This is a genomic window from Microbacterium sp. CGR2 (genome assembly GCF_003626735.1).
GTDB lineage: Bacteria > Actinomycetota > Actinomycetes > Actinomycetales > Microbacteriaceae > Microbacterium.
This window is the reverse complement of record NZ_RBHX01000002.1, coordinates 1-113,788: the sequence shown is the minus strand read 5'-3', so window position 1 is coordinate 113,788 and position 113,788 is coordinate 1. Positions and strand designations below refer to the sequence as shown.

Here is a 113,788-nt window from a genome sequence, read left to right as displayed (position 1 = left end):
GCTGGGCGACGGTCGGGGCCTGCGCCGAGGAGAGGAAGAGGAACTCGGTGCGGAAGAGCCCGACACCTTCCGCTCCGCGTGCCACCGCATCCGCGGCGTCGCCGGGCTTGCCCAGATTCGCCAGGAGGGCCACCGGGGTGCCGTCGGCGAGGGCGCCGGGGGTCATGGGGGCGGAGTCCGACGACTGGCGGGCCGCCGCACGCTGGGCGGCACGATCCTTGTCGTGGTCGGTCGGGTCGGTGGTGACGACGCTGGCGGCGGCATCCACGATCACGGTCTGGCCGGTGGTGAGCGCCGCCGCCTCGGGGACGCCGACGACAGCGACGATGCCCTTCTCCCGCGCGAGGATCGCCGTGTGCGACGTGGGACCGCCGTCGACGGTGATCAGTGCGAGCACCTGATCCAGGTCGAGCAGTGCGGTGTCGGCGGGCGCGAGATCGCGTGCGACGAGCACGAAGGGATGCCCGGGGGTGGGGATTCCCGGGGCGTCGACCCCGCGCAGATCGGCGAGCACGCGCTGAGCGATGTCGTCGAGATCGGCAGCACGCTCGCCCAGATAGCCGCCGACTGCCTCCAGTGTGGCGCGGAATCCGGCGAAGGCGTCATGCACGGCCCACTCCGCGGTGGCGCCGGCGTCGATCCGGCTGTCGACCTCGTCCTGGAGCGTCGGGTCTTCGGCGATCATCGCCTGCGCTTCGAGTACCTCTTGCGCGGCGCCGCCTGCTGTCTCACCGCGTGCCGTCAGCTCCCTGGCGACGCGTGAGACCGCGTCACGCACGCGCGCTCGCTCGGCGTCGGCCCCGGCTTCGCTCGGCGTGTTCTCGGGGGCGGGCATCGCCTCCGTCATCCGGACGACCGGCCCCTGGGCGACACCGAGACCGATGCCGACTCCGCGGAGCTCGCTCGTCATGCCGAGTCCTGGTCGTGGTCGGTGGTCAGCAACTCGGTGAGCGTGTCCAGGACATCCTCGGCGCCGTCTCCCTCAGCGGTGAGGGTGACGTAGTCGCCGTGCTCGACGGCGAGGGAGATGACCCCCAGGATGCTGGCCGCGTTGACGGGCTTGCCGGAATCCTTGGCGATGGTGACGGCGAGACCGGAATCCTTGGCCGCCTGGGCGAAGAGTTTGGCGGGCCGGGCGTGCAGCCCGTGCGATGAACCGATTCGAACAGTGCGTGTCGCGGTCATGGTGTTCCTTTCAGGGTGGTGCCGTCGTCGGCGAGGATCGAGCGAACGAGGGCGAGTGTTCGGGTGCCTTCCCGGTCGCCGAAGACGTCGTCCGGAAGCACCACGACCGGCACCGAGATGTCGCCGCGCACGCTGTCGAGCCGGTCGGCGAGGTGGGGGCCGAGGAGGATGACGTCGGAAACGTTCTCGCGCACGGCGCTCTCCGTGCCGGCTGCGGTCTCCCAGTCGAGCCCGGCCGCGGATGCCGCACGCCGGAGCCGGAGGGCGACGAACGTACTGGACGCACCTGCGCCGCACACCACAAGGATCTTCATCGATGCCGCCTTCCTGAGAACAGTCTGCAAACCGCGACGGGGCCCGCGCCAACAGCGACTTTTCCGCCCCCGCGGAACGACGCGCGTGGAGCACGGCATCCGGCTTGCTGTCATCATGGAGGTCACGCCACGACAGTGCAGTCAGCATGGGGAGAAGTCGGAGGGATCATGTCGCGTCAGCGCCAAGACCTCCTGCTCGCCGCCCTGCTGCGCCAGGAAGGCTGGGCGACCGCCGCGAGTCTGGCTGATCTCCTCGGAGTCACCCCGCGCAGCATCCGCTCGTACGTGGCGGCATTGAATGCGCGGACGCCGGACGCCGGAGTGATCGAATCGGGTCCCGCCGGTTACCGCGCAGGACCGGGAGCCCGCGGAGCCATCCGCGTACGACAGACGCGGGAGTCCGCACCCCGCGACCGCCTGCATGCTCTGGTGCGGACGCTGCTGGACGTGCCGGCCGGCATCGACGTCTTCGACACCGCCGACGAGCTTCACGTCAGCGAGGCGACACTCGAGGCGGACCTGGTGCGTGTGCGCGGACTCCTCGACGGCACCGACCTCACCTTGGAACGCGACCGGGAGAACGTGCGCCTGCGCGGAAACGAGTCCGCCCAGCGCCGTCTGCTCTCGAGACTCGCGCACGACGAGATGAATGACGCCTCGTTCCATCCGGAGACCTTCCGTCGCGCCCTGTCCGGCGCCGCCGTCTCGGCCCAGGCGGTCGGACCGTTCAAGTCCGCGTTGGTGCGGGAACTGGGCGAGCTCGGCTACTACGTCAACGAACTCGCGATCGCCGATGTTCTGCTGCACGTCGCGATCGCGGCAGAACGCGTCGCGGCCGGTTACTCCCTGGAGGCCCCGCCGACCGGCGCGCGAGCGGAGATACCCCGAGTGGGGGCGGTCATCGCGGGTCTCGCCGCCGAGCACTTCGACGTGGTGCTCGGCGAGGGCGACAGCGGCCACCTCGCCTCCCTGGTCCTCACCCGCATCGTCGCTCCCGGTGAGGATGCCACACGAGAGGTCGCACGCAGCGGTGTCGAGCCGACCGTCGAGGCCGCCGTGCGTGCGGAGATCACCAGAGCAGCAGAGGACTACCAGGTGGATCTCGTCGACGAGACATTCATCCTCCGCCTCGCCCTGCACGTGCAGAACCTGCTGCGCCGCGCTGAGGAGAGCGGACTCGCCCGCAACCCGCTCACTCGCTCGCTCAAGACGTCGTACCCCATGATCTTCGAGGTCGCCGTGTCGATCGCGAGCGGACTGCACGACCGTCTCGGCACGCCCATCCACGACGACGAGATCGCCTATATCGCCATGCACGTGGGCGGACGCCTCGAGCGGAGCAGGAAAGCCGGCTCCATCCTCACCGCCACGATCGTGTGCCCGGGGTATCACGAACTCAACGAACTGCTGCGGTCGAGTGTGGACAGGTCGCTCGGATCGGCGATCGAGGTCACGAGTGTCGTCACCAACGTTGACCCCGACTGGGCGTCCTTCGACACCGACCTCGTGCTGAGCACCATCGAACCCGGCTCCGCGGGGGACCGCTTCGTACGGATCCAGCCGTTCCTCACCGACGCCGATGTGGACCGGATCCAGCAGGCGGCCGCCCGGGTGCGCCGAGGTCGCCGACTCACCCGGCTCCGCGCCGAACTCGCTCGCTACTTCCACGCAGACGCCTACGTCCATCCGCTCCCGGACGAGGGGGAGGAGGCGATCATCCGGCGGCTCGGCGGACTTCTCGTCGGGGCCGGGCTCATCGGCGAGGACTACATCGAGAACACGATCCTGCGCGAACAGATGTCGTCGACGGCGTTCACCGACGCCCTCGCCGTCCCGCACGCCCTGCAGATGACCGCGACACGCACCGCCATCGCCATCGGAGTGGCGGACGGGTCGGCTGCGTGGGGCGACGGGCGCGTGCAGGTGGTCGCGCTCGCCGCCTTCAGCGAGAGCGATCGCGCCGCGTTCCAGACGGTCTTCGAGCAGCTCGTCGAAGTGTTCAGCGAGCGCGAGAGCGTGCAGCGGATCGTCCGGCGCGGCACCACGTTCGAGGCGTTCCTCGACGAGCTCGTCGCCGTGATCGACGGCTGACGGCGCGGGTCAGGGGCGAGGGGCGAGGACCTCGGCGAGCTGATCGAGGACCGCGTCAGCGGTGCTGCTCCCCTCCGCTTCCAGCACGACGGCATCCCCCGGGGCGATCGCGAGGTCCATGACGGCCAGCACACTGCGGAGGTCGACCGTCGTCCCGTCTGCGGTGCGGAGGGTGACTCTGCCGGGGTGCGCGTGTGCGAGACGGACGAGCTCCGCGACGGGCCGGGCGTGCACCCCGTTGTGCGCGCTGACCACGACGCGTCGGGTGGGCATGGTCAGGAACGCTCGTCCAGCAGCGTGCGCACGCCCGACTCGAGCTCCGCCACGGCTGCTCGGGCCCGCTCGGCGGATTCTGCTCGTGCGTCGATGTAGACCTTCAGCTTCGGCTCCGTTCCGCTCGGACGGACGATCACCCGCGATCCGTCGGTGAGCCGGTAGCGCAGGACATCGCCCGAGGGCTGGCCGGGGGGCGCCTGCAACAGGTCGTCCGAGGCCGCGATGGAGCGTCCGGCGATCTGTGCGGGCGGCAGGGTGCGCAGTGCCAGCATCACGCTGCCGATGACGGCGAGGTCGTCGACCCGCACGGACACCTGGCCACTGGCGAAATGACCGTAGGTGTCGCCCAACTCCTGCAGCAGGTCACCCAGCGTGGCCCCGCGGTCGCGAGCCTCTGCCGCGAGACCGAGGACGGCGACGGCGGCGGAGATCCCGTCCTTGTCGCGAACCGTCTCCGGGTTGACGAGGTAGCCGAGCGCTTCCTCGAAGCCGAAGACGATCCCGGGTGCCCGAGAGATCCACTTGAACCCGGTCAGCGTCTCGTGGAAATCCAGCCCGTGATGCGCGGCCACGGCGGCGAGCCCGGGCGAGGAGACCAGAGAGCATGCCAGGGATGCGCCGGGCGTGCCCGCGGCGGCGCGCGCGGCTCGGGCGCCGAGCAGCAGCCCGACCTCGTTGCCGGTCAGCCGGCGCCAGCCGCCCGGCGCCGAGGCGTCGGGGATGGCTACCGCCAAGCGGTCGGCATCCGGGTCGTTGGCCAGGATGAAGTCGGCTTCGGTCTTACGGCCGAGCGCGAACGCGAGGTCCATCGCGCCGGGCTCCTCCGGGTTGGGGAAGGAGACGGTGCGGAACGTGGGGTCGGGCGCCGCCTGCTCTGCCACGACGGACGGCTGCGGGTAGCCGGCCCTGGTGAGGATGCGGGACAGCGTCTCGCCACCCACGCCGTGCATCGCCGTGTACACCCAGCGCAGGTCCTGCGCGTGGGTGGGCGCCGGCGCCACCGCGGCGGTCGCCGCGATGTACGCCTCGACCACCTCTTCGCCTGCGGTCTCGTAGGCGGTCGAACGCGGAAGGATGCTCACGTCACCGGCATCTGCGACGCGCTGGATGTGCGCGGCGATCTCGGCGTCCGCCGGCGCCACGATCTGCGAGCCGAGGTCAGCCCCGCCGAGGTAGACCTTGTAGCCGTTGTCGTTGGGCGGGTTGTGGCTCGCGGTCACCATGACGCCGGCATCCGCGCCGAGGTGGCGCACGGCGAAGGCGAGAACAGGGGTGGGGAGAAGCCGGGGGAGCAGGATCGCGCGCAGTCCTGCGCCGGCGAAGAGCTCGGCGGAGTCCGCGGCGAACACACGTGAGTTGCGGCGACCGTCGTACCCGACGACGACCGTGGGAGTCGTGCCCGGCGACCTGCCCCGCAGATACGCGGCGAAGCCTGCGGCGGCCTGCGCGACGAGCACCCGGTTCATCCGGTTGCTGCCGGCACCCAGCTCGCCGCGCAGACCGGCGGTCCCGAAGGCGAGGCGTGCACGGAAGCGATCGTCGAGATCAGCGATCGCTGCCTCGTCACCCGCTGAAGCGCGCGTGATCACGCCGGCGAGCTCGTCGCGGGTCTGGGCGTCCGGGTCCTGTCGCAGCCAGGCGCGCGCCTGCGCGAGACGCTCGTCGTTCACAGCGCCTCGACCACTCGGGCCAGGAGCGCGGAGATCACCGGTTCCGCCTCGCGCCCCGCCTCGATGACCTCGCCGTGGCTGAGCGGCGTCTGCTGGATTCCGGCCGCCAGGTTCGTGATGAGCGAGAAGCCGAGGATCTCCATGCCCGCTTCGCGCGCCGCGATCGCCTCCAGAGCGGTCGACATGCCGACGATGTGGCCGCCGATGTGCTTCGCCATCTGGACTTCCGCGGGAGTCTCGTAGTGCGGACCGCGGAACTGGGTGTAGACGCCCTCGTCGAGATCCGGTTCGATCGAGCGGGCGACGTCGCGCAGCCGCTTCGAGTAGAGGTCGGTGAGGTCGATGAACGTCGCGCCCTCGAGGGGCGAATCCGCCGTGAGGTTGATGTGGTCGCTGATCAGCACGGGCTGGCCGGGCTTCCACGTTTCTCGGATGCCACCGGCACCGTTGGTGAGGACCATGATCTCGGCCCCGGTCGCGGCGGCGGTGCGGACGCTGTGCACGACACGGCGCACGCCGTGATCCTCGTAGTAGTGGGTGCGTGCGCCGATGACGAGCACGTTCTTGCCGCCGGGCGTGCGGATGCTGCGGAGCGTGCCGACGTGCCCCTCGAGTGCCGGCTTCGAGAATCCGGTCACCTCGGTCGCGGGCACGGTCGCGACCGTCTCGCCGATGATGTCGGCAGCCTTGCCCCAGCCGCTGCCGAGAGTGAGGGCGATGTCGTGCTTCTCGACCCCGGTGAGGCGCGCGATGTCGGCCGCGGCCTGGGTGGCGACCTCGAACGGGTTCGCGGTCGGGTCGTCGAGAGGGTTGCTGAGCGATTCGGGCATGGATCCACTCTAGGAAGGTGAAAGCTCCGGAGCCAGGATTGCGGAAGAATGGCTTGCATGTCTTCAACCTCTTCCACCCCTTTCGAGCGCACTCAGCGCGTCGCCGTCCTCGGCGGCGGCCCCGGCGGCTATGAGGCGGCCCTCGCGGCCGCTCAACTCGGCGCTGAAGTCACACTGGTCGAGCGGGTGGGAGTCGGCGGCTCGGCCGTCCTGACCGACGTCGTGCCGTCAAAGAGTCTGATCGCGACGGCCGATGCCGCCGTCGCCATCTCCGAGGCGAGCGACCTCGGCGTCAACTTCTATGCGAAGGGCGAGAACGGCAAGCCCCTCAAGCCCGAGATCGCAATCAACCTCGCCGCCGTCAACAAGCGTCTCGTCGCCCTCGCCGGCCAGCAGTCCGAAGACATGCGCGCCACGCTTCTCGAGGCCGGCGTGCGCATCCTCTCCGGCCACGGCCGTCTGGAGGGCCCCACGGCGATCGTGGTGTCCACCGGGCAGGGCGGCACCGACTTCGACCGCGTGGAGGCCGACACGATCGTCGTCGCCGTCGGCGCGTCACCTCGTGAGCTCGACTCGGCCAAGCCCGACGGCAAGCGCATCCTCACGTGGACGCAGCTGTACGACATGAAGGCGCTGCCCGAGCACCTCATCGTCGTGGGCTCCGGCGTGACGGGAGCCGAGTTCGCGTCCGCCTACATGAACCTCGGTGCCAAGGTCACGCTGATCTCCAGTCGCGAGCAGGTTCTGCCGGGCGAAGACGCGGATGCGGCGAGGGTCGTGGAGAAGGTCTTCAAGCGCGGCGGGATGACCGTGCTCTCGAAGTCGCGGGCCGACAAGGTCGAGGTCACCAAGAACGGCGTGACGGTGACGCTGTCAGACGGCAGCACGGTCGACGGCAGCCACTGCCTGATGGCGGTCGGCTCCGTGCCGAACACGGCGGGGATCGGTCTCGAGGAAGCCGGCGTCGAGCTGAACGACTCCGGACACGTGCGCGTGAACAAGGTCGCGCGCACCTCGGTCCCCAACGTGTACGCCGTCGGCGACTGCACGAACTTCTTCCCCCTCGCGTCCGTCGCCTCCATGCAGGGGCGCACAGCCGTGTTCCACGCGCTGGGCGACATCGTGATCCCGCTCGAGCTCATCAAGATCACCTCGAACATCTTCACCGCCCCCGAGATCGCCACGGTCGGCTACTCGGAGAAGGATGCGGAAGACGGCGTCGCCGATGGTCTCGTGTACAAGCTGCCGCTGGCGGCCAACCCGCGCGCGAAGATGATGGGCATCAAAGACGGCTTCGTGAAGATCATCGCCCGCAAGGGCTCGGGAACAGTGATCGGCGGCGTGATCGTCGCGCCGAAGGCGTCAGAGCTGATCTATCCCATCGCGGTGGCCGTGGAACGGCGGCTGACGGTCGACCAGGTTTCCCGGGTCTTCGCGGCGTACCCCTCGCTGTCGAGCAGCATCACCGATGCGAGCCGCGCGATGCACCTGGGATACGTCTCCTAGAGCGTTTCGTCTCGGCGCGCTCGCTCGACGACCGGAAGCTCCCGGTCGTCGAGCGAGCTACGAGTCGAACCGCCTCTGACGGAGCAGTCTCAGCTGATCGTGAGCAGCTGATGCCCGGCCGACACCGTGGTGCCGGCATCCGCGTTGATGTTCCCCACGATGCCGTCCTTGTGCGCCTGGAGAGGCTGCTCCATCTTCATGGCCTCGAGAACGACGACCAGGTCACCCTTGACGACCTGCTGACCGTCTTCGACGGCGATCTTGACGATCGTCGCCTGCATCGGGGACTTCACTCCGTCGCCTGCCGCACCGGCGTTGGCGGTGGTGGCGTGGCTGCGACGCGACGGCGGAACCGCGGCCGGACGCCCGGCAGTGCCCGGGGCGACCGCGACGCGATCAGGGAGGCTGACTTCCAGGCGCTTGCCGGAGACCTCCACAACGACCGTGTGCCGCGCGCCGGTGGCAGCGTGCGCGTCGAGCTCGCCGTCCCATGCCGGGATGTCGTTGACGAACTCGGTCTCGATCCACCGGGTGAAGATGCCGAAGCGGCCGTCTTCCGCGGTGAACGCGGGGTCGCGGACCACCTTCCGGTGGAACGGCAGCACGGTCGGGAGCCCGGCGACCTCGAACTCCTCGAGTGCTCGCCGTGAGCGCTCCAGCGCCTCAGCGCGATCCTTGCCGGTCACGATGATCTTCGCCAGCAGCGAGTCGAAGGCGCCGGAGACGGAGTCTCCCGCCGTGACGCCGGAGTCGAGGCGGATGCCGGGACCACCGAAGGTCTTGAAGACGTGGATGGGTCCCGGCTGCGGGAGGAAGCCCCGACCGGGGTCCTCCCCGTTGATGCGGAACTCGATCGAGTGGCCCTGCGGCGTCGGGTCGTCGTAATCGATGGTGCCACCGGCGGCGATGCGGAACTGTTCGCGGACGAGGTCGATCCCGGTGACCTCTTCGGAGACCGGATGCTCGACCTGCAGGCGCGTGTTCACCTCGAGGAAGGAGACGGTGCCGTCGGCTCCGATGAGGAACTCGCAGGTGCCGGCTCCGACGTAGCCGACCTCCTTCAGGATCGCCTTCGATGCGGTGTAGAGCAGGTCGTTCTGCTCCGTGGTGAGGAACGGCGCCGGTGCCTCCTCGACGAGCTTCTGATGGCGACGCTGCAAAGAGCAGTCGCGCGTCGAGATCACGACGACGTTGCCTTCGGCATCCGCCAGACACTGGGTCTCGACGTGACGCGGCTTGTCGAGGTACTTCTCGACGAAGCACTCGCCGCGACCGAACGCGGCGACGGCTTCGCGGGTGGCCGACTCGAAGAGTTCGGCGACCTCGTCCAGTTCCCGTGCGACCTTGAGACCGCGACCACCACCGCCGTACGCCGCTTTGATGGCAATGGGCAGGCCGAATTCCTTCGCGAACGCGACGACCTCCTCGGCCGTCTCGACCGGGCCGGGGGTGCCGGGGGCGAGCGGGGCTCCGACCTTCTCGGCGACGTGTCGGGCGGTGACTTTATCGCCGAGCGCCTCGATGGCATCCGGAGACGGACCGATCCAGATCATCCCGGCGTCGATGACGGCGCGAGCGAACTCCGCGTTCTCGGCGAGGAACCCGTATCCGGGGTGCACGGCGTCGGCGCCGGCGCGACGGGCGACCGAGAGGATCTTGTCGATCTGAAGATAGGTCTCGGCGCTGGTGGCGCCGCCGAGGGCGTAGGCCTCGTCCGCGAGTCGGGTGTGCAGGGCGTCGCGATCCTGGTCGGCGTAGACGGCGACCGATCCGATTCCGGAGTCCCGAGCGGCGCGGATGATGCGTACGGCGATCTCGCCGCGGTTGGCGACGAGCACCTTGGCGATAGCAGGCATGGTTGTCAGCCTAGCGAGAAGCCTCCGGATCCATTTGACGACCCTCCACAAGAAAGACGCGGAAACGTCAACGAAGATCTACGACCACAGATCCGTCCATCGGACGCCGAGGTCGCCCGCCAATCGACGGATCGTCGACAGCGACATCCCCACCACCGTCGACGGGTCGCCGTCGACCCGAGTGATGAACCCGCCACCGAGGCTGTCGACGGTGAAGGCGCCCGCCACGTGCAGGGGTTCTCCGGATGCGACGTACGCGGCGATCTCCGCATCATCGATGTCGTCGGCGAAGGTGACGGATGCCGCAGCGACCGCTGTCGCTTCCCGCGGAGCCGCCCCTGGCTCGATCCGGAACACCGAATGTCCGGAGTGCAGCACTCCGGTGGCGCCGCGCATCTCCTGCCAGCGTCTGGTCGCTTCTTCCGGGGTGTACGGCTTGCCGTAGATCTGGCCACCGAGCTCGAACATCGAGTCTCCGCCGATGACGAGACCCTCGAAGTCCGCCTGTGCCGCCAGACGTCGGGCGACGTCGGCGGCTTTGGCCCGAGCCAGCAGCAGCACGAGCTCGGCAGGGGGCAACTCGGCACCCCGCTCGGCCGCGGCCTGCGCCCCGACAGCGTCCTCGTCGACGTCGGGGGACAGGGTGAGAGGCTCGATGCCCGCCTGCCGGAGCAGCATCAGACGAGCAGGAGAGGTGGAGGCGAGGCAGACGCGCATGTGCACCACCGTATCCTCGAAGAATGACTTCCTCCGCAGACGTGCTCGAGCTCGACATCACCGGAATCGCGCACGGTGGCACGTTCATCGCCCGCCACGAGGGCCGGGTGGTGTTCGTCTCCGATGCGATTCCCGGCGAGCGCGTGCGCGCACGGCTGATCGATCCTTCGGAGGGTTCGGGCTCCAGCGCCCGCACCGCGCCGGGCCCCGCCGACACCCGCAGCTTCTGGCGAGCGGAGACCGTGGAGGTGCTTGACGCATCTCCCCATCGTCGCGCGCACATCTGGCCTGAGGCCGACGTCTCTCGCGATCCCTCCGATCGTCCCGGTGGCGCCGACCTCGGACACATCGATCTGACGCATCAGCGCACGCTCAAGAAGCAGGTGCTCACCGAAGCGCTCGACCGGTTCGCCGGCCCGGGACTGGAAGCGCCCGAGATCGAAGCCGTGGAATCCGGTGACGGCCTCGGCTGGCGCACCAGGGTCACTCTGCACGTCGACGACGACGGCCGTGTCGGACCGTACGCCGCAAGGAGCCACCGGGTCGTGCCGGTGAAGTCTCACCCGTTGGCTCGCCCGGCCGTGGCTGCCGCCGCTCTCGAACTGCGCGGCGGTGCGGCCGGACGGGTCGACCTCGTCGAGCCCGCGGATGGCGAGGTGCGGATCATCCGCCACGAAGACGGCGCACGCCCGGCACAGCGTGGAGGGCGCCGCGTCGAGCCGGAGGTGGTGGAGGAGCGGGTCGGGGATCGACGCTTCCAGGTGGATGTCGGCGGGTTCTGGCAGGTGCACCCGCGTGCGGCGTCCGTGCTCGATGCGGCCGTGTACGGCGTGCTCGACGGCCATGTCGACGCGGAGAAGACCCACTACGACCTCTACGGCGGCGTGGGGCTGTTCGCCGCCACTCTCGCAGACCTGGGCGCCACCGACATCGTCACCGTCGAGTCGAGCAAGAGAGCCACCCACCACGCCCAGGCGAATCTCGCACCGCTGAAGGTGACCGCGGTCACGGCGCGGGTCGACCGGTTCCTGAAGGAGATCTCGGGCCGCACCGGCACCGGAACCGTCGTGCTCGATCCTCCCCGCGCCGGCGCCGGACGCGCGGTCGTCGAAGCGGTGCACGCGCTGGCGCCGGAGGCGATCGCCTACGTCGCCTGCGACCCGGTGGCCCTCGCCCGCGACCTCGGGACTTTCCGCGCCCTGGGGTGGCAGGTGCCGACGCTTCGTGGGTTCGATCTGTTCCCGCACTCGCACCACTTCGAGGTCGTCGCACTGCTCACACGGTGAGACACGACGGCAGCGCGCTGCCGACTCACTAGGCTGGGCGGATGAGCACGGTCGCACTCATCGACGATCACGAGTCCGTTCGCCTCGGCCTCGAAGCCGCCTGCGCGCGTGATGGGCAGACCGTGGTGTTCTCCGGAAGCACCGTGGGCTCCTATCTCGAGTGGCGGACGGTGTCGGCTTCTCCGCCCGCAGACGTCGTCGTCCTCGATCTCACCCTCGGCGACGGCACCACGGTGACCGAGAACGTCCGCTCGCTCGTCGCGGACGGCGCGAGCGTGGTCATCCACAGCGTCGCCGATCGACCTGCCGCCGTGCGCGAGGCGCTCGCCGCGGGAGCCGCGGGAGTGGTGAGCAAGTCCTCCGCTCTCGACGATGTCCTCGATGCGATCCGCACAGTGGCGCAGGGCGAAGCGCTCAACAATGTCGAGTGGGCCAGCGCTGTCGACGGCGATCGCGCCTTCGCCGACGCGCAGCTCTCCACACGTGAGCGCGAAGTGCTCCGGCTCTATGCGACGGGCCTGCCGTTGAAGGCGGTCGCGGAGCGCCTGGGCGTGGCGTACTCCACGGCGAAAGAGAACATCACGCGGGTCCGGGTGAAATACGTCGAAGTCGGTCGCCCTGCGCCGACCAAGGTCGACCTGCTGCGGCGCGCGATGGAGGACGGCATCGTCGCCCCAGATGGGGCGGCGAGTGCCCGCTGAGACGCTCAGCATCCGGGAGGCCTGGAGTCAGATCCCCTCGCCCGGTGCCGCGGAGGTCGAATTCGAACGCTTCACCGGTCGGCGGATGGAGCGGATTCTGGCGATCGTCGTCGCCATCGGATCCGCCGCGCTCGGCGCGCAGGCTCTGATCGCTGCCCTGGGCGCCATCCGGTGGGACGACACGCCCCATGTGGTTCTCCTGCTGCTGGTGTTCCTCCCGTTGGCGGCGATGATCACCGCCTGCGTCATCGGACGCGGTGTCAAGGTCGCGTCCGGGGTGTTCGCCGTCGCGTACGTGCTCGCGCTGGCCGGCTGGCCGGTCGTCGCCAGTCCGGTCGACGAGCTCGCCGGTGATCAGCCGTGGATCTTCTTCCTGGTGAACGTGGGAGTCGTCGCGGCGATGCTCGCCTTCCCTGTGCGGATCCAGTTCGCGTGGGCTTTCGGGATGCCGTTCCTGTACGGCTACGTGCGGCTGATGCAGGGTGAGTTCTCGCGCGAGATCTGGGTCACGACGGCGTTCGATGTGTCCTTCACCCTCATCCTCGGCGTGGTGATCATCTCTCTCGGCTGGATGTTCCGCTCCGTTGCCACGGGCGTCGATGAAGCCAGGGGGCGCGCGGTGTCGTCGTACGCCGCCGCGGCCGCGGCCGCAGCGGCCGAAGAAGAACGCGTGGCGATGTCCGCCCTGATGCACGACAGCGTGCTCGCCGCCCTCATCGCCGCGGAGCGCGCGGAAGGCGACCGGGCCCGCGAACTCGCCGTCGCGATGGCGCGGGAAGCGCTGAATCGTCTCGCGAACACCGAGGCGGCCGTGGCGCAGGAAGGCAGCGACGAGCCGGTCGGAACCGCGCAGATCGTGGTGGAGCTGCGCCGATCGCTCTCCGAACTCGGGGCGGATGCGATCGTCGAAGAGCGCGGCGGCCTCGGCCTCATCCCCGGTCGTGCAGCGCGGGCGCTCGTGCTCGCCGCCCGGCAGGCGATCGGAAATGCGGTGGGGCACGCCGGTGGACGGGGGCTCCACATCGTCGCCGAGGGGCACGGGGATGAGGGGATTCGGGTGACCGTCTCGGACACTGGGCCCGGCTTCGACGTCGACGCCATCGGTGCGGACCGGCTGGGCATCCGCGCATCGATCTTCGCGCGCATGGCCGGTGTGGCGGGCACCGCCGATATCGACTCCGGTGAGGGTGGCACCACGGTGACGCTCGGATGGGAGCGCGCGTGAACCGCACCGTCCGCAGCGTCGCGACCTCTCTCGCTGTGGGTTTCGCCCTGTACTTCATCGCACGAGGTGTGTGGTGGATCGAACAGCCGACGGCACCGTTGCTGATGGTGCTGGCGATCGGCCTCTACCTCGTCGTGGTCAACACCGCGATCCTGGGGGACTCCTCCTCGGTGCAGATGCCGCTGTGGACCGCTGCGTTCGCGCCGGTCGCGAGTGCGCTGATCCCGTGGCTCGTCACGCTTTCCCTCGACCCGTCCGATCGCACCGAGCCGTTCGCCACCTGGTACATCGGGGCGCTGGGGCTGCTTGCCGTGGTCTGCGTCGTCCGGCGTCGATGGCTCGCGGGCTGGCTGACGCTGGCTGCTCTCGTCGCGGCGGCGTCCGTGTCCCTCGGACTGGGGGTCGCCTTGAATCTCGGGCTGGTCGGCTCGGTGATGTGGGTGGTCATCGCGCAACTGCTCGTGATGTTCTGGGATCGCGCCGTTCACGACACCGAACGGCTGGCCGAGATCCAGCAGGCGGTGTCCGCCTGGGATGCGTCGCAACTGGTCCGACAGCGAGAGCGACGGCTTCGCACGCAGTTCGCCCTCGCTGTGGCCGGGCCGGTGCTCGGCCGGGTCGTCGCTGCGCGTGGTGCCCTCGATGAGCAGGAGAGGCTGGATGCGCGGCTCGCGGAGGGCCGACTGCGCGATGAGCTCCGTGGTGCCGACCTGCTCAACGATGCGGTGCGGGACGGCATCGACGCCGCCCGTCGCCGAGGTGTGGTCGTCACAGTCTTCGACGAAGGAGGGCTCGACGGGGTCGACGAGGGGCGACGCGTGGCGATCAGGGACGAGCTGGCACGGGTGCTCACCAGTGCGCACACCGGTCGGCTCATCATCCGATCGGCACGAGACCCGCAGATCGCGGTGACGGTCGTGGGTCGCGCCGGGGTTCGATCGTCCGGTGATGACGATTCCGTCGACCTCTTTCACGAGATCCCGCGCGCGGGCTGACCGCGGCGACCCCCGCTGTCATTCCGTGCCAGCAGGAGAATGGCGAGGGGCGGCGGCCAAGCCGCCCACCCCTCGCCGTGCGGAACAGTTACCCGAAAACCGTCCGCTGGTGGCCGATCAGCGTCTGTCTACCCTGGGACAGAGAGACCAGCCGAACGCGAAGCGTCTTGATCAGTCTGGCCGGTTGTCCAGAGCTTGTCTGTAGGTATTTTGGGGGACAAGCTTCGGCGCCGATGGGAGAGAATTGGAGGATGGGTATGCGTCGCGGAACGAACCTTCCGCGGATGGGCGACTTCAACCAATCGGTGATCCTGGAAGCCATCCGACGCTCCGGCGAGGGTCTGAGCAGGACCGAGCTGGTCGAGGCGACGGGATTGTCCGCGCAGACGGTCACGAACATCACTCGTCGGCTGCTCGATGATGCTCTCATCCGCGAGGCGGGGCGCACCATCAACGGGCCCGGCAAGCCGCGTGTCACGCTGCGTCTGGTGGCTGAGAGCCGGTTCGCGATCGGCGTCCACCTCGATCCGATGATGATCACTTTCGTGCTGATCGACCTGTCCGGCGCTGTCGTGCAGCGGACGACGCTGCGGGTGCCGGAGAAAGACCCCCGCGAGACGATCGCCGCGATGGCCGGCACGGTCGACGCGCTGATCGGCGCGAGCGGGGTGGAACGGTCGCTGATTGCCGGCGTGGGGGTCGCCGCCCCCGGTCCGCTGGACCCCGTGAAGGACACGGTGACGAATCCACCGAAGCTTCCCGGATGGAACCACGTGCCGCTGCGCGCGGTGCTGGAGGATGCCGTCGGGATGCCGGTGACGCTGGAGAAGGACACGACGTCTGCCGCGGTGGGCGAGTTGTGGACGCGCAGAGGTCCTTCCGACGACTCCTTCGTGCTCATCTACCTCGGGACGGGGATCGGTGCCGCTCTCGCCAGGGGAGGGTACGCGGTCCGAGGCAGTACGCGGAACTTCGGCGAGATCGGCCACATCGTGGTCGATCCGGACGGGCCTCCGTGCAGTTGCGGGTCTCGAGGCTGCGTCGAGGTGGTGTGCACCCCTCAGGCCATCGTCGAAGACGCCGAACGCGCCGGCGTCTTCGCTGACGAGCCGCGGGCGAGCGGGGTCGAGGCCGTCGACCAGCGCTTCACGCAGCTGTGCGAGCGCGCGGATGCCGGCGAGGCGCCCGCGCTGCAGGTGCTGGAACGCGCAGCCGAGCACATGGCCAGGCTCACTGCCGCCCTGACGAATCTGCTCGACGTCGATCGCGTGGTCTTCGGGGGCCCGTTCTGGGCGAGGCTTGCCCCGGTGTACCTCCGAGAAGTGCCCGCTCGACTCGATCGACTGAGCGCCACCCGTGGGGTTCGCGCTCTCGCGGTCGACGGCGCCGTCGTCGGTGACGACGTCGGGGCGGTCGGGGCGGGATGCGTGGTGCTGGATTCCACGCTCAGCCCGCGCACGGTCGACCTGTTGCTCGAACACTGACGTGTCTGCCCCGACGTGCGTCGTCGGGGCAGGTGATCACCCGGAGAAGCGGCCCCAGGGGATGTCGCGGCGCAGCGGACGGCGCAGGTCACGCTGCGTGCGCATCCAGGCCGACACTCTCGGCTCTTCGGCGACGGCCTCGGCGGCTTCCGATGCGTAAGCGTCGCCGATCACCGCGATGAGGGCGGCCAATTCCTCCTCGGTGGCGTCCCCGCGGACGATCTCGAGAGTCGGTGGCAGTTCATCGGGTGCGGCCGAACGGGCGTCGTGCTCGGTCACAGGGGGATGTTCCCGTGCTTCTTCGGCGGAAGTTCGGCACGCTTGCCCCGGAGCGAGCGCAGCGCCTTCGCGATCGAGACGCGGGTGTTCGCGGGCTCGATGATCCCGTCGAGCTCGCCGCGCTCCGCCGCGAGGAAGGGCGAGGCGACATCGTAGGTGTACTCGTTGGCGAGGCGGGTGCGGACCGCAGCGACGTCTTCGCCGGCTTCCTCCGCCTTCTTGATCTCGCCTCGGTAGAGGATGTTGACGGCGCCCTGGCCACCCATGACGGCGATCTCGGCGGTGGGCCAGGCGAGGTTGATGTCGGCGCCGAGCTGCTTGGAGCCCATGACGATGTACGCGCCGCCATAGGCCTTGCGCAGGATCACGGTGACAAGCGGCACCGTGGCTTCGGCGTAGGCGTAGAGCAGTTTCGCGCCGCGGCGGATGACTCCCTCCCACTCCTGGTCCGTACCGGGGAGGTAGCCGGGGACGTCGACGAGCGTCACGATCGGGACGGAGAAGGCGTCGCAGAACCGTACGAAACGACTGGCCTTCTCGCCCGCCTGGATGTTGAGCGTGCCCGCCATCTGTGACGGCTGGTTCGCGATGATGCCGACCGTTCGGCCCTCGACGCGCCCGAATCCGATGACGATGTTCGGAGCGAACAACGGCTGCACCTCGAGGAAGTCTCCCTCGTCGACGACGTGTTCGATCACGGTGTGGATGTCGTACGGCTGGTTCGGCGAGTCCGGCACGATCGTGTTCAGCGTGCGATCGGCATCCGTCGTCTCGAACTCGAAGGCGCTCTCGTAGGACGGCAGCTCTGCCATGTTGTTGTCGGGGAGGAAACCCAGGAGCGTTCGCGCGTAGTCGAGGGCGTCGTCTTCGTCTTCGGCGAGATAGTGCGCGACACCCGAGCGCGTGTTGTGCGTGTAGGCCCCGCCGAGCTCCTCCATGCCGACATCCTCACCGGTGACGGTCTTGATGACGTCGGGACCGGTGACGAACATCTGGCTGGTCTTGTCGACCATGATGACGAAGTCGGTGAGCGCGGGGGAGTACACGGCACCGCCGGCGGCCGGGCCCATGATGATCGAGATCTGCGGGATCACCCCGGATGCCCGAGTGTTCAGGCGGAAGATCTCGCCGTACTTGCCGAGAGCGACGACGCCCTCCTGAATACGCGCTCCACCGGAGTCGAGGATGCCGATGCACGGCATGCCGCCCGCCAGGGCGAACTCCATGACCTTGATGATCTTCTCGCCGGCGACTTCGCCGAGCGAGCCTCCGAAAGTGGAGAAGTCCTGCGAGTAGACGGCGACCGTGCGGCCGTGGATCGTGCCGACACCGGTGACGACGGAATCGCCGTAGGGGCGGGACCGGTCCATGCCGAACGCGGTGGTGCGGTGGCGCACGTACTCGTCGAACTCGACGAAGCTGCCCGGGTCGACAAGGAGTTCGATGCGCTCGCGAGCGGTCATCTTGCCCTTCGCGTGCTGCTTCTCCTTCGCTTTCGCCTCGGCGTCGACGACGGCCTCGGTGTAGCGAGCGCGCAGGTCCGCGATCTTGCCGGCGGTGGTAAAGAGGTCGGGCTTGTCCGTCACGGATTCCACCCTAGCGTCGGGCGGACCCGTCACGTTGGATGCTCGCTACAACGGGTCGGCCGATCCTTTGGCGGTCTGCTTCCCCTGGTCGAGCTCCGGAGCGTCCGAAGCCGCCTCTCGCCGAACCGTCAGCTCACCGACTTTGCGGCCTGCCCAGCCGACTCCGCGCGCTGCCGCGCCGGCAGCCCCGGCCACGGCGTTGCCGGCGAACCGTGCGCCGCGCATCATGCGGAGCTCCAGCTTCTCCGAGCCCGTGACCGGTTCCAGTTCGGCGGGAAGTTCGATCGGTGCGGCGCCGAACGCTTTATGCGCGGTAGTGAGCACGCGGCGCCCGAGGATGTGGTTGCCGACGCCTCCGATCGCGGCACCGACGCCGAACGGCAGCGCCTTTCCGACGACCGATGCGCCACCCTTCACAGCGAACTGCTTCACGAACGTGTGCTTCAGGCGGTCGACCAGCGGCCCGACGGCTGCGCGCGGAAGGGACTTCGTGACCAGCTCGCCCCAGTACGACGACCGGTTCTCGCCGCGCCCGGCCACCTGCCCGGCGAGCTGACCGACGAGATCGACACCCTCCTTGCCGAGCATGAGCGTCATCACCAGAGCGCGGGCACGGTCGGGATTGGAGATGGCAATGCCGTGCACCTCGGCGACGGACTGTGCGAACAGGGCCGTCGACTCGACGAAACCCACCGTCTCCGCGCCCGAGAGCGCGAGCGTGATGCCGGTGCCGATGCCGGCTACCACGGCTGTCGCCCCGACGGCGGCTCCTCCTGTGGTGACGGCTGCGAGGTAGCGCCGTTCGAGAATCCGGATGATCTCCGTCGGCGTCGCGTGGGGGTTGCGCAGACGGATGCTGCGGATGTGGGCGAGCACGAGCGGGCGCTGAATCGAGAGCACGCGGTCGAGACCACGGACGACCAGCGGATGCTCGGCCGACCCGGCCGGAGGCACACCCTTGTCCCAGGGGGAGTCGTTCGGCAGGGAGTGGATCTTGTGCACCTTTGGCTCCATGCCCCGATCCTACGAAGCCTGACCGCGAAAAAGCCGAAAGCCCGGTTCCTGGGAGGGAACCGGGCTTTCGCGCAGTGGATCAGACGAAGAGATTCGCCCGCTCAAGGTCTTCGGCGAAGTCGACCTCGACGGCGTAGAGGTCGGAGACGTCCATGGGCTCGAGCAGAAGGCCGTCTTCGGCGATCGCGAGCTCGAGTCCGCGCTCGAAGTAGTCCTGGTCTTCGACGCGCTGCAGCTGGCGCATGAACGCCTTCTTGTGCGCGGCGGAGATGTAGTTGATGCCGACGGCCTCGCCGAGGCCGCCCTTGACGGTCTTGGACAGTTCGTTGATGAAGCCCTCCGCCGTGACGGTGTATTTCACCTCTTCGTCGCTCACCTTGGAGGTGTTCACGGTGACGAAGGACTGGTCACGCTCGATGTAGTCGAGTGCACGGCCCAGGATCATCGGGTCGAAGACGACGTCGCCGTTCATCCAGAGGACCCCGCCGCGGCCGGTCGCGCCGAGAGCACGCAACAGGCTCTTCGACGTATTGGTCTCGTCGTAGCGCTCGTTGTGGACGTAGTTGACCGTTGGGAAGGCTTCGATGATGGTCTCGGCGCGGTAGCCCACCACCGTGGTGATGCGTGCGGCCGAGCCGAAAGCGGCCCGGATGTTGTCGTGCTGCTGGCCCATGATCGTGCGGCCGTCGCTGAGCTCGGTGAGCGGTTTCGGCAGCGCCCGGCCCAGGCGCGAGCCCATGCCTGCTGCGAGGATGACGGTCTGAAGAGTCACGAGTGCTCCTAAAGGAAGTTGTGTTCACGATCGGTTAACCGATCAGACACCTCGTCGTGCCGGTTCAATGCTACCGATTTCGTCGGGGAAACCTTAGGCGAGGGCGACCCTGTTGTCATTTCGTGACCGAGTACACACCGAACACTCAGGGTCGGCCCATCATGCGGATCCTCCCGATGGGAACGAATATCTGACGGCGGATTGTTGCGACGGAGCCGTGGTGAACGGCCACCCATTGATACCGTAGGACCGTGACTTCCTCCCCTGACGACCGCACCGACCAGGTGGACGATTCCCCAACCCCCTCAGTGAAGGCGACGACCTCGCGTCCGGCCGCGTCCGCGAAGACCTCGATTCCTCGGACGGCAGCCAAGAAGACGACGGCGAAGCGCGCTCCGGCGGCGAAGAAGGCGGCGGCGACGCCCGCTTCGACACGTCAGAAGACTGCCGCAGAGAGCGCGGCACCGAGTGGCGAGGTCATCATCGAGCCGACGGTGAAGATGGTCATCGATCCTGCCGATCGCACGAACCCGCAGATTTCCGCGGCACGCACCACGGCAACGGCCCGCGCGGCGGCCGCGAAGAACACCGCGGCGCGGGCGACCGGGGCGAAGGCCTCCGCTGCAGGCGCCCGTAAAGCTCCCGCCGCGAAGACGGCCGCCGCCAGGACCGCAGCCGCGAAAGCCGCCGCCGCCAAAGCGTCGGCGCGCTCGACTTCCGCGAAGACGACCGCCGCGAAGACGACTGCCGCGAAGGCTGCGGCGGCGAAGGCTGCGGCGGCGAAGGCTGCGACGGAGAAGGCGGCAGCTGCAGAGGCGGCAGCTGCAGAGGCGGCAGCCGCCGAGAATGCGGCGGCAGAGAGCGCCGCTCTCGAGGAGATGACGGCATCCAACCCGGCGCGGGAGACGGAGCAGCCGATCGTCGAGGAACCCGCGGTTGAGGAACCCACTGTCGAGGAACCAGCGGTCGAGCTCCCGCCGGTCGAGGAACCTGTCGTCGAGGAGCCCGTCGTCGAGGAGCCCGTCGTCGAGGAGCCCGTCGTCGAGGAGCCGATCGTCGACGAGCCGCCGGTCGAGGAGCCCGCCGTCGACGAGCCCGTCGCGGAGGAACCCTCCGCCGAGGATCAGCCCGCGGACGACGATGCCGACTCCGTCGAGGTGGTGACCCCCGTCGCGGATTCCGGCGACGCGGCATCCGCGAACGATGGCGAGGTCGGTGAGGCGTCCGCGACGGAAGCGATCAGCATCCGTGGTCTGGTCAAGCAGTTCGGCGACAACCGTGCCGTCGACGGCATCGACCTGACGGTCCCGGCCGGTTCCTTCTACGGCATCGTCGGGCCCAACGGTGCAGGAAAGACGACCACGCTGTCGATCGTTGCGGGCCTTCTGCGCGCGGATGAGGGAAGCGTCGTCATCTGTGGCATCGATCAGGCGAAGCAGCCGCACGCGGCGAAGCGGGTCATGGGCGTGCTGCCTGATCGACTGCGTACATTCGACAGGCTGACGGGACGCCAGCTGCTCTACTACTACGGACTGCTCCGCGGCCTCGCGGCCGACGTGATCGAGAAGCGCGCGGCGGATCTCGCCCGGGCTTTCGATCTCGGTGACGCGCTCAGTCGCGTCGTCTCCGACTACTCGGCCGGTATGACGAAGAAGATCATGCTCGCGGGTGCCATGATCCACTCACCGCGGGTTCTCGTGCTGGACGAGCCGTTCGAATCCGTCGATCCGGTGTCGTCGGCGGTCATCCTCGACATCCTGCGGGCTTATGTCTCCCACGGTGGAACGGTGATCCTGTCCAGCCACGGGATGGACCTCGTGGAGCGGGTCTGCTCGCGCGTCGCGATCATCGTCGGCGGCGAAGTGCTCGCCGAGGGCACGATCGACGAAGTGCGCGCAGGACAGACGCTCGAGGCTCGTTTCGTCGAGCTCGCCGGTTCCAGCGGTGAGGTGGAGGGTCTCGAGTGGTTGCACACGTTCTCCGCCTGAGGTTCGCGCTCCTCGTCGGATCGCTGCGCGGCGAGCGTCGGATGCGGACCCTGCTCGCGTTCGCCGCGGTCGCTGCTGTCACCGTCGTCGTCTGCCTCGCCGTGCTCAGCCTCGCGTCCGCTCCGGTTCCCGTGGCGCGAGCCGTCACGGTGCTGGGAGGGGCTGCTCTCCTCCTGGGCTTCCTGGTGGGCCCGATCCTCGTGGGCGCGGCCGACCAGCTCGATCCCCGACGGTTCGCGGTCTTCGGGGTCGACGAGCGGCGGATGCCGTGGGTGCTCGCCGTGGCAGCCCTCGTCAGCGTTCCGAGTCTTGCGCTGCTGGCGGTCTACATGAGTGTCTGCGTCGTCGCGATCGAGCTCGGAGCGCCGGCGCCTCTCGCTGTGCTGGCGACGGCGGTGGGCGTGGTGACGACGATTCTGGTGGCGCGCGTAGGCATGGCCATCAATGCCCTGATCCTGCCCGAACGGCGTTCCCGGGAACTGACCGCCCTCTTCGCCCTCGCCCTCATCGTGATCGCTTTCCCCGTCGCGGTCTTCTTCGCGTCGCTGCGGTGGGATGGGCACGTCCCGGCATCGCTGGCAGCCATGACCACCACGGTCGGGTTCACGCCGCTGGCCGCGTCTCCCGGTTTCCTCTTCGCGATCGCCGCCGACGACATGTCCCTGGCCTGGGCCAGCGGGATCGTCGCCGTGGTCACGCTGGGTGCTCTCTGGATCCTCTGGGCCTGGCTCGTACGCCGCCTGCTCACCACGACGGAGCGGCCTGTCGCCGCCCGCGAGCGAACCGGCCTCGGCTGGTTCGGGCTCCTCCCGTCGAACGCGTTCGGCGCGATCGCGGCGCGGAGCCTGGTGTATTGGCTGCGGGATCGCCGCTACATCATGAACATGATCGTGGTGCCGGTCGCGGGCGTGCTCTCCGTCCTCCCGCTGGTCGTCGCGGGGGTGCCCTTCGAGATCGCGGTGCTGGTCCCCGTGCCGGTCATGGCTCTCTTCTTCGGCTGGCTCCCGCACAATGACGTGGCCTATGACTCGACGGCGTTGTGGACGCACGTCGCAAGCGGCGTGCGCGGAATCCCCGATCGGCTCGGGCGACTGGTTCCGGTTCTGCTGGTCTCGATCCCGGTGCTCGCGATCTCCGTGCCTCTGACTCTGCTGCTCATCGGGGACTGGCGTCTGCTGATGCCGCTCACCGGTCTCGCGGCCAGCCTGCTGTTCTCGGCGCTCGGCATCTCCAGCATCGTCTCCGTGATGGCGCCCTATGCGGTCTCGCGACCCGGCGACAGCCCGTTCCAGCAGCCGCAGCGCCCGTCATCGCGGGGCATGTACGGCCCGGCTGCCGCCTTCCTCGGCGCCATCATGCTCAGTGCGCCGACCATCTGGTTGTTCGGTGCGTCGATCATCGAGGGATCGTCGTTCGCACCACTCGCTTTCTGGGTGGGGCTGGGCACGGGGCTCGTGGTGCTCGTCGTCGGCGCGATCATCGGCGGGCGTGTCTTCGAACGCAGCGGAGAGCGTCTCATGGAGTTCGTCGAGACCGCATGACGACCGCCCCTCGGCGCACCGACGCGGCTAGACTCACGGGATGAGTACTCCGCTGGACAGCCCCGATCAGGGCGGCGTGGCAACGCTTGATCGCGAACTGGAGGAGCTTCTCCGCGAGGAGAATCTCGAGCCGGGCGACCATGAGCGATTCTCGCATTATGTGAAGAAGGACAAGATCCTCGAATCGGCGATCACCGGCAAGCCGGTGCGCGCGCTGTGCGGTAAGAAGTGGACGCCGGGCCGCGACCCGGAGAAGTTCCCCATCTGCCCCACGTGCAAAGAGATCTACGAGACGATGGTCGGCTGACCTCTGGGCTGAGTGGCCACAGGGTCTTTCCGCGAGCCACCGGGCTCATCAAGGTGTTCAGCGTGCCTCGGTGTACACCGTCGGGATCGCCGGGTCGGACTTGCTGAGCGCGAGGGCGCGCACGGGCAGTTCCTCACGTACGCGGAGGTGATGTTCGCGCGCCGCGGCGGTCGCAGCGGCACCTTCATGGGCGGTGTCGATCTCACCCTCATCCACGAACGTCACCTGCAGGGGACGTCCGTCGGGGTGCTCGCTCGGCGTGTCCAGCTCTTCGAACCCGTCCGAGACGACGACGGTCTCTGCGGTGGCGACGCCGTCGACCAACGTCCGGAAAGCCGCTTTGCGTCCGCCGAAAGACGCCTTGTCGGTCGACGCCTTGGCGACGCCGATCCAGGCCCCCTCGGCATCCTGCCTGGCGACCAGTTTGTAGACCATGCTCGCGGTGGGATAGCCCGATCCGGTGACCACGGAGGTCCCCACCCCGTAGCCGTCGACGGGCGATGCGGCGAGAGCGGCGATCGCATACTCGTCGAGGTCACTGGTGACGGTGATGCGCGTCGTCGTCGCGCCCAATTCGTCCAGCTGCGCGCGCACCTCGCCGGCGACGATCGGCAGGTCGCCGGAGTCGAGTCGGACTCCGCCCAGGCTGGTACCGGCCACACGGATCGCGGTCTCGACGCCGGTGCGGATGTCGTAGGTGTCGACGAGAAGCGTGGTGTCCGTGCCCATGCTGGCGACCTGAGCGCGGAAGGCGTCTTCCTCGGTGTCGTGGAGCAGCGTCCACGAGTGCGCGGCGGTGCCCATGGTCGGGATTCCCCACCTCCGACCCGCTTCGAGGTTGCTGGTCGCGCGGAACCCGGCGATGTACGCGGCGCGGGCCGCGGCGACGGCGGAGCGCTCGGCGGCACGGCGCGAGCCCATCTCGGCCAGTGGACGCTCACCGGCCGCGATGCTCATGCGGGAGGCGGCGGTGGCGACGGCGGAGTCGTGGTTGAGCACGCTCAGGGCGAGGGTCTCGAGCACGACGGCATCGGCGAACGTTCCCTCGACGGTGAGGATCGGCGAGCCGGGGAAGTAGAGCTCGCCCTCACGGTAGCCCCGGATCGACCCGGTGAATCGGTAGTCCTCGAGGAACTTCAGGGTGGCGGCATCCACCACTTCCTCGTCGCGAAGGAAGCGCAGTTCCTCCTCGCCGAAGTGGAAGTCGCGCAGCAGGCCGAGCAGGCGCCCGGTTCCGGCGACGACCCCGAAACGACGGCCGCCCGAGAGCCTCCGGGAGAAGAGTTCGAAGACGCTGGGCCGGAAGGCCGTCCCGTCTCGCAGGGAGGCGGCGAGCATCGTGAGCTCGTAACGATCGGTGAGCAGCGCCGTCGACGTGGTCATGCGCTCAGTTTAGTGAGGCGGCCGCGGTGGGTTCCTGAGCGCGGCCATGGGCTCTCGCAGGTAGGCTGGGGAGTCATGAATGACGCGCCGATCGGAATCTTCGACTCGGGTGTCGGCGGGCTCACTGTTGCCAGGGCCATCCGCGCCCAGCTGCCCCGCGAGTCGTTCGTCTACATCGGCGACACGGCGCACTCCCCGTACGGACCGAAGCCGATCGCCGACGTTCGACGCTATTCCCTCGAGGTGCTGGACGCGCTCGTCGATCAGGGCGTCAAGATGCTCGTGATCGCCTGCAACACGGCATCCGCTGCCATGCTCCGTGACGCACGCGAGCGTTACGACATTCCGGTCGTCGAGGTGATCGGTCCTGCCGTTCGTCGTGCGGTGTCCACCACGCGCAACGGTCGCGTGGGAGTGATCGGCACCGTCGGGACCATCGCGTCACGTGCCTACCAGGACATGCTCGAAGTGAATGAGCGTCTGCAGGTGTTCACGGCCGCCGCCCCCCGTTTCGTCGAGTTCGTGGAAGCCGGGATCACCGGCACTCCCGAGGTGCTCGCCGTCGCCGAGGAGTATCTCGCGCCGCTGCGCGCCGCCGATGTCGACACCCTCGTGCTGGGCTGCACCCACTATCCGTTCCTCCGCGGTGCCATCAGCTACGTGATGGGCGAGGGCGTCTCCCTCGTCTCCAGCGACGACGAGACCGCCGGCGACGTCTACCGTCAGCTGGTACGCGGCGGCCTGCTCGCATCGCCCGACGCCACGGCCACCTACGTCTATGAGGCCACCGGCGTCTCCGCCGACGAGTTCACCGCGCTGGCGAACCGCTTGATGGGCCGTGAGGTCCGCGACGTGCAGCTGGTTCAGACCGGCGCCGTCACCCTGCCTGTCTCTGTCTCCGAGTCGCGCTGAGTCGATTCGATCACTCCGAACCGAAAGAAGCACATGACCGACATCGTCCGCGCCGACGGCCGCGCCACCGACCAGCTCCGCGAGATCACCATCGAGCGCGGCTGGAGCTCGCACGCGGAAGGATCCGCGCTGATCAGCTTCGGCGGGACGAAGGTGCTGTGCACGGCATCCTTCACGAACGGCGTTCCGCGCTGGCTGACCGGCAAGGGCAAGGGGTGGGTGACCGCGGAGTACTCGATGCTGCCTCGCGCGACGAACAGCCGCAACGACCGCGAGAGCGTCAAGGGGCGCATCGGCGGGCGGACACACGAGATCTCCCGACTGATCGGTCGTGCACTGCGTGCTGTCGTCGATACGAAGGCGCTCGGCGAGAACACGATCGTGATCGACTGCGACGTGCTGCAGGCTGATGGAGGCACCCGTACCGCCGCGATCACCGGCGCGTACGTCGCTCTCGCTGACGCCATCGAGTGGGGCCGCGCGAAGAAGTTCATCGCCAAGAACTCCACGCCGTTGCTCGATTCCGTCGCTGCCGTGTCGGTGGGAATCATCGACGGCGAACCCATGCTCGATCTCGCATACGTCGAAGACGTTCGCGCCGAGACCGACATGAACATCGTCGTCACCGGTCGCGGCCTGTTCGTCGAGGTGCAGGGAACCGCCGAGGGAGCTCCCTTCGACAAGCGCGAGCTCGACGAGCTGCTCGAACTCGGCCTCGCCGGTTGCGCCGATCTCAAGGAGACGCAGCTCGCCGCTCTGGCCGCGTCGGCAGGGGAGTGACGTGCGGATCGTCCTTGCCACGCACAACCCGCACAAGGTCGCGGAGTTCCAGCAGATCGTCGCGCTGACCCGCCCAGACCTCGAGGTCGTGGGCTACGACGGTCCGGAGCCGGTCGAAGACGGCGTGACGTTCGCCGAGAACGCGCTCATCAAGGCGCGTGCCGCAGCCGCCCACACCGGGCTCGCGGCTCTCGCCGACGATTCCGGGATCTGCGTCGACGTGCTCGGCGGATCGCCCGGCGTCTTCTCGGCGTACTGGGCGGGTCAGAAGAAGGATGCTGCCGCCAACCTCGAGTTGCTGCTCGATCAGCTGCGCGACGTCGCAGACCCGCATCGGGCCGCGCACTTCACGTCGACGATCGCGCTGGTGACACCGGAGGGGCGCGAGGAGGTCGTCGTGGGTGAGTGGCCGGGGCGTCTCGCGCATTCGGCATCCGGAGGTGGGGGCTTCGGGTACGACCCGATCTTCGTGCCGGACGGCCAGCCGACCGGGGCAGACCGCACCGTGGGCGAGTTCACCGCAGAGGAGAAGCAGGCGCAGTCTCACAGAGCGCGCGCCTTCGCGGCGCTGGTGCCCTTGCTCGAGACTCTTTGACTGACCTCTTCTCAATCACTACGCTTGACGTAGAACAGGCGTAGTGGTTACTGTCGCTTCATGCGAGAACTGACGTACTACATCGGAGCAACCCTCGATGGGTTCATCGCCGGGCCCGCGGACGAGGTCGACTTCTATCGGCTCACGCCCGAGTTCGAGGCCTTCATGGGCTCGGAACTCCGAGATGCTCAACCGGCGCATGTGCGTGCGGCGCGCGGAGCCGCTGCGGCACCCCTCACGCGCTTCGACACCGTGCTCATGGGGCGCCGCACGTACGAACCGGCGCTGCAGTTCGGGATCACGGACCCCTACTCGCACCTCCGGACGATCGTCTTCACCACGTCGTTGGACGATCCGCGCGAGCCCAACGTCGAGATGGTGCGTACCGACCCGATCGCTCGTGTGCGAGAGCTGAAGGCCGAAGACGGCCTCGGCATCTACCTCGCCGGCGGGGCGCAACTCGCGGGTGTCCTGCTCGACGAGATCGACCGGTTGATCGTCAAGAAGTATCCCGTGATCGTCGGCGAAGGTATCCCGATGACGCGGCACGGCTTCGCGCCGACGCACGTCGCGCTGGAGGGCGTCCGATCCTTCGACAATGGCTGCGTGGTGCTCAGTTATTCGCGTTCGCACGCCTGACCCCGTGCTGACTCTGATTCTCGTTACCCTTCCCGACTAGGGCGAACCCGCCTGCATGGGCCTTGGTCCCGTCTAGCCTGGTGACATGCACGATCACGCGCCCGCCGCCGGCGGCATCCGTTCCGCAAACAGCAGGCGCCTGCTGGCGATCTCGCTGTCGCTCACGGCCTCCGTCATGGTCGTGCAGGTCATCGGCGCACTGCTCACCGGGTCGCTCGCCCTGTTGGCGGATGCGGCGCACATGTTCACCGATGCCTCCGCGCTGGTGATCGCTCTCGTCGCGGCATCCGTCGCCGCCCGCCCGGCCGATGACCGCCGCACCTTCGGGTATCAGCGTGCCGAGGTCTTCGGTGCGCTCATCAACGCCGTGATCCTGATCGCACTCGCCGGCTGGGTCGCCTACGAAGGTGTCACTCGCCTCATCTCCCCGCAGGGCGTCGAGGTCCAAGGTGGCCTCATGCTCATCGTGGCCGTGGCGGGTCTGCTCGCCAACGCCGTGTCCCTGTGGTTGTTGAGCCGTGCGCAGCGCACCAGCATCAACGTGCGCGGAGCCTACCTCGAGGTGATGGGCGACCTGCTCGGGTCAGTGGCCGTCATCGTCGCGGCGGTGGTCATCCTGCTGACCGGATGGATGCCGGCGGATGCCGTGGCGTCGCTGGTCATCGCCGCCATGATCATCCCGCGAGCGATCGTGCTGCTCCGGGAGGTGTTCTCGGTCCTCGCCGAGTCCGCGCCGAAAGGCACCGCCGTCAGCGAGATCCGCACGCATCTGCTCGCGTACGAGGGCGTGACCGGAGTCCACGACGTGCACGTGTGGCAGCTGACGCGTGGGGCACCCGTCTTCACGGCGCACGTGAGCGTCGACCCTCGGGCGCTGGCCGACGGGCGATCGGCCAGGCTGCTCTCCGACATGCAGGCCTGCCTTGCCGACCACTTCGACGTGGCTCACTCGACCTTTCAGATCGAACCGGCCGAGCGGTCGGACTGCGCACCGCGTCACGCCTGAGACTCGTCGGAGAAGTGGTCAGGGCTCCACGACGATCTCATCCGGACTCTTGTCCGGGCGCAGTCCCCGCCAGCGTGCGTGGCGGAGGATGCCGTTCGGCGTCCAGTTCGCGAACTCGACCTCGCCGACGAGCTCCGGTCGCACCCACAGGGCGTCGGATGCATCCGGCGCGGGCACCCCGGCCAGGGGTGCCGACGTCACCCGGAGCGGCTCGAGGCGCGTGAGCAGGTCGCGGAGAATGCGGTCGGTGAAACCCGAGCCGACCCGACCGATGTAGCGCAGCGCGCCCTGGTTCGGTGAGCCCTCCGGCACTGCGAGCAGGAGAGAGCCGAGCGTGCTCTGCCGATCGCCCTTGCCGGGGCGGATGCCGACGATCACCGCCTCCTGCATCCGGGTGTGTTTGAGCTTGAGCCAGTGCGGGGAGCGCTGGCCGGAGCGGTACCGAGAGTCCGGGTCTTTGACGACGACACCCTCGAGACCGAACTGCTCGCTGGTCGCGAGCGCCGCGTCCACGTCGTCGAAGACGGGCGGAACCTGCACCGGCGCGTCGACGTCGGCGACCAGATCCTCCAGCAGGGTCCGCCGCTCCCGCAGGGGCATGGCCGTCAGGTCGTGCCCGTCGAGGCGAAGAAGATCGAAGAGCATGTACACGATCGGCGTGCGCACGACCTCGCGCTCGATCTCGCGCGGACGGGTGAGGTGCATCCGGTTCTGCAGCAGAGAGAAACTCGGCCGACCCTTCGCATCGAAGGCGACGATCTCCCCGTCGACGACGGCATCCGCGACGGGGAAGAACGGCGCACCGTCGGCCGTGAGCTCCGGGTAGCGCGCGGTGATGTCGGTGCCGCGGCGCGCGTGCAGCAGCATCCGCTGGTCCGACCAGGTGCCGATCGCCCGAATGCCGTCCCACTTGACCTCCGCCCACGACGGGTCGCTCAGCGTCCGTGCCAGCGCAGGCGTGCCGTTCTCGGCGAGCATGGGGGCGAGCGTCGCGGCGGAGACCTCGGATGCTGCTGCCGGAGCGCTGCGCGCGTACCGGGAAGCGCGTCGCGCCGAAGCCGGCGGCGTGGGCTCCGTTGCGGTCGGCGGCCCGGATGCCTCCCGAGGGAGGGCCGGCCCGTCGGGCCGAAGGTCGGAAAGCGGATCGATGCCCGCTGCGGCGCGCGCGACCACCTCGTCGATGTCGAGCTGGGCGAGGTCGGGATCGTCGAGCTCGTCCCACGTGCGGGGCGCGGCGACCCACGGGCGTGCCCGGCCGCGGAGGGAGTACGGCGAGATGGTGGTCTTCTTGCCGTTGTTCTGGCTCCAGTCGAGGAACACCTTGCCGCCGCGCACAGCCTTGGTCATGACGCTGGTCGCGAGGTCGGGATGATCGTTCTCGATGAGCCTGGCGAGTTCTTTCACCACGGCGGATATCTCGTCGCTCGTCTGCTCGCCGGGAAGCGCGGCGTAGAGGTGGATGCCCTTGCTGCCGCTGGTGACGGGGCGCGGGTCCAACCCCATGTCGGTGAGGATTCCGCGGGCGATGCGGGCGGCTTCCGCGCACTGCGCGAGTCCGACTCCTGGGCCCGGGTCGAGATCGAGCACGAGGCGATCCGGTCGTCCGGGCAACCCGTCGGGGGCGAACCGCCACTGCGGCACGTGCAGCTCGATCGCGGCCACTTGCGCGAGCCAGACTAGGGTCGGCACGTCTTCGACGAGCGGATACTCCTTCGGCCCGTCCGAGTGCTGGATCGCCTGTCGCGGAATCCACTCCGGGGCGCCGGGTTCGAGCTGCTTGGCGAAGAAGGCGTCTGCCGGAGCATCCGCCGGTCCGACACCGTCCACCCATCGCTTGCGGGTGACCGGCCGACCGTCGACGAGCGGGAGCAGAAGCGGCGCGATCGTGGAGTAGTAGGCGATGATCTCGCCCTTGGTGGTTCCGGATTCGGGATAGACGACCTTGTCCAGGTTCGTCACGCGGAGCCGACGGCCGTCGACCTGCACGACCTGCGCTTCTCCGACCATGCAGCCAGCGTAGTCAAGGGGCTGGCCGTGGCGGGTGTGGCTGGTGTCTACTGAGGTCATGAGAACGATCTGGAAGGGCGCGGTGACGTTCGGACTCGTGAACGTCCCGGTGAAGGTGTACTCCGCCACCGAAGACCACGACGTGCCGCTGCATCAGGTGCATGAGAAAGACGGCGGTCGCATCCGCTACCAGCGCACGTGCGAGGTGTGCGGCGAGACCGTCGCGTACGCCGACATCGACCGGGCGTACGTCGAAGGGGGGCAGACCGTCGTTCTCACCAAAGACGACCTCGCCGCTCTGCCGTCCGAGAAGAGTCGCGAGATCGACGTCGTCGAGTTCGTGCCCTCCGATCAGGTGGATCTGCTCACGCTCGACAAGCCGTACTACCTGGAACCGGACTCGAAGTCGCCCAAGGCCTACGTGCTGCTGCGAAAGACGCTCGAGCAGAGCGATCGCACCGCGATCGTCCGGTTCACCCTGCGGCAGAAGACCCGACTCGCCGCGCTCCGCGTCCGCGGCAAGGTGTTGGTCCTGCAGACGCTGCTGTGGGCCGACGAGGTGCGAGAGGCGGCGTTCCCCGCGCTGGACGAAGACGTGCGCATCTCCAAGAAAGAGCTCGAGATGTCGGCATCCCTCGTCGACAGCTATTCGACCGACTTCGATCCGGAAGAGTTCGTCGACGAGTACCAGAAGGAACTCCGCACCCTCATCGACGCGAAGATCGAGGCGGGCGAGGGCTTCGAGATCGAAGACGCCTTCGGCGAGGCGGATGCTGCCGCCAAGGGCGGCGGCGAGGTCATCGACCTCATGGAGGCGCTGCGTGAGAGCGTCGCGCGGTCGAAGGAGAAGCGTTCCGGCGAGAAGTCCACGAAGGACAAGAAGCCGGCGAAGAAGACCGGCTGAGTGCTGCGCGGCCGGTGAGCCTCAGTGCTTGCCGTCTCCGTCGAAGTCGGGTGCACGCTCGAAGACCTCGCGGTCGAGGGCGAGCTCTTCGGCCTCGACGGCATCCGTCACGACGTCCTCACCGGACGCTGCGGCCTTCTTGGCCTTGTGACGCTCGGAGAGGTAGTGCCACAGCGTGATCAGCGCCGTACCGCCGACCGCGGCGAGCAGGATCAAGTCGATGTACTCCGTCACGAACCACTTGATCGGCGGGATGAACCCGATCGCGTAGCCGAGCATCGTGAGACCGAAGCCCCAGAGCATGGCGCCGATGAGGTTGTAGAGCGTGTACTTGCGCCACGGCATGTGTCCGACCCCGGCCGCGACCGGTGCGAAGGTGCGGACGATGGGGACGAAGCGGGCGAGGATCACGGTGATGCCGCCGAACCGCTCGAAGAAGGCGTTGGTGCGCTCGACGTTCTTCTTGCTGAAGAGGCCGGACTCCTTGCGCTCGAAGATTGCCGGTCCGCCCTTGTGGCCGATGAGGTAGCCGACCTCGCCGCCGACGAAGGCCGCGAAGGCGATGAGGAGCGCGACGATCCACACGTTGATGCCGAAGATGCCCTGCGCGGAACCGGCGAGCGGGTGCGACAGCAGCCCGGCGATGACCAGCAGCGTGTCGCCGGGAAGGAGGAAGCCCACGAGGAGGCCGGTTTCGGCGAAGACGATGAAGCAGACCACGAGAAGCGCCCAAGGACCCGCCCCGCGGATGATCGTCTCGGGGTCGAGCCAGGGAATGAGGGCGGTGGGGGCGTGCAGCAGCGTTTCGAGCACTGGGATTCCCGTCGGTGTTTTTGGTCGGCGGTCTATGGAGAGGATGCGACCGCGGCCCTTCGGACCGCACCATCGTCTCTCGTGCGGAAGGTGGGACTTGAACCCACACGCCCTGGGGCACAGGAACCTAAATCCTGCGTGTCTGCCAATTCCACCACTCCCGCGCGGAATCAGTCTACTGAGAGGACAAACCGAGAATCTGTAGATCAGCCCGCAGTTCTGCCCGGAGCTCGAGCAACGGCCGCGCACAAGAAAGACTGCCTCTCACGCCATCGGCGCGAGAGGCAGTCCTCTGAAGATCAGGCCAGAGCGGTCGCCCCGGGGAAGAGCGGCTCTTCCGGGCTGGGAACAGTGGGCTCCGCGGGGTTGGGAGCCAGCGGTTCGGCAGGGTGCGGGGGCGCCGGCTCGTCCGGGGTGGGAGCGAGTGGCTCGTTCGGGTGCATCGGCGAGGGCTCGTCCGGGAAGGCGGGCGAGGGTTGGGCGGGTGACGGCACGGCGGGGCCGGGAGGGGTCTGGCCGGGGTCGGTCGGCTCCGGGCCGGTGGGCTGCTCGCCGGGGGTGGAAGGCACAGGGGAGGTGTCAGTCATCTCGGTTCCTTTCGCTGACGTGAAGCTCACGATGCGTTCAGTCCACCACCCGGTGGCCGAGGCGTCTGCACCCTTGCGCTTTCGTGGGCGATGTGCCGAGCCTCAGGCCCGGGCGCCGGGACGTTCGAGCGGGAAGTGGGCGACGACCACGCCCGCCAGCAGAGCTCCCACACCGCCCACGGCCATGTCGGCGATGGTGTCCTGGTAAGTGACGAAGATCTCGGCGGTGATGAAGGTTCGTCCGGTCCACTCGATCATCTCCCAGACTGCGCTGGCAGCGAGGCCCAGCAGGGTGCAGATCACGATCGCGGTGCGTCTCGTGTAGCCCGCGGCATCCTGAGCAGGCACGACTCGCACTCGCGCGAGGAGCACGTACCCGGTGGCGGCGATCACCCCCGTGCACACGAAGTGCACGACGAGATCCCAGCCCGTCACCATGCGATAGAGGTCGAGGACGTTACTGCCGGCGGCGACCAACACGGTCGCGCACACCGTGATGTCGGTCCAGGCCCGCATCCCCAGCATCCGGGGGAGCATGAGTGCGGGCAGGGCGAGAGCGAGGATGCCGGCATCCGTGGGAGTCGACCAGATTGCCGCGGCGACGACGCAGAGCACACCGACGAGGCGCAGAGCATCCGCCGCGTAATCGGCGAGGCCGTGCGGCGGGCGCAGGAAGTTCTCTTTCATAGCTCCTCGTCAGGCGCGGGTGCGGATGCGGGTGCGGATACAGGGGCGGCGGGTGCGGGGATGCGGAGCACGGCCTGCACGGGCAGGTGATCCGACGGCCAGCCGCCGCCGAAACGAGCGGCGTTGATCCCGATGGCGCTCACCTCCAGCTCGGAGGTCACGAGGATGCCGTCGATGCGGCGACCGGGGCGGGGCTCACGGTATCGGCCGTAGGTGGCCCACTGTGGGGTAAGTCGGGTGTCGGCGATCGTCCACGCATCGGCGAGCCGGCCGTCGAACCGCAACGCGTCCCAGGGCGGCGCGCTCGGTCCGGCGTTGAGGTCACCGAGAACCACGGCGGGCAGCGATTCCGTCGTGACGAGTAGGTGCAGCGCCTGGGCGCCCCGCAGCCGTGCGCGTGGAGAGAAAGCGTCGAGGTGAGTGTTGACGATCACCCATTCGGCCGACGTCGCACGGTCTCGAAACGTCGCGCGCACGTAGATGCGGGGGAAAACGCTGCCCCACGACGTCGATCCCGGCTCATCCGGACGCTCGGAGAGCGGTACCTGGCGCCAGTCACGCAACTCGAGGTGCTCGGTGTCGTAGTAGACGGGGCACCCCTCGCCCCTCGGGCCCGGTTGCCGTCCGTGACCGACGTATCTGTAGGAGCTGCCGAGCGCTTCGAGGACGTCCGACGCCTGATCCGGCAGCGCCTCCTGCACCCCCAGCACGGTCGGACGCTCGGTGCGAAGCAAGGCCGCGAGACGTGGTCGACGCACGCTCCACCGGTCTGACGACCGCCACGCCAGTCGCTCCAGTCGTCGGCGGACGTTGAACGTCATCACATGCAGGTCGGGCGGCGACGCCGGTCCGATCAGAGCGACGTTCACCGTCGCACCGCTGCCGGAGTGGGCACGCCGAGACGGTGGAGAAGGCGACGCAGTGCGAGTCGCACCCACCGCACCGGAGGGAAGTCCTGCGGCCAATGCACGATCACGGTGCGGAAGCCGCGGAGAACCCGACGGGCGAACGCGCTCCCGTCCATGAACGGCCGCATCGAGATGCCCATCTGCGTGTGCGGGAGAAGTCGGATGCTGTGGCGCTCGCCGAGGTGAAAGGCGAGATCGAGGTCGTCGTGCAGTTCAGGGTCGTCACTGTGCACCCGCGATCGGACGTCGAGCCACGCAGAGCGCCGGAACGCCAGGTTCGAGCCGAAGACCGGCAGGTGGCCGAGGGTCGTCGCGCAGACCAGAGCGTAGGAGCCCAGATACACGGTGGCGAGCGGGGCGCGCAGGGCGGGAGGGCCGTCGATGAAACGGGCGCCTCCCGTATAGACGGAGACGTGTGGATGCTGCGCGAAAGCACGCTCCACCATCTCGACCCATCCGTCGCCGGGGACGCAGTCGGCGTCGAGCCGCAGGATGACATCACCCGTGGCGGCGTCGTACCCGCGGGCGCTCGCCGCCGGCACGCCGGGCTGCGCGCACGGCACGACGGTGGCACCGAAGCTCTGCGCAACCGCCGCCGACCCGTCGCTCGAGCCGTTGTCGACCATGATGATCTCGTCGGGGACGCGGGTCTGCCTGCTGAGGGCGGCGAGACATGCGCGAAGGTGCTCGGCATCGTCTTTGACCGGGATCACCACGGACAGCGAGAGCGGTGCCCCGGTGTGGTCGAATCCGCGTCTCTTCATGGCTTCTCATGTAAGCACACGGGTGCCGCAGGATCGCGTAGGGTGCGAGGCATAACCGAACAGCTTCCGCACACCGACCGGTCGAAAGAGAGATCATGGCAGTCTTCCGAGGTCGCCACCGCGACGCCGATTCCGCGCTTCCGCCGGGGCAGCACCTGACCGACTCCTTTCCGGTGCTTTCCGCCGGCCCCACACCAGCTGTCGACACGGCCGATTGGGAATTCTTCATCCATACGGAGCGCGGGCAGACGCATCGGTGGACGTGGGAGCAGTTCCTGGCCCTGCCCGCGGAGGACATCACGGTCGACATCCACTGTGTGACCACCTGGTCGAAGCTGGGAACCAGCTGGAAGGGCGTCTCTCTCGACACTCTTTTCGCCGATGTCGAGACCGACGTCGACTTCGTCATGGCGCATTCGTTCGGCGGGTACACGACGAACCTTCCGCTGGCCGAGGTACTGGGCGGACGCGCATGGGTCGCTTACGAATACGACGGCGACGCGCTTGATCCGGAGCACGGCGGACCGGCTCGTCTCCTCGTGCCGCACCTGTACTTCTGGAAGAGCGCGAAATGGGTGCGAGGGCTCGTGCTGCAGGAGGACGACAACCTCGGCTTCTGGGAAGAGAACGGCTACAACGCTCACGGCGACCCCTGGCGGGAAGAGCGATACGCGTGATCAGCACGAGCAACAGCTGGTTCACCGGGCGTCTCGTGCGAGCGCGTGCTCTCACATCCTCTGCACGGAGCCTGACCTTCGCCGTGCCCGGCTGGCCGGGGAACGCGGCCGGGCAGCATGTCGACGTCCGACTCAGCGCGCCCGACGGCTATCAGGCGGTGCGTTCGTATTCGGTCGCGAGCGTCGGTGCGGGTGACGAGATCGAGCTCGCGGTCGATCGTCTTCCGGATGGCGAGGTGTCTCCCTTCCTGGTCGATGAGATCGAGATCGGTGACGCCGTCGAGATCAGGGGCCCGGTCGGTGGATGGTTCGTCTGGCGACCGGAACAGACCCCGCCCGTGCAGCTCATCGCCGGCGGCTCGGGAGTGGTGCCGCTCGTGGCGATGATGCGTGCGCATGCGGAGTCGGGAAGCACGGTGCCGATGCAGCTGCTCTACTCGCTGCGAACACCGGAGGATGCGTTCTTCGCTGATGAGCTGTCGGAGTCGTCGGGAGCGATGCGGACCGTCTGGCATTACACCCGGACGGCGTCGCCGGCAGAGAAACGTCCGCCGGGCAGACTGATGCGGACGGATCTCGAGCGCGACACGATCGCACCTGAGCTTTCGCCGCTGATCTACATCTGCGGGTCCACCGGCTTCGTCGAGACCGTCACGCGGGCGCTCCTGGAGCTCGGGCATCGGGCCGACAGCATCCGCACCGAGCGATTCGGAGGCATCTGATCATGCGTCATCTCGATGGCAACGTTCTCGCCGGAGCGATCAGCGATGTGCTGGGGTTCGAGGCGACTGCAGCGCAGGCGCAGTGCCAGTCGTGCGGTGATGTCGCGGTCGTCGCGCAGGCGGTCGTCTACGCACCCCCGATCGGTTTCGTGGCGCGGTGCCGGCACTGCGACGATGTTCTGCTGGTGGTCGTCGAGCGCGCGGGGCAGACAGTGGTGAATCTGCGCGGGATGCGCTGGTTGCCCGTCGACGATCGGTAGGTCGCTCTTTCGGGTCCGGTCAGCGTGAGAAGGCTGTCGATGCGGCGCGGAGGAAGTGCATGACCTTCTCCGGCGGCACTTCGCAGGGGCGGAGAACGGTGCCGTCAGATGTGCGCCAGACGTTCGCTCCGAAGCGTTCGTCGTCAGCGAGGCGATCGGCATCCACCGAGATCACGCCGCCGGCGGCGCGTGTGGTGCGGGTGACGCCCCAGTCCTGACCGTCGATCCGCACCCGGGACCAGCCCTCGGGGATCGCGTCGACGAGGGCGTCGAGATCGTCGTGGCGGGCGTCGTCCATGTCTCCACGCTACGGCAGGCGTGCGGGGCGGGCATCGGGGCAGCGGCTGTGGATAACTTCCGGACCGCCGGATCGATTCTTGCGAGGATGCCCGGGTGAGTGATCCATCCGCTGCCGTCGCCGACCGTGTCCGGCTGCGCCTGCGCGCCGAAGGCATCGATCCGACCGTCGATCCCGACACCGCTCGGCGCATCGCGCAGTCCGAGGTGCGGCGACACGACGACTACGCCCTCGCCCGCGGCGAAGCTCTCATCGACGACGAGGTCGCGTGTGTCCGCGACGTGCTGGCCGCGGTGAGCGGGTTCGGCGCGCTGCAGCCGCTGCTGGACGACGCGGAGATCGAGGAGATCTGGGTCAACGGATCCGGTCACGTGCACACCGCTCGCGGCGGGGTGGCGGAGCGGACCGGTCTGCGGCTCACTGACGCGGTGGTGCGCGACCTCGTCGAGCGGATGCTGCAGTCCACCGGGCGCCGCGTCGACATCAGCCAGCCATTCGTCGACGCATCGCTCCCGGCCGTTATCTGTAGTGAAGGCTGCTATGACGGGGCCATTTGGCCGCTACAGTGTCAGTACTTGTCAGTTACGCGTTCAGGTCCGCGGTACACGTAGGCCGCTCCGGGCGAGGGAGCTCGTTACGCGAGATCCCCGTACGAAGTTCATTCCAAGACTGATCTCTGTCTAGAGTTCGCTGTTCCGCCAGAGTGCTGCTCGATGCCTGAGGTGGCGCACGCGCTACTACTAGTCATGTTCGCGGCGCCCCGCTACTGTGCTGGCGTGAGCATGTGTGAGATCTGTGGAGTCCAACCCGCATACGGCAAAGGGGAACACGTCTTTCCTGCCTGGTATCTGAAGGATGCGGACGCTGCTGGCCAGCCAAAGTTTGGATGGAGTGTCAATGGCCAAGCGCTTTTGAACCGTGACGGCGACCCCCTTCAGTTCCAAGAACGTCAGCGACTTCTTCTGCCTGCCTGTCGTGATTGCAACGCAGAGCTCGACACACGTATTGAGAAGACGGCGAAGGAACCCGTACGCACATTGGCGGCGAGCAACTGGGCCGGAGAGCTAGACGCCGCGCAGTGGGCCGCAGTCGGGGTCTGGCTGGCCAAGATATTGCTATTTGCCACTCACGAGAGGGCTGAGTACCAACATCCCGAGATCAACAGGCATCGAATCGTCGGGGACTGGAACACAGAAGACTTCACTTGGCTCGTCAATGGGGACCCACCCCCACCGGATCTCTCGCTATGGGTTTTTCGCGCGAGTCAGACGAAAGGCGCGCGCCGAGCCCTGGTTCTGTTTCCGCGATCGGTGAAGACAAGTGACGGAGAGCTCGCTTTCTTCAAGTTGAGCACTCTGACCCTCGAGGGCATCAGCGTTACGCTCGCATGGCACCCGGGATGGGCAGTTGCCCATCCACTCGTGACCTCGGGACAAGCATGGGAGCTACTCCACTCTCCGAACACCGGCAACCTCGCCGACTTACCGCTGCTGCCGATGAACGCGATCGAATGGAGCCGGCCTTGGCTCGAGCTCGCTGAGAACGTCCTTTTGGATGGTTCCTTGCCGCGCCTCGGAGCGATCACCGACTCGCCGATACCGACGGAGCTGGTCAACGTGATTCATGCGGGCGGAGGGTGACCGGCCGCGTCAACAGAACTTGGTGTCCGATCTCACGAGAGTTGTCAGTTGGTGAGACAGAAGATCCCCGGAAAGACGGGTGAGTGGTGCGCTGTCGAGACTGCCGGTTGTCTCACGAAACTCGTCGGTATTCACGTTTCGTTCTCACCCTGCCTCAGAGGCGGGGCGGACCGTTTCGGCGCGACAGGTTCCGGCAGGGGGGTTTCGGCAGGTGCGCGACCGGCGTGTCGCGCAGTCGGCCAGCTACCTCCTTGCACCTGCCGGAAACGATCGTTTTCGGTGGGTCGAAGCGGGTCACGGATCAGGGCCTCCAATATGCCGCCGAAACTGAATAGCCGTTCAGTCTTAGGTCTACGGGGCAGGCTCCAGCATCTCGCTGGGCGCTGAACCTGGGTTGGTCGCCTTGCGGTCAGCATCTTCTCACATAACTGTACCGGGCGGTCGGTACAGTTATAGCATGACCGCTAGAGAAGGGCAGCATGTGGCCGTCAAGAGTCGTACTCGTTGGGTAGTCCTGGCGATCTTGTCGTTGGGTCTGTTGATGGTGGTGCTCGACAACTCCGTTCTCTACACCGCTCTTCCGGCGTTGACTGATGACTTGGGCGCGACGTCGTCTGAGGCGTTGTGGATCATCAACGCGTACCCGTTGGTGATGGCGGGTCTTCTTCTTGGTGCCGGTGGCCTGGGGGACAAGTTCGGCCATAAGCGCCTGTTCGTGTGGGGTATGGGGATCTTCGGGGTCGCGTCGGTCGTTGCCGCGTACTCACCGACCCCGGCCATCCTCATCGCCGCTCGCGCGCTGCTGGCCGTGGGCGCGGCGATGGTGATGCCGGCGACTCTGGCTCTGATCCGTCAAACCTTCACAGAGGCGCGGGAGCGAAATATCGCGATTTCGATCTGGGGCAGCGTCTCTCTCGTGGGCGCGGCGCTTGGCCCGGTGACGGCGGGACTGCTGTTGGAGCATTTCTGGTGGGGCTCCGTGTTCCTGATCAACATTCCTATCGCCGTCGTTGCCGTCATCTCGGCCGCCTGGTTGGTTCCACGTTCAGAGGCTAAGCCCGACACGCCGTGGGACTGGGTGTCTTCGCTGATGGCGCTGGTGGGTCTGGCGGCCCTCGTCTTCGTGATCAAGGAAGTGGCCGGTGCCGACCGTCGGTGGCCGGTGGTGATCATCAGCTTCGTGGTGGCGGCCGTCGCAATGGTCTTGTTCGCTCGCCGGCAGCGTGGGCTGGCTCACCCGCTGCTGGATTTCGCGGTCTTCCGGTCGCGGCCCGTGAGCGCGGGAATCATCGCCGCGGGTGTGGCAATGTTCGCCATCGCCGGCATGCAGCTCGTCGCTACCCAGCGCTTCCAGCTCGGAGACGGTTTCACGCCACTCGAGGCCGGTCTTCTTGTGACCTGCCTCGCGGGCGGCGCACTGCCCTCGGGCCTCCTCGCCGGCTTCGTGATGCACAAGATCGGGGTCAGCCCGCTAATCGTGGGCGGGTTGATCACCGCGTCGATTGGTTTGATTGGCGCGCTGGTAGCCCTACCCCTCGGGGTGGTGGCGTTCGGTGCGGGCTTGGCGGTTATGGGGTTCGGTCTGGGCGCGGTCATGGCGGCGGCTTCGTCGGCAGTCATGGGGAACATCGCGCCGGAGAGGGCAGGCATGGGGTCGTCGCTGGAGGAAGTTTCCTACGAGTTCGGTTCGCTCACCGCGGTGGCTGTGCTGGGCAGCATCTTCTCCGGGATGGCTGCCGCGGGGGATATCAACGGTGGATTCAGCGCTGCGGCCATGATCACGTGCGTCATCCTCGTTCTCGGGGTGGCGTCCACGGCACTGCTTCTGCGCGGCGTGGAAGTGAAGCAGGGCCACTGAGCCGCGAGCCGTCCATTCAGAGGCCGAGGCGCTGGGACTAGGTCGTCGCGTTCTCGCCTGAGGCTGGGCTGACCCCCGCCACGGTGCGTAGGAACAGCGAAACCTGCTTCTCCAGGTGGGCGTGGGTGCTCCCGTCGGGATTGATGGCGCAGCTGACAGTGAGCCCATCCACGTAGGTCGAGAGCATGGTCGCGAGGGCTTCGGCAGTGAGCGTGGTGCTGATGGCACCCGCGTCGAGGGCCGACTCCACGGCGTCGAGGACTCTTGCCTCGTAGGCGGCGTGGTCCGATGCCAAGGAAGCCGCGAGGTCTGGCCTGTCCGCCAGGCGGCCGAGCATGCCGAGGAAGATGCGGTAGTCGAGTGAGCTCTCTTCGTCGATGGGAAGCGCGCGAAGGAGAAGCGCGACAAGCACCTCGACTGGATCCCCCTGGAGGTGCTCTATGGAGGCATGCTCACGCTGGAGCGCCAGCCGGTAGGCGTACAGCAGCAGTTCGTCTCGATCCGAGAAGTAGTGCGTGATGACTCCCCGCGTCCAGCCAGCTTGGGCGGCGACGCTCCTGACGGACACGCCCTCGATGCCGTCCCTGGCAAGCACCTCGAGCAGAGCCGCGGCCAGCTCTTCGCGTCTCTTGTCGTAGTCCACGATCTTCGGCACTGGTGCTCGCTTCCGCTGTGTCAGGCGCCTGTGGACGCCTCCGAACTGTTTCCCGGATGTAAATCGCTCGTTACAAGTCTTGTCTAATGCCTCCGATCCATGCTTATATATGACACTGTCATATTTCAAGGAGGAAATGATGGTTTCAAGCGAAGCTTTCACCGTCGATGAGCTGGTGGAGACGCCCTGGGTTCCGTGGGAGCGGGTACCTGCCGGGACGAATGTGGTGCGTACGGAGCGTGGGGTCGAGGTGATCGGCTACGACGCGAGTTCCGCTCTGTTGCGGAACACCGACTACAGCACCGGCCTGCTCGAGCTGTTCGATCACTCGGGTGTGGACGACGTCACGTTCCGCGATCTCGTCGAGAGCAGCGTCAACTACGCCGAGGGCGCGGCCCACACGAGATTGCGCGCAGCGATCGGGTCGTTCTTCACTCCCGCGCGGGTGGCCGGCATGCGCGACGACGTGCGCGCCGACATCGACGCGGCGCTGGATGCAATGGGCGACGCAGCGGACGTCGAGCTGGTTGACCAGCTGATCCGTGACGTACCGGCACGAGTGTTCGCTCGCCTGCTGGGAGTCGATCTGAACGAGCACGGCGCATTCATCAGCCGCATCTCGGAAGAGTCGGTGAGGGTGTTCGAGATGGACCCGACCCTGGGTGAGCACGTCACGCTGGCATGGACCGAGCTGACGAACTGGGTCGATGACCTGATCGCCCTCCACACCCCTGGCGCTCCGGACAGCAACGTGATCGATCACCTCCTGGCCCAGCAGGCCGCAGGGAACATCACCGCGAACGACATCCGCTCCGCTCTCGTCACCCTGTTGGCCGCGAGCACGGACACGACGCAGATCCTTGCCGCACTCATGTTCTGGTCGTTCGCGGAGAACCCGGACCAGTGGCAGCGGCTTCGCGAGAACCCCGAGCTTGCATCCTCGGCGGTGACGGAGGCCGCCAGGTATCGTCCGGGGGACGCCTGGATCTTCCGCGTCGCAACGGTGGACACGGCGATCGAGGACGTCCCGGTGTATGCCGGTGACCATGTGTTCGCCCTCATCGGCGCCGCTCACCGTGATCAGCGAGTCTTCGCCAACCCGGATCAGTTCGACATCGGCCGCTCCGAGCGGATGCCGTTGAACTGGGGCGTCGGGCGGCACTTCTGCATGGGGCGGATGTTCGCCGTCATGGAGCTCGAAGAAATGCTCCTCGCGACCACTCGCCGGTGGGAACGTATCGAGCACCAGGATCCGGTCGCCGCGTCCGCCGCCCCCTATCTGTCCGTGCAGCAGTCCCTGCCGGTGCGTGTGCACCGTGCCCCCACTTCCGTACCCGCCTGACACTTCGAAGGACCAACTGATGCCTACCCTCAACCCTGACACGACCGGCTGCATCGGCGCAGGGATCTGCACCAATACCGCACCCACCGTCTTCGACCTCGACGACAACGGGCTCGTGCGGCTGCGCACTATCGAAGTAGACCCCGCGGACGTGGAAGCCACGGACGCCGCCATTGCGATCTGCCCGGCGCAAGCGCTGGCATGGGCTCAGAGCTAGCCATGACCAGGACGCTCATCGTCGGGGCAGGCGCCGCCGGCCTCACCTGCGCGAAACACCTCCGGCAGTTGGACGAAACCCGGACCATCACCGTGTTGGATAAAGACCCGGACGTCCCCTACGAGCGCCCCCCACTGTCCAAAGCACTCAGCGGTGCCGGTTCCGTCAGCGCCGGCACAGACGAGCTCAAGGGTGCCGGCATCGACGTCGTCTTCGGTACTGCCGTCGGTGTGACCGTCGCAGACCAGCTGCTGCACACCAGCGGCGGCGACCTCGGCTACGACGAGCTCGTGCTGGCTCCGGGATCTCGCCCTCACCGGCCCTCGTGGGTTTCCGAGGAGGTGCACGCGCTGCACTCCCTGGACGACAGCCGTCGCCTTCGGCAGGCCGTGAGCGCCGCCGGGTCGGCCGTCGTCATCGGCGGTGGGTTCGTTGGTGCGGAGCTTGCCGCATCGTTGGTGAGCGCGGGCGTGACGACGACATTCGTGTTTCGCGAGGACGCTCTGTTCCGAAACCGACTCGGACAAGCTGCGTCGGACCTTCTCACCCGTCTCCACACCGAGGCGGGCGTCAGGCTGATCCCCAACGGCACGGTGGCCGACGTCCAGAGCGGGCACCCCGCACAGGTGCACCTCACAGACGGGACCACATTGCACGCCGACCTCGTCGTCGCAGGAATCGGCTCTCACCCGGACACCGCCTGGCTGGGAGACAGCGGCGTTCTCGCCGACGATGACACGATCCGCACCGACGCGTGCCTGCACACGTCCGCTCCGGGCGTCGCAGCCGCCGGGGACAGCGTCAGCTGGACCGGCTTCGACGGTTCCGTCATGCGATCGGCGCATTGGACCACGGCACGCTCCCATGGTCGTCATATCGCGATCGACCTCGCCGCAGGCACGCGCACGCCGTTCCTCGAGCCGCCGTACTTCTGGTCGATGCAGCACGGCAGCCTTCTGCAAGGCATCGGGCACGTCGACCCGCAGATCTCTGAGATCGAGGTACTCGAGGGGACCGGTCCCAAGCCCGGCCTGCTTGCCCGGTACCTCATCGATGGAGAACTCGTAGGCGCCGTCGCCATCAACCACCCACAAGGCTTCATGGCCGCACGGGCCGACGTGGAAAAGCACGCCGCGTCCACTCTTATCCGCTGACATTCACCACCCGAACCAGATTGTCGAGCACGTCATGACTCAAGAAGATTCCCCTGTCCCCGTCGTCACCCTCAAATCCGGCGTACTGACCGCTGGCGGCATCGCCCTCATCGTCGTCGCCGCCGCCGCCCCGCTCAGTCTCATCGCCGGGTACGGGCCTATCGGCTTCCTTGTGGGTGGCATCGGCGCCCCCGCAGGATTCCTTGTCGCGGGGGTCGTGCTTGCGATGTTCGTGGTCGGCATCCTCGCGATGACCCGCTTCGTCGCCAAACCCGGCACGTTCTACGCCTACATCGGTGAAGGACTCGGGCCCGCAGCCGGAACCGCTGCGGCCGCACTGGCCATCACCGCCTACCTCACCATCAACATCGGTGGTATGGGCATCGTCAGCGCCACCACACAGAACCTCATCCTGGTCAGCACCGGCATCGACATCCCCTGGTGGGTGCTCGGCCTGCTCATCACCGCACTGATCTGGTACGTCTGTCGCCGCGGCATCGACGTCGGTGTGAAGGTACTGGTGCTGCTCCTCGTCGCCGAGGTCGGCATCCTCGTCGTGATCGCCATCGCCGTGCTCGCCCGCACCGCCCCCACGGGCCTGAGCGTCGAGTCGTTCGAACCTTCTAACGTCTTCACACCGGGCATGGCTGCCGCGGCGTTGGTGTGGTTCGGGGCCTACTTCGGCATCGAATCGACCACCATCTACCGGGCAGAGGCCAAGAACCCGACCCGCACCATCCCACGGGCAACGATCATCTCGCTGGTCTTCCTCGCCGTCTTCTACTGCATCGTCGCCTGGGCCATCGCCCAAGCATTCAGCGTCCCAGAGCTGGCGGCCGCGATCGCGGAGAATCCGACCGCCCTGATCTACATCATCGGCGACTACTACCTGGGGCCCTGGGCTGGGCTGACCGCGCAAGCCCTCCTCGTCACCAGCTCGATCGCCTCCGGCATCGCCTACTTCAACGCGGTCAGCCGATACGGTCACTCCATGGGCACCGACGGCATTCTCCCGAAGCCGGCGATGCGCGTGCACCCGAAGTTCCGGTCCCCGTCGTTCGGGAACGTGCAGGCAATCGTCACCGCCGCGTTCGTGCTGATCTTCGGCTTGTTGGGTCTTGACCCGTACCTACAGCTGACCGTCTGGTTCTCGAGCCCCGGAACGCTCGGTCTCATCTCCCTGATGGCACTGGCGTCCATCGCGGTCGCGGTGTTCTTCGCCCGTCCCCGCGAGGGCATCACTACGGGACGCCGAACCCTGTTCAGCATCCTCGCTGCCGTGGCCGCGCTGCTACTGGTGGCGGTGGTGACGATGATGATCCTCAACATCGAGCTGCTCACCGGGGCCGGCGGCGTCCTCAACACCGTCGTCGTGCTCACCCCTGCCGTGGTGTTCATCGCCGCGTTCATCGGCAGCATCGCTAGGCGCAAGTCCCGCCGCTCCACCGATCGCGGCAGCGCCCCGCGCCAGGTGGAACCTGTAGAAGGAGCGTGAAAGAGATGGCCCGCCCGACCTTCGATATCGTCTTCACCGGTAATTACTGGAGTGCGGGTCTGACCACGCCCAGGTCAGGCGCGGTCGCTGTGACCGACGGAGTGATCGCCGCGGTCGAACACGCTCCCGCCGCCATCGACGACTTCAGAGCATCGGCGGGCGAGATCATTGATGTCGGCTCGGGCCTTCTCCTCCCCGGCTTCCAGGACGCACACGTTCACCCCGTCATGGCGGGCGTGCACATGCAGGAATGCGCGCTGCACGACCTCGACACCGCAGAGCAGTTCCTCGACGAGATCGCCCGCTACGCTCGCGCCCACCCGGATCGAGACTGGGTGACAGGTGCGGGCTGGACCTTCGCCGCCTTCCCTGACGGAGGTCCCCGGAAGGAGATTCTGGATGCCATCTGCGGTGAGCGCCCTGCGGCAGTCGTCGTGCGCGACGAACATGCCGTCTGGGTCAACACCGCAGCACTCCGCAGGGCAGGCATCACCTCGGCCACCCTGGATCCTGTCGGCGGTCGTATCGAACGCGACTCCTCCGGGACTCCCACGGGGGTGCTGCACGAATCAGCAATGGCTCTCCTCGACGGTGTGAAGCCCACACCGTCGCCGGCCGATCTCGATACCGCGCTCACCGCCGCGCAACGCACGCTGCATGCTCACGGCGTCACCGCCTGGCAGGACGCCCTGGTGGGGAACTTCGGCGACATCGCCGACGTGTACGAGACCTACCGTCGCGCTGCATCTACCGGCGTTCTCACAGCCCGCGTGAACGGCGCACTGTTCTACGACCCCGCCCTCGGCACCGACCAGATCCCCGCGATGATCGCTCGACGTGACGGTGCGACCGGGCTCTTCACCGCCCGCACGGTGAAAATCATGCAAGACGGCATCCCCGAGAACCACACCGCCGCCATGCACGCCCCCTACCTCGACGTCACCGGCCTCCCCACAGACATCACCGGCGATTCCCTCATCGCTCCGGATGTTCTCGACCAGGTTGTTCGTGCGTTGCAGGACGCCGGGTTCGACATGCATTTCCACACCATGGGCGACCGCGCTCTCACCGAGGTCCTCGACGCCCTCGAAGCCGCAGAACACCCAGGGGAGTTCCGTCATCAGATCGCGCACCTGCAGTCCGTGCGACCGTCCGATATCCCGCGGTTCGCGCCCCTGAACGTCACCGCGAACATCCAAGCGCTTTGGGCCGCTCACGGCCAGCAGATGGACCACCTGTGCATCCCGCTGATCGGACTAGAACGAGCCGATCAACAGTTCCCCTTCGGAGACCTCGTCCGGGCAGGCGCCCGCCTGTCGGCGGGCAGCGACTGGCCCGTCAGCGACCCCTCGCCCCTCGACGCCATTCACGTCGCCGTCAATCGCGTCGCGCCAGGCTCCGAACCCGACACCCCCGTGTTCATCGAACGCCAGAAACTCACCCTCACCCAAGCGATGACTGCCTACACCTCCGGCGGGGCCTACGTGAACCGCATCGATCGAACCGGCGTCATCGAACCAGGGATGCTTGCCGATCTCACCATCCTTGATCGAGACCCGTTTGCCACGCCGCCTCTCGAGTTGCACACGCTCGCCCCGATCGCCACATACGTCGGCGGCAGCCCCGTGTGGGCCGCTGCAGAAGGATAGCTCTTCGCATGTCGAGACCATCGTCCCGGGCAGAAATCGTCGCCGCGGCGGAACAGCTCTTCGTCGAACGCGGACATGCAGCGACGCTCGAGCAGATCGCTGCTGCTGCCGGCATCTCCAAGGGCGGCCTGCTGTACCACTTCGGCGCGAAGGAAGACCTGCGTGCGGCTGTCTGCCGCGAAGTGGTGGACCGCCTCTGGAACGTCGTCCATCAGCTGGTCGGGCCGAATGATGAAGAGGGCGCGCTGCTGTCCGCCTATGTCCGCGCGCTCACCGGAGACAGCGCCGTGGCCGCAAGGATCTTCGCCCCCAGCGCGCTCGCACCACTGTTCAACGAAACACCCGCCGCAATCGAGGTCCTACGCGAAGATGCAGACAGGTGGCGCCGAGCCTTCCATAACGACCGGATCGCGCTGGGTCGGTCCCTCGTGATCCGTCACAGCGCCGAGGGGGCCGCTACGGCGGCAGCTGAAGGTTACATCGACGCGCGCGAGCTACATCTCATCCGCCAGGAGCTGCTCACGATGATCAAACGCTCGACCCTTGCTCAGTAGCCCCCACCGAAACTGTCTGCCGAAAGGGGGATTCGGGGAACCCTTGTGGCGGGGCTGACGGGCCCAGCAACCGGCCCACACCGAAAACGATCGTTTGAGGCAGGCAGATGGCGCCTCCGCGATCCGACAGGCGATTTGAGACTCCGCCACTTTCGTGAGGCGCTCCGATAGCTTTCGTGAGACTCCGACAGCTTCGTGAGATCGGACACTTGGGAGTCTCGTGAGGGCGTTGATCCCACGAAGACCACTCGAGTGAGTCTCGCTCGGTTCAGAGCGCTCCTCGACGGCTTCTCTACTGTGATCGCGCGCACAACAACCTCAGTATCGGCCCACTCAACTGTTTGCCCCTCGCGCCGACTCAGTCGGAACTGGCCGCGATACCTGACCCGTCCTATGGGCGAAGATCGGGCAACTCGTCGGGGATGAGCTCGTGTAGTCCAACTCCCAAGGCTTGCGCGATGGCAATCAGCGAGCGGAGCGTCGGATTAACGGGGTCACCGTGGCGGGTGACACCCTTTTCGAGGCGCTGGTACGTATAACGGGTGATACCGGCTCGATATGCCACATCCTCCTGAGAGAGGTTGGAGCGCTCCCGCAAGATTCGAAGACGGAGTGCTAGGCGATCCGAGAAGTCTCCCCACTCTGCCTCGACCGCACGTCTGCCCACCCCCTAAGGCTTGCCGTCATGACGTATCTATGCGGCCTGATCTATGTGGCATAATTTTGATGGCCATACGAAACAATCGACTACCGCCGGATCCTTCCACTCTGCACGTGTGCTGCCCGCCCTCCGGACACCGCGGTCGCACCGCAGGGCTGGCCCGAAGCGTGCGACCGCGATTGTGACGGAAATCTTGGCGGACAAGTACTGGACCGCATGGTGGCGGAGCGCGAATCATCCCCCGCCTGCCGCGTGGAGCTACACCTTCGAGGAGTTCACGAACGACGAGACCGCAGACGAATGGGCTCTCTCGGCGGCGATCTTCGTTGCTCAGTATCGTCGCCGCCACTCCCATGGCCCTACGTTTCGTGAGCTATTCGAGCACCTGCTGCCGGACTCGGGCGGAGTTCCGTGTCGCCTGCCGGCCGATTGGGACGCCCTGGATCGCCGCCGGGGCGGCAACGAGTTCCGTCGACATGTGGCGATCGAGTGGCGTCGTCGCGGATACATCGGTTACGACAAGCAAGTGACAAGGAGCCTCAGAGTCGGCCCGCGATTCCGGGAGCAGTCCCGCGCGTTCAACGCGATGCCACACGGTAGTGACGAAACGCGCGCGCGGCTTGAATCTGTCACAAGACCCGTCGCTTCGACGGAATCGCTGAGCGCCGATGCGGCTCGTGCGCTGCTCCGGATCACGCCTACCTCACTACGACGCCTCAGCCGCCGGGGCTACCTGCATGTCGTGGAGTGCGGCTCCGCGTGGCGGTACCCCTCCTGGCAGTTCGCGGGAAGACCGCGGTTCGCCGTCGTCCCAGGAATCAATGCTGTCGTGCCCGCCATCCCGGGGCATTGGTCGCCCCTTGCGATCAATTCGTTCATGACGGCGCCGAGACGAGAACTGGCGGCTGGCGAAACTATCTACTCGCCGGTTGAGTGGTTGATGCGCGGTGACGATCCTCAGCGCGTCGTCGACGTGCTCAAGACGTTGGAGGTGTCGAGTGAACAGCGACCCTCGAAGCCATAAGGAAGCCTCCAAGCCTCCCGCCCAGCATGATGAGAGCGCGGAGGCGACTCAAGAGGACTTCAACGCCGTACTCGATTCGTTCCGGCGCCTCGTGCAAGCCGCTTCTGATTCAGGGCGGGACTGGAAGCTGATCGACGCGCTTCTTCACACAATGGTCGACATGGTCAGTGAGACCCAGGGCGACCTGTTCGAATCAAGTGACGCGCAAGCGTCCGTGCTAAGCGCGGACGCCGTGACAGAGTCACTTTCTGAAGCGGCAGGGGAGGCCAGAGTTCGGCTTCGCCCCGAGTATCGCCTGCGACTCGAAGCGGTCATCGACTCCTGGAGTGACGACGAAGCCGCCGACTTCCTGATGGTCACCCTTCGCCAGGTTCGCCGGCGAGCCCAACAGGGTGCCCTCTACTACTTTGTCGCGAACCGGAAACGACGATACCCGGTGTGGCAGTTTGACCGATTCTGCAGCGTGGTCGGCGGCGTTGCAGTGTTGAGGAAGGAACTCCCAGAGTCTTGGTCGGCGTCGCGAGTATACGAGTTCATGACAACGCGAAGCTCTGTGCTCGGTATGGTCGCTCCGGCGCAATGGCTCCTCATGAAGCGGGATCCGCACCAGATTGCAGCGGCGATCGCGAGTTCAGTGTCCGCGCGACCGGGAGACTGCGCGCCCACGGACGCCCCCTAGACGGGCTCCGCGCACCTATCAGCAGCCACACGACGCCTCGCCCCATAGGGGGATCGGCCAGCCTTCTTTTAAACAGGGAGCCGGGCACTCTGGAGGCGCCGAGGACCGGGCGCGTCGCTGGCTGGTCCGTCGGACGGGGTCGCCGCTTGAACAACGAAGAAGTACTCACGGGCCGAGCGGACGCTCAACAACGACTTCGAAGACAAGCCATTCTCAGACAAAGTAGACGTCTATAGCGAGTCCAAGTTCGAGCAGACGAAGGACCTCGCCCAGCTGGAGAACGGATGGGATCTCGACGAGCTCGACCGTCGTTCGCTCGAGCTCGCACGGCTCGCCGTTGTGGCGTGGCCTCTGTAACACATTCTCCGTGCTCGTGTTCTGGGTCAAACATGCCCAGCATTCTCCGTCGCACTCTCCCGCTAGGGTCGGAGCATGTCGCTGACCCGTCATCTCAAAGAGTTGAGCTCGCCCGTCCGGCAGTTCGTCTACGCGAGCGCCGTAGAGCTCGCCGCCGCGGGGACCCGGGGCGCGGCTGGCGCAGCGGGTGCTGCTCGGTTCGACTTCGACAATCTCACGTCTCTGGAAACTCAGATTCCCATCCCTGCCGAGGTCAAGCCAGCGCAGCGGAAGCGTCACGCGACCGTGGCGGGAATCGCCCTGGACTATCGCGTGCGCATGGACCTTCCTGACTTCGACATCAGTAACACGACCGCGTGGGAAGGACTCGAGCGGCTCCAGGCGAACCCAGATGTCATACATCGCGGCAAGCACATTGCGAGCGTGCTGCAGGATGCGCTCAACTTCGGTTACCTGACGCTCAAGGAAAAGGATCCGCATCCCCTCAGCCTCGCCCGGGTCTCGATCCCGCTCGCCTGGTGCGAAGCGATCTACCGTGCTGGCCCGGAGACCGCGCTGACGAACGACCTGGGGCGTCAGATCAAGCGGGCTAAGGATGCTGTTGAGCTGACTATGGGGATCCCCGAGGAACTGCTCTTCGACGTCGCACGGATGCACGCGCCCCTCGCCCCTCTCCTCGAGGAATGGAACGTCGCGGCTTCGGACGGATACGACTTCGCTTCTAATCCGACGTTCCTAGGCAGCGCCGCAGTGGGCGGCGCGGACGCCGATTTAGTGGTCGCCGATCTGCTCGTCGAGATCAAGACGCGCGAGCAGATCACGAACCCGTGGATCAGAGACACTCTCTTTCAGCTGCTGGGATACGCCTTGCTCGACATCGACGACTCGCATGACATACGCCGCGTGGCAATCCTTCTGCCACGTCAGCCGCACATCGCTATCTGGAGCCTGGACGACCTGCTCGGTCGAGATGCAGACGAAGCGTTGCCGGAACTGCGAGAGGAGTTCGCGAGCCTGCTGATCGAGATTGTCAAGAACCGTCTCGGAGAAGCCGGGGAGGTCGAAGACCTGGACGAGGACGATCGTTTCGCTGAGCTGGGCTGAGGAGCTAGGAATGACATGATCGGCGACTCCGTTCCCTGGAGAGAAGAACTCCGAAAGTCGGCGGCGAGACTCAGCCGCTGGAACACACAGAAGCGCTGGACCAGCCGCACCTACTTCAATGCGGAGCGCGACATCATGATGGGCGCGTACTCGATCCGTCGTCTCATCGATTCCGAAAAGTCGTCATCTCTTCTGCCGGGCCGACGGATTCCCACTCGCAGACACGCCCTCGTCGGCCGCGTTCCGACGTCGCTCGACCGCTTCGATCCCGAGCGGTTCTATAACTTCGGCGAACCGACGAACTCGGAACTCACCATTGGCTGGCTGTGTAATCAGATCATCCACAGCTTCGTTTTCCAGATCTACATCGAGGAAGATTCCACGACGAGCGTGGTCTTTATCTCGGACCGCGACCGCGGAAAGCACCTCCACGGAATCAGCTTCGCTGCTCTTACTGACCTCTTCGACTATGTAGGACGAGAGGACATCGTCGAACGCTCGGGCACAAAGATCGACGGCACCGAGACGGTTGTGAATGTCTCCAACCACGATGCCGTGGAAAGTGGCCGTGCGGCCTACTCGGACGACGACCATGTGATCATCCGATGGACGCCGGTGGACACCCCCGCCTTCGATCAACGGATCCTCGACATGGTCGCGCGCCGACTCTCTGAGCAGCGGGCTGAAGTCGACCTCGACGGCGAAGACGGCTAACCGGCGGGACATGTTGATGCGCAGTTCTCGTCACGGTGAGCGATCGCGTAAGAGGCTCTGTAACTTGTTCGGAGGGCGAGCCCACATGTTTTAGTCCGACCCCTCAGCTCGTTGAGCCAAACGCAACCATGTCGCGATGTCCAGAAAGCACGTTGAGCAAATATGCGATCAGGCGATTTGCCTTGCGCTCACACCCCTCACGCTCGTCCACCCGACGGTTCCCAGGATGCGGCACGACAGGGCGGATTCGCATCCTCGCGGTGACTAGTCTCAACTGCCGCACGCGCCCTCGCTCAAGGCCCTGCTGCGACGATCAACCACGGAACACGAGGCCCGTGTAACGCGTACGCGCCGGGGGATCGACTGCGGCTACCAGATTAAACAGCCACAACGCCGCCGCCTGTTCGTCTGTTCGTTGCCGCCGAGCAAGGACGCGTTCCACCGCGTCAACGAGTGGGTCGTCGTCGCTGACCTCGTCGAGAGCATCGCGCACACCGGCGTCGACGAAACAGAACGTCTGCGGTAGGAACCAATGGACGCGAGTGAGGTGTGTCGCGAGCAACGCCAGGTTCGCGCTGCGTGACGAGTTGTCTGGAGAGACGGCAATCAGCCAGCGCGTGCTTGCAGAGATCCAGGCTTCCAGACGCGGGCCATTCGCAGTCAAGGAACCTGCAACGCTCAAGAGGAAGGGGAGGATCTCGTCAGCGCTTTGCGCGCCGAGGTGCTCGATCACGCCGGCAATGTCTCGCTCAGCCTCCTCGCGAAGGTCCAGCGCTCGGCGGTACAGGGTTTCATTGAATGGAATCCCGATGTACCGCTCGATCAACAGGCGGCGGCGGATCTCCTCTGCCTGCTCGTCGTTGATCGCCTCGGCTGCCAGAAGTACATCTATAAGCGCGAGCGTCGAGAACGTGGTCACTCCGAGGTGAGCAGCGATTCTGTTGAGCGCAGCATCATCGCTCCACAACGGCCGTGTCGAGCCAGCGATGTTAGCTGCTGCGAACCACACGTCGTCAGAGAATCCGTCGCGGTCGGATTCCTCGGTGCGCGGTGGGCTCGCCAGTCGGTCAAGTGGGCGGAGAAGATTCAATAGCTCTTGGACGCGCGGAGCATCTAGGACGCGATGAGATTCGGCCCGGAAGCGCCGCGCGACCGGTCCGTTCCAGCGCCCCAGTGACGGGCCAGCGTGGTTGAACCGGCCGATCGCATGGGACGCGTCCACTGCGTCTCGAAACTGTGTCGCAGCGATCGACAATCGCGAGAACGCGCCAATCATTGCGGACCGGAGTTCGGCCGGCAGTATGGAGAGAGCGAAAAGCGCCGTGAGGTCTACCACCACGGCACCGCCAAGGTGAGCTTCCGCGCGAGCACGTTCTTCATCCGTCCCGTCTGAAACGAAACGAACCCCCGACGCGTGCGAGATCACCGCCTCGGTGAGAGTCGACCCGTGGGCTAGGCAAATGAGGCCGAGGGGGAAATTACCTCGGAAGACCTGGTCGTCGAGCTCAGAGGTGTCCGGTCTCGTCCCAACGGCTTCGAGAAGTTGATCGAGAATAGAATCGCTCTGTTCGAGATCCAGAGTCAATCGCCGGATTGCCCCATTCGGGAAGTCTCGAAAGTAGTCGTCGATCAGAGCTGCTTCGATAGATGACGGTCCAGCAATCTCGCTCTCGCTAACGTCTGGTGAATCACCTCCGACCTCACCGTCTGCTCTCGCCTCACTCGTGGAAGGGTCGCCTTCTTCGTCACGATGGCCCGGCAATATAACTAGGCCGACGATATGTCTGCGAATCTCTTCGTCTTCGGCCCATTCGGCCGCGATGTCTCGAAGGTCCTCCGGGGTTCCGATGGCTTCGCCGAACTGCTGGTAGAGGTTAAGCCACACCAACACATGAGTTCTGTGGGTGGGGCGCTGGCGACTCTCCAGACCACGCCAAGTGCGAAGTGCGGCGTCGAGTTCGCCGGCGTTGTGTTGACACGTGATTAGGGTCCACAGGGCCGCTTGGTCCCCGGGCAGTAGCCGGACGCGGTGCTTCGCGGAGCGCGTTGCTTGATCCCAGTCGCCGGAAGTGGAGTAAAGCTCAATGAGGAGGGCGTGGGTGCGGGCTGTCGCACCCCACGACTCGGGCGCTGCTCCTAGCGCCTGGTGAGCACTATCTATGGCGTCAGTGATGAGGTCCATCTGCTTTTCGAGCCTCGCAACGACGAGCCAACAGTCAGCATCCTGTAGGCGTGTAGCTGCCGCTCGCAGTGTTTGACGCTGAAGGTCTCGGTCACCCCGTCGACCGTAGACCTGACTGAGGGTAATGCCGTACTGAGGGTCCGAATGGGCTGCTGCTTTGAGACGGTCGAGTCCACCCTCGACGTCAGCGAATGCCTCACTGATTAGCGTTAGCTGGTCGGCCCAAGCCCCGTTTCCCGTGGTTCGTTGCTGTTCAACAAACGGGTGTAGTACGCCTTGGTGCGCGAGGCTAACGGCGATCTGGGCTTTCTCTTCGAAATCAGACGTACCCTCGAGTGTTTCGGACAGGTATGCGGCGGCCGCCTCGAAGTCTCCTTCTCCGTCCGCGATCAGTGCTCTCAGATTGGATACGACAGCCCGGTCGATCCCCTCCTCTGCCAGGATTTCCTTCGCGAGTTCGAATAGACCGTTCTCTGCAAGGATGGTGGCCCGCAGCGTGCGGAGGCGTGCGCTCGTTGCTTCCTCGACCGTTGCTTCGCCTTCCGGTTCAGCCGCAGTCAGTTGCAGTGCGCGGCTTGGGTCGTTTAGTAGTCGCGCAGCGGTGACAGCTAGAGCGACTACTTCGCTTGCGTCCTCCCCCCAACGACGCATGTCGTCTCGTGTCTGGATGAGCAAGCGCAGTGCCTCCGCGAGATCGTCTTCGTGAAGCTCCGACGGTTCGAATGTCTGCCGTGCGATCATGGCACGCGACGCAATCAAAGCGGCTGCGGGATTGCCGGTCTCTGCGTGAAGGGGCCGGGCCAACGAGATTGCAAGATCGAAGTCGCGCCGCCCTTGGGCGATTTTCGCGAGCATCAATGTGCGCGTCGCGCGCTCGCGTGACGTGACAGGTCGCCACTCTCGAATCGTGTGAACGGCGTCGTCGAGACGCCCGTCTCTTTCCAGACCATGTGCGACTACAAGCGGGTGCCGAACGTCATGCAGCTCCCTTTGCACACCTCCGTCGAGCTCGGCCTCGAGCCAGTAGCGTCTGATCTCCCAGTATCCAAGCGGGTGCGCCCCCCGATCGATTCCTTCGTTCAAGAATCCGAGAGCCGCGTTCTTCTCACCCGCATCCGTGGCCATGTCGGCTAGCCACACAAACACGTCCGCCGGAGCATCGTGCAAGAAAGCAGGCGCCCGTAATGACCAGGCAACGAGGATACTGTGTCGATCCTCGGTGTCCAGAAGTTGCACAAGCCTCGGCATAGTTGTCCAAGTGCGGTACGCCTCACGTGCCGTCTCGGCTCGCAGTGGCCTCATCGATGCCAGCCGCGTCTCCCACAGCGCTCGGTCATCGCTTGCAGCTTCGACGGTCTCATGTAGACGCACAATGTCGGTACGTATCAGCGCAGTCGCAGACATTGTGGCCCCGACGGGAGACAGTCGCTTCGTGATCTCCTCGTCAAGGAGTTCGAACACCCGAGCGGCCGACTTGTCATCGCCCGTCAGCTCCAATAACGAGCCACTCACCTGCTCCCGGCCGGCTTTGCTCGTGAGAGCGTCGATGAGACCCGTCTCATGGAGCAAGTCTCGGAGTGCTCGTGGATTAACCATGATGCCCTCGACCGCGGCTCTCTTGACCACGCGCCGGACAGCCCGGATGTCGAGCGTCAACCATTTGAAGAGCGCGACGATAGGACCAACAAGGGTCCCGACGATATCTAGCATCCGGATACCCCCTGCACTACGGTGCTTTCAGCTGAGTGGTGATCCCCATGACCGCCACGACGAAGGAACGTCAGTCGGATGACACACGCTCAAGGACAGGGGCGAACACCCCGAACTCGGGGCGCGGCGTGAAGGCATCCATCCGCCAAATCCCAGACTCGTACCGGCCTGGCGATACTTCATCGACAAGCTCGAGTTCGATTAGTTTGCCCATATCTCTGCGAAACAGTCGATCGGAGGCTCCGTCGTACATCTCCGAAACCATCGGATTGAGGTAACGAATCTGCTTGCGGGTGAGCTCGGCGCCATCAGGCATTGCGAGAACAACCGCGCGGCGGCGACGCGCGGTGTCGGTCGATGGTTCCGTCTGGAATCGCTCATGCACGTAGTTGACCCATGCGACGACCCTTTGATGAGCCTGCACTGTGCGAATCTGGTCTCTTAGTTGGTCTCTGAAACCGAGCGCACTGTACGCCACGAACCCTGCGACATCGTTGCGCCTCGAGGCGGCATCGAGCTTCTCGTAGTAGCGTGCACGCGTTCGGTTGTAGTAGTCGGACAGCAGGTTGGTGCTCACGTAGGGAACTAATCCGCAGTGCGCCAAGATTGCGCATTCGATCAGACGGGCGGTGCGCCCATTTCCATCTCCGAACGGGTGGATCCAGGCGAGGTAGAGGTGCGCGAGCGTGGCCGCAAAGAACACGAGGAAGAACGCTTGATCAGGAGCGGAATCCCGCTTCTCAGCAGCCTCATCCAGGATGGTGTTGATCCACGAGCAGAGCTTCTCCATTAGCAGAGGGACATCTTCAGCGGGTGCCCCGCGATAGTTCCCGACAACGATAGCGATGTCCCGGTATGAGCCAGGGTTCACGTGCTCTGCAACATCGAGCTCCGCCATTAGCTCCCGATGTTTCCCCAAAATCCACTCAGGCGACAGTCGGAAGGCTCCGTCAGATTCCCACACCTCGCGACGAACGCTCGTCAACGCGTCGAGCACATTTCGCACCTCTTGTTCAAGGTACTGCTGCGACTCAGGGAGCCTCTTGTTGTTGTCAAGAATGTCGTTGACTTCTTCCTCGCTCAGGGTGTTGCCTTCGATCGCCGCTGACGCGAGTGCCCCGCGCCGCATGTACACACGAGCGAGGTCCCAGGCAACCCCAGGCTGAAGTGGCGCGCCGATGAGGTGCTGGCACTTGGAGAAAGACTCCCCGAGGTGCGCCCAGACGATCTCGCTGAGAGAGCCCGTTTGGAAGTCGAAGGCAATCCAAGGATGCGAAGTTTCGTAGAGGCGTGGGGCGGGCGACATGTACTGATGATACCTAACACACCCTTGGATTGTCCAAGGGAGTGTCCAAGGTGCTGTCCACTGCTCTCACGCCACACCCGCCGGAAGCATCGTCACCTGACCATGCTCGGACTCGCCGGCCACATCGACAGCGACCAGGAACGGTGCGGACCAAGCGTAGGCGTCATCAACTCTGCTGCATCCATTCGCGCACGCGATCTCGAGACGCACCTCACCTGGTCAGCGCTCCTCGTGCCTGCGCTGATCAACGACGAGAACGACTCTCGTGAGGATGCGATCACAGCGCGGGCGCTCGTCGCCGCACCCTGCGCATGCCTAGATGTCGCTCTCGATGAATGGGCAACGTCCACGACCGACGTCACCTGCCGGGACGCGGTGGAAAACGCATTCACCGCACTTCGACGCGACCCGCGGAGCCTCCGAAAGGCCGTGCAACCAGCGAGTTCATCACTACGGCGGCCACGGAAGGCTGGTCGCCCGAAAACGTCTGCCAGAACCGAGCAAAGGCACCCAGTTCAGGTGACCTGAAGTGAACGCGAACCGTTGTAATCGAGGCGCTTCGGTCATCGATCTCCATCAGCACAGCGTCTTCGCGTGACGGCGACACGCGACCGAGGAATGTCAGAGAGGAGTGAAGCCGGACTGAGTTCGACGGTGAGCCACGGGAGCACGGCGCGAGTCAGTTCGAAGGCGGAGCTCGGTCGCGCGGCCGCTACTGCAATGCTTGTCAAGTCCGGAGGACAGCGCCCCTCGCGGGGCCGCCTAAGATGTGCCACCGGTAATTGTCGGCCGGTTTAGGCTGACACCCGTCAATCGGATCGAATATTGGTCACGAGTACGGCGTGGCCACTGCTTTCCAGAGCCTGGGCAAGTGCGAGTCGACTTGCCGCGAGGTCTTCTCGGAGCTGCACGATGAGTGCTTTCGCGTCCTGAAGCTCCCGTTTCAGGCGGGAGTTCTCCGCTTGCGTGCGCTCGTTGAGCGCAGCTTCGGCGAGCCGCTCGGTCGCGGACGGTTCTACCATCGCTTCGAGCTTCGCGCCTAGATTTCTTCTGCGCTCGGATCTGAGCTGAGCGACCTCTGCTTCGAGTTTCTTTCTTGCCTCTTTCGTGCGGGTGAGCGCATTAATAAGCGTCGTCCGTTCAGCGACACCCAACGAAGCTGTCGGAAGCTCACCATCAACAGATATCTTTCGCCGACTGCGTGCGCTGGCGACGGCTGCGGCGACGCGAGCGTGAAGCTCTGGATGGCTGTGGATGAACTCCCTCGAGACCTTGGCGGCTCGCGCTACGGACGAGATGGACCGCAAGTGGTCCGGTGCAACCGGCGACTCACACACCTCGATCACCGCCGCGCGTTTCTCGAGCGACACCTGAGCGCGGTGCATCGCGAGGGCGGATGCCGCGTCCTCAGCCATTTCCTGACCCCAGCAGGATTGCGCGAATATCTATAGTGCGTGGCGCCGATGCGCGGCGCCGAACATCCTCCATGGTGTCCAAAGCGTCGCGGATTGCTCGCTGCTCGTCTTCGGGGAGCGACCCGATGTATCTGTCGATCCCCTCCACGATGCGGTCGCAGTCATCTATGCGATTTTCGAGGTGGGAGACCATATGACTTCCCGGTGCGATCAAGCTGAATCGCTCGCGCTGCGCCTTCAGATGGAGTCGTTTCGAAGTTATGCCGTCGCGCTCAAGCGGGTCGACCAGGAAAAACGGGCATGACTCGCAGGCGTGATTGATCAAGCACGCCTCGCCGCCGGACTTCACGTTGGCAGGCTCCGTGCATGTGCCCAAGGACACCGCGAGCTTGCCGAAGGCCGCCCGTTCATTGTCGAACGGAACAACTGCGCCCGTGATATCGAGGCGGCGAGGGGAGATCGCAGCAAGCGCTCGCTTGCGACGCTTCGCTGTCACCTGATAGTAGGCCATGGTGGTGTTGAAGCTCTTGTGACCCATGAAGTCTTGCAGAACATCTGGGGGCGTTGTGGATCGACCATCCGCATCTTCTGCGTCAGCAAGCCGTTGCGCGAAAGCGTGCCTGAATGAGTAGGGGTCTATCGTCCTCACGTCGAAATGGACCAGGTTCCCTTCCGCGCCCAGGACTGAGGAGCTAAACGGAGCTTCCCTCGCGATCACTTCCATGAATTCACGCACGCGCTCAGCCAGAAATGATCCCGTCCGATGCCTCGCTCCGGCATCCCTGCCAAAGCTCGGGAACAGCCACTCTGACTCAATCCCCACTGTGACCTTGAGCGCCTGCCAGTCGCGAATCACATCGTGCGTTTCCGGGTGTATTGGAAGACGCTTCCCCCAGCCGTACGGCGGCTTGCCTTCCTGCCATTCAAGGTACGGAGCGCCGGCGTCGTCATAGCTGATGCAGTCGTTTCTGAGTTTGACAGTCTCCCCGGTGCGACGACCACACCGCTCTTGCAGGAAGATCATGACGCGAGCTTCGGCGGTCTGGTAGGCGGTGCGACGCGAGTAGAGCGCGATGTGATCCATCACCCAATCGACAACAGGCTGCGGAACGAATCGGAACGGTTCATCGGCGTTCGCGGCCGAGCTCGTCAGGATCCCGTTTGGCTGGTGTCGAACCCTGTCCACGGAGAAGGCACCAGGAACCCGCCGCCACGCCTCGAGCGTTTCCATGTTGTCCCGAGCGTATTCGGAGACCTCCCTCACGACGGTCATTAGTCTGCGTTGATACTGAGCGGTGGGCCAGCGCTGCAAGATTCGGCGATGCACTGCATCCATATCGGCTCTGGTCAGCGATCCTGCGTGTGCGCTACGATCGCGAATCACCTCGTCGACGACAGTCCAGGCCTTCGCGACCAACAAGAGCTTGTTGGAAGTCCGCGCTGCGGCGTACGCCCAGGAGGCGACCGTTTCTCGAATCCAGGGCTCGTGAATCCCGGAGATATTCACTTTCGCGTGGAGGCCATGGGCCTTCGAACCGGGACGAAGCACGAGATCAGACAGATAGATGACTCCGTCAGACGTGACTGACGTTCCTGACCAACTGCGGTGCGCGCCATCAATTCGAGCCTGAACTTCCCGAAGCAGTCCGCGGCGGTTCGACTGGGTCCATGGCAGGCCTAGCTGATCTAGACCTACGAGCGACGCCGTCTCGTTTCTGCGCAGAGCGCTATACATGCTTCGAACGGCGACCGGGTCGAGCATCGCCGTACCTGCCATGTCACGTTGTTGGATCGCGTATAGCAACTCAGAGCGAACCGGTTCGTTGAGCAAGAAAAAGGGCGTTGCGGTCGCCTCGGCATAGCTTCGCGCTGCGACGCCGTCGAGTGGAACCTCTACCTCGAGGGAGAACCATCGTTCCATGGTGGCGGAGGCCTCCATCGAGTGCTCCCGCGCCCATCGCCGAAAGCGATCCAAGTGCATGGCGCAGAGGCCGTGAGGGCCCGTATTCTGCAGCCCGCACGTCACGGCTAAGCACATCGCGCGTGCTTCGAATCCCTGAGGGTTCATGGCGGCGATCCAGTCGGCGACGCTTCCCGTCGCGTTCGATCGCTTCCGCCAACCCCTCGCAGCCAAGATATGGGAAGCGCAAAGACCGTGCCCGCCGTGGTCGCGTTTACACTGCGGAACCGTGCAGCCGGCTGCTCGGGATTTTCGGACGCGCGGGGTTAGTATCCACTCGTCCCATTCGGCCACGCCCTTCTTTTTCTCCAACCGCCAAGCCTCACGGCAGGCAGGACACAGGTGTCCGCTGGTCAGATGAGTGCCGCAGCCGGGCTTCCGGCACGCACCAAGGGCCGTGATCGGGTTACCGATGTCCGGCGTAAACGTCAGGGTCGAGTGGTCGTATTCTCCTGGCCGCCAAGCAGGGTCAATACGCTCACGCAGGAAATCGATCCATGTGCGCTCTTCTGCTTTGAACGCCGAGGCTTGGGCTACGGCCACGAGGCTCATTCACTCGTCCCGACTACGCGTATGGACCGTGCTTGGAGTGCGTCGAGTGCCGCTCTCTTGGCAGGTTCCAGACCGTGGGTGTAGACGCGGGTCGAACCGATATCCCGATGCCCCAGCAGTTCCTGAATTACATCGAGTGGCTGTTGCTCCACTTCGATGCCTCGCGCTAGCCGGGTGCCGAACGTGTGGCGAAGCATATGCGGGCCGCTCAAGGGGTAATCGATTCGCCTACTCACACGCTGGATGACGTCTCGCACGCCCCAGTACGTCATCGCCCTCCCGAGGTCAGCGTCGCGGCCGTAAAGGTTGACAAACACGTGTTTGCTGGTGTTCCTCGCTCCGAGGATGGCGTCCCGCTCGATGATGTAGTCCACATATAGGTCAACGAGCCTCGACGACACAAACAGAACCCGTCCCTTGCCCTTCGCCCGTGCTCCGTTCTCGGTTGGATTATCCATCCGGATGTGGAAGTGGCCATCGAGGATGTTGCAGCGTAGTTCGGCGCTGCCACCACCGAAATGTAGATCAGCAGTGAATAGAGAGAGAGCTTCCCCCACACGTATGCCCGTGACGTACATGAGATCCACCAGGAGTCGATCTCGGTGATTGAGCTGCAAGGTTTCGAGTCGCTCGCGCGCGTCAGCGCTCTCGATCCACTGGGGATCCGCCTCTGTCCGCCGACGGTCGTCGGGACGCAGCTCGGGCACTAGGACCTGTCGCCTCTTTCCGTGCTCGCCGCCACTCGCCGTCCCGGGAGGGAAGTACTTCATCTGGGTCATCCGGCGCTCTACGTCCGACAGAAGAAGATCGCTGCCCTCCGCCCAGGAGTAAAAAGATCGCAATGCCGTCATCCACTTAGTCACGGTCGTTGCGTTTCGCTGGTCAGATGTCGAGAGCGTTCGCATCCAAAGCCTGAGATGGGCGAGGTTCACGCGTCGCCAGTCGGACGTGTTCGCGGTCCAGTTGAGGTATTCCGTTACCTGGGAACCGTATTGCTTGATGGTGTTCGGGGAACGTCTCATATCGACCAGCGAGGAAAGCCACAGCGATGCGACATGGAGCTCACCGTCCGAGTCGCAGATGACCCATTGCTCTCGCCCGCCTGAAAGCTGCGCCAACTCCATCCGTAGGCCCATCCCGCCCGGCACAGCCTGCCCGCGACTGCGGCTTAGTCCCATCGGCTCCTCCGTCTCGACTCGCCAGACCGATCTCGCACGCCCTAGAGCGTACTGGTTGCCACCGACGAGGCGCGCGCTCGCGCCCTCGACCGCACTTGATGGCTGCCCGGCCTCAGTCGCACGCGCGGGCGGCGACACTATGCATGCGTGCGCTCATAGGACGACGACGTAGCTGACATATCCAACTGAACCGGTCAGGCACAGACGCTAGGGCACGTGATTCTCAGTTGCTGACTCAGCCGCAGCGACTACAGATAACGGACGGCTCGCGGCTGCACGTGGCGATCGCCGACGTCGTGCGCGGATCGTGGGCGGTGAACATCCGGAAGTTCCTGCCGAAGTACCGCACGCTCGAGGCGCTCTCGGCCCAGGGCGCGCTGCCTGCCGGACTGGCCAGGGCTCTGCGCGATGCGATGCGGGAGGGACGGAGCGTGATCGTCTCGGGAGCGACCCACGCGGGCAAGACGACCCTCCTCGGTGCGCTGCTCGCCTCCTGTGCGGAGTCGCAGCGGATCATCACGGTGGAGGAGACGTTCGAGCTCGCCGTCGACGGTCCTGATGTCGTCGCTCTGCAAGGGCGCCAGGCGAGTCTCGAGGGAACAGGGGAGATCACCCTGCGCCGTCTGGTCAAGGAGGCGCTGCGCATGCGGCCGGATCGTCTCGTCGTCGGCGAGGTCCGGGATGCCGAGGCGCTCGACCTTGTCCTCGCACTCAACACCGGCGTCCCCGGCGCGGGCACGGTGCATGCGAACTCGGCGGCGGAGGCACTGGAGAAGCTCACCATGTTGCCGCTGCTGGCGGGCCGCAATATCGACCGTTCGTTCATCGCCCCCGCGCTCGCCACCTCCATCGACCTCGTGGTGCACTGCGTTCGCGACGATTCGGGCATGCGACGCGTGCGGGAGGTCATCGCCCCGACCGGAGAAGTCGTGGACGGGCGGATCGTCGCCACCAGGATCTACAGTCCCGCGAGCCGGATGCGCGGTGCGGCGGGCCGGGAACGGGCTGGCCTCCCCGGCTTCGGGGGTGGATCGTGACCGTTCTGATCGGCGCGGTCCTCGCGGGTGGTCTTCTCCTGTGCCTGGCACCGTGGATGTGGCCCCCACGCGAGCAGCCGGCCCCCGCCGCGCGGCCCGGTCGTGTGGCCCGTCTGACCGACGAGGCGGGGCTCAGTGCCCTCTCGCCGCGGACGCTGATGACGGCGATGCTTGCCGCGGGAGGCATCGCCGCGTCCGTGGTCTGGCTCCTGACGGCCATCCCTGTACTCGCGCTCCTGGCCGGACTGGCGGCGGCAGCAGCACCCGTGATGTTCCTGCGGGGGCGCAGAGTGCGGCTGCGACGGCTTCGCCGACAGCTATGGCCTGACGTCTGCGACCTGCTCATCGCATCGATCCGCGTCGGGCTGTCACTGCCGGATGCGGTGGCCAGTCTCGCCGAGTCGGCGCCACCGATGTTGCGGCCGGCTTTCGTCGTGTTCGCGCAAGACCTGCATGCCACGGGACGCTTCGAGTCGAGCCTCGACCGGTTGAAGTCGTCGCTGGCCGACCCGATCGGTGATCGGATCATCGAGACATTGCGGATGGCTCGACAGGTCGGGGGCACCGAACTGATCGGGGTGCTCCGGGCGCTGTCCGCATCGGTACGAGCGGATGCCGCGCTGCGCGGTGAGGTCGAGGCTCGGCAGTCCTGGATCCGCGGTGCCGCTGTTCTCGGAGCGGTCGCGCCGTGGGTCGTCCTGACTCTGCTCGTGATGAGGCCCGAAGGTGCATCCGCATACGCGACGCCCGAAGGGGTGGTCGTGATCTGTGTGGGTGCCGCCGTGTCGGTGACGGCGTTTCGCATCATGATGCGCATCGGACGACTCCCCGAGCCCGGGCGGTGGTTCGGGTGAACGGGGTGTCCGCTCTCGCGAGTGCCGTACTGATCGGTGGGGCGTTCGCCGGAGGGGTGCTGAGCATCCTCACGGCCCTGCCTCGATGGCGGGCCGCCGCCCTCACCGTGCGGATCGCGCCGTACGTGCGGGACGTGGTCGAGGACGAGAGGATCCCTCGAGGAGTGCTCCCTGCGGCGGGCATGCTGCCGGCGACGGGACGCACTCTGTGGCAGCGCGCACAGCGTGGGTTCGAGCGGCTGCTGGGTGGCAGCGAGGTTCTACGCCAGCGCCTGGCGCAGGCAGGGGTGGCGACCGACCCCATCGCGTTCCGAGGGCGGCAGCTCGGCTGGGCGCTGGGCGGGATCGGGGCGGGATCGGTTGCCGTCATCGCGCTCGCCGTCGCCGGCAGGATGTCCGTGCCCGTCGTCCTGATTCCCGTGCTCACCGGTGTGGGAGCCGCGATGGCCTATGACGCGCAGCTTTCCGCCCGCGCGAAGAGTCGCCGTGCACGCCTCACCGACGAGCTGCCGACCACTCTCGAGTTCCTTGCACTGTGTCTCTCGGCAGGGGAGGGGTTCCTCGACTCGCTGCGTCGTGTGGCGGCGGTCGGTTCGGGAGAGCTGACGGCGGAACTGCGCCAGGTCGTCCTCGCCGTCGGAACGGGCTCGCCTCTTGCCGATGCTCTCGGCGACATGTCGAAGCGCCTGCAGCTGCCGGGACTCGGACGGGCGGTCGACCAGGTCACCGCGGCCCTCGAACACGGCGCCCCGTTGGCCGGGGTTCTGCACGCGCAGGCCGGCGACGCGCGAGAAGACGCGAAACGCACTCTCATCGAACAGGCGGGCCGCAAGGAGATTCTGATGCTCCTGCCCCTGGTCTTCCTCATCCTTCCGCTGTCGGTGCTCTTCGCGATCTACCCCGGCCTCTTCATCCTCCGACTCGGCATCGGCTGACCATCCCACGAAAGGGCGACCATGACGGTACACACGCAGCATCACGGATTCCGAGCTTCGCAGAAGCGCTGGTGGCGAACCCCGGCGGGTTGGGCGCGGACGTTGCTCACCGACGAACGCGGAGACGTTCCCGGCTGGGTTCTCGTCACACTGATGACGGCGGGACTCGTCGTACTGATCTGGGCGGTAGCGGGACCCGCGCTCACTTCACTGTTCGAGCAGGCGATCCAACGGGTGTCCGGACTCTGAGGTGCGTTTTTCGCACGGCCTGCGCGACGATCGCGGATCCAGCCCGGTGGAGTTCCTCCTCGTGGGCACGTTGCTCACCGCGCTCACTCTTGCTGTCTTCCAGCTCGCGCTCGCCGTCTACGTCCGGAACGTCGTTCACGATGCCGCCATCGAAGGCGCGTACCACGCGGCACTGGCCGACACGACGTTGACCGAGGGCGCGGACCGCACGCGCGCCGTGATCACGCAGGCGATCGGTGGTGCGTACGCCGGTGACATCGTCGTCGGCACATCGCAGTCGCGCGGCCAGGAGACGGTCGATGTCCGCATCCGAACCGCCCTTCCGGTGTTCGGTCTCGTGGGTATCCCGTATGCATTGGAGGTCGAGGGGCATGCGCCGATGGAATCGCTGGGCGAGGAATGAGGACGGCTCGGCCGCGCTGGAGTTCATCACCGTCGGCGTCATCCTGCTCGTGCCCCTCGTCTACCTCGTCATCGCCCTCGGCGCGATCCAGGAGCAGACGTTCGGGGCGGAGGCGGCAGCACGTCACACCGCGCGTGCGATCGCGATGGCTCCGGATGCCGCAGCGGGGGAGGCGCGGGGTGAGGCCGTGCTCGCGGGGGTCGTCGAAGAATACGGACTCGACCCGGCTTCGGTTGACGTGTCGCTGTCATGCACTCCGGCGGGCGTCCCGTGCCCGTCGGCGGGAGCCACGATCGTCGTCACAGTGTCCACTCGCGTACAGCTTCCGTTGGTGCCCGCGATCCTCGGGCTCGATCGAGCGACGGCCATCCCGGTCGAGGCGGAGGCCGCGCAGAAGGTCTCCCGATCGTGGGGTGCGGAATGAACCAGGACGCCCGCCGAGACCGCGAGGAGGGAAGCGTCCTGCTCCTCACCCTCGCGTATGTGCTGCTCGCTCTCGCCGTGATCTTCGTCTGCGTCTGCGCCACCGACCTCTACATCACGCAGAAACGCCTCGACGCGCTCGCCGACTCGGCCGCGCTCGCCGGAGCCGATGGCTTCACTCTGCAGGTGAGCGACGGCGAGGTGCGGGCGGAGCTGACGGATGCCGGAGTGCAGGAGCAGGCATCGGCGATCGTGGCGGCGCTGCCGGGGGATGCCGTGCTCACCACAGCGGGCACACCCGACGGCGTCTCGGCGCGCGTCACGGTCAGCACGGCGTGGCACCCTCCGCTGGTGTCACCGTTCGTCCCGGCGGGTGTGCCGTTGGAGTCCACCGCCACCAGCCGCACGGCGCTTCGGTGACGACGACCCGCTACCTCAGCGCTGCGCGCGCAACCGCTCCAGCAGCCCACCGAGTCGAGGAACGAGCTGCGGAGGCACCTCGGCGGGCAGAGCATCCACCGGCCACCAGCGCACATCGTCCGACTCGTCACTCACGGTCAGCGCATCGGCCGGATCGACCGTCACCGCGATCCCGATGTCGAGGTGCGATGCGCACCGGCCGAACCGTGAAGACAGCGCATGGTGGTCGAGGTCGTAGGCCAGCGGCGAGCTCACTGCCACCCACTCGATGCCTGTCTCCTCGCGCAGCTCCCGTAGAGCCGCTGCCACGATCGACGCATCGCCCTCTTCGAGGTGGCCGCCCGGCTGCACCCAGAACCGACCCTTGCCGTGGAAGACGAGGAGCGTCTGCGTGAGCGACTCGTCGAACACGACGCTCGAAGTCGTGAGGTGATCGGCTCCCGACTCACGCCAGACGGGGCCGGAATCAACCGGGAAGAACGAGGCGAAGTCGGCCTGTGCAGCCCGATCCCGCTCCGAGAGCGGAACGAGATCCGTGATCAGTCGATGTGCCTCGGCGGCCAGCATCCGACTCATGAACCTTCTCCTTCCGGCCGCGCCCGCGGCACGAACTTCGGGATCCACCGGAGGAACCCGGCGGCACCCACCAGACCGACGACACCCATCGCGGCCGCGGCGAACGACAGGCTGGCGACGGCGGTGATCGCCGAGACGAGCAACGGGGCGATCGCGCCACCGGCATCCGTCAGCGTCCGCCACGACCCGAGGAACGCTGCCGGCTCCTGCGTCGGAGCGACGTCGGCGCCGAGCGTCAGCAGGATGCCGCTGGACAGACCGTTCCCGACGCCCAGGACGGCGGCGAACATTCCGAACCAGAGCACGGCCGCATCCAGGTCGTGCGTGAACGACAGCGCGAGGAACCCGGCTCCCATCAGGATCATCGCGGGCATCGCCGCCCACAGACGGCCGAACCGGTCCATCACCTGGCCGCTCGCGTAGAAGAGGGCGAAGTCGATGGCGCCGGACACACCCACCACGAGGGCGATGGTCGAGGCGTCGAGTCCGAGAGAAAGGCCCCACAGTGGAAGGACGACCTGTCGAGCCGATCGCACAGCCGACAGTGACGCCGCCGCCAACCCCAATCGGCCCAGCACCGCACGCTGGTGCCACATGGTCTGGAAGATCCCCGCACGTTCGATGGTCGGGATCGACCCGCTGACCGCTTCCCCGGAATCCTCGGCGGCGCGCTCACGAGCGGTCGGCGGCGTCGGGGGAGCCATCTTCTCGGGGTCTGGCCCGAACAGCACGAACAGGACCATCAGCACCAAGCACCCGAGGAAGAACCAGATCGCCGCAGTCTCGTCGCCGAAAACCTGCAACAGCCCCGCCGCCACGAAGGGGCCGATGAAGACTCCGAGGCGGAAGCTTCCGCCCAGCAGTGAGAGCGACCGCGCCCGGAACGCGACCGGCACCCTCGTGGTCATGAAGGCATGGCGGGCAAGACCGAAGGCCGCGGCGCACAGACCGAGCAAGAAGACGGATGCAGCGAGCACCCCGGGCGACGGCGCGAACACCATGCCCACCGCGGCGACGATGGCGACGACCCCGGCGATGACCATCGTGTACCGCTCGCCGATCTTGCCCACCGCCCATCCGGCCGGAAGGTTGCCGCACAACTGACCGACCACCAGCGCCGACGCGACCAACGCCGCGAACGCGACGTCGGCGCCCATCCGCGCGGCGATGATCGGGATCAGCGGGATGACCGCGCCCTCGCCGAGCGAGAACAGGATCGTCGGCAGGTACACCATCGGTCCGAACTGACGAAGGACCGTTGACGCGCTGCTCACATCTTCACGCTACTCCGATGCGCGGCACCCCCGATCCGACCGGGTCCCCGCGCGGGCAGGCAGCACGTTAGGCTGGGGTGTCATGCTCGAACTAGATCTCTCCGCCGAAATCCAGGCGCTCAGGCACACCTTCGGCGACATCAGCGAGGTCGTCGATGTCTCCAGTCTCCGCGACGAGATCGCGCGACTCAGCGAAGAGGCCGGCGCCCCCGACCTCTGGGACGACACCGACCGGGCGCAGAAGGTCACCAGCGCCCTCAGCCACCGTCAGTCGGAGCTCGCTCGCGTCACCGCCATCGCCCAGCGTCTCGACGACCTCGAGGTGCTCATCGGCCTCGCGAACGAGATGGGTGACGAGGAATCCGCACAGGAAGCCCGCACCGAGCTCACCGCACTGACCGAGATGATCAACCAGCTCGAGGTGCAGACGCTGCTCGACGGCGAATACGATGACCGTTCGGCCATCATCACCATCCGCTCCGGCGCCGGCGGCGACGACGCCACCGACTTCGCCGAAATGCTGATGCGCATGTACCTGCGCTGGGCCGAGCGGCACAAGTACCCCGTGAAGGTCATGGACACGTCGTACGCCGAAGGCGCCGGCATCAAGTCCGCCACCTTCGAGATCGTCGCGCCGTACGCTTTCGGCACGATCTCGGTCGAGGCGGGCACCCACCGCCTCGCCCGCATCAGCCCCTTCGGCTCTGCTGACAAGCGCCAGACATCCTTCGCCGCCGTCGAGGTCATCCCGCTCATGGAGGAGGCGACCGAGGTCGACATCCCCGAGAGCGACATCCGCGTCGACGTCTTCCGCTCCTCGGGTCCGGGTGGGCAGTCCGTCAACACGACCGACTCCGCCGTGCGCCTGACCCACCTTCCGACCGGCATCGTCGTCTCGATGCAGAACGAGAAGTCGCAGATCCAGAACCGTGCGGCCGCCATGCGCGTGCTGCAGACTCGACTCCTGCTGCTGCAGAAGGAACAGGAAGCGGCGAAGAAGAAAGAGCTCGCGGGTACGATCACGGCGAGCTGGGGCGACCAGATGCGCTCGTACTTCCTCTACGGCCAGCAGCTTGTGAAAGACCTCCGCACCGGGCACGAGTCCGGCAACCCCGCCGCCGTGTTCGACGGCGACCTCGACGGGTTCATCTCGGCCGGCATCCGCTGGCGCAAGCGCAAGATCGAAGACTGACCCACGATCGATGACGGATGCTGCCCACGGGCCGCCCGTTCATGACGAAGACCCCGGGATGCGGTGAGCATCCCGGGGTCTTCGTCATTGTCAGCTGATCGTGATCAGGGGACCAGGCAGACCGTGATGGCGTCGCTGAACTCTTCGGTGAAGGCGGTAGCCGCATCCGGATCGGTGAAGGTGGCGTCCTCACCGGACGCGATGATGCGGAGCGTCTCGTCATCGATGTCGGATGCCACGAACTCGTCGGCGAAGCATCCGATCTGTTCCTCGGTGAAGGTTTCGCCATTGCCGGCCAGCGCGACGATCTCCGTGATGCCGACCGCGACCTCTTCCGCGGTGGGGCGGCCCGTGCCGGTCGAGCCGTCGGTGCCTTCCGTCGCGTCCGGGTCGGACGGTTCGGCAGAGATCGACGGTGACGAGGTCGGGAAGTCGTCGACCTCTTCGCTCAGGCCCTGCGCGAACGCGAACAGGTAGACGAACGACATGATGATGCCGAGCACGGTGCCGACCACGGACAGGGCGAGTCCCGCGATGCCCGGCCACTTCTTGCCCTTGAGGAACAGCGAGATGATCGACACGATGAATCCGGCGGCCAGGAAGAAGAACCCGATGAAACCGATCACCGGGATGAACACCAGGATCGTTCCGACGACCGACAGGCCGAGTCCGACCAGACCGAGTACCGACAGCTTCTTCGGGCCCTCCGGCTCAGCACCCGGGTAGGGAGCGCCCGGTGCGTAGGCGCCGGCGCCGCCGTTCCCCGGGTATCCGCCGGGAGCCGCAGCGTACGCCGGGGCAGCGCCCGGGTAGCCGCCGTACGTCGGGGCCGCAGCTTCGCCATAGGTCGGAGCGACAGCCTCGTTGGGTGCAGGCGGGGCGTACTCGGGCGACACGGATCCGCCCGCATCGCTGTTCGACGCGGGCGCCGACCAATCACGAGAAGCGTCAGGCGCGGCATCCGCGGGCGTCACGGTGTCCTCGAGCACGGAATGATCGGCCTGGCCGGCGTCCGCGTGTTCGGGCGTCGCCTCTGCGGCGGAGGCCCCGTCGGCGGCGGGGGTCTCGTGCGCTTCGACCGGGGGCTCCTCGGCGATGACATGCGTCTGCTGCTCGGAGAACCGAACGCTGTCGTCTCCGGGAGCTGCCTCTCCTGCCGGGGTCTGCACGTCAGCTGCGGCCTCCGACTCCGCGGCAGCAGGGGCCTCCGGCGCGAAGTGCTCGGTCCACTGCTGGCCGTCCCACCAGCGCAGGCGTCCGGATCCGTCGTCGTACCAACCGGCGGGTGTGGTCATGGGGTCCCCCTCGAAAGTCTTCCGCGCGCGCGAAGTGGCGCGAACCGATGTTCCATGTATAGCAGTGGCAGGTGACGTCGATCAGGCCATCTCGTGGGCAGCAATACCCATACGCGGTCGCGCCTGCGGGGTGTCGCTCGCGACCAGCGAAGAGGCCGCGCTTAGGCTCGTAACGCCATGATTCGGTTCGAGAACGTCACGAAACGCTACCGCGGAACGTCGAAGCCCGCCCTGTCCGGTGTCGACTTCGAAGTGCAACGCGGAGAGTTCCTCTTCCTCGTCGGCGCCTCAGGCTCCGGCAAGTCCTCCTGTCTTCGTCTGATCCTCCGCGAGGACGTGCCCACATCGGGCCGCGTCGCGGTGCTCGGGCGCGACCTGCGGTCGCTCGCCAACCGAAAGGTGCCGTACTTCCGGCGTCACATCGGCTCGGTCTTCCAGGACTTCCGCCTGCTGCCGTCCAAGACCGTGTACCAGAACGTCGCGTTCACCCTGCAGGTCACCGGTTCGTCCCGTGGGTTCATCCAGCAGGCCGTGCCGGAGGCGCTCGCTCTCGTCGGTCTCGACGGCAAGGAGAAGCGGATGCCGCACGAGCTCTCCGGCGGTGAGCAGCAGCGCGTCGCGATCGCCCGCGCCCTCGTGAACCGGCCTCAGGTGCTGCTCGCCGATGAGCCGACGGGAAACCTCGACCCCGCGACCTCCGTCGACATCATGCAGCTGCTCGCTCGGATCAACGCCGGGGGCACCACCGTGCTGATGGCCACGCACGAGGCGGGTTTCGTCGACCAGATGCAGCGCCGGGTGATCGAGCTCAGCGATGGCGAGATGGTGCGCGACGAGGTGCACGGCGGTTACGGCGACACCTCCAACATCCCGCGCCTCGCCCCGGAAGGGGTCCGCGGTGCCGCGGCCGCAGCCGCACTCACCGCCGTGCAGGAGGTGCAGCGCCAGACGGCCGATCTCTCGGTGGTGCGCGCTGCCCTGGCTGAAGAGCTCAGCGCGCAGCGCAAGGCCGAAGCGAACGCGGCTGACGCCGTGCCCTCCGCATCCGAGGTCCCGGAAGCGCAGGCTGTGCCGCCCGAACCGCAGACGCGACCGGTCATCGACGAGCCGGTCGACGCGCCGGCCGCGACGCGACCACGTACCCATCCGATCGTGCTGCCGGAGGTGGACGTCGCCGAACTCGGAGTCGCCGATCGGCTGGGACTGTCGGATGACAAGGATCAGGAAGTGGGGCCGACATCGTGAGAATCGGCCTGATTCTGACCGAGGCCCTGGGCGGCCTCCGTCGAAACATCTCGATGGTGATCTCCGTCGTGCTCGTCACGTTCGTGTCACTGACCTTCGTCGGCGCTGCGATCCTCATGCAGGCCCAGATCGGCGTGATGCGCGGCTACTGGGCCGAGCGGGCGCAGGTCGCCGTCTACATGTGCTCCGAGGTGTCGGAAGCGGAGACCTGCCTCGACGGCGCCGCCAGCGAGGAACAGGTCGCGGCGGTCCAGGCGCAGCTCGAAGGGGAGGCGCTCGGGCCGCTCATCAGCTCGCTCACCTTCGACACGAAGGAAGAGACCTACGCCAAGCTCGTCGACCAGCTCGGCGAGGATCAGGCCAGCGTTCTCACGCCGGACCAGGCGTTCGAGGTGTTCTTCGTCACGATGAAGGACCCCGGGCAATCCCAGGTGCTCTCGGAAGCCTTCAGCGGTCAGGCCGGCGTCGAGCAGGTCCAGGACCAGCTGCAATACCTCGAACCGCTGTTCTCCGCCCTGACGGTGGCGACGTACATCGCCGTAGGCATCGCCGTTCTGATGCTCATCGCGGCGACACTGCTGATCGGCACCACGATCCGATTGTCGGCGTACGCCCGCCGCAAGGAGATCGGCATCATGCGCCTGGTCGGAGCATCCAATCGCTTCATCCAGACACCGTTCGTGCTCGAAGGCGTGTTCGCCGCCTTCCTGGGTTCAGCGCTGGCCAGCGCCGCGGTCATCGCAGGGGTGCACTTCGGCGTCAACGGATACCTCCGCGGGCGGGTGCCGTTCATCACGACCTGGGTCACGATGGAGAACGCCGCGCTCGTGGTCCCCGTGCTGATCGGAATCGGCGTCGTGCTCGCCGCGCTCTCAGCCGGGTTCGCGATCCGGCGGTGGCTCCGCACCTGATGTAGGCTGGTGGGCTGGCCGATCACAGAGGACACGCCCGGCCACAGAGCACAGGAGAGCATCATGCCCAGGGAACGCGGGGAGAAGGTCGTCGCGACCAATCGTCGCGCACGTCACGACTACGCCATCGAGAAGTCGTACGAGGCGGGAATGGTGCTCACCGGCACCGAAGTGAAGTCGCTGCGACAGGGCCGCGCCAACCTCAGCGATGGCTACGCCTTCGTCAAGGGGAACGAGGTGTTCCTCGACTCGGTGCACATCCCGGAGTACTCGCAGGGCCACTGGACCAACCACTCCGCCAAGCGCATCCGCAAGCTGCTGCTGCATCGCGAAGAGATCGCGAAGATCGCCCATGCCGTCTCGGCAGGCGGCTACACGCTCATCCCGATGAAGCTCTACTTCTCCGACGGTCGCGCCAAGGTCGAGATCGCCCTGGCCAAGGGAAAGCGCGAGTACGACAAGCGCCAGACCTTGCGCGAGCGCCAGGACACTCGCGAGGCAGACCGCGCCATGCGCCTGCGGAACCGCGTCGGCGAGTAGACCGCGCACTGTCGCGCCTTCGCACCGACGCACCGCCAGTCAGAGGCGAGGCGTGAACGCGAACACGCGCCCGAGGAAGGTCAGCTCGCGCTCGAGAGCATCGACGATGGTCTCGGCGCTGCGGAACCCGTGTCCTTCACCCGGGTAGAGCACGTACTCGTGGTCGATCCCGCGAGCCGCCAGAGCATCGCGAAGCGCCTCCGACTGCGAGGGCGGGACGACGCGATCCTCCGCGCCCTGCATGAGCAGCACCGGCACCTCGATGCGTTCCGCGTTCGTGAGCGGTGACCGCTCGATGTAGAGATCCTCGGAGGCCGGCAGCGGACCGACCAGGCCCGAGATGTAGTGCTCCTCGAAGTCGTGGGAGTGCTCCGCGAGCATCCGGAGGTCGGCGACGCCGTACCGGCTGATCCCGGCGGCGAAAGTTCCTCCTCGCACGAGCGCGGAAAGAACAGTCCAGCCTCCGGCTGACCCGCCGCGGATGGCGATGCGTGCCGGGTCCGCGAGTCCGGCATCCGCCAGGCCTCGGGCTGCCGCGATGACGTCGTCGACATCGACCACGCCCCACTCTCCGCGCAGTCGCTCCCGGTAGGCGCGCCCATATCCCGTCGATCCGCCGTAGTTCACGTCCAGCACGCCGATGCCGCGGCTGGTGTAGAAGGCGATCGCCGCGGAGGCGGCGCCGGTGACGTGCGCGGTAGGTCCACCGTGCACGAACACGACATAGGGAGGCAGTTCGCCGGCGGGTGCGGCGACGTCCGGGTTGGCCGGCGGGTAGGCGAAGGCATGCACGGGACCGTGAGCGCCCTCGACGACGATCGGCGCGGCCGACGGCATCCAGTCCGCGTCGACTGGCCGACCACCGACGACGGAGGCGATCTCGTCGGTGTCGAGGTCCGCGCACCAGACACCCGGTTCGACAGCAGATCCGTTCCCGACGAGCAGGACCCGGGAGCCGGAGACGTCCTCGATGCTGACGTGCCCGTCGCAGGGGATGTCGATCGTGCGTGTGTCGCCATCTGGGCCGATCTCCACCACCTCGTCGCGACCGTTCGTGCGGACGGCGACGATCCTGCCGTCGGCGAGGGGCTGGTACCACCGGTTCCCGAGCACCCACAGGCCGTATCCGGTGTCGGCATCCGAGGCCGTGAGCGCCGTCGGGTCGGCACGCGGCGTCAGATGGTCGAGCGCCAACCGCTGCAGCTGCCACCGTCCGCTCGGGTCATCGCTGTAGAGCACCTCTGTGTCGGAGACCCACTCGGGCTGCAGTGCGGCCCGGGTCGAGAGCGGCGCGAACGTCTGGTCGTCGACCGCCGTGATGGACAGGAGAGCACTGTCCCACGGCATCCGCACGCCGCTCCACTCGATCCAGGCGATGCGCGTCTGATCGGGTGACAGCGAAGGATGCGCGAAGAACGCCGTCCCCTGCACGAAGACGCGGGTCGCCGTGTCGTCATCCGCGGCGCTCCCGTCGAGAGGGATCTCGACGATCGCTCGCTGATGCGGCTCGACGCTCAGGTCCTCGCGCACGGCGAGGAGGCGCCCGTGCTGCACGCGCAGACCGCCATGCGCCGGACCGGGTGCCGTGAGCGCCTGCGGTGTGCCGCTGTGCTCGAGTCGGTACACACGCTGATCGCGGCCGTCGACGAAGTACAGGATGCCGTCGGCATCCGCCGTCCACGCTCCACCGCCGTATTCGTGGACGCGTGAGCGCGCACTCCACGGCGCAGGCAGGATCTCGGCTCCGCTCGAGCTGCGGACGGTGACGCGCCCGCCCTCAGCCGGCACCGATTCGCCCCACCAGATCTCCGCACCGACGAACCGTGCGCCGTCGATGCGCGGGGTGGATGCCGCGACCGAGGCGGCGGAGAAGGGGGAGGGCCAGGATCCGAACGGCGACGACATGCCTCGAGCCTATGCGCCGTGCGACACACGGCGTCACACTCGTGCGGCCGCCCTCCGCCGTGTTCTAAGTTTCTGGAAACGCCCGGTTAGCCCCGGACGTGGAGCGACAGCCGAGCCCGGCACCCGCCCGCGAACGATGCCCCAGTGTGTCGTGCGCGGCCCCCGGCCCGCCCTGTCCCCAGGAGAGAGATGTCTTCCGAGATCGAGACCTCAGGCACCGCCCGCGTGCCGTTCTCCTTCGAGCTCTATCCGCCGCGATCGGCCTCGAACGAGGAGGCCCTGCACGAGACCGTCCGTCGTCTCGCCGCCGCAGGACCCGAGTTCCTCTCCGTGACCTATGGCGCCGGCGGGTCGACCGGAGGGCGCTCGCTCGACGTGCTCCGCTTCATCCGCGAACACACCGACGTCGAGCCGCTCGCCCACCTGACCTGCGTGGGCAACACGTATGCCGGTGCGGCGGCGCTCATCCGGGAGTTCCTCGACGCCGGCATCCTGAGCTTCCTCGCGCTTCGCGGAGATCCGCCGCTCGGACAGACCGAGGGGTTCCTCGGCGATCTGGAGAGCGCGGCCCAGCTCGTGCAGCTGATCGACCGCGCGCAGGCCGAGCGGGCTCCGTACGAGGAGTCTCCGGTGCCCGGGTTCCCCGGTGCTGCCAGGGTGGCGCCGCGGCGCAAGGTCAACATCGCCGTCGCCGCTTTCCCGAAGGGGCACCCACGAGCGACGCATCGCGCGCAGGAGTTCGAGGCGCTGCTGGCGAAGCAGGCCGCGGGAGCCACCTTCGCGATCACGCAGCTGTTCTTCCACCCGGACGACTATCTCGCCTTCGTCGAGCGTGCGCGCAACGCCGGAGTCACGATCCCCATCCTTCCGGGCATCATGCCGATCACGTCGCCGGCCCGCCTCGCCCGCGTGCTCGAACTGACCGGCGAAGACCTTCCGAGCGAGCTCGCCATCGCCCTCGATGTCGAGCCCACGACCGAGGGCCGTCGGGCGATCGGAATCGAGTGGGCGGCGCGCCTCACTCGAGATGTGGTCGCCGGCGGCGCACCCGGTGTGCACCTTTACGCCTTCAATCAGCACGATACCGTTCTCACCGTGCTCTCCGACGCCGGCATCCTTCCCGCCCTGCGCCACTGAACCCGAACCGACCACGTCGACAAGACCCCGCCGAAAGGAAAGATCATGACTGCATTCCCCGAGGGCACCATCCTCGGCTACCCCCGCATCGGCCGCCGCCGTGAGCTCAAGAAGGCGGTGGAGGCGTTCTGGGCCGGCCGCATCGACGAGGCGGAGCTGGAACGGACCGCATCCGAACTGCGTGCGACCACCCGCGAGCGGCTCACGGCGCTCGGTCTCGGACGCACCGACTCGGCGATCCCGGAGTCGTTCTCCTACTACGACCAGGTGCTCGACGCTGCGACCACCGTCGGTGCGATCCCTGCACGCTTCGAGAACCTGCGGTCGGCCGACGGCACGATCGGTCTGCCCGCCTACTTCACCATCGCCCGCGGCGAAGGTGACCGCGCGCCGCTGGAGATGACGAAGTGGTTCGACTCCAACTACCACTACCTGGTCCCGGAGATCGGCCCGGAGACGGTGTTCTCCCTGTCCAGCGAGCGTCTGGTGCGAGAGGTCGCCGAGGCGGCGGCCGCCGGACTCGTCACCCGCCCCGTGATCGTCGGGCCGGTCACACTGCTGGCTCTGGCGAAAGCTTCGGACGATACGCCCGAAGGCTTCGATCCGCTGTCACGACTTGCCGACGTGCTGCCCGTCTATGTCGAGCTGCTCGCCAAGCTCAAAGCAGCCGGAGCCGAATGGGTTCAGCTGGATGAGCCGGCGCTCGTCAGCGAGTCGCTGCCGGCGTCGACGTCGCAGCTGGCGGATGCCGCGGCATCCGCTCTCGCTGTGCTGGGCGCGGCAGCGGAGCGGCCGTCGATTCTCGTGGCTGCGCCGTACGCAGACCTCGGCGACGTGTTCACGGTGCTCGCCGCCGCCCCGATCGAGGCGATCGCGGTCGACCTGGTGCGCGGTGGCGTTCCCGCGCCGGTGCCGGGCTTGGAAGGGAAGACGCTCGTCGGTGGTGTGATCGACGGGCACAACATCTGGCGCGGTGACCTGGCCGCGGCCTTCGACAAGCTCGAGGTTCTGCGCGGACTCGGTACCCCCGTCTCCGCCGCAACCTCGACGTCTTTGCTGCATGTGCCGCACGACGTCACCGACGAGACCCTTCTCGACACTCGTCTGGCTTCCTGGCTCGCGTTCGCGGATCAGAAGGTCGAGCAGGTGGGCGTTCTGGCGCGAGGCCTCGGGGAAGGTCGCGATGCCATCGCTGCCGAACTCGACTCCGCCTCGGCTGCGCTGGAGGATCGACTGACCGCGCGCGGAGTCCGCGACGGCGAAGTGCGACGCCGCACGCTCGAGGACGCGGACTTCTCGAGGGTCTCCTACGAGGAGCGAGAGTCCGCCCAGGAAGCGCTCGGGCTTCCCGCACTGCCGCTGACCACGATCGGATCGTTCCCGCAGACCGGCGACATCCGTCGCGCACGCGCACAGTTCATCCGAGGTGAGGTGCCTCAAGAGGACTACGAGGAGTTCCTCCGCCGCGAGGTCGCGAGCGTCGTGTCGCTTCAGGAAGAGCTCGGTCTGGACGTGCTCGTGCACGGCGAGCCGGAGCGCAACGACATGGTTCAGTACTTCGCGGAGAACCTCGACGGTTTCGCCGTGACGGAGAACGGCTGGGTCCAGTCCTACGGGTCCAGGGCGACACGGCCGTCGATCCTGTGGGGGGATGTCTCCCGGCCCGCGCCGATCACGGTGGCCTGGTCCAGCTACGCCCAGTCGTTGACCACGAAGCACATGAAGGGGATGCTCACGGGGCCGGTGACGATCCTCGCCTGGTCGTTCGTGCGCGACGACCAGCCGCTGGGGGAGACCGCGAACCAGGTCGCTCTCGCGCTTCGCGAGGAGATCGGCGACCTCGAGGCGGCAGGCATCGAGGTCATCCAGGTCGACGAGCCCGCGCTGCGCGAGCTGCTGCCCCTGAAGAAGGCCGATCAGGCCGCGTACCTCGACTGGTCTGTCGGCTCCTTCCGCCTGGCCACGGGTGGCGCGGCGGCCGGTACTCAGGTGCACACGCACCTCTGTTATTCCGAGTTCGGTGTCGTCATCGACGCCATCCGGGCGCTGGATGCCGACGTGACGTCGATCGAGGCGGCGCGCAGTCGCATGGAGGTCGTCGCGGACATCGCCGAATCGGGGTTCGATCACGGGATCGGCCCCGGGGTCTACGACATCCACTCGCCCCGGGTGCCGACGGTCGACGAGGTCGAGTCGCTGCTGCGTCGCGCGGTCGAGGAGATTCCGACGCGCCAGCTCTGGGTGAACCCGGACTGCGGCCTGAAGACCCGCGGCTACGACGAGACCACTGCGTCCCTGCGCAACATCGTGGAGGCCACCCGCCGCGTCCGCGCAGACGTCTCTGTGAGCGTATGACCGTGTGAGCGCGACTTCTGCGGCCTCGGCGGCACCGACGGCGGCCGGCATCGCGACCTGAGGCCGTAGACGTCGGCGATGGCCGCAGAAGTTCGCGCCCGCCAGCCCATCGTGTGCGTGTGGGGATCAGACGGCGCGGAGCACCGCGACCACCTTGCCGAGGACGATCGCCTCGTCGCCGAGGATCGGCTCGAACGCGGAGTTCCGGGGGAGCAGCCAGGTGTGGCCGTCGCGGCGTCGGAACGTCTTGACGGTCGCATCGCCGTCGAGCATCGCGGCAACGATCTCGCCGTTCTCCGCAGTGTTCTGCGAGCGGATGACCACCCAGTCGCCATCGCAGATCGCGGCGTCGATCATCGACTCGCCGGAAACTTTGAGCATGAACAGGTCGCCCTTGCCCACCAGTTGCCGCGGGAGCGGGAAGATCTCTTCGACGTGCTGGTCGGCCGTGATGGGCACGCCTGCGGCTATCCGGCCGACGAGTGGGACGAGAGCCGCGTCGCCCACTGGGGTGGCCACATCTGCGGGGTTCTCCGCGCTGGTGCCGGGCAGGTCGATGAGCACCTCCATCGCGCGGGTCTTGCCGGGATCGCGGCGGAGGTAACCGCTGAGTTCGAGTTGACCGAGCTGGTGGGTCACGCTGGAAAGGGACTTGAGCCCGACCGCGTCACCGATCTCGCGCATGCTCGGCGGGTAGCCGTGATGCGCGATGGAGGTCTGGATGACCTCGAGGATGGCCATCTGCTTCGGGCTGAGGCTCTTCCGCCGACGCGTCCGAGGGGCCTCCTGCTCCGGGGCTGAGTTCTCGCTCATGGTGCTCCTTCAGTGCGAAGTCCGACGTTCCTCTTCGAATGTCGGAGGCCCGTGGTGGGGTGTTGTTATCGAAACCGTATCCGAGAATCGCGCCGATCTGGAAGATCTGTTCGAGCGTGTCGGCAGATTCCCGGCCTCGATTTCGAAGAACAGTTGACAGATGTTCGAACTCGAAGATATCTTCGGTACGTAGCTTCGCATTCCCGGCTCCCGGCCGAGTCGCGAATGCGAACGCTACGCCAACTTCACCGCCGACCTGAGGGCCGGAGGAAAGGCAAGGAGCCCGACATGAGCAGCATCACCTTCAGCAACGCAGCAGTCGTCCACGCGCCCTCGGCCACGCGGATTCGATTGACGGCACGCGGTCGCGGTGTCCTGCTCGCACTCGCTGCGGTGCCGCTGGCTGTGGGTATCGCCTTCGCCGCGATCAGCGGTGGCAGCGCCATCGCCTCGGGCGGCGACGCCTCGGCTGTCAGCGGTAGCAGCGCCGACTTCGTGACGGTGACGGTGATGCCCGGTGACACGCTGTGGTCGATCGCCAGCTCGATCGCCCCGGCCGCCGACCCGCGCGATGTCATCGGCGAGATCACTCGCCTCAATCTGCTCCCGACCGGCCAGCTCCAGATCGGTCAGGAACTGGCGATCCCCGCGCAATACTCGAGCTGACTCCGGTCGGCGATCCACCCCCGGCGCGCCCTTAACATGGGAAGGGTGACCTCTTCACTCGATGCCCTCCCGTTGCGCGACGATTTGCGGGGCTTGACGCCCTATGGTGCTCCACAAGCGCCGCTGCCGATCGCGCTGAACGTCAACGAGAACACGCACCCGGTTCCGGATGCCGTGGCGAGCGACATTCTCGATGACATCGCCGTCGCTCTACGAGACGTGAACCGATACCCGGATCGGGAGTTCACCACACTGCGTGAGGGATTCGCCGACTATCTCGGTCATGGCCTCACCGCGGAACAGATCTGGGCAGGCAACGGATCCAACGAGGTGCTCCAGCACATCCTTCAGGCTTTCGGCGGCCCTGGGCGCACGGCTTTCGGATTCGCACCGACGTATTCGATGTACCCGCTGATCGCTCAGGGCACCGGGGCGCGATGGGTGCCCGGGACCCGCGAGCCCGATTACACGATCTCGCCGGAAGACGCTGCGGCGCAGGTCCGTGACACCGACCCCGACGTGATTCTGCTCTGCTCGCCGAACAATCCCACGGGCACACCCTTCGGCCTCGACGTCGTGGAAGCGGTGTACGAGGCTTCCCGGGGAGTCGTGGTCGTCGATGAGGCGTATCAGGAGTTCGCGCCGCGCGAAGCGGCAAGCGCGCTGACCCTGCTCGACGGGCGCCCCCGGCTCGCGGTGTCGCGCACGATGAGCAAGGCGTTCGCGTTCGCGGGTGCGCGCGTCGGATATCTGGCGGCGGATCCCGCTTTCATCGATGCGCTGCGCCTGGTGCGGCTGCCCTACCACCTCAGTGCGCTGACCCAGGCAGCCGCCGTCGCGGCGCTGCGCAATGCCGACGTGATGCTCGGCATGGTCGACGAGATCGTCGAGCAGCGCGACCGGATCACAGCGACGCTCGAGGCCCTGGGGTACACGCCCCACGAGTCCTGGTCGAATTTCGTGCTGTTCGGAGGCGTGAACGACCCGCGCGCAACGTGGCAGCGCCTCTACGAACGCGGCATCCTGATTCGCGATGTCGGCATCCCAGGGCACCTCCGGGTCACGGCGGGCACGGAGGCGGAGAGCACCGCGTTCCTTGACGCACTCGCCTCGATAGGATCGGCTTCATGAGCACCTCCGCAGAAAACCCGCGTACCGCGAGCCGCGTGCGCAGCACGTCGGAGTCCACGGTCGAACTCGACCTGAACCTCGACGGAACCGGCGCTTCGCGCATCGACACATCGGTGCCGTTCTTCGACCACATGCTCACCGCCTTCGCGAAGCACTCTCTGACCGACCTCACGGTGCGTGCTTCGGGCGACACTCACATCGACGCTCACCACACCGTGGAGGACGTCTCGATCGTGCTCGGCCAGGCGATCCTCGAGGCGCTGGGTGACAAGTCCGGTATCTCCCGCTACGGCGACGCGCTCGTACCTCTCGATGAGGCACTCGCGCAGGCGGTCGTCGACATCTCCGGTCGCCCGTATCTCGTGCACGAGGGGGAGCCCGCAGGGTTCGAGCACCACCTCATCGGCGGGCACTTCACCGGGTCCTTGGTTCGGCACGCCTTCGAGGCGATCACGTTCAACGCCGCTTTGACCGTGCACGTGCGTGTGCTAGGTGGGCGCGACCCGCACCACATCGCTGAGGCGGAGTTCAAGGCCTTCGCGCGGGCGTTCCGGCAGGCGAAGGCCCTCGACCCGCTCGTCGAGGGAATTCCGTCCACGAAGGGTGCACTGTGAGTCGGGCTCCCCGGGTCGCCGTCTTCGACTACGAGTCCGGCAACGTCCACTCAGCGGTGAAGGCGCTCGTCGCCGCCGGCGCGGATGCTGTGCTGACGCGCGACCGTACGGAGGCACTCGAAGCCGACGGGCTTCTCGTTCCCGGCGTGGGCGCGTTCCAGGCGGTTCGCGATGCTCTGCACGCACACGGCGGAGACGAGATCATCGACCGGCGACTTGCCGGCGGACGCCCCGTCCTCGGGATCTGCGTCGGCATGCAGGTGCTGTTCGAGCGAGGTGTCGAACGCGGGCACGACACCGAGGGCCTCGGAGAATGGCCGGGAACGGTCACCGAACTCAACGCGCCCGTGCTGCCGCACATGGGATGGAACACGGTCGACTCCGGCGCCGACAGTGTCCTCTTCCGCGGCATCGAGCAGGAGCGCTTCTACTTCGTGCACTCCTACGGGGCGCAGTCCTGGGAGCTCGACGTCATTCCGCCGTTCCCGCAGCCCGTGCTCACTTGGACGACGTACGGAGAACCGTTCCTCGCAGCGGTCGAGAACGGGCCGCTGTCGGCGACGCAGTTCCACCCCGAGAAGTCCGGCGAGGCAGGCATCCAGCTGCTTCGCAACTGGATCGGGAGCCTCTGAGTCCCACTCAGACGATCGGCTGCTCGGCGTCAGAATCCGCGTGCGACGGATGCCGCGGCCGAAAGCCATGCGCGCTGAGTGCGCTTGGCGAGAGCGCCGTACCGCAGGTGGCCGTCCACCATCTCCTGATCGAAGGGGATCGTGACGACGTCGCGGGCCAGGGACTTGTACCCGCCGACGACGTGCTCCACGTCGGCCGCCGACGCCTTCGGGTCAGCCTGCGAGACCACGACGACGGACTGCTGAGCAAGTCGAGCCGAACGCTCATCGCGGTCCTCGAGTGCCTCGATGAGCAGCGCGCCGGCCTCGGCGTGATCGTCGCGTGTCGTCGTCGCGACGACCAGCTGATCGGCACGATCGATCATCTGCAGCCACATCGGATCGGATTCATCGTTGCCTGAGTCGATGATGATGAGCCGGTAGAACTTCGCCGCCACCGCGTGGATGGCGTCGACGTCCTCCGGGCTGAGGCGGTTCTCATGGGCGAGCCTGATGGGCTTCGACCGCAGCACGTCGTACTTCTCTCGCGGCTGGTGGTGCATGAAGTGGGCGAGGTCTGCGGACTGCGCACCCGTGCCGAGCAGTCGCCCGACTTCAGGCAGCATCTCCAGCAGAGTGCGGTCATGGGATCCGGCGTCGGTCCGCCATCCCAGGGTTCCGCGGGTCTGGTTGTTGTCCCACGCCAGGACGCCTGCGCCGCCGTACCGGGCGAACACTGCCGAGAGCAGGATCGTCGTCGGGGTCTTTCCCGCGCCACCCTTTCCGTTGACCACGGCGATGGTGCGCGGGCCGGGCCAGTGCTGACTCACCGCGAGTTCGTCATCCCGGACAGGCTGCTCCTGGGGCGACGGGGCAAAGTGGAAACCGAGCCGGTTCAAGAGGCCTCGCGCGCCCTCGCGCGCCGGCTCTTCGGGGCGCTCGGTCTGCAGGAACGAGTGCCGATCGCGCAGCACGCGTTGTTCCCGTCGCGACGCCGGCTCGATGGGAGCGTACACCGGCATCGACGGTGCGAAGCTGGCAGGAGCCTCGTCGGCGGCGGGAGCGTCGTCGGCTGACGGCGCACTGACCGGAGGCGCACTGACCGGGGGTGCGGTGACCGGGGGTGCGGTGACCGGGGGTGCGGTGGCGGGAGCCTCGGCGGTCGGCGGTGCGGTGACGGGCGGGGCGGTTACGGGCGGTGCGGTGACGGGCGGGGCGGTGACCGGCGGGGCGGTGACCGGAGGTGTCGGAGCGGGAGCGGCGACGGACCGCACGGCGACCGGAGAAGTGATCGGATCCTCAGGGCCCGCATCACCGGGACTCGGCGCATCGGGCGCGGGCGTCTCGACGGGGTCTGGACGACGCTCCTGTCGTGCGGCGGCACGAGTGCGACGATACGGCGGCTGGCCCGGCATCGACGAGTCGGCAGCGGGCAGTGGGGGAGCGGGAGGGGCGCCCATCGGGAAGAGCGGGACGGAATCGACGAGCTGCGGCTCGCCGCCGTTGTCGGGCGACGCCGCTGGGGCCTTGGCTTCTTCATGCGGTCCGGACATCATGACTCACCCTATCTCCTGCATTTGGAGGGCGACTGCCTCCGCGATACCCTCGGTTCTCGTGCGTCCGCGACGCCTGCTCGCACCACGGATCTGTATCCTCACCTTAGGAACTCATGAACGACTTCGCGCAGTCTCCCTCGCTCACGCTTCTCCCCGCGGTCGATGTCGCCGGCGGCAAGGCGGTCCGCCTCACCCAGGGCGAGGCCGGCACCGAGACCAGCTACGGCGACCCGATGGATGCTGCCGGGGAGTGGGTGTCGCAGGGTGCGAAGTGGATCCACCTCGTCGACCTCGATGCTGCTTTCGGTCGCGGCAGCAACACCTCGATCCTCCGCAAGGTCATCAAGCAGTACAAGAACGTGAACGTCGAGCTCTCGGGCGGCATCCGTGACGATGCGACGCTCGAGGCGGCGCTGGAGAGCGGCGCCAGCCGCATCAACCTCGGCACCGCCGCCCTGGAGAATCCGGAGTGGGCGGCCGACGTCATCAGCCGCTACGGCGAGGCGATCGCCGTGGGACTGGACGTGCGCGGCACCACCCTGGCGGCACGCGGCTGGACCAAGGAAGGCGGAGACCTCTGGGAGGTGCTCGACCGTCTCGAGGATGCCGGCTGCAGCCGCTACGTCGTCACCGATGTCACGAAGGACGGCACGCTGCGCGGGCCGAACCTCGAGCTGCTGCGCGAGGTGACTTCCCGCACACCGAAGCCCGTCGTCGCGTCCGGCGGAATCTCGAACCTCGACGACATCATCGCTCTTCGCGAGCTCGTCCCACTCGGTGTGGAGGGCGCGATCGTCGGCAAGGCGCTCTACGCGAAGGCCTTCACGCTCGCTGAGGCGCTGGATGTCGCAGGGGACTGACGACATCGGCGGCCCGGGCCACGGCGACTCTGCAGGGGTGCCATGGGAGGGCCGGAGTTTCGAGTCGAACCCGCACGCGGCGGATGACGGTTCCGCCGACCCGGCACTGCTCGACGCCGTGCTGCGCTTTCGCGCCGGTCAGGGCACTCAGGTCGAGGTCGTCGACGCCTTCCGGAGCGCCAGGGTCCTGATCCCGCTCGTCGCCGAGCGAGGCGATGAGGGCGTCGCCCCGAACGGACTCACTGTCGACAAGACGCAGGAGCTGTCGATCGTCACGGTCGCCGCTCCCGACGGTCGCCGGGTTCAGCCCGTCTTCTCATCGGTCGGCGCCATGAGGAACTGGGATGCGACGGCACGGCCGATTCCCGTCGAAGCGGTGCGAGCGGCTCTGGCGGCATCCGCGGAGGACACCGACCTGATCGTGCTGGACCCGACGTCGGACACCGAGTTCGTCCTGCGCCGCCCGGCGGTCTGGGCGATCGCGCAAGGACACGAGTGGGAGCCCAGCTTCCTGTCGCCGGAGGTCTTCGCGGCGCTGCAGGAGAGCGTGGCTCACGAACTCGCCGTGATCGACGTGGCCGTCGCTCCGGGCGATCCCGATGCGCGGCTACGGGGCCCGGAACTCATCGTCGTCCTGGAGCTCGTCGACGGTCTCGAGCGCGAGGTGCTCGACGCGGTGCTCGCCCGACTCGCTCAGCGCTGGGCGTCCGATGATCGCATCGCGGTCCTCGCGGACTCGCTCACGGTCAAACTGCGCCGCAGCGCCTGAGCGAACTCGACGCGCCGTCCGGTCGGACTAGTTGACCGGACCGGTCCACTTCTCGCCCGGTCCCTTGCCGATGGGATCGGGAATGACCGATGCTTCGCGGAAGGCCAGCTGCAGGGACCGAAGGCCGTCGCGCAGTGAACGCGCGTGCATGTCGCTGATCTCGGGAGCGCCCGCGGTGATGAGACCGGCGAGGGCGTTGATCAGCTTGCGGGCTTCGTCGAGGTCGAGCTCCGAATCGGGGTCGTCCGCCAACCCGAGCTTCACGGCGGCCGCGCTCATCAGGTGCACGGCGGCGGTCGTGATGACCTCGACCGCAGGCACATCGGCGATGTCCCGGGTGGCGGAGGATGCCGCTTCCTCTTGCCGTGCCCAACGCTCTTCGCGCTCGCGTCTGGCCTCGTCCGGTACCTGGTTCGTCACTTCGCCTTGCCTTCTGTTAGACTTTGGCGGGCTCCGGAGCGTAATGCTCCGGTACGAAAGAGGATTCACTTCCCACCCGCGCTTGCCGTTCCAGGCTACCGGGTCCAGCACTCCGCCGGTTCCGATCGTGAGATCCGACCGGCAGGCAGGGTGCGAGCCGGTGTCTGAACGCCGGTGGGTGGGGGACGATTCCGAATTCGCCCGTGATGCTGAGAGCGTCGCGGTGGCTGAATCACATCGTCTAAGGAGCACCTATCAGCGATCCCCGCACCAATGAGCGCATCCGCGTCCCCGAGGTCCGCCTCGTCGGACCCGCGGGTGAGCAGATCGGCGTTGTCCGCATCGAAGCGGCGCTGCGCCTTGCGCAGGAAGCCGATCTTGACCTCGTCGAGGTCGCCCCGAACTCGAAGCCGCCCGTGGTCAAGATCATGGACTACGGCAAGTTCAAGTACGAGGCCGCCCAGAAGGACAAGGAAGCTCGCCGTAACCAGGCGAACACGATCCTCAAGGAAGTCCGCTTCCGCCTGAAGATCGAAGCGCACGACTACACGACCAAGCTGAAGCGCGCAGAGGGCTTCCTCAAGGCCGGCGACAAGGTCAAGGCGATGATCCTGTTCCGTGGTCGCGAGCAGTCGCGCCCCGAGCAGGGCGTGCGTCTGCTGCGCAAGTTCGCCGAAGACGTCGCCGAGCTCGGCACCGTCGAGTCGAATCCGACGATCGACGGTCGCAACATGGTCATGGTCGTTGCTCCCCTGAAGAGCAAGTCCGAGGCCAAGCAGGAGCAGAACGCCGCTCGCGATGCACAGCGCGCCGCGAACAAGCAGGCGGCTCGTGAGTCCAAGAGCGAGTCGGATGCTCCGGCTCCGGCTCCCGCGGAGTAACTCCCGCCCCCAGAACTCCCGCACCGCGGGTTGACACCGTCGCCTGAGAAGGCGCCATACGAAGGAAGAGAAGATGCCGAAGCAGAAGACCCACTCGGGTGCTAAGAAGCGCTTCAAGATCACCGGCAGCGGCAAGCTGAAGAAGCAGCAGGCCGGTATGCGCCACAACCTCGAGCACAAGTCGAGCCGTCGCACTCGTCGTCTGAACCAGGACCAGGTGCTCTCGAAGGCTGACACCAAGGTCGCGAAGAAGCTTCTCGGTCGCTGAAGCGCCCGAACGCACGAATAGGAACACAGGAAAATGGCAAGAGTAAAGCGGGCGGTAAACGCCCACAAGAAGCGCCGGGTCATCCTCGAGCGCGCCTCCGGTTACCGCGGACAGCGTTCGCGCCTCTACCGCAAGGCCAAAGAGCAGGTCATCCACTCCCTGGTCTACTCGTACCGTGACCGTCGCAAGCGCAAGGGTGACTTCCGTCGCCTCTGGATCCAGCGCATCAACGCCGCTGCACGCCAGAACGGCATGACGTACAACCGCTTCATCCAGGGCCTCGGCCTCGCGGGTGTCACGGTCGACCGTCGCATGCTCGCCGACCTCGCGGTCAACGACGCAGCGACGTTCACGACTCTGATCGAGACGGCGAAGAAGGCTCTGCCCTCCGACGTCAACGCTCCGAAGTCGGCAGCGTAAGCACACGCACCACGAGAACGGGCGTCCTCCTTCGGGAGGGCGCCCGTTTTGGCGTCGGTCGTCTCATCACGCACTGCGGTGTGGGACCGGCCGTGACCCTAGACTGTGATCGTGCTGGAAAACCCCCGGTCCCCCCGCGTCCGTGCCGTGGCGAAGCTGACGAAACGCAGCGCTCGCACCGAGACCGGTCTGTTCCTCCTCGAAGGGCCGCAGGCGGTCCGCGAGGCGCTCACCTACCGTCCCGACGCCATCGTGGAATTGTTCGCCACGCCGACCGGCTGGGAGAAGCATCCTGACATCAGGGCCAAGGCCGGCGATGCCGAGATCGATGTCGAGTATGTGACCGAGTACGTCCTCAACGCGATGGCCGACACAGTCACCCCGCAGGGGCTTGTGGCCGTGGTCCAGCAGACGCCGACTTCCCTGCGCGACATCTTCGCGGCAGCCCCGCGTCTGGTCGCGATCTGCGAAGAGGTGCGAGACCCCGGGAATCTGGGCACGATCATCCGAGCGGCTGATGCCGCAGGTGCGGATGCCGTCGTGCTGACCGGCCGTACGGTCGATCCCTATAACCCGAAGGTGGTCCGCGCGACGACCGGGTCCCTGTTCCACCTCCCGATCTCGGTCGGGGGAGACCTCGCCGACGTCGTCACACGCGCCCATGCGGCGGGCCTCCGTATCCTGGCGGCCGACGTGAAAGGCGACGACCTGCTTGCGGCTCGCGCAGAGGGAGTGCTGGCCGAACCGACGGGCTGGCTGTTCGGCAACGAGGCGCACGGGCTGGAAGACGAAGCGCTCACCCTCGCGGATCGCGTCCTGAAGCTGCCCATCTTCGGCCGTGCCGAATCCCTGAACCTCGCGACCGCCGCGAGCGTGTGCCTGTACGAGAGCGCATTCGCTCAACGGGCAGCGGGGTAGAGCTCGCGCGGTCCGCGCAGCATCATCGGTCGCACCCGACCGCGTGTCACGAACGTGTAAAGCTCGACGTGGCGTCTGGAGCCAGAACGCTCGACCTGGCTAGTTTGGAGAAATGATGACCTCTGGTACACCCCTTGTCGTGGTCGACAACGTGCAGAAGCACTACGGCGACTTCCAGGCGCTGGCCGACATCAACCTCACCGTCGACTCGGGCGAGGTCGTCGTGGTGATCGGCCCATCGGGTTCCGGCAAGTCGACGCTGTGCCGCACGATCAACCGCCTCGAGACGATCACCAGCGGCACGATCAGCATCGACGGCAAAGAACTGCCGGCCGAAGGCAAGTCGCTCGCGCACCTTCGTGCCGATGTGGGCATGGTGTTCCAGTCCTTCAACCTCTTCGCGCATCTCACGATTCTGGAGAACGTGACACTGGGGCCGATCAAGGTCCGCGGCATGAAGAAAGCGGATGCCGAGAAAGAGGCCATGATCCTGCTGACCCGCGTCGGCGTGGCAGAGCAGGCGTCGAAGCTTCCTGCCCAGCTCTCCGGCGGGCAGCAGCAGCGCGTCGCCATCGCTCGCGCTCTGGCCATGCAGCCGAAGGTCATGCTCTTCGATGAGCCCACCAGCGCGCTCGACCCCGAGATGATCAACGAGGTCCTCGACGTCATGGTCGAGTTGGCCCATGACGGCATGACGATGATCGTCGTGACCCATGAGATGGGCTTCGCGCGGAAGGCCGCCGACCGTGTGGTCTTCATGGCCGACGGTCGCATCGTGGAGGAGGCGACGCCCGAGGAGTTCTTCACGAACCCGAAGAGCGATCGTGCCAAGGACTTCCTCTCCAAGCTCCTCACCCACTGATCTGCGCAGAACGCGCTGATCACACAAGACCCTGCACACACAGCACACGAAGGAGACGCACATGCGACGCACACGGACACTGGCGGGCATCGGCATCGCGGCGACAGCTCTGCTGGCGCTCACGGCCTGCAACAGCGGCAGCCCGTCGACCCCCGGCGGCACCGGCGGCGAAGAGGGCGGCGAGGACTCGACGTGGTTCGAGGTCGCCTCGGACGTCCAGCTCGAAGGCAGCCCCACCTTCGACGCGATCACCGAGCGTGACCAGGTCGTCATCGGTGTCAAGGAGGACCAGCCCGGTCTCGGCTACCTCGATGTCACGACGGGGGAGCGCACCGGCTTCGACGTCGACATCGCCCGCTGGATCGCGGCCTCGCTCGGCTACGACGAGGACAAGATCGAGTTCAAGCCCATCGCCTCGGCCAACCGCGAGCAGGCGCTCGTCAACGGAGACGTCGACTACTACGTCGGCACCTACTCCATCAACGACAAGCGCAAGGAGCAGATCAACTTCGCCGGTCCGTACTTCATCACGGGTCAGGGTCTGCTGGTGACGGCCGACAACGAAGACATCAAGAGCGAAGCGGATCTGACCGCGGACACCACGGTGTGCTCGGCGACGGGTTCGACGCCGATCCAGAACATCCGCGACAACTACCCGGAGGTTCCCACCAAGGAGTACGACCTGTACTCCGCGTGTGTCGAGGCTCTGCTCTCCGGCGAGGTCCAGGCGGTCACCACCGACCAGGCGATCCTCATCGGCTACGCCGCGCAGGACCCGGAGAACCTGAAGGTCGTCGGCGAGCCGTTCACGGAGGAGCGCTACGGCGTCGGCCTCGCCAAGGATGACACCGCGCTGCAGGAGCACATCAACACGCTCTTCACCGACGGTGGCGACATCTGGCAGGCGATCTTCGACAAGAACCTCGGAGAGTCGGGCATCGAAGTCGAACAGCCTGCTGTCGACTAATCGAACAGAGGGGGCGGCCGCGAAGGCCGCCCCCTCCTCATCCTGAAGGGGAGGACGGCGTGGACGTCATCTTCGGAAACCTCGATCTGTGGGGAACGGCGATCCGCAACACCCTGCTGATCTTCTTCGGCGGCGCGCTGCTCGCCCTGGTCCTCGGCATCATCGTCGGCGCCATGCGTGTCGCCCCCGTGCCGATCGCCCGCGGCGTCGGAACCGTGTACGTGAACCTCATCCGTAACACGCCGCTGACCCTCGTCTTCTTCTTCTTCATCTTCGGCTATCCGCAGCTCGGACTGCCGAAGCTCAGCACCACCGTCCTCGGCATCCTCGCCATCGGCATCTACACGGCCACGTACGTCGCCGAGGTGATCCGCGCGGGCATCAACACGGTGCCGGTCGGCCAGGCTGAGGCGGCGCGAGCGATCGGGCTGCCGTTCGGGCAGGTGATGTCGCTCGTCGTCCTTCCTCAGGCTTTCCGTTCCGTGGTGCCCCCGATGATGAGCGTCTTCATCGCCCTGCTGAAGAACACCACCGTCGCCGCCGGATTCTCTGTGGTCGAACTCGGCGCGGTCCGTTCCTATCTCAGTGAGCGCGGCGAGAACGCGCTCGTGGTTCTGCTCTGGGTGGCGCTCATCTTCGTCGCTCTGGTCATGCTGCTCAGCTGGCTCCAGCGATATCTCGAGAACAAGTGGAGGATCGCGCGATGACTTCCGTCCTGTACGACGTCCCCGGTCCCAAAGCGATCCTCCGTAACCGGCTGATCGGGGTGGCGACCGTCGTCGTCATCCTCGCTCTCCTCGCCTTCATCGGCTTCCGCTTCTACGAGAGCGGCCAGTTCGACGCGTCTCGCTGGTATGTCTTCACGTTCAGTGCCGTCTGGACGCAGATCTTCGGCGCCCTCGGACGCACGCTCGCCGCCTTCGGGCTCGCGGCGATCCTGAGTCTCGTCCTGGCCTTCGTGCTCGCCATCGGGCGGCTCTCCGATCGCGCCTGGATCCGGGTCCCGGTCACCGTCCTCACGGAGTTCTTCCGCGCGGTGCCGGTGCTCGTGTTCATGATGTTGCTCTACTACGGCCTTCCCACCCTCGGGGTCAAGATGGATCCGTATTGGGCGGTCGTCATCGCGCTGACCGTCTACAACGGCTCGGTGCTCGCCGAAGTGCTGCGTGCCGGAATCGAATCGCTGCCCCGCGGGCAGAAGGAAGCCGGCTACGCCATCGGGCTCCGCAAGAGCGGTGTCATGCGCCTCATCCTGTTCCCACAGGCCGTGCGCGCGATGCTCCCGGTGATCGTCGCCCAGCTCGTGGTGACGCTGAAGGACACCGCGCTCGGCTTCATCATCACGTACCCCGAACTGCTGTACTTCGCCAAGCAGCTCACGTCCCAGCAGGGCCGCCCGGTGCTGCAGTCGGCGTTCGTCATCGGCGGCATCTACATCGTCATGTGTCTGATCCTCTCGGGCATCGCCAAGTGGCTCGAGATCCGCACGCGTCGTTCGCCGCGACTCAAGGGTTACAACCCCGATTTCGGTGGCGCTGACCCGCGCCAGCATGGAGATGCGACGGTCACCGAAGTGATCGCGATGCAACGCGGAGGCGGCAAGTTCGACATGGGGAACGGGCCAGGAGCGGGGTGACCGGACGGGCGGACCGCCCGAGCGCCGGTAGACTCACATCTCGTGTCTGAGTCTCCCGAAATCACCCCGGAGGCGGTCGAAACGGCCGTCGCCGCCGCGCTTGCGGCGATAACTGCGGCCGCCGATACGGCCGAACTGAAAGCGGCGCGCGCCGCGCATGTCGCAGACGGATCGCCGCTCGCAGTCCTGAATGCGTCCATGCGCCAGGTCGCTCCCGAGAACAAGGCCGCTTTCGGCAAGCTCGTCGGGCAGGGCCGCGGCCAGGTGTCCAAGGCTCTCGCGGCCAAGGAAGCGGAACTCGCCGCCGCTGAGGTCGCCGCGCGGCTCGAAGCGGAGCGTGTCGACATCACCGCCGTCGCTTCGCGGACGCGGGTCGGCGCACGGCATCCGCTGACTCTTCTGCAGGACCAGGTTTCCGACATCTTCGTCGGCATGGGCTGGGAGATCGCGGAGGGCCCGGAGCTCGAGCACGAATGGTTCAACTTCGACGCGCTGAACTTCGACGTCGACCACCCCGCCCGCCAGGAGCAGGACACCTTCTACGTCGATCCGCCGTCGCGTCATCTGGTGATGCGCACGCACACGAGCCCCGTGCAGGTGCGCTCGATGCTCGACCGCGAGGTCCCGATCTACGTGCTGTGCCCGGGTCGCGTGTACCGCACCGACGAGTTCGACGCCACGCACCTGCCGGTGTTCACCCAGTTCGAGGGTCTCGTCATCGACAAGGGCATCACGATGGCGCACCTCAAGGGCACCCTCGACCATTTCGCGAAGCTGCTGTTCGGCCCGGAGGCGAAGACCCGCTTCCGCACCAACTACTTCCCCTTCACCGAGCCCTCCGCCGAGCTCGACCTCTGGCACCCGACCTTCAAGGGTGGCGCGCGCTGGATCGAGTGGGGTGGCTGCGGCATGGTCAACCCCAACGTGTTGCGCGCTGCCGGGATCGACCCCGAGGTCTACAGCGGTTTCGCGTTCGGCATGGGTATCGAGCGGGGCCTGATGTTCCGCAGTGACGTTCAGGACATGCGCGATATGGCCGAGGGCGATGTCCGATTCAGTGAGCAGTACGGGATGGTGGTGTGATGCGCGTCCCGCTTTCGTGGTTGCGTGAGTACGTCGATCTGGCAGCGGATGCCACGCCCGAGGATGTCCTCGCGGCTCTGGTGACCGTCGGATTCGAAGAGGAGGACGTGCACCGCTTCGAGATCTCCGGTCCCGTCGTGGTCGGCCAGGTGGTCTCACTCGAGGCAGAGCCGCAGTCGAACGGTAAGACGATCAACTGGTGTCAGGTCGATGTCGGCGAGGCGAACGGCGGCATCCGCGGGATCGTCTGCGGTGCGCACAACTTCGTCGCCGGTGACAAGGTCGTCGTGACGCTGCCGGGCGCCGTGCTCCCCGGCCCGTTCCCGATCGCCGCGCGCAAGACCTACGGCCACGTCTCCGACGGGATGATCGCATCGGCACGAGAGCTGGGCCTGGGTGACGAGCACGACGGGATCCTCGTCCTGTCCGACCTCGGCGTCGATGCCCCCGTGGGTGCCGACGCGATCGCGCTGCTCGGTCTGGATGACGTCGCCGTGGAGATCAACGTCACCCCGGACCGCGGGTATGCCTTCTCGGTACGAGGGGTGGCCCGCGAGTACTCACACGCCACCGGCGCGGACTTCCGTGATCCCGCCGAGCGCGACTTCGCCGAGCTGCAGCCCGGCAGCGGGCACACGGCCGTCGTCGACGACGTCGCCCCGGTGCGCGACCGCGTCGGTGCGAGCGAGTTCGTCACCCGCGTCGTGCGCGACGTCGATCCGGCACGTCCCACCCCGCCGTGGATGGTGGCTCGCCTGTCGCTCGCCGGAATGCGCTCGCTGGGCATCCTGATCGACATCACGAACTACGTGATGCTCGAGCTGGGACAGCCGCTCCACGGCTACGATCTCGACAAGCTCGCCGGCGGCATCACCGTGCGTCGGGCGACGCCGGGCGAGAAGATGACCACCCTCGACGGTGTCGAGCGGTCCCTCCACGTGGAAGACCTGCTCATCACCGACGACTCCGGTCCCATCGGCCTCGCCGGCGTGATGGGCGGCGGCACGACGGAGATGAGCGCGACCACGCGCAACGTGTTGATCGAGGCGGCCGCGTTCGATCCGATCACCATCGCGCGGTCGGCTCGCCGGCACAAGCTGCCCAGCGAGGCATCCAAGCGCTTCGAGCGTGGCGTCGACCCGCTGATCCCGTTCGTCGCGGCGCGCCGTGCGGCTGATCTGATGGTCGAATTCGCCGGTGGCACGCTCACCGAAGAGGGCGGAGCGCTGTTCGCCGAGGTCTTCGTGGCCGAGATCGAACTTCCGGCCGGTTTCGTGCAGGGACTCATCGGCGTCGACTACACGGATGCGGAGATCACCGGTGCGCTGACCACGATCGGTGCAGACGTGTCCGACAGCGAGAACGGTTGGACGGTGATCCCGCCGACCTGGCGTCCCGACCTCACTGACAAGTGGACACTCGCTGAAGAGGTGGCCCGCATCCACGGGCTCGACCGCATCCCTTCCGTGCTGCCCACCCCGCCGTCCGGGCGAGGTCTCACGGCTCACCAGCAGGGGCGACGTCGTGTCGCCGACGCCCTCGCTGCCGCTGGATTCGTCGAGACGCCGGCGTTCCCGTTCACGACGGAGGCGCTGAACGACCTGCACGGATCGCCGACGGGGGAGCATCTGCCCAGCATCCGTCTGGCGAATCCTCTCGACGGTCAGGCTCCGTTCCTGCGCCGCTCGCTCATCCCGGGTCTGCTGCAGACCGCGCATCGGAACATCTCGCGCGGCTTCACCGATCTCGCGATCTTCGAGACGGGCGCGGTGTTCCTGCCGGATGCCGGGGTCGAGTACGGTACCGACGACGTTCCGCCGCTCGGCGAACGGCCCGCCGATGCGAAGCTCGCGGAACTCGACGCGTCGATCCCGCCGCAGCATCGACACGTGGCGGTGCTGCTCACCGGCAACGTCTCGCCCCGTCAGCCCGGTCGGGCGGCCGAGTCGGCAGGGTTGACCGAAGCTCTGGACGCCGTCCGAGTGATCGCGGCCGCGGCCGGGGTCGAGATCGACGTCGTGCAGGCGGAGCGCGCCGCGCTGCACCCCGGCCGGACCGGTGCACTTCGCGTGGGTGCGGAGGAGGTCGGCTACGTCGGCGAGCTGCACCCCGCCGCCGCGGCGGAAGCGGATCTGCCGGGACGCGCGACCGTCGTGGAAATCGACCTCGACCGGATTCTCGAGCTCGCGGGTGCGCGCATCGTCGCCGAGTCGCTGTCGACGTTCCCGGCCGCCACCCAGGATGTATCGCTCACGCTTCCCGCGGATGTCGCTGCCGGGGATGTGCGTGCCGCTCTGACCGATGGTGCCGGTGCGTTGCTCGAATCCGTGCGACTCGTCGACGACTACCGCGGCGAGGGAGTGCCGGATGGCTCGAAGAGCCTGACGTTCGCGATGCGCTTCCGCGCCGACGACCGGACCCTCACCGCAGCGGAGGCCACCGAGGCGAAGCTCGCCGGGGTCGCGGCCGCTGCCGAGCTGTTCGGTGCCGCACTCCGCGACTGAGGCGCGTACCCCGTGACTGAGGCGCGTACCCCAGCGAAGGCCCTTCTGCTTCGAGCAGAAGGGCCTTCCGCGTAGCTCCGGATGCTGGTGACATGGACCCATGACGGACGTGCTGATTCTCGGTGGGACGGGCTGGCTCTCCGGGCGCATCGCCCGCCGATGGGTGGATGCCGGCGCTGCGGTGACATGCCTCGCGCGCGGCGATCGCCCGGCGCCACGCGGAGCAGAGCTGGTGCGTGGCGACCGCGACGACCCCGAGGTGTATTCCGCCCTTGCCGCGCGCGACTGGGATCAGGTGGTCGACATCTCCTCGCAGGCGTCGCATGTGGCCGCCGCGGTCGGGTCGCTGGGAGGTCGCGCCGCGCGCTGGACTTACATCTCCTCGATGTCGGTCTATGCCGATGACGAGACCGTCGGAGCGGATGAGTCCGCGCCGCGGCACCCGCCGGCCCGCAACGGCGACGAATATGAGTACGGCGCGCAGAAAGCTGCCGGCGAGGATGCGGTCGGCGCACTCGGAGATCGCGCCCTCGTCGTGCGACCGGGCCTCATCGCCGGAGACGGCGACCCCAGCGACAGATTCGGATACTGGGCGGCCGCCTTCCTGAGAGCGGGAGACGGCCCGGTGGTCGCGCCCCCGCTCGACGGACGGACGACGCAGGTGATCGACGTCGACGACCTCGCCGCCGCCGTGGTTGCCGGAACCGCCCACGGCGCGGTCAACGCGATCGGTGACCGGCATCCGCTCGCTGAAGTGCTTCAGATGGTGCAGGCAGCCGCCGGGCATCGCGGGGAGATCGTCAGCGCGGAGGAAAGCTGGTTGGTGGCCCGGGGTGTCGAGTACTGGGCGGGGGAGCGGTCGCTGCCGCTCTGGCTCCCTGCGGAGATGACGGGCTTCATGACCCGCTCGAATCGACGGTACCTCGCCACCGGCGGGACGCTCCGTCCGCTCGCCGAGACGATCGCACGCGTGGTGGCCGATGAGCGCGTGCGAGGTGTCGATCGTGTCCGCCGCGCCGGCCTCACGAGAGCCGCGGAGATGAGCCTGCTGGCCGAGCTCGGTCGCTAGACTTCGAGCAGTGACACGGGGTGCCGCATCCGCGGCTGAGAACAGACCCGTCGAACCTGATCTAGTTCGTACTAGCGAAGGGATGTCGCGATGAGCGATCGTCTGCGTCCGGAAACCACCATCGATCTCGCCTCTTCGGCGGCGAGCCTGCTCGAGGCCCTCCGGGCATCTCCACCCTTGACCCACTGCATAACGAACGCCGTCGTCACCGGCTTCACAGCCAACGTGCTGCTCGCGGTGGGAGCAGCACCCGCGATGGTCGACATCGTGGGCGAGGCGGAGATGTTCGCCGGTGTCGCTTCCGGCCTCCTGATCAATTTGGGCACACCGACGCCCGAGCAGCGCGCGGCCGCCCTCGAAGCGGTCACGGGTGCCGCGGCATCCGGAACGCCGTGGGTGCTGGACCCGGTCGCGATCGGCGCGTTGCCGGTGCGGACCGCGCTCGCCCATCGGCTGCTCGAACAGCGGCCGACGGCGATCCGCGGGAACGCCTCCGAGATCCTCGCACTGGCGGGCCTCGGTGCCGGCGGGCGAGGCGTGGACGCCACCCACAGCACGGATGCCGCCGCCGACGCCGCTGTCTCACTCGCACGTCGCACCGGCGGGGTGGCCGCGATCTCCGGGCCGACCGACCTCATCACCGATGGCGAGAGAGTGATTCGGCTCGCCAACGGACATGAGCTCCTCACCCGCGTCACGGGCGGGGGATGTGCACTGGGGGCGGTGATGGCCGCCTTCCTCGGCGCGGCCGACGCCGCACGATTCGACGCACTCACGGCGGTCGCCTCCGCGACCCTCGTGTACACGATCGCAGCCGAGATGGCGGCCGAAGGCGCGAGCGGACCGGGAAGCTTCGCCGTCGCCCTGTTGGACGCCCTCGCCTCCCTGGCGCCCGACGAGATCGTCTCCCGGGCGCGCGTCGAGGTCGGTGCGCTGTGAGACTCGACCTCTCTGTCTATCTCGTGACCGACGCGGGCCTGTGTGGAGACCGCGGTGTGGTCGAGACGGTGCGACTGGCCGTCGACGGGGGAGTGAGCATCGTGCAGCTACGCGACAAGTCCGCGTCCGACGTGGAGATCGTGGATCAGCTCGTCGAACTCTCACGCGTCATCGACGGCCGCGCTCTGTTGGTCGTGAACGACCGGCTCGATGCCGCGCTCGCCGCTCGCGCACGAGGAGCAAGGGTGGACGGCGTTCACCTCGGGCAGGGCGACCAGTCGGTGCGGGGAGCCCGGGAAGCTCTGGGGCCCGACGCGATCGTCGGTCTCACCGCCAACAGTCTCACGCACCTCGATCAACTGCGTCGGCTCCCACCCGGAACCGTCGACTACCTCGGAGTCGGGGTCATCCGACCGACACTGACGAAGCCAGACCATCCGCCGGCGCTCGGCATCGAGGGGTTCCGCGCCTTCGCGGAAGCCAGTCCGCTTCCCTGTGTCGCGATCGGCGGAGTTCGCATCGACGACAGCGAGGCACTGCAGGAAGCCGGGGCGGCAGGACTGGCCGTGGTCTCGGCGTTGTGCGCAGCGGCGGACCCCCGCGCGGAGGCAGGAGAGTTCGTGCGGCGCTGGCGCGCCGGGGCGGTCCCGCGCGTTCTCAGCATCGCGGGGAGTGATCCGTCTGGCGGCGCGGGCATCCAGGCCGACCTCAAGTCGATCGCGGCGAACGGCGGGTACGGGATGGCCGCGCTCACCGCGCTCACTGCGCAGAACACCCGCGGCGTGCGCGCGGTGCACGTGCCACCCACGGACTTCCTGCGTGCCCAACTCGACGCGATCTCCGATGACATCACCGTCGACGCCGTGAAGATCGGGATGCTGGCGAACGCCGACGTCATCCGGACCGTGGTCGCGTGGCTCGATGCTGTTCGCCCGCCCACGGTGGTGATCGACCCGGTGATGGTCGCCACCTCCGGCGATCGGCTGCTCGACGCCGAAGCGGAGGCCGGGCTGCGCGAGCTCATGCGTCTCGCCGACCTCGTCACTCCGAACCTCGCCGAGCTCGCGGTGCTAGTCGGCAGAGAACTGTCGTCCTGGGCGGAAGCCCTCGCCGCCGCGGAAGAGCTGTCGGCGCAGGTCGGGTCCGCGGTTCTGGTCAAGGGTGGTCATCTGGCCGGCGCGGACGCCCCGGACGCGCTGGTCGACGCGGGGAACGGCATCCGAGTGGAGTTTCCCGGCGCACGCATCGAGACCCGCCACACGCACGGGACCGGATGCTCCCTCTCGTCCGCGATCGCCACCCGACTCGCTCGCGGGCATGATGCGCAGGCCGCGGTCCGGGGAGCTCGTGCCTGGTTGCGTGAATCGCTGCGTGCAGCCGGTCATCTCCGTGTCGGCAGCGGACACGGACCGATCAGTCACTTCTCCGGCCTCTGGGAACGCGGGGGAGTGGATACTCGCCCGACCGCTGCCGCGCTCGCGGCAGAGTGGTGGGATGGCGTCTCCGGTATCCGCACGGCGATCGACGACCTCCCGTTCATCCGTCGGCTCGCCGAGGGAACCCTCGACCGCGAGTCTTTCCTGTTCTATCTCGCTCAGGACGCGCTCTACCTGCGCGAGTACGCGAGAGTGCTCGCCGAGGCCTCAAAGCGTGCCCCGGTATCGTCCGAGCAGGCCTTCTGGGCGAACTCAGCGCACGGCTCGATCATCGGAGAGCTGCAGCTGCACGCCTCCTGGCTGACTCCCGCCGCGGGCGTCGCCGCCGCCACGTTCTCGGCAGCGCCGTCACCGGTCACCACCGCATACCTCGACCACTTGCGAAGTGTCGCCTTCGGCGCGGACTATGGCGAGCTGATCGCCGCCATCCTCCCGTGCTTCTGGCTGTACAACGACCTCGGGCGCCGTCTGCACGCGGGCGAGTTCGGCGCATACGCGCGCGATCCCCGGCATCCGTACGCCTCCTGGCTGGCGACCTACGCAGATCCGGCGTTCGACGAGGCCACGACGCAGGCGATCGCGGTGGTGACGGCGGCAGCGGCCTCGGCGGGCCCCGAGCAGCGAGCGAGAATGCTGCGCGCTTTCCAGACTTCGTGTGATCACGAGCTGGCTTTCTTCGCTGCGCCGCTCGAGCGTCGAGCCATTCGATGACGGTCTGAATTTGCGGATGCCGCGGCACGCGCGCTATGGTCGCGGCATGCCTTCGGCCGTCCTCGCACCATCGACGCTCGCTTCGAGCGTCACTGTTGTGCGCCGACGCCGCGGCGGCCGCCGACTCTAGGCGACCCCGCATTCCTGCCTGCCACGCACGGCGGTGGAGTGCCGGAGTCGCCGCCTCCGGCCCGCCCATGGCCCCGAGTTCATCGAGGCCCGACCGTTAAGGTAGAAAGCATGACGTATTCCGTCGCCGTCTCCGGCGCATCCGGCTATGCGGGCGGCGAGATTCTGCGCCTCCTGGCCGATCATCCCGACATCGAGATCCGCACCGTGACCGCGCACTCGAATGCCGGTCAGCCGCTCGTCGACCATCAGCCGCACCTGCGCTCACTCGCCCACCTGACCTTGCAGGACACGACGCCGGAGATCCTCTCCGGTCACGACATCGTGTTCCTGGCGCTGCCGCACGGACAATCCGGTCAGTACACGGATGCGCTTGTCGACGCGCCGCTGGTGATCGACGCCGGCGCCGACCACCGGCTCACCTCGCAGTCCGCCTGGGATTCCTTCTACGGCGGTGTCTTCCACGAGCCGTGGGCCTACGGTGTCCCGGAACTTCTCGTGGATGGCGTCAAACAGCGTGAGCATCTCCGGGGTGCCACCCGTATCGCCGCGCCGGGATGCAACGCATCGACGATCAGTCTCAGCCTCGCGCCCGGCGTCGCCGCCGGCGTCATCGATCCCTCCGACATCGTCTCCGTGCTTGCGGTCGGTCCCTCCGGAGCCGGCAAGAGTCTGAAGACCAACCTGCTCGCCGCCGAGATCCTGGGCAGCGCGAACCCTTACGCCGTCGGAGGAACCCACCGGCACATCCCGGAGATCACGCAGGCGCTGCTCGCCGCCTCGCCCGCGTCCGCATCGGACGCCCTTCCGGTGCGCATCTCCTTCACGCCGGTGCTCGTGCCGATGTCGCGTGGCATCCTCGCCACGTCCACTGCTCGCATCGTCGAAGGGGTCAGCGACGAGCAGATCCGTGGGGCATGGGAGAGTGCCTACGGCGACGAGACCTTCGTGCAGCTGCTCCCGGAGGGCCGGTTCCCGCGCACGGCGGACGTGCTCGGTGCCAACACCGCCCTGATGGGGCTGGCGATCGATCGTTCCGCGAACCGTGTCACGGTCGTCACCGCCGTCGACAACCTGGTCAAGGGCACCGCCGGTGCCGCCGTCCAGTCCATGAACATCGCGTTGGGGCTTCCCGAAGCCCGCGCCCTCTCAATGAACGGAGTCGCGCCGTGAGCGTCACCGCACCCGCAGGATTCGAGGCGGCCGGTGTCGCCGCTGGCCTGAAATCCACTGGCAAGCCCGACGTCGCCGTGGTCGTCAACCGCGGACCGCGCAAGGTCGGAGCGGCCGTCTTCACCAGCAACCGCGCCAAGGCGAACCCGATCATCTGGTCGCAGCAGGTCGTCGCCGACCGCGTCGTGGAGGCCGTCGTGCTCAACTCCGGCGGGGCGAACTGCTTCACCGGCAGCTTCGGCTTCCAGACCACGCACCAGACCGCCGAGCGTGCGGCCGAGCTCCTCCAGATCAGCGCGGGCGACGTGCTGGTGTGCTCCACGGGACTCATCGGCATCGGCGATGAGGTGTTCCGCGCCAACGTGCTCGCCGGCACCGAGAAGGCGATCGCCGCGCTGAGCCCGGACGGCGGCGGGAGCGCCGCCGAGGCCATCATGACCACGGACACCGTCGCCAAGACCGCCGTGGTCGCGCGTGACGGCTGGACGATCGGCGGCATGGCCAAGGGAGCGGGCATGCTGGCACCCGGTTTGGCCACGATGCTGGTGGTCATCACCACCGATGCCGTGCTCGAACCGCTCGAGGCGGATGCCGCCCTGCGGAAGGCCACAGGGCAGACGTTCGACCGGCTCGACTCGGACGGTTGCATGTCGACGAACGATCAGGTGACCCTTCTGGCCAACGGTGCGTCAGAGGTCGCTCCCGATGTCGCCGACTTCGCCGAAGCCCTCACCCAGATCTGCCAGGAGCTCGCCGAGAAACTCCAGGGCGACGCGGAAGGTGCGAGCCACGACATCACGATCGAGGTGCAGCACGCGGCTTCCGAGCAGGAAGCCGTCGATGTCGGTCGATCCGTCGCCCGCAACAACCTCTTCAAGGCAGCGATCTTCGGCAACGACCCGAACTGGGGGCGCGTGCTCGCCGCGATCGGCACCACCAGTGCCCAGTTCGACCCGTACGACGTCGATGTGTGGATGAACGGGGTGCGGGTCTGCACCGCGGGCGGGCCGGATCGCCCGCGGGAAGAGGTCGACCTGACGCCGCGGGCGACGCACCTCGTCATCGACCTCAAGACGGGCGATGCGACGGCGACGATCCTCACCAACGACCTCACCCACGAGTACGTGCACGAGAACAGCGCCTACGCCTCATGACCGACATCCAGGACACCACCCCCGACATCGCCGCGGTGAAGGCGACGACACTGATCGAGTCGCTGCCGTGGCTGAAGAAGTTCCGCGACCAGATCGTCGTCGTCAAGTACGGTGGCAACGCCATGGTGTCGGACGAGCTCCAGGAGGCGTTCGCCCAGGACATCGCGTACCTCCGGTACGTGGGCGTGCTTCCCGTGGTCGTGCACGGCGGTGGGCCGCAGATCTCCGACATGCTGCAGCGCCTCGAGATCCCCAGCGAGTTCAAGGGCGGCTACCGCGTCACCAACACGGAGGCGATCAGCGTCGTCCGCATGGTGCTCACCGGACAGGTGAACCCGCAGTTGGTCTCCAAGATCAATTCGCACGGGCCGATCGCGACGGGACTCAGCGGGGAGGATGCCGGGCTTTTCGGCGGACGCCGCCGCGGGGTCGTCATCGACGGTGAAGAGGTCGACCTGGGTCGCGTCGGCGACGTGGTGGAGGTCGACCCGACTCCCGTTCTGGATCATCTGGCGGCCGGGCGCATCCCGGTGGTGTCGAGCATCGCCCCCGATCTCGATCGCCCGGGACAGTCCTTGAACGTCAACGCCGATGCGGCGGCCGCTGCTCTCGCCATCGCCCTGAACGCGAGAAAGCTCGTCGTCCTCACCGATGTCCCGGGCCTGTACGCCGACTGGCCCAACCGCGAATCGCTCGTGTCGCACCTGACCTCCGACGCGCTCATCGAGATGCTGCCGACGTTGGAGTCGGGCATGATCCCCAAGATGCGTGCCTGTCTGGATGCCGTCGAGGGCGGCGTCGATGCGGCCGCCATCATCGATGGACGGGTAGCGCACTCCGTGCTCGTCGAGCTCTTCACCAGCAAGGGAATCGGGACCGAAGTGGTTCTGGGAAGGAATGAGGTGACGGCATGACCGTCTGGCAGGAAGATGTCGCGCGTGATCTCGTGCTCAACGCGGGGGACCGGCTGGCGCTGCTGACACGTGGCGAGGGTTCCTACCTGTGGGACGCCGACGGTCGACGCTACCTCGACTTCCTCGCCGGCATCGCGGTGACTTCCCTCGGGCATTCGCACCCGGTGTTCGTCGACGCGATCGCCACGCAGGCCGCGACGCTGGCACACGTCTCCAACTACTTCGCCACGCCGCCTCAGCTCGCTCTCGCCGCTCGGCTCAAACGCCTCGCGGGTGCCGGCATCGACGGTCGGGTCTTCTTCTCGAACTCGGGAGCGGAGGCCAACGAGGCGGCCTTCAAGCTGGCTCGTCTGCACGGTGGCGCTGAGCGTCCGCGCATCATCGCCCTGGACAACGCGTTCCATGGTCGCACCATGGGGTCGCTCGCCATGACGGCGAAGGCATCCATGCGTGCGCCCTTCGAGCCGATGCCCGGTGGCGTCGAGCACATCCCCGCAACCATCGAAGCTCTCGAATCGGCGGTCGACGACCGTGTCGCCGCCGTCATCGTGGAGCCGATCCAGGGCGAGGCCGGAGTCGTCGAACTTCCGGCGGGTTTCCTGGCCGCCGCCCGCTCCCTCACTCTGGCTCACGGCGCGCTGCTGATCGTCGACGAGATCCAGACCGGTGCCGGGCGTACCGGCGCGTGGTTCGGCTTCAACCATGAAGGCATCACGCCCGACGCGATCACTCTCGCCAAGGGGATCGGCGGCGGCTTCCCGATCGGCGCTCTGGTCACGTACGGCAGCGCCAGCGCGCTCTTCACTCCCGGCTCGCACGGGTCCACCTTCGGTGGGAACCCGCTCGCGACCGCCGTGGCCGACGCCGTGCTCGCCGAGATCGAACACTCGAACCTCGTCGGCAACGCCGCCCGTCGCGGGGAGGAGCTGCGCGACATCCTGCTCGGCATCGACTCGCCGCTCATCCAGGGCGTCCGAGGGCGAGGCCTGCTGATCGGTGTGGCCCTCAGTGCCCCCGTCGCTGGCGCTGTCGTCGCTGCGGCACAGGAGCGCGGACTCATCGTGAATGCCGCCAACCCCGAGACCGTGCGCGTGGCGCCTGCTCTCACCATCGGCGACGCAGAGATCGCCGAGTTCCGAGACCTGTTCACCGATGCGCTCGCCGACGTTCAGGCATCCGTTCTGGGAAAGGTAGACGCGTGACCCGCCATCTGCTGCGCGACGACGACCTGACAGCATCCGAGCAGGCAGAGATCCTCGACCTCGCCCTCGAGCTGAAGAAGGACCGCTGGGCCGACAAGAGCCTCGCGGGCCCGCAGACCGTCGCGGTGATCTTCGACAAGTCCTCGACTCGCACGCGGGTGTCCTTCGCCGTCGGCATCGCCGACCTCGGCGGCTCACCGCTGATCATCTCGACCGCCAGCAGTCAGCTCGGTGGCAAGGAGACCCCGTCCGACACCGCAAGGGTGCTCGAGCGTCAGGTCGCCGCGATCGTCTGGCGCACCTACGCGCAGGCCGGCCTGGAGGAGATGGCGAAGGGCACCCGCGTCCCGGTGATCAACGCGCTCTCCGATGACTTCCATCCCTGCCAGCTCCTCGCAGACCTGCTCACCATCCGCGAGCACAAGGGAGACCTCAAGGGCCTCACCCTGACGTTCTTCGGCGACGGTCGGAGCAACATGGCGCACTCGTACGCGCTCGCCTGCGTCACCGCGGGCATGCACGTGCGCATCGCCGCACCGTCGGATTACGCGCCGCGTGCGGATGTCCTCGAGGCGGCGGATCGGCGCGCCGCAGAGACCGGCGGCTCGATCGCGCTGTACACCGATGCCGTGGAGGCAGCGGCGGGCGCCGACGTCGTCGTGACCGACACCTGGGTCTCGATGGGCAAGGAAGAGGAGAAGCTCGCGCGCATCCGAGATCTCGGCGGTTACAAGGTGACGCCCGAGACCATGGCGCTCGCCGACCCCGAGGCGATCTTCATCCACTGCCTTCCCGCGGACCGCGGGTACGAGGTCGACTCCGACGTCATCGACGGGCCGCAGAGCGTCGTCTGGGACGAGGCGGAGAACCGGCTGCATGCGCAGAAAGCGTTGCTGGTCTGGCTGCTCGGGAAGAAGGACGCATGATGGCCGATTCGCTCAACGAAGGCACGAACGAAGGAGCCCTCTGGGGCGCACGGTTTGCCACAGGCCCCTCGCCGGAGCTCGTGGAACTGAGCCGTTCCACGCACTTCGACTGGATCCTCGCGCCCTACGACATCGCGGGTTCGCACGCGCACGCCACAGCGCTGGCCGCGGCCGGGTACCTGGAGGCAGACGAGGCGCAGCGGATGCACGAAGGGCTGGATGCCGTCGCACGCAAGATCGCCGACGGGACACTCCTGCCCGCGCCCACCGATGAAGACGTGCACGGAGCGCTCGAGCAGGCATTGATCGCGGAACTCGGCCCGGAGCTGGGCGGTCGTCTGCGCGCCGGTCGCAGCCGTAATGACCAGATTGCCACTCTGGTCCGGATGTATCTGATCGATCACGCCCGTGTGATCGCTCGCGACATCCTGCGCGTCATCGACGCCCTGGTCGCCCAGGCGGAAGCGCATCCCGACGCGATCCTTCCGGGGCGGACGCACTTGCAGCACGCGCAGCCTGTGCTGCTCGCCCATCATCTGCAGGCGCACGGATGGCCCCTGGTTCGCGAGCTCGAGCGGCTCGTCGACTGGCGACGCCGTGCCGGAGTCTCCCCGTACGGCGGGGGAGCACTGGCCGGATCGACGCTCGGGTTGGACCCTGCGCTGGTGGCGACCGAACTGGGTCTCGATCGTCCCGCAGAGAACTCGCTCGACGGCACGGCTGCGCGTGATGTGGTCGCGGAGTTCGCGTTCATCACCGCGATGACAGGTGTCGACATCTCGCGACTCGCGGAGGAGATCATCCTCTGGAACACGCGGGAGTTCGGATTCGTCACGCTCGATGACGGCTACTCGACCGGGTCGAGCATCATGCCGCAGAAGAAGAACCCCGACATCGCCGAACTCGCCCGCGGAAAGTCCGGCCGTCTCATCGGCAACCTGTCGGGTCTGCTGGCCACGCTCAAGGGCCTTCCCCTCGCGTACAACCGCGATCTCCAGGAAGACAAGGAGCCGGTCTTCGACTCCGTGCAGACGCTCGAGGTCGTGCTCCCGGCGTTCGCGGGGATGATCGCCACGCTGCGTTTCGACACCGAGCGGATGGCGGCGCTCGCGCCGCAGGGTTTCTCGCTGGCGACCGACGTGGCGGAGTGGCTGGTGAAGCGGCGGGTGCCGTTCCGCGATGCCCACGAGATCTCCGGTGCGCTCGTCCGGGCATGTGAGGAACAGGGGATCGGACTCGAGGACGCCTCGGATGAGTTGCTCCGTTCCGTGTCGCCCCATCTTGCTCCCGAGGTGCGCGAGGTGCTGACGATCGAGGGGTCGGTGGCATCGCGGACCGGCGTCGGCGGAACCGCTCCGGTGCGGGTGACCGAGCAGCGTGCTGAGCTCGTCGCTCGTGCGCAGGCGGCCGCGCACGCCCTCGGCCTCTAGGGGGTCCCGGGTCGGATTCCGGCGTCAGTGCAGGGCCGGATCAGCGGCCGAGCGCTCCCACCGGGTGAACTGCACGGAGAACCCGGCACGGGTCGGCGCGGCGAGGAACGGGCCGGCGGATGCCGGTGCCGCGCCGTCGAAAGGGGCGACGCGCACCAGCCTCCATGGGCCGGCGTCCGCTCGCGCGCGAACGATGACGGCATCCGCCCATCGGCTCACGCGAACCGTGATCTCACTCGCCGACCAGTCGTCGACGTGTCCGACCGACCAGTCCGAACGACCGGCGGTGACGACGGCGCCGAGCCCGAGATGGTCGTCGGCGTACTCGATTCCTGTCTTGATCCAGTTCTCATCATCGATTCGGACGAAGATTCCCGCTTGATCGAACTCACCGTCCCAGGGTGCTCGGAACGAGACGTCCATGGCTTCGCCGACGGCGAGCGGAGCGAGCAGGGCATGTTCCGTGTCGTGGACGAAGCCGTACGCGGTGTGGCGCCAGGCGTCGCTGCTCTCGACGGCGGTGACGTGCAAGGTCTCGGTTTCGGACACGGACAACGGCGCGTGGGTCCAGGTTCCGTCGCTCCACGGGATGATGTGTGAATCAGGCATGTTCTGAATATATAGCCAAGAGGTGCATAAAGAGAAGTTATGCGTGATACGGTTATCAGATGGTCATCGCCGTACTCGCCGACATCATCGGTTCTCGCAAGCTCGAGAACCGCACTGCTGCGCAACGCGTGTTGGATGAGAACATCGCACAGGTAGAGGCAGACCTCCCGCTCGCCGTGCGGCCACTCACTCCCACTGTGGGCGATGAGCAGCAGGGTGTCTACCGCGACCTCGGGGAGGCGATGACATCCCTGCTGATGATCCAGCTGCGGCTGCCGGACGGGATCGGCTTTCGATTCGGCATCGGCGTGGGGGAGGTGTCGGCCGTCGAATCCGTGCACGGCGAGCTCGCGGACGGTCCCGGTTGGTATGCCGCCAGAGCAGCCATCGAGACGGTGCATGCCCGAGAAGGGCGCGCCATACCGCGTGCACGAACCTGGATTGTCGGAGCCCCGGGGCAGGATGAAGTCATGCAGACCACGATCGCGGCGTCCAACGCCTATCTCCTCGTGCGTGACGAGTTGATCGGCGGGATGCGCGAGCGCGAACGACGGCTCACCTACGGACGCCTGATCGGCAGGTCGCAGCACGAGCTCGCCGCCGAAGAGGGCATCACCCAGCCGAGCGTCTCGAAATCACTCAAGAGCGCAGGAGCCGCCGCGCTCATCGAAGGGCTCACGGCACTCCGAGGCGCCGGCGCATGATCATCGCGGGGTTCATCCTTCTCGCCGTCGGCGCCGTCGACCTCGTCCGCCAATTCGCGCCCCGTCGCTGGATCGGCTATCTCACGGTCGCCGTTCTCCTGCTCGTACTGGGCAGCGTGAGCGATGCGCTGCTTCCGATGATCGCGGCCCTCGCCGTGGGCGCGCTGTGGATCTGGTGCATGCCCGACGAAGGGCCGGCCCTTCTGGGATTCTGGCCCGCCGTTCTCCTCGGTGCCGTGAGCGTCGGAGCCGTCGTCTGGCTCGGCGCCCGCACGGATGCCGGACTCATCGGCGAGGTGTGGAGCCTGCGCTCGCCGTCCGGAGAAGTGCCCTTCGACCTGGCGATGCTCGTGCTCGGGGCAGGCGTGTTCCTTCTCGAGTCCGCGAACCTCGTGGTGCGCTCAGCTCTTGACAGCGAACACACGTGGCGCCCGGCTGATCGTGCGCCACGTGCGGAAACCTTCGCGTCCGAGCCCGCCGCTGAAGCTGAGCCTGCTGATCACGCAACGCGGGGCGAGATCCACCCCGGGACGCTGCCCCCGACGCCGACCCCGACCCCGACCCCGACCCCGACCGGGAACCCGATCCCGACCGGGAACGCGGCCTCGGTTGACTCGCGCGCAGATTTCCAGGGCGGTCGGCTCATCGGACCGTTGGAACGCACTCTCGTGCTGATCCTGACTCTCGCCGCCGCCTATCCTCTCTTGGCTGCGATGCTGGCGGCGAAGGGGATCGTCCGCTTCCCGGAGATCTCCCGTGACGGAGAGACCGGAGCACGGGCCGAGTACTTCCTCGTCGGCAGTCTGGTCAGCTGGGTCATCGCCCTCAGCGCGGCGTTTCTGATCTGGTGGGCCGCGCACAGCTGATCGCGCCCGAGTGACGGTGTGCGGACGCAGCGCGCTGATAGCCTGGAGCGCGTGCCAACTCCCGACCTGACGACCGCGACTCCGGCGATCGACCCCGCATTCGAGAATGTGTGGGACGAGCTGGTGTGGCGCGGCCTCGTCCACGTGTCCACCGACCAGGAGGCGCTGCGCGCCCTGCTTGCGGGAGACCCGATCACGTATTACTGCGGTTTCGACCCGACCGCTCCGAGCCTGCACCTGGGAAACCTCGTGCAGTTGCTGACGCTGCGCCGCATCCAACTGGCCGGGCACAAGCCGCTCGGATTGGTGGGTGGGTCGACCGGTCTCATCGGCGACCCTCGGCCGACGGCGGAGCGTACGCTGAACACCCCCGAGACGGTTGCGGAATGGGTGAATCGACTGCGCGCTCAGGTCGAGCGCTACCTGAGTTTCGAGGGTGACAACGCGGCCCGCATCGTGAACAACCTCGACTGGACGGCGCCGCTCTCGGCGATCGACTTCCTGCGAGAGATCGGCAAGCACTACCGCGTCGGAACGATGCTGAAGAAGGACGCCGTCGCGGCGCGCCTCAGTTCGGACGAGGGCATCAGCTACACCGAGTTCAGCTACCAGATCCTGCAGGGGATGGACTACCTCGAGCTGTACCGACAGTACGATTGCGTCCTCCAGACCGGCGGCTCGGACCAGTGGGGCAACCTCACCAGCGGGACGGATCTCATCCGGCGCGCCGAAGGCGTCTCCGCACACGCCATCGGCACGCCGCTGATCACCAACAGCGACGGAACGAAGTTCGGCAAGAGCGAGGGGAATGCCATCTGGCTGGACCCTGAGATGTGCAGCCCGTACCGGATGTACCAGTTCTGGCTGAGCACCACGGATACCGACGTCATCGACCGGCTGAAGGTGTTCACGTTCCTCACTCGAGCTGAGATCGAGGAGTACGCCGCTCTCGTGGAGACCGAGCCCTTCCGCCGCGCCGCGCAGAAGCGTCTGGCGCTCGAAGTGGTGGCCACGGTGCACGGCCTCGACGCGACGGCCGCGGTGATCGCAGCATCCGACGCGCTGTTCGGGCAGGGAGACCTGTCCGCGCTCGATGCGGCCACGCTGCGGACGGCGTTGGAGGAGCTTCCGAATGCGACCGTCGCGGTCGGCACCTCGGTCGTCGAGGCGCTCGTCGCGACCAATCTCGTGTCGAGTCTGGGTGAGGCGCGGCGCGCGATCGGCCAGGGAGGTGTCTCGCTCGACGGCGCACGCGTCGACGACGACTCGGCGACCGTGCAGGGTTCGCTTCCCGGCGGGGTCTCCGTGCTCCGCCGCGGGAAGAAGACCCTCGCCGGCATCTTCATCGGCTGACCGCAGGATGCCGTTCACCCCGAGCCACGCCGTCATCGCGCTGCCGTTCATCCGCACGCCGTTGGTGCCTGGGGCGATCGCCATCGGCGCGATGACGCCGGATCTGCCGCTGTTTCTTCGTGGCGTGGGGGTGAGCTACTCGTTCACGCACACCTTTGCCCATGTCGTCTGGACGGCGCTCATCGCGTTCGTGTTGTTCCTCCTGTGGCGCGTCGTCCTCCGCCCCGCCGTGCCGGAGCTCGCACCGTTGTGGCTCGCGCGCCGGCTGCCGGAAGACTGGGATGACGCCGGGTCGGTGGCGGCGGGGAACGCCGTCGGTATCGGCGAGAAGCGCGGTTACCCGGTCCTCCTCGCGATCTCTCTCGTCCTCGGCGTGCTGTCGCATATCGTCTGGGACCTGTTCACCCACGAGGATCGCTGGGGTGTGGAGGTCTTCCCGCCCCTTGCTGAGATGTGGGGTCCGCTGCTGGGTTTCAAGTGGCTGCAGCACGGTTCGAGCCTTCTGGGCCTGGCTGTCCTCGGGGTGTGGGCGCTGTCGTGGTCGCGCCGTCGCGATCCGCGGCGGGACGTGCGGCAGCGACTCCCGCAGTGGGTGCGCGTCGCCTGGTGGCTCTCCCTTCCGGTCGTCCTGGTCGCCGCGTGGATCATGGGTCTCCTGCTCCTCGGGCCGCTGGACACGGAGTTCACCGTGCAGCACCTGGCATACCGGATGCTGCCTCCCGCGTGCGCGTTGTGGGGAGCACTCACGCTCCTTCTCTGCGTGACCCTGTCGCTGCGTGGGAAGGCTCACCAGACCGGTTCGTCTGCTCCCCACGGGCGTGGTGGCGAGAACTCGTAGCCGGGAAGCGCCGGTCGCGACGTGGTCACGGTGTGGCTTCCGACGTCGAACCGTGCCAGGTGCGGCGTCACATCGAAGTCGACCTCCGGTTGTGGATCCGATCGCCTGGGCATGCCGAGCAGCTCCGCCGCGATGCGGCGAAGCGAGGTGCGGACGAGCCACGAACCGCCGTCGCGCGCGCGTCGTCGAAGCAACGTCGTCACCGCGGCCGCGAGCAGGTAGCCCGCACTGTGATCCAGCGCCTGCGCGGGAAGAGTGCCAGGACGATCGCCGTCGGGTGATTCGATGGACGCGATCCCGGACTCGGCCTGCACCAGACTGTCGAACCCCGCGCGCGACGGTTGGTCGACGCCCCAGGCGCTGAGTTGCGCGATGATCAGACCCGGGTGCCGCTCGACGAGATCCTCGGGATCGAGGCCCAACCGCCTGAGCGCCGCCGGGCGGTAGCCGAGAACGACGACATCCGCCTCCGCGATGAGCTGATGCATTCGGTCTGAGCGCGCGTCGAGCAGGGCCGAGCGCTTGCCATGACCGGTGTCGAAGTGCTGCCAGTGGGGCTCGGGAAGACGCGGCGGATCGACTCGAAGAACGCTCGCGCCGAGCAAGGCGAGGGTGCGGGTGCAGACGGGACCGGCGATGACCCGGGTCAGGTCTACGACGCGGATGCCGCTGAGGGGCAAGCGTCCGCTCTCGAGCTGATGGACGCGCGGCAGTGGAGGGTCGACATGTCGCTGAACGTCGAGGACGGGCGTCCGCCGAAGTGCGGCATCCACGCTGCGCTGCTCCATGAGCACCGGGACCGCAAGTCCGCCCGCTGCAGTGATGGCGGCGACCGCTCGTGCGGAGGATTGTTCGAGCAGGGCATCTCGCACCTGGTCCGCGCCGGCCACATCGTCGAGGCTCAGGCCGACGCGGAGAGCGGCGGCGTGATGCGGGTAGTTGCCGTGGGTCCGAATCCACCCGTCGGCGGTCCGCCAGAAACCTGACATCGGTGACCAGACCGGGGGAGGCGCTCCGTCGACCAGGAGGAACCGGTCGCTTCTGTAGGAGGTTGCGACGCGCAGGGGATCGATCCTGGAGAGATCCCCTCCACAGGCCAGCGTGACCGCTCCGACACTCGCCCACGCGAAATCACCGGTGGCGAGCACCGACGGGAGCGGCACCGCCGTCCGAGCAGTGTCGACCGATCCGACCTCGAGCGGATCTCCTGTGATCTCCGCCCAGACACGGGCCAGCAGCCCTGCGGCCGGGGTCATCGAGCAACCTCGTGAGTGACCATGGCGTGATCGTACTCCCGGGCCGATGGAGTCAGAAACCCGGGCTGATCGCGCGAAAGTCGATCATGCCGTCCGGTCGACACGCCCGGGCAGGTGGCTCCGATTTGCCAGAACCCCGGAAGCCCCGTAACTTATTACTTGTTCGCCCCACAGGGAAGCGGAGAAGCCCAGAGCTTCACCCCCCTCAAGCGGAGAACCACCCCCTCATCTTCTCTCTTGAGAGATACGACGCTTGCGTCTAAGATGAGAGGTCCACCCCTTCTGCGGCTGTCAAGAGCTGCGCAGCGGATCCTCGATCCGCACAGCGCGCCGATTTGACAAGCGGGTCGGGATGGCTAAGATAGAGAAGTTGCCCTT

General features: G+C 67.0%; 109 protein-coding genes, 1 tRNA gene, 1 pseudogene and 1 riboswitch (1 of these 112 cut by a window edge). Of the genes and pseudogenes, 74 read left to right on the top strand and 37 right to left on the bottom strand.

The genetic code is table 11. The features are described from left to right. The 3 genes in view from ptsP to D7252_RS18965 are tightly spaced (at most 59 nt apart) and all read right to left on the bottom strand, a layout consistent with a single transcriptional unit that may run on beyond the window. Positions 1-847, bottom strand: partial view of a phosphoenolpyruvate--protein phosphotransferase gene (ptsP, locus tag D7252_RS18975; protein WP_374225799.1) — the 5' portion only. It extends 779 nt beyond the left edge of the window; the window shows 847 of its 1,626 coding nt (coding positions 1-847); the start codon lies at positions 845-847; its stop codon lies beyond the left edge, outside the window. A 59-nt stretch (positions 848-906) separates the two neighbouring features. Beyond that, the gene (locus tag D7252_RS18970) at positions 907-1,185 is read right to left on the bottom strand and encodes an HPr family phosphocarrier protein (protein WP_120777156.1); all 279 of its coding nucleotides are present in this window, start codon (positions 1,183-1,185) and stop codon (positions 907-909) included. Further along, positions 1,182-1,499, bottom strand: coding sequence for a PTS sugar transporter subunit IIB (locus tag D7252_RS18965; RefSeq protein ID WP_120777155.1), 318 nt, complete (start codon positions 1,497-1,499; stop codon positions 1,182-1,184). Before D7252_RS18965 ends, D7252_RS18970 begins: the two co-directional genes overlap by 4 nt. Positions 1,500-1,667: 168 nt before the next feature. Here D7252_RS18965 and D7252_RS18960 point away from each other — a divergent pair, with 168 nt between their 5' ends. Further along, complete coding sequence (locus D7252_RS18960; protein ID WP_120777154.1) at positions 1,668-3,590, top strand: PRD domain-containing protein; 1,923 nt, start codon at positions 1,668-1,670, stop codon at positions 3,588-3,590. Between the two features lie 9 nt (positions 3,591-3,599). On the opposite strand, the gene D7252_RS18955 is transcribed toward D7252_RS18960, so the two are convergent. From D7252_RS18955 to D7252_RS18945, 3 genes are read right to left on the bottom strand one after another with little or no spacing between them, the layout of a single operon-like run. After that, positions 3,600-3,863 carry an HPr family phosphocarrier protein gene (locus D7252_RS18955; protein WP_120777153.1) on the bottom strand — a complete coding sequence of 88 codons (264 nt, stop codon included), beginning with the start codon at positions 3,861-3,863 and terminating at the stop codon, positions 3,600-3,602. Between the two features lie 2 nt (positions 3,864-3,865). Continuing rightward, positions 3,866-5,536: a phospho-sugar mutase gene (locus D7252_RS18950; RefSeq protein WP_120777152.1), complete on the bottom strand. Its 1,671-nt coding sequence runs from the start codon at positions 5,534-5,536 to the stop codon at positions 3,866-3,868. Then, positions 5,533-6,366: a purine-nucleoside phosphorylase gene (locus D7252_RS18945; RefSeq protein WP_120777151.1), complete on the bottom strand. Its 834-nt coding sequence runs from the start codon at positions 6,364-6,366 to the stop codon at positions 5,533-5,535. Before D7252_RS18945 ends, D7252_RS18950 begins: the two co-directional genes overlap by 4 nt. Before the next feature lie 57 nt (positions 6,367-6,423). Here D7252_RS18945 and D7252_RS18940 point away from each other — a divergent pair, with 57 nt between their 5' ends. After that, positions 6,424-7,872 (top strand): NAD(P)H-quinone dehydrogenase, encoded by a 1,449-nt coding sequence (locus D7252_RS18940; RefSeq protein ID WP_120777150.1) that lies wholly within the window; start codon positions 6,424-6,426, stop codon positions 7,870-7,872. A gap of 89 nt (positions 7,873-7,961) precedes the next feature. On the opposite strand, the gene D7252_RS18935 is transcribed toward D7252_RS18940, so the two are convergent. Then, positions 7,962-9,728 carry a biotin carboxylase N-terminal domain-containing protein gene (locus tag D7252_RS18935; RefSeq protein ID WP_120777149.1) on the bottom strand — a complete coding sequence of 589 codons (1,767 nt, stop codon included), beginning with the start codon at positions 9,726-9,728 and terminating at the stop codon, positions 7,962-7,964. A gap of 78 nt (positions 9,729-9,806) precedes the next feature. Then, positions 9,807-10,445: a nucleoside triphosphate pyrophosphatase gene (locus D7252_RS18930; RefSeq protein WP_120777148.1), complete on the bottom strand. Its 639-nt coding sequence runs from the start codon at positions 10,443-10,445 to the stop codon at positions 9,807-9,809. Positions 10,446-10,468: 23 nt separating this feature from the next. Between D7252_RS18930 and D7252_RS18925 the strand changes: the two genes are divergently transcribed. From D7252_RS18925 to D7252_RS18905, 5 genes are all read left to right on the top strand, one after another. Continuing rightward, positions 10,469-11,731: a class I SAM-dependent RNA methyltransferase gene (locus D7252_RS18925; RefSeq protein WP_120777147.1), complete on the top strand. Its 1,263-nt coding sequence runs from the start codon at positions 10,469-10,471 to the stop codon at positions 11,729-11,731. A gap of 41 nt (positions 11,732-11,772) precedes the next feature. Continuing rightward, positions 11,773-12,432, top strand: a complete 660-nt coding sequence (locus D7252_RS18920; RefSeq protein ID WP_120777146.1) for a response regulator transcription factor — start codon at positions 11,773-11,775, stop codon at positions 12,430-12,432. After that, positions 12,422-13,657: an ATP-binding protein gene (locus D7252_RS18915; protein WP_120777145.1), complete on the top strand. Its 1,236-nt coding sequence runs from the start codon at positions 12,422-12,424 to the stop codon at positions 13,655-13,657. The genes D7252_RS18920 and D7252_RS18915 overlap by 11 nt, the downstream gene beginning before the upstream one ends. Next, on the top strand, positions 13,654-14,652 hold the full coding sequence (locus D7252_RS18910; RefSeq protein WP_259461156.1) for a hypothetical protein: 999 nt from the start codon (positions 13,654-13,656) through the stop codon (positions 14,650-14,652). Before D7252_RS18915 ends, D7252_RS18910 begins: the two co-directional genes overlap by 4 nt. Before the next feature lie 251 nt (positions 14,653-14,903). Then, positions 14,904-16,136, top strand: a complete 1,233-nt coding sequence (locus tag D7252_RS18905) for an ROK family transcriptional regulator (RefSeq protein ID WP_251051669.1) — start codon at positions 14,904-14,906, stop codon at positions 16,134-16,136. A gap of 36 nt (positions 16,137-16,172) precedes the next feature. On the opposite strand, the gene D7252_RS18900 is transcribed toward D7252_RS18905, so the two are convergent. The 4 genes from D7252_RS18900 to D7252_RS18885 all read right to left on the bottom strand — a co-directional run bounded on the left by D7252_RS18900 (position 16,173) and on the right by D7252_RS18885 (position 19,787). Beyond that, positions 16,173-16,415: an acyl-CoA carboxylase subunit epsilon gene (locus D7252_RS18900; RefSeq protein WP_120777143.1), complete on the bottom strand. Its 243-nt coding sequence runs from the start codon at positions 16,413-16,415 to the stop codon at positions 16,173-16,175. Continuing rightward, positions 16,412-18,001 carry an acyl-CoA carboxylase subunit beta gene (locus tag D7252_RS18895; protein WP_374225797.1) on the bottom strand — a complete coding sequence of 530 codons (1,590 nt, stop codon included), beginning with the start codon at positions 17,999-18,001 and terminating at the stop codon, positions 16,412-16,414. The genes D7252_RS18900 and D7252_RS18895 overlap by 4 nt, the downstream gene beginning before the upstream one ends. Positions 18,002-18,046: 45 nt before the next feature. Next, complete coding sequence (locus tag D7252_RS18890; RefSeq protein ID WP_120777141.1) at positions 18,047-19,015, bottom strand: hypothetical protein; 969 nt, start codon at positions 19,013-19,015, stop codon at positions 18,047-18,049. Positions 19,016-19,094: 79 nt separating this feature from the next. Then, entirely contained in the window at positions 19,095-19,787 is a 693-nt protein-coding gene (locus D7252_RS18885) for an NTP transferase domain-containing protein (protein ID WP_120777140.1), read from the bottom strand. Between the two features lie 251 nt (positions 19,788-20,038). On the opposite strand from D7252_RS18885, the gene D7252_RS20545 reads away from it, so the two are divergent. Genes D7252_RS20545 through D7252_RS18870 form a run of 3 tightly spaced genes read left to right on the top strand, consistent with a single transcriptional unit; the run spans position 20,039 to position 23,623 of the window. Next, on the top strand, positions 20,039-21,775 hold the full coding sequence (locus D7252_RS20545; protein ID WP_308162548.1) for an ATP-binding cassette domain-containing protein: 1,737 nt from the start codon (positions 20,039-20,041) through the stop codon (positions 21,773-21,775). Next, entirely contained in the window at positions 21,751-23,316 is a 1,566-nt protein-coding gene (locus D7252_RS18875; protein ID WP_120777139.1) for a hypothetical protein, read from the top strand. Before D7252_RS20545 ends, D7252_RS18875 begins: the two co-directional genes overlap by 25 nt. 40 nt (positions 23,317-23,356) lie before the next feature. Continuing rightward, positions 23,357-23,623 carry a DUF3039 domain-containing protein gene (locus tag D7252_RS18870; RefSeq protein ID WP_042536500.1) on the top strand — a complete coding sequence of 89 codons (267 nt, stop codon included), beginning with the start codon at positions 23,357-23,359 and terminating at the stop codon, positions 23,621-23,623. Between the two features lie 57 nt (positions 23,624-23,680). Here the strand turns inward: D7252_RS18870 and D7252_RS18865 are convergent, their stop codons facing one another. Further along, a complete protein-coding gene (locus D7252_RS18865) occupies positions 23,681-25,006 on the bottom strand; it encodes a nicotinate phosphoribosyltransferase (RefSeq protein ID WP_120777138.1) in 1,326 nt (441 codons plus the stop codon). A gap of 75 nt (positions 25,007-25,081) precedes the next feature. Between D7252_RS18865 and murI the strand changes: the two genes are divergently transcribed. The 5 genes from murI (at position 25,082) to D7252_RS18840 (ending at position 28,938) form a co-directional block, all read left to right on the top strand. Beyond that, complete coding sequence (murI, locus tag D7252_RS18860) at positions 25,082-25,918, top strand: glutamate racemase (RefSeq protein ID WP_120777137.1); 837 nt, start codon at positions 25,082-25,084, stop codon at positions 25,916-25,918. Between the two features lie 33 nt (positions 25,919-25,951). Then, positions 25,952-26,698 carry a ribonuclease PH gene (gene rph / locus D7252_RS18855; RefSeq protein ID WP_120777136.1) on the top strand — a complete coding sequence of 249 codons (747 nt, stop codon included), beginning with the start codon at positions 25,952-25,954 and terminating at the stop codon, positions 26,696-26,698. Between the two features lies 1 nt (position 26,699). Further along, entirely contained in the window at positions 26,700-27,293 is a 594-nt protein-coding gene (rdgB, locus tag D7252_RS18850) for an RdgB/HAM1 family non-canonical purine NTP pyrophosphatase (RefSeq protein ID WP_120777135.1), read from the top strand. Positions 27,294-27,353: 60 nt separating this feature from the next. Further along, complete coding sequence (locus D7252_RS18845; protein WP_120777134.1) at positions 27,354-27,932, top strand: dihydrofolate reductase family protein; 579 nt, start codon at positions 27,354-27,356, stop codon at positions 27,930-27,932. An 85-nt stretch (positions 27,933-28,017) separates the two neighbouring features. Then, positions 28,018-28,938, top strand: coding sequence for a cation diffusion facilitator family transporter (locus D7252_RS18840; protein ID WP_120777133.1), 921 nt, complete (start codon positions 28,018-28,020; stop codon positions 28,936-28,938). An 18-nt stretch (positions 28,939-28,956) separates the two neighbouring features. Here the strand turns inward: D7252_RS18840 and ligD are convergent, their stop codons facing one another. After that, on the bottom strand, positions 28,957-30,945 hold the full coding sequence (gene ligD, locus D7252_RS18835) for a non-homologous end-joining DNA ligase (RefSeq protein WP_120777132.1): 1,989 nt from the start codon (positions 30,943-30,945) through the stop codon (positions 28,957-28,959). Positions 30,946-31,003: 58 nt separating this feature from the next. On the opposite strand from ligD, the gene D7252_RS18830 reads away from it, so the two are divergent. Further along, the gene (locus D7252_RS18830; RefSeq protein WP_120777131.1) at positions 31,004-31,849 is read left to right on the top strand and encodes a Ku protein; all 846 of its coding nucleotides are present in this window, start codon (positions 31,004-31,006) and stop codon (positions 31,847-31,849) included. Between the two features lie 21 nt (positions 31,850-31,870). Here D7252_RS18830 and D7252_RS18825 read toward each other — a convergent pair whose 3' ends face one another. The 6 genes from D7252_RS18825 to D7252_RS18805 form a co-directional block, all read right to left on the bottom strand. Beyond that, positions 31,871-32,662: a DedA family protein gene (locus tag D7252_RS18825; protein ID WP_374225796.1), complete on the bottom strand. Its 792-nt coding sequence runs from the start codon at positions 32,660-32,662 to the stop codon at positions 31,871-31,873. A gap of 82 nt (positions 32,663-32,744) precedes the next feature. Further along, positions 32,745-32,826: transfer RNA gene (locus D7252_RS18820), tRNA-Leu, on the bottom strand. 135 nt (positions 32,827-32,961) lie between these two features. Then, entirely contained in the window at positions 32,962-33,249 is a 288-nt protein-coding gene (locus tag D7252_RS19870; protein ID WP_147406776.1) for a hypothetical protein, read from the bottom strand. Positions 33,250-33,351: 102 nt separating this feature from the next. Continuing rightward, a complete protein-coding gene (locus D7252_RS18815; RefSeq protein ID WP_120777130.1) occupies positions 33,352-33,936 on the bottom strand; it encodes a hypothetical protein in 585 nt (194 codons plus the stop codon). Further along, complete coding sequence (locus D7252_RS18810; protein ID WP_120777129.1) at positions 33,933-34,805, bottom strand: endonuclease/exonuclease/phosphatase family protein; 873 nt, start codon at positions 34,803-34,805, stop codon at positions 33,933-33,935. Before D7252_RS18810 ends, D7252_RS18815 begins: the two co-directional genes overlap by 4 nt. Further along, positions 34,802-35,608 carry a glycosyltransferase family 2 protein gene (locus D7252_RS18805; protein WP_120777128.1) on the bottom strand — a complete coding sequence of 269 codons (807 nt, stop codon included), beginning with the start codon at positions 35,606-35,608 and terminating at the stop codon, positions 34,802-34,804. Before D7252_RS18805 ends, D7252_RS18810 begins: the two co-directional genes overlap by 4 nt. 95 nt (positions 35,609-35,703) lie before the next feature. Between D7252_RS18805 and D7252_RS18800 the strand changes: the two genes are divergently transcribed. From D7252_RS18800 to D7252_RS18790, 3 genes are read left to right on the top strand one after another with little or no spacing between them, the layout of a single operon-like run. After that, positions 35,704-36,285, top strand: coding sequence for a sulfite oxidase-like oxidoreductase (locus tag D7252_RS18800; protein ID WP_120777127.1), 582 nt, complete (start codon positions 35,704-35,706; stop codon positions 36,283-36,285). Then, positions 36,282-37,007, top strand: a complete 726-nt coding sequence (locus D7252_RS18795) for an FAD-binding oxidoreductase (RefSeq protein ID WP_259461155.1) — start codon at positions 36,282-36,284, stop codon at positions 37,005-37,007. Before D7252_RS18800 ends, D7252_RS18795 begins: the two co-directional genes overlap by 4 nt. Before the next feature lie 2 nt (positions 37,008-37,009). Continuing rightward, entirely contained in the window at positions 37,010-37,267 is a 258-nt protein-coding gene (locus tag D7252_RS18790; RefSeq protein WP_120777125.1) for a DUF6510 family protein, read from the top strand. Between the two features lie 19 nt (positions 37,268-37,286). Here the strand turns inward: D7252_RS18790 and D7252_RS18785 are convergent, their stop codons facing one another. Beyond that, on the bottom strand, positions 37,287-37,565 hold the full coding sequence (locus D7252_RS18785; RefSeq protein WP_120777124.1) for a peptide methionine sulfoxide reductase: 279 nt from the start codon (positions 37,563-37,565) through the stop codon (positions 37,287-37,289). Positions 37,566-37,660: 95 nt separating this feature from the next. On the opposite strand from D7252_RS18785, the gene D7252_RS18780 reads away from it, so the two are divergent. The 3 genes from D7252_RS18780 to D7252_RS18770 all read left to right on the top strand — a co-directional run bounded on the left by D7252_RS18780 (position 37,661) and on the right by D7252_RS18770 (position 41,063). Next, the gene (locus D7252_RS18780; RefSeq protein WP_120777123.1) at positions 37,661-38,176 is read left to right on the top strand and encodes a Flp pilus assembly complex ATPase component TadA; all 516 of its coding nucleotides are present in this window, start codon (positions 37,661-37,663) and stop codon (positions 38,174-38,176) included. Positions 38,177-38,341: 165 nt separating this feature from the next. Beyond that, the gene (locus D7252_RS18775) at positions 38,342-39,205 is read left to right on the top strand and encodes a hypothetical protein (protein WP_147406775.1); all 864 of its coding nucleotides are present in this window, start codon (positions 38,342-38,344) and stop codon (positions 39,203-39,205) included. A gap of 457 nt (positions 39,206-39,662) precedes the next feature. Next, positions 39,663-41,063 carry an MFS transporter gene (locus D7252_RS18770; protein WP_183055417.1) on the top strand — a complete coding sequence of 467 codons (1,401 nt, stop codon included), beginning with the start codon at positions 39,663-39,665 and terminating at the stop codon, positions 41,061-41,063. A 37-nt stretch (positions 41,064-41,100) separates the two neighbouring features. Here D7252_RS18770 and D7252_RS18765 read toward each other — a convergent pair whose 3' ends face one another. After that, on the bottom strand, positions 41,101-41,718 hold the full coding sequence (locus tag D7252_RS18765) for a TetR/AcrR family transcriptional regulator (RefSeq protein WP_147406774.1): 618 nt from the start codon (positions 41,716-41,718) through the stop codon (positions 41,101-41,103). A 139-nt stretch (positions 41,719-41,857) separates the two neighbouring features. Here D7252_RS18765 and D7252_RS18760 point away from each other — a divergent pair, with 139 nt between their 5' ends. Genes D7252_RS18760 through D7252_RS18735 form a run of 6 tightly spaced genes read left to right on the top strand, consistent with a single transcriptional unit; the run spans position 41,858 to position 48,129 of the window. Then, entirely contained in the window at positions 41,858-43,060 is a 1,203-nt protein-coding gene (locus tag D7252_RS18760) for a cytochrome P450 (protein WP_183055416.1), read from the top strand. 19 nt (positions 43,061-43,079) lie between these two features. Next, positions 43,080-43,277: a ferredoxin gene (locus D7252_RS18755; protein ID WP_120777119.1), complete on the top strand. Its 198-nt coding sequence runs from the start codon at positions 43,080-43,082 to the stop codon at positions 43,275-43,277. Between the two features lie 2 nt (positions 43,278-43,279). Next, positions 43,280-44,431 carry an NAD(P)/FAD-dependent oxidoreductase gene (locus D7252_RS18750; protein ID WP_183055415.1) on the top strand — a complete coding sequence of 384 codons (1,152 nt, stop codon included), beginning with the start codon at positions 43,280-43,282 and terminating at the stop codon, positions 44,429-44,431. Positions 44,432-44,465: 34 nt separating this feature from the next. Further along, the gene (locus D7252_RS18745; RefSeq protein ID WP_120777117.1) at positions 44,466-45,926 is read left to right on the top strand and encodes an APC family permease; all 1,461 of its coding nucleotides are present in this window, start codon (positions 44,466-44,468) and stop codon (positions 45,924-45,926) included. 5 nt (positions 45,927-45,931) lie between these two features. Then, positions 45,932-47,575: an amidohydrolase gene (locus D7252_RS18740; protein WP_120777116.1), complete on the top strand. Its 1,644-nt coding sequence runs from the start codon at positions 45,932-45,934 to the stop codon at positions 47,573-47,575. 8 nt (positions 47,576-47,583) lie between these two features. After that, the gene (locus D7252_RS18735; RefSeq protein ID WP_120777115.1) at positions 47,584-48,129 is read left to right on the top strand and encodes a TetR/AcrR family transcriptional regulator; all 546 of its coding nucleotides are present in this window, start codon (positions 47,584-47,586) and stop codon (positions 48,127-48,129) included. A gap of 391 nt (positions 48,130-48,520) precedes the next feature. Here D7252_RS18735 and D7252_RS18730 read toward each other — a convergent pair whose 3' ends face one another. Then, a complete protein-coding gene (locus tag D7252_RS18730) occupies positions 48,521-48,796 on the bottom strand; it encodes a helix-turn-helix domain-containing protein (protein ID WP_120777114.1) in 276 nt (91 codons plus the stop codon). Between the two features lie 992 nt (positions 48,797-49,788). Between D7252_RS18730 and D7252_RS18720 the strand changes: the two genes are divergently transcribed. From D7252_RS18720 to D7252_RS18705, 4 genes and pseudogenes are all read left to right on the top strand, one after another. Then, a complete protein-coding gene (locus D7252_RS18720; RefSeq protein ID WP_120777112.1) occupies positions 49,789-50,493 on the top strand; it encodes a hypothetical protein in 705 nt (234 codons plus the stop codon). A 186-nt stretch (positions 50,494-50,679) separates the two neighbouring features. Further along, positions 50,680-50,850 (top strand): annotated as a pseudogene (locus tag D7252_RS20635) (DUF1524 domain-containing protein); the annotation flags it as partial. Positions 50,851-50,925: 75 nt separating this feature from the next. Then, complete coding sequence (locus D7252_RS18710) at positions 50,926-51,954, top strand: hypothetical protein (RefSeq protein ID WP_120777111.1); 1,029 nt, start codon at positions 50,926-50,928, stop codon at positions 51,952-51,954. 15 nt (positions 51,955-51,969) lie between these two features. After that, complete coding sequence (locus D7252_RS18705; RefSeq protein ID WP_120777110.1) at positions 51,970-52,668, top strand: hypothetical protein; 699 nt, start codon at positions 51,970-51,972, stop codon at positions 52,666-52,668. Positions 52,669-52,981: 313 nt separating this feature from the next. Here D7252_RS18705 and D7252_RS18700 read toward each other — a convergent pair whose 3' ends face one another. From D7252_RS18700 to D7252_RS18680, 5 genes are all read right to left on the bottom strand, one after another. Beyond that, the gene (locus D7252_RS18700; protein ID WP_120777109.1) at positions 52,982-56,560 is read right to left on the bottom strand and encodes a PIN domain-containing protein; all 3,579 of its coding nucleotides are present in this window, start codon (positions 56,558-56,560) and stop codon (positions 52,982-52,984) included. A 70-nt stretch (positions 56,561-56,630) separates the two neighbouring features. Further along, the gene (locus D7252_RS18695; protein WP_120777108.1) at positions 56,631-57,866 is read right to left on the bottom strand and encodes a Fic family protein; all 1,236 of its coding nucleotides are present in this window, start codon (positions 57,864-57,866) and stop codon (positions 56,631-56,633) included. A gap of 809 nt (positions 57,867-58,675) precedes the next feature. Then, on the bottom strand, positions 58,676-59,281 hold the full coding sequence (locus tag D7252_RS19865; protein WP_147406773.1) for a hypothetical protein: 606 nt from the start codon (positions 59,279-59,281) through the stop codon (positions 58,676-58,678). Further along, complete coding sequence (locus D7252_RS18685; protein ID WP_183055414.1) at positions 59,274-61,220, bottom strand: site-specific integrase; 1,947 nt, start codon at positions 61,218-61,220, stop codon at positions 59,274-59,276. Before D7252_RS18685 ends, D7252_RS19865 begins: the two co-directional genes overlap by 8 nt. A gap of 569 nt (positions 61,221-61,789) precedes the next feature. After that, the gene (locus D7252_RS18680) at positions 61,790-62,917 is read right to left on the bottom strand and encodes a tyrosine-type recombinase/integrase (protein WP_183055413.1); all 1,128 of its coding nucleotides are present in this window, start codon (positions 62,915-62,917) and stop codon (positions 61,790-61,792) included. Between the two features lie 281 nt (positions 62,918-63,198). Here D7252_RS18680 and D7252_RS18675 point away from each other — a divergent pair, with 281 nt between their 5' ends. Genes D7252_RS18675 through D7252_RS18645 form a run of 7 tightly spaced genes read left to right on the top strand, consistent with a single transcriptional unit; the run spans position 63,199 to position 67,292 of the window. Then, entirely contained in the window at positions 63,199-64,008 is an 810-nt protein-coding gene (locus tag D7252_RS18675; RefSeq protein ID WP_259461154.1) for a CpaF family protein, read from the top strand. Continuing rightward, positions 64,005-64,862 carry a type II secretion system F family protein gene (locus D7252_RS18670; RefSeq protein WP_120777104.1) on the top strand — a complete coding sequence of 286 codons (858 nt, stop codon included), beginning with the start codon at positions 64,005-64,007 and terminating at the stop codon, positions 64,860-64,862. The genes D7252_RS18675 and D7252_RS18670 overlap by 4 nt, the downstream gene beginning before the upstream one ends. A 5-nt stretch (positions 64,863-64,867) precedes the next feature. After that, entirely contained in the window at positions 64,868-65,797 is a 930-nt protein-coding gene (locus D7252_RS18665) for a type II secretion system F family protein (RefSeq protein ID WP_308162547.1), read from the top strand. A gap of 21 nt (positions 65,798-65,818) precedes the next feature. Beyond that, complete coding sequence (locus D7252_RS18660; protein ID WP_120777103.1) at positions 65,819-66,046, top strand: hypothetical protein; 228 nt, start codon at positions 65,819-65,821, stop codon at positions 66,044-66,046. A gap of 1 nt (position 66,047) precedes the next feature. Continuing rightward, positions 66,048-66,449 (top strand): TadE/TadG family type IV pilus assembly protein, encoded by a 402-nt coding sequence (locus tag D7252_RS18655; protein ID WP_259461153.1) that lies wholly within the window; start codon positions 66,048-66,050, stop codon positions 66,447-66,449. Then, a complete protein-coding gene (locus D7252_RS18650) occupies positions 66,418-66,873 on the top strand; it encodes a TadE family protein (RefSeq protein ID WP_183055412.1) in 456 nt (151 codons plus the stop codon). The genes D7252_RS18655 and D7252_RS18650 overlap by 32 nt, the downstream gene beginning before the upstream one ends. Beyond that, positions 66,870-67,292 (top strand): pilus assembly protein TadG-related protein, encoded by a 423-nt coding sequence (locus D7252_RS18645; protein ID WP_120777101.1) that lies wholly within the window; start codon positions 66,870-66,872, stop codon positions 67,290-67,292. Before D7252_RS18650 ends, D7252_RS18645 begins: the two co-directional genes overlap by 4 nt. Before the next feature lie 15 nt (positions 67,293-67,307). On the opposite strand, the gene D7252_RS18640 is transcribed toward D7252_RS18645, so the two are convergent. Further along, complete coding sequence (locus D7252_RS18640; protein WP_120777100.1) at positions 67,308-67,868, bottom strand: NUDIX hydrolase; 561 nt, start codon at positions 67,866-67,868, stop codon at positions 67,308-67,310. After that, the gene (locus tag D7252_RS18635; protein WP_120777289.1) at positions 67,865-69,103 is read right to left on the bottom strand and encodes an MFS transporter; all 1,239 of its coding nucleotides are present in this window, start codon (positions 69,101-69,103) and stop codon (positions 67,865-67,867) included. Before D7252_RS18635 ends, D7252_RS18640 begins: the two co-directional genes overlap by 4 nt. A gap of 121 nt (positions 69,104-69,224) precedes the next feature. Between D7252_RS18635 and prfB the strand changes: the two genes are divergently transcribed. Then, positions 69,225-70,334 (top strand): peptide chain release factor 2, encoded by a 1,110-nt coding sequence (prfB, locus tag D7252_RS18630; protein WP_120777099.1) that lies wholly within the window; start codon positions 69,225-69,227, stop codon positions 70,332-70,334. Positions 70,335-70,438: 104 nt separating this feature from the next. Here the strand turns inward: prfB and D7252_RS18625 are convergent, their stop codons facing one another. Beyond that, positions 70,439-71,629, bottom strand: coding sequence for a DUF2510 domain-containing protein (locus D7252_RS18625; protein ID WP_120777098.1), 1,191 nt, complete (start codon positions 71,627-71,629; stop codon positions 70,439-70,441). A gap of 177 nt (positions 71,630-71,806) precedes the next feature. On the opposite strand from D7252_RS18625, the gene ftsE reads away from it, so the two are divergent. The 3 genes from ftsE to smpB all read left to right on the top strand — a co-directional run bounded on the left by ftsE (position 71,807) and on the right by smpB (position 74,325). Further along, a complete protein-coding gene (ftsE, locus tag D7252_RS18620) occupies positions 71,807-72,874 on the top strand; it encodes a cell division ATP-binding protein FtsE (RefSeq protein ID WP_120777097.1) in 1,068 nt (355 codons plus the stop codon). Next, entirely contained in the window at positions 72,871-73,785 is a 915-nt protein-coding gene (gene ftsX, locus D7252_RS18615) for a permease-like cell division protein FtsX (RefSeq protein ID WP_120777096.1), read from the top strand. Before ftsE ends, ftsX begins: the two co-directional genes overlap by 4 nt. A gap of 63 nt (positions 73,786-73,848) precedes the next feature. Further along, positions 73,849-74,325 carry an SsrA-binding protein SmpB gene (smpB, locus tag D7252_RS18610; protein WP_120777095.1) on the top strand — a complete coding sequence of 159 codons (477 nt, stop codon included), beginning with the start codon at positions 73,849-73,851 and terminating at the stop codon, positions 74,323-74,325. A gap of 39 nt (positions 74,326-74,364) precedes the next feature. Here smpB and D7252_RS18605 read toward each other — a convergent pair whose 3' ends face one another. Continuing rightward, the gene (locus D7252_RS18605) at positions 74,365-76,230 is read right to left on the bottom strand and encodes a S9 family peptidase (RefSeq protein ID WP_120777094.1); all 1,866 of its coding nucleotides are present in this window, start codon (positions 76,228-76,230) and stop codon (positions 74,365-74,367) included. Positions 76,231-76,419: 189 nt separating this feature from the next. On the opposite strand from D7252_RS18605, the gene D7252_RS18600 reads away from it, so the two are divergent. After that, a complete protein-coding gene (locus tag D7252_RS18600) occupies positions 76,420-77,367 on the top strand; it encodes a methylenetetrahydrofolate reductase (protein ID WP_120777093.1) in 948 nt (315 codons plus the stop codon). Positions 77,368-77,412: 45 nt separating this feature from the next. Next, positions 77,413-79,722 carry a 5-methyltetrahydropteroyltriglutamate--homocysteine S-methyltransferase gene (gene metE, locus D7252_RS18595; RefSeq protein ID WP_120777092.1) on the top strand — a complete coding sequence of 770 codons (2,310 nt, stop codon included), beginning with the start codon at positions 77,413-77,415 and terminating at the stop codon, positions 79,720-79,722. Positions 79,723-79,848: 126 nt separating this feature from the next. Here metE and lexA read toward each other — a convergent pair whose 3' ends face one another. After that, positions 79,849-80,535: a transcriptional repressor LexA gene (lexA, locus tag D7252_RS18590; protein WP_120777091.1), complete on the bottom strand. Its 687-nt coding sequence runs from the start codon at positions 80,533-80,535 to the stop codon at positions 79,849-79,851. A gap of 288 nt (positions 80,536-80,823) precedes the next feature. On the opposite strand from lexA, the gene D7252_RS18585 reads away from it, so the two are divergent. The 4 genes from D7252_RS18585 to hisH are packed head-to-tail and all read left to right on the top strand — an operon-like array spanning position 80,824 to position 83,578. After that, a complete protein-coding gene (locus D7252_RS18585; protein ID WP_120777090.1) occupies positions 80,824-81,201 on the top strand; it encodes a LysM peptidoglycan-binding domain-containing protein in 378 nt (125 codons plus the stop codon). A gap of 36 nt (positions 81,202-81,237) precedes the next feature. Continuing rightward, positions 81,238-82,332 carry a histidinol-phosphate transaminase gene (locus D7252_RS18580; protein ID WP_183055411.1) on the top strand — a complete coding sequence of 365 codons (1,095 nt, stop codon included), beginning with the start codon at positions 81,238-81,240 and terminating at the stop codon, positions 82,330-82,332. Further along, positions 82,329-82,946: an imidazoleglycerol-phosphate dehydratase HisB gene (gene hisB, locus D7252_RS18575; RefSeq protein ID WP_120777088.1), complete on the top strand. Its 618-nt coding sequence runs from the start codon at positions 82,329-82,331 to the stop codon at positions 82,944-82,946. Before D7252_RS18580 ends, hisB begins: the two co-directional genes overlap by 4 nt. Continuing rightward, on the top strand, positions 82,943-83,578 hold the full coding sequence (gene hisH, locus D7252_RS18570; RefSeq protein WP_120777087.1) for an imidazole glycerol phosphate synthase subunit HisH: 636 nt from the start codon (positions 82,943-82,945) through the stop codon (positions 83,576-83,578). Before hisB ends, hisH begins: the two co-directional genes overlap by 4 nt. Before the next feature lie 29 nt (positions 83,579-83,607). Here the strand turns inward: hisH and D7252_RS20540 are convergent, their stop codons facing one another. Next, positions 83,608-85,113: an AAA family ATPase gene (locus D7252_RS20540; RefSeq protein WP_285229101.1), complete on the bottom strand. Its 1,506-nt coding sequence runs from the start codon at positions 85,111-85,113 to the stop codon at positions 83,608-83,610. A gap of 113 nt (positions 85,114-85,226) precedes the next feature. Between D7252_RS20540 and priA the strand changes: the two genes are divergently transcribed. Beyond that, the gene (priA, locus tag D7252_RS18560; protein ID WP_120777086.1) at positions 85,227-85,973 is read left to right on the top strand and encodes a bifunctional 1-(5-phosphoribosyl)-5-((5-phosphoribosylamino)methylideneamino)imidazole-4-carboxamide isomerase/phosphoribosylanthranilate isomerase PriA; all 747 of its coding nucleotides are present in this window, start codon (positions 85,227-85,229) and stop codon (positions 85,971-85,973) included. Beyond that, positions 85,957-86,742: an SseB family protein gene (locus tag D7252_RS18555; RefSeq protein WP_120777085.1), complete on the top strand. Its 786-nt coding sequence runs from the start codon at positions 85,957-85,959 to the stop codon at positions 86,740-86,742. Before priA ends, D7252_RS18555 begins: the two co-directional genes overlap by 17 nt. Positions 86,743-86,769: 27 nt before the next feature. Here D7252_RS18555 and D7252_RS18550 read toward each other — a convergent pair whose 3' ends face one another. Further along, positions 86,770-87,162 (bottom strand): DUF1844 domain-containing protein, encoded by a 393-nt coding sequence (locus D7252_RS18550; protein WP_120777084.1) that lies wholly within the window; start codon positions 87,160-87,162, stop codon positions 86,770-86,772. Between the two features lie 254 nt (positions 87,163-87,416). On the opposite strand from D7252_RS18550, the gene infC reads away from it, so the two are divergent. The 19 genes from infC to argH all read left to right on the top strand — a co-directional run bounded on the left by infC (position 87,417) and on the right by argH (position 107,784). Further along, positions 87,417-88,043, top strand: a complete 627-nt coding sequence (infC, locus tag D7252_RS18545) for a translation initiation factor IF-3 (protein ID WP_120777083.1) — start codon at positions 87,417-87,419, stop codon at positions 88,041-88,043. Positions 88,044-88,116: 73 nt separating this feature from the next. Beyond that, a complete protein-coding gene (gene rpmI / locus D7252_RS18540) occupies positions 88,117-88,311 on the top strand; it encodes a 50S ribosomal protein L35 (RefSeq protein WP_017828564.1) in 195 nt (64 codons plus the stop codon). A 33-nt stretch (positions 88,312-88,344) separates the two neighbouring features. Further along, a complete protein-coding gene (gene rplT, locus D7252_RS18535) occupies positions 88,345-88,731 on the top strand; it encodes a 50S ribosomal protein L20 (protein WP_120777082.1) in 387 nt (128 codons plus the stop codon). Between the two features lie 111 nt (positions 88,732-88,842). Beyond that, positions 88,843-89,649, top strand: coding sequence for an RNA methyltransferase (locus D7252_RS18530; RefSeq protein WP_120777287.1), 807 nt, complete (start codon positions 88,843-88,845; stop codon positions 89,647-89,649). Between the two features lie 112 nt (positions 89,650-89,761). Then, the gene (locus tag D7252_RS18525) at positions 89,762-90,511 is read left to right on the top strand and encodes an amino acid ABC transporter ATP-binding protein (protein ID WP_374225795.1); all 750 of its coding nucleotides are present in this window, start codon (positions 89,762-89,764) and stop codon (positions 90,509-90,511) included. Between the two features lie 61 nt (positions 90,512-90,572). Continuing rightward, on the top strand, positions 90,573-91,478 hold the full coding sequence (locus tag D7252_RS18520; RefSeq protein ID WP_120777081.1) for a glutamate ABC transporter substrate-binding protein: 906 nt from the start codon (positions 90,573-90,575) through the stop codon (positions 91,476-91,478). Positions 91,479-91,537: 59 nt separating this feature from the next. Further along, positions 91,538-92,185: an amino acid ABC transporter permease gene (locus D7252_RS18515; RefSeq protein WP_120777080.1), complete on the top strand. Its 648-nt coding sequence runs from the start codon at positions 91,538-91,540 to the stop codon at positions 92,183-92,185. Further along, the gene (locus tag D7252_RS18510; protein WP_120777285.1) at positions 92,182-93,114 is read left to right on the top strand and encodes an amino acid ABC transporter permease; all 933 of its coding nucleotides are present in this window, start codon (positions 92,182-92,184) and stop codon (positions 93,112-93,114) included. The genes D7252_RS18515 and D7252_RS18510 overlap by 4 nt, the downstream gene beginning before the upstream one ends. 42 nt (positions 93,115-93,156) lie before the next feature. Beyond that, positions 93,157-94,197, top strand: coding sequence for a phenylalanine--tRNA ligase subunit alpha (gene pheS / locus D7252_RS18505; RefSeq protein ID WP_120777079.1), 1,041 nt, complete (start codon positions 93,157-93,159; stop codon positions 94,195-94,197). Continuing rightward, on the top strand, positions 94,197-96,701 hold the full coding sequence (pheT, locus tag D7252_RS18500; RefSeq protein WP_120777078.1) for a phenylalanine--tRNA ligase subunit beta: 2,505 nt from the start codon (positions 94,197-94,199) through the stop codon (positions 96,699-96,701). Before pheS ends, pheT begins: the two co-directional genes overlap by 1 nt. 100 nt (positions 96,702-96,801) lie before the next feature. Then, entirely contained in the window at positions 96,802-97,770 is a 969-nt protein-coding gene (locus tag D7252_RS18495; protein ID WP_120777077.1) for an NAD-dependent epimerase/dehydratase family protein, read from the top strand. A 6-nt stretch (positions 97,771-97,776) separates the two neighbouring features. Further along, a riboswitch (TPP riboswitch) is annotated at positions 97,777-97,870 on the top strand. Further along, positions 97,861-98,709, top strand: coding sequence for a hydroxyethylthiazole kinase (gene thiM / locus D7252_RS18490; RefSeq protein WP_120777284.1), 849 nt, complete (start codon positions 97,861-97,863; stop codon positions 98,707-98,709). It overlaps the preceding riboswitch by 10 nt. Then, a complete protein-coding gene (locus D7252_RS18485) occupies positions 98,706-100,856 on the top strand; it encodes a bifunctional hydroxymethylpyrimidine kinase/phosphomethylpyrimidine kinase (RefSeq protein ID WP_120777076.1) in 2,151 nt (716 codons plus the stop codon). The genes thiM and D7252_RS18485 overlap by 4 nt, the downstream gene beginning before the upstream one ends. A gap of 240 nt (positions 100,857-101,096) precedes the next feature. Further along, a complete protein-coding gene (gene argC / locus D7252_RS18480; RefSeq protein ID WP_120777075.1) occupies positions 101,097-102,158 on the top strand; it encodes an N-acetyl-gamma-glutamyl-phosphate reductase in 1,062 nt (353 codons plus the stop codon). Beyond that, the gene (gene argJ, locus D7252_RS18475; RefSeq protein WP_120777074.1) at positions 102,155-103,312 is read left to right on the top strand and encodes a bifunctional glutamate N-acetyltransferase/amino-acid acetyltransferase ArgJ; all 1,158 of its coding nucleotides are present in this window, start codon (positions 102,155-102,157) and stop codon (positions 103,310-103,312) included. The genes argC and argJ overlap by 4 nt, the downstream gene beginning before the upstream one ends. After that, complete coding sequence (gene argB / locus D7252_RS18470) at positions 103,309-104,226, top strand: acetylglutamate kinase (protein ID WP_120777073.1); 918 nt, start codon at positions 103,309-103,311, stop codon at positions 104,224-104,226. Before argJ ends, argB begins: the two co-directional genes overlap by 4 nt. Continuing rightward, entirely contained in the window at positions 104,223-105,428 is a 1,206-nt protein-coding gene (locus tag D7252_RS18465) for an acetylornithine transaminase (protein WP_120777072.1), read from the top strand. Before argB ends, D7252_RS18465 begins: the two co-directional genes overlap by 4 nt. Next, positions 105,425-106,354 (top strand): ornithine carbamoyltransferase, encoded by a 930-nt coding sequence (gene argF / locus D7252_RS18460; RefSeq protein WP_120777071.1) that lies wholly within the window; start codon positions 105,425-105,427, stop codon positions 106,352-106,354. The genes D7252_RS18465 and argF overlap by 4 nt, the downstream gene beginning before the upstream one ends. Next, positions 106,354-107,784 carry an argininosuccinate lyase gene (gene argH, locus D7252_RS18455; protein WP_120777070.1) on the top strand — a complete coding sequence of 477 codons (1,431 nt, stop codon included), beginning with the start codon at positions 106,354-106,356 and terminating at the stop codon, positions 107,782-107,784. Before argF ends, argH begins: the two co-directional genes overlap by 1 nt. A 24-nt stretch (positions 107,785-107,808) precedes the next feature. Here the strand turns inward: argH and D7252_RS18450 are convergent, their stop codons facing one another. Then, on the bottom strand, positions 107,809-108,393 hold the full coding sequence (locus tag D7252_RS18450; RefSeq protein ID WP_120777069.1) for a DUF1349 domain-containing protein: 585 nt from the start codon (positions 108,391-108,393) through the stop codon (positions 107,809-107,811). A 59-nt stretch (positions 108,394-108,452) separates the two neighbouring features. Between D7252_RS18450 and D7252_RS18445 the strand changes: the two genes are divergently transcribed. The 4 genes from D7252_RS18445 to D7252_RS18430 are packed head-to-tail and all read left to right on the top strand — an operon-like array spanning position 108,453 to position 112,154. Continuing rightward, a complete protein-coding gene (locus D7252_RS18445; protein ID WP_120777068.1) occupies positions 108,453-109,097 on the top strand; it encodes a SatD family protein in 645 nt (214 codons plus the stop codon). Continuing rightward, positions 109,094-109,963 carry a hypothetical protein gene (locus D7252_RS18440; RefSeq protein ID WP_120777067.1) on the top strand — a complete coding sequence of 290 codons (870 nt, stop codon included), beginning with the start codon at positions 109,094-109,096 and terminating at the stop codon, positions 109,961-109,963. The genes D7252_RS18445 and D7252_RS18440 overlap by 4 nt, the downstream gene beginning before the upstream one ends. Positions 109,964-110,014: 51 nt before the next feature. Beyond that, complete coding sequence (gene tyrS, locus D7252_RS18435; protein ID WP_120777066.1) at positions 110,015-111,316, top strand: tyrosine--tRNA ligase; 1,302 nt, start codon at positions 110,015-110,017, stop codon at positions 111,314-111,316. A 7-nt stretch (positions 111,317-111,323) separates the two neighbouring features. Next, positions 111,324-112,154, top strand: coding sequence for a DUF4184 family protein (locus D7252_RS18430; protein ID WP_120777065.1), 831 nt, complete (start codon positions 111,324-111,326; stop codon positions 112,152-112,154). Here D7252_RS18430 and D7252_RS18425 read toward each other — a convergent pair. After that, the gene (locus D7252_RS18425; RefSeq protein WP_120777064.1) at positions 112,103-113,410 is read right to left on the bottom strand and encodes a CoA transferase; all 1,308 of its coding nucleotides are present in this window, start codon (positions 113,408-113,410) and stop codon (positions 112,103-112,105) included. The two genes, D7252_RS18430 and D7252_RS18425, sit on opposite strands and share 52 nt — an antisense overlap. Positions 113,411-113,788 lie beyond the last annotated feature (378 nt).

Excerpts from the sequence above, each read along its gene's own strand:
- D7252_RS18970 (WP_120777156.1), bottom strand. The coding sequence starts at position 1,185 with ATGACCGCGACACGCACTGTTCGAATCGGTTCATCGCACGGGCTGCAC.
- D7252_RS18965 (WP_120777155.1), bottom strand. The coding sequence starts at position 1,499 with ATGAAGATCCTTGTGGTGTGCGGCGCAGGTGCGTCCAGTACGTTCGTC.
- D7252_RS18960 (WP_120777154.1), top strand. The coding sequence starts at position 1,668 with ATGTCGCGTCAGCGCCAAGACCTCCTGCTCGCCGCCCTGCTGCGCCAG.
- D7252_RS18955 (WP_120777153.1), bottom strand. The coding sequence starts at position 3,863 with ATGCCCACCCGACGCGTCGTGGTCAGCGCGCACAACGGGGTGCACGCC.
- D7252_RS18945 (WP_120777151.1), bottom strand. The coding sequence starts at position 6,366 with ATGCCCGAATCGCTCAGCAACCCTCTCGACGACCCGACCGCGAACCCG.
- D7252_RS18940 (WP_120777150.1), top strand. The coding sequence starts at position 6,424 with ATGTCTTCAACCTCTTCCACCCCTTTCGAGCGCACTCAGCGCGTCGCC.
- D7252_RS18935 (WP_120777149.1), bottom strand. The coding sequence starts at position 9,728 with ATGCCTGCTATCGCCAAGGTGCTCGTCGCCAACCGCGGCGAGATCGCC.
- D7252_RS18930 (WP_120777148.1), bottom strand. The coding sequence starts at position 10,445 with ATGCGCGTCTGCCTCGCCTCCACCTCTCCTGCTCGTCTGATGCTGCTC.
- D7252_RS18925 (WP_120777147.1), top strand. The coding sequence starts at position 10,469 with ATGACTTCCTCCGCAGACGTGCTCGAGCTCGACATCACCGGAATCGCG.
- D7252_RS18920 (WP_120777146.1), top strand. The coding sequence starts at position 11,773 with ATGAGCACGGTCGCACTCATCGACGATCACGAGTCCGTTCGCCTCGGC.
- D7252_RS18905 (WP_251051669.1), top strand. The coding sequence starts at position 14,904 with ATGGGTATGCGTCGCGGAACGAACCTTCCGCGGATGGGCGACTTCAAC.
- D7252_RS18890 (WP_120777141.1), bottom strand. The coding sequence starts at position 19,015 with ATGGAGCCAAAGGTGCACAAGATCCACTCCCTGCCGAACGACTCCCCC.
- D7252_RS18870 (WP_042536500.1), top strand. The coding sequence starts at position 23,357 with ATGAGTACTCCGCTGGACAGCCCCGATCAGGGCGGCGTGGCAACGCTT.
- D7252_RS18865 (WP_120777138.1), bottom strand. The coding sequence starts at position 25,006 with ATGACCACGTCGACGGCGCTGCTCACCGATCGTTACGAGCTCACGATG.
- murI (WP_120777137.1), top strand. The coding sequence starts at position 25,082 with ATGAATGACGCGCCGATCGGAATCTTCGACTCGGGTGTCGGCGGGCTC.
- rph (WP_120777136.1), top strand. The coding sequence starts at position 25,952 with ATGACCGACATCGTCCGCGCCGACGGCCGCGCCACCGACCAGCTCCGC.
- D7252_RS18845 (WP_120777134.1), top strand. The coding sequence starts at position 27,354 with ATGCGAGAACTGACGTACTACATCGGAGCAACCCTCGATGGGTTCATC.
- D7252_RS18840 (WP_120777133.1), top strand. The coding sequence starts at position 28,018 with ATGCACGATCACGCGCCCGCCGCCGGCGGCATCCGTTCCGCAAACAGC.
- ligD (WP_120777132.1), bottom strand. The coding sequence starts at position 30,945 with ATGGTCGGAGAAGCGCAGGTCGTGCAGGTCGACGGCCGTCGGCTCCGC.
- D7252_RS18830 (WP_120777131.1), top strand. The coding sequence starts at position 31,004 with ATGAGAACGATCTGGAAGGGCGCGGTGACGTTCGGACTCGTGAACGTC.
- D7252_RS19870 (WP_147406776.1), bottom strand. The coding sequence starts at position 33,249 with ATGACTGACACCTCCCCTGTGCCTTCCACCCCCGGCGAGCAGCCCACC.
- D7252_RS18815 (WP_120777130.1), bottom strand. The coding sequence starts at position 33,936 with ATGAAAGAGAACTTCCTGCGCCCGCCGCACGGCCTCGCCGATTACGCG.
- D7252_RS18805 (WP_120777128.1), bottom strand. The coding sequence starts at position 35,608 with ATGAAGAGACGCGGATTCGACCACACCGGGGCACCGCTCTCGCTGTCC.
- D7252_RS18800 (WP_120777127.1), top strand. The coding sequence starts at position 35,704 with ATGGCAGTCTTCCGAGGTCGCCACCGCGACGCCGATTCCGCGCTTCCG.
- D7252_RS18790 (WP_120777125.1), top strand. The coding sequence starts at position 37,010 with ATGCGTCATCTCGATGGCAACGTTCTCGCCGGAGCGATCAGCGATGTG.
- D7252_RS18785 (WP_120777124.1), bottom strand. The coding sequence starts at position 37,565 with ATGGACGACGCCCGCCACGACGATCTCGACGCCCTCGTCGACGCGATC.
- D7252_RS18770 (WP_183055417.1), top strand. The coding sequence starts at position 39,663 with ATGACCGCTAGAGAAGGGCAGCATGTGGCCGTCAAGAGTCGTACTCGT.
- D7252_RS18760 (WP_183055416.1), top strand. The coding sequence starts at position 41,858 with ATGGTTTCAAGCGAAGCTTTCACCGTCGATGAGCTGGTGGAGACGCCC.
- D7252_RS18755 (WP_120777119.1), top strand. The coding sequence starts at position 43,080 with ATGCCTACCCTCAACCCTGACACGACCGGCTGCATCGGCGCAGGGATC.
- D7252_RS18750 (WP_183055415.1), top strand. The coding sequence starts at position 43,280 with ATGACCAGGACGCTCATCGTCGGGGCAGGCGCCGCCGGCCTCACCTGC.
- D7252_RS18745 (WP_120777117.1), top strand. The coding sequence starts at position 44,466 with ATGACTCAAGAAGATTCCCCTGTCCCCGTCGTCACCCTCAAATCCGGC.
- D7252_RS18740 (WP_120777116.1), top strand. The coding sequence starts at position 45,932 with ATGGCCCGCCCGACCTTCGATATCGTCTTCACCGGTAATTACTGGAGT.
- D7252_RS18735 (WP_120777115.1), top strand. The coding sequence starts at position 47,584 with ATGTCGAGACCATCGTCCCGGGCAGAAATCGTCGCCGCGGCGGAACAG.
- D7252_RS18710 (WP_120777111.1), top strand. The coding sequence starts at position 50,926 with ATGTCGCTGACCCGTCATCTCAAAGAGTTGAGCTCGCCCGTCCGGCAG.
- D7252_RS18705 (WP_120777110.1), top strand. The coding sequence starts at position 51,970 with ATGATCGGCGACTCCGTTCCCTGGAGAGAAGAACTCCGAAAGTCGGCG.
- D7252_RS18700 (WP_120777109.1), bottom strand. The coding sequence starts at position 56,560 with ATGCTAGATATCGTCGGGACCCTTGTTGGTCCTATCGTCGCGCTCTTC.
- D7252_RS18695 (WP_120777108.1), bottom strand. The coding sequence starts at position 57,866 with ATGTCGCCCGCCCCACGCCTCTACGAAACTTCGCATCCTTGGATTGCC.
- D7252_RS19865 (WP_147406773.1), bottom strand. The coding sequence starts at position 59,281 with ATGGCTGAGGACGCGGCATCCGCCCTCGCGATGCACCGCGCTCAGGTG.
- D7252_RS18685 (WP_183055414.1), bottom strand. The coding sequence starts at position 61,220 with ATGGAGGCCTCCGCCACCATGGAACGATGGTTCTCCCTCGAGGTAGAG.
- D7252_RS18680 (WP_183055413.1), bottom strand. The coding sequence starts at position 62,917 with ATGGAGTTGGCGCAGCTTTCAGGCGGGCGAGAGCAATGGGTCATCTGC.
- D7252_RS18660 (WP_120777103.1), top strand. The coding sequence starts at position 65,819 with ATGACGGTACACACGCAGCATCACGGATTCCGAGCTTCGCAGAAGCGC.
- D7252_RS18650 (WP_183055412.1), top strand. The coding sequence starts at position 66,418 with ATGCGCCGATGGAATCGCTGGGCGAGGAATGAGGACGGCTCGGCCGCG.
- D7252_RS18645 (WP_120777101.1), top strand. The coding sequence starts at position 66,870 with ATGAACCAGGACGCCCGCCGAGACCGCGAGGAGGGAAGCGTCCTGCTC.
- D7252_RS18640 (WP_120777100.1), bottom strand. The coding sequence starts at position 67,868 with ATGAGTCGGATGCTGGCCGCCGAGGCACATCGACTGATCACGGATCTC.
- D7252_RS18635 (WP_120777289.1), bottom strand. The coding sequence starts at position 69,103 with ATGGTGTACCTGCCGACGATCCTGTTCTCGCTCGGCGAGGGCGCGGTC.
- prfB (WP_120777099.1), top strand. The coding sequence starts at position 69,225 with ATGCTCGAACTAGATCTCTCCGCCGAAATCCAGGCGCTCAGGCACACC.
- D7252_RS18625 (WP_120777098.1), bottom strand. The coding sequence starts at position 71,629 with ATGACCACACCCGCCGGTTGGTACGACGACGGATCCGGACGCCTGCGC.
- ftsE (WP_120777097.1), top strand. The coding sequence starts at position 71,807 with ATGATTCGGTTCGAGAACGTCACGAAACGCTACCGCGGAACGTCGAAG.
- smpB (WP_120777095.1), top strand. The coding sequence starts at position 73,849 with ATGCCCAGGGAACGCGGGGAGAAGGTCGTCGCGACCAATCGTCGCGCA.
- D7252_RS18605 (WP_120777094.1), bottom strand. The coding sequence starts at position 76,230 with ATGTCGTCGCCGTTCGGATCCTGGCCCTCCCCCTTCTCCGCCGCCTCG.
- D7252_RS18600 (WP_120777093.1), top strand. The coding sequence starts at position 76,420 with ATGTCTTCCGAGATCGAGACCTCAGGCACCGCCCGCGTGCCGTTCTCC.
- metE (WP_120777092.1), top strand. The coding sequence starts at position 77,413 with ATGACTGCATTCCCCGAGGGCACCATCCTCGGCTACCCCCGCATCGGC.
- lexA (WP_120777091.1), bottom strand. The coding sequence starts at position 80,535 with ATGAGCGAGAACTCAGCCCCGGAGCAGGAGGCCCCTCGGACGCGTCGG.
- D7252_RS18585 (WP_120777090.1), top strand. The coding sequence starts at position 80,824 with ATGAGCAGCATCACCTTCAGCAACGCAGCAGTCGTCCACGCGCCCTCG.
- D7252_RS18580 (WP_183055411.1), top strand. The coding sequence starts at position 81,238 with ATGGGAAGGGTGACCTCTTCACTCGATGCCCTCCCGTTGCGCGACGAT.
- hisB (WP_120777088.1), top strand. The coding sequence starts at position 82,329 with ATGAGCACCTCCGCAGAAAACCCGCGTACCGCGAGCCGCGTGCGCAGC.
- D7252_RS20540 (WP_285229101.1), bottom strand. The coding sequence starts at position 85,113 with ATGATGTCCGGACCGCATGAAGAAGCCAAGGCCCCAGCGGCGTCGCCC.
- priA (WP_120777086.1), top strand. The coding sequence starts at position 85,227 with ATGAACGACTTCGCGCAGTCTCCCTCGCTCACGCTTCTCCCCGCGGTC.
- D7252_RS18555 (WP_120777085.1), top strand. The coding sequence starts at position 85,957 with ATGTCGCAGGGGACTGACGACATCGGCGGCCCGGGCCACGGCGACTCT.
- rpmI (WP_017828564.1), top strand. The coding sequence starts at position 88,117 with ATGCCGAAGCAGAAGACCCACTCGGGTGCTAAGAAGCGCTTCAAGATC.
- rplT (WP_120777082.1), top strand. The coding sequence starts at position 88,345 with ATGGCAAGAGTAAAGCGGGCGGTAAACGCCCACAAGAAGCGCCGGGTC.
- D7252_RS18525 (WP_374225795.1), top strand. The coding sequence starts at position 89,762 with ATGATGACCTCTGGTACACCCCTTGTCGTGGTCGACAACGTGCAGAAG.
- D7252_RS18520 (WP_120777081.1), top strand. The coding sequence starts at position 90,573 with ATGCGACGCACACGGACACTGGCGGGCATCGGCATCGCGGCGACAGCT.
- D7252_RS18510 (WP_120777285.1), top strand. The coding sequence starts at position 92,182 with ATGACTTCCGTCCTGTACGACGTCCCCGGTCCCAAAGCGATCCTCCGT.
- pheT (WP_120777078.1), top strand. The coding sequence starts at position 94,197 with ATGCGCGTCCCGCTTTCGTGGTTGCGTGAGTACGTCGATCTGGCAGCG.
- D7252_RS18495 (WP_120777077.1), top strand. The coding sequence starts at position 96,802 with ATGACGGACGTGCTGATTCTCGGTGGGACGGGCTGGCTCTCCGGGCGC.
- thiM (WP_120777284.1), top strand. The coding sequence starts at position 97,861 with ATGAGCGATCGTCTGCGTCCGGAAACCACCATCGATCTCGCCTCTTCG.
- argC (WP_120777075.1), top strand. The coding sequence starts at position 101,097 with ATGACGTATTCCGTCGCCGTCTCCGGCGCATCCGGCTATGCGGGCGGC.
- argB (WP_120777073.1), top strand. The coding sequence starts at position 103,309 with ATGACCGACATCCAGGACACCACCCCCGACATCGCCGCGGTGAAGGCG.
- D7252_RS18465 (WP_120777072.1), top strand. The coding sequence starts at position 104,223 with ATGACCGTCTGGCAGGAAGATGTCGCGCGTGATCTCGTGCTCAACGCG.
- argH (WP_120777070.1), top strand. The coding sequence starts at position 106,354 with ATGGCCGATTCGCTCAACGAAGGCACGAACGAAGGAGCCCTCTGGGGC.
- D7252_RS18450 (WP_120777069.1), bottom strand. The coding sequence starts at position 108,393 with ATGCCTGATTCACACATCATCCCGTGGAGCGACGGAACCTGGACCCAC.
- D7252_RS18445 (WP_120777068.1), top strand. The coding sequence starts at position 108,453 with ATGGTCATCGCCGTACTCGCCGACATCATCGGTTCTCGCAAGCTCGAG.
- D7252_RS18440 (WP_120777067.1), top strand. The coding sequence starts at position 109,094 with ATGATCATCGCGGGGTTCATCCTTCTCGCCGTCGGCGCCGTCGACCTC.
- D7252_RS18430 (WP_120777065.1), top strand. The coding sequence starts at position 111,324 with ATGCCGTTCACCCCGAGCCACGCCGTCATCGCGCTGCCGTTCATCCGC.
- D7252_RS18425 (WP_120777064.1), bottom strand. The coding sequence starts at position 113,410 with ATGACCCCGGCCGCAGGGCTGCTGGCCCGTGTCTGGGCGGAGATCACA.